At 71.7% G+C, this 112209-nt stretch carries 99 protein-coding genes, 1 pseudogene and 1 riboswitch (1 of these 101 only partly in view); of the genes and pseudogenes, 32 read left to right on the forward strand and 68 right to left on the reverse strand.

The genetic code is table 11. From position 1 onward, the window contains the following. From ACIPJI_RS25170 to ACIPJI_RS25190, 5 genes are all read right to left on the reverse strand, one after another. Positions 1 to 606: the 5' portion of a LacI family DNA-binding transcriptional regulator gene (locus ACIPJI_RS25170; protein ID WP_356622665.1), read on the reverse strand. Its footprint begins 453 nt before the window's first position; 606 of the gene's 1059 nt are visible here — the first part of the coding sequence; its start codon is at positions 604 to 606; the stop codon falls past the left edge of the window. Further along, positions 594 to 2243 (reverse strand): alpha-amylase family glycosyl hydrolase, encoded by a 1650-nt coding sequence (locus ACIPJI_RS25175; protein WP_307708827.1) that lies wholly within the window; start codon positions 2241 to 2243, stop codon positions 594 to 596. Before ACIPJI_RS25175 ends, ACIPJI_RS25170 begins: the two co-directional genes overlap by 13 nt. Before the next feature lie 82 nt (positions 2244 to 2325). Beyond that, a complete protein-coding gene (locus ACIPJI_RS25180) occupies positions 2326 to 3177 on the reverse strand; it encodes a sugar ABC transporter permease (protein WP_234020357.1) in 852 nt (283 codons plus the stop codon). Next, positions 3174 to 4184, reverse strand: coding sequence for a carbohydrate ABC transporter permease (locus ACIPJI_RS25185; protein WP_307708826.1), 1011 nt, complete (start codon positions 4182 to 4184; stop codon positions 3174 to 3176). The genes ACIPJI_RS25180 and ACIPJI_RS25185 overlap by 4 nt, the downstream gene beginning before the upstream one ends. Positions 4185 to 4203: 19 nt before the next feature. After that, positions 4204 to 5478, reverse strand: a complete 1275-nt coding sequence (locus ACIPJI_RS25190; protein WP_307708825.1) for an extracellular solute-binding protein — start codon at positions 5476 to 5478, stop codon at positions 4204 to 4206. A 394-nt stretch (positions 5479 to 5872) separates the two neighbouring features. On the opposite strand from ACIPJI_RS25190, the gene ACIPJI_RS25195 reads away from it, so the two are divergent. Both ACIPJI_RS25195 and ACIPJI_RS25200 read left to right on the forward strand, forming a co-directional pair. Further along, positions 5873 to 6919, forward strand: coding sequence for a LacI family DNA-binding transcriptional regulator (locus ACIPJI_RS25195; RefSeq protein WP_356622663.1), 1047 nt, complete (start codon positions 5873 to 5875; stop codon positions 6917 to 6919). Next, complete coding sequence (locus ACIPJI_RS25200) at positions 6916 to 7836, forward strand: carbohydrate kinase family protein (protein WP_356622662.1); 921 nt, start codon at positions 6916 to 6918, stop codon at positions 7834 to 7836. Before ACIPJI_RS25195 ends, ACIPJI_RS25200 begins: the two co-directional genes overlap by 4 nt. Positions 7837 to 7930: 94 nt before the next feature. Here the strand turns inward: ACIPJI_RS25200 and ACIPJI_RS25205 are convergent, their stop codons facing one another. The 3 genes from ACIPJI_RS25205 to ACIPJI_RS25215 form a co-directional block, all read right to left on the reverse strand. Next, a complete protein-coding gene (locus ACIPJI_RS25205; RefSeq protein ID WP_356622661.1) occupies positions 7931 to 8842 on the reverse strand; it encodes a carbohydrate ABC transporter permease in 912 nt (303 codons plus the stop codon). Beyond that, on the reverse strand, positions 8839 to 9849 hold the full coding sequence (locus ACIPJI_RS25210) for a carbohydrate ABC transporter permease (protein ID WP_402248970.1): 1011 nt from the start codon (positions 9847 to 9849) through the stop codon (positions 8839 to 8841). The genes ACIPJI_RS25205 and ACIPJI_RS25210 overlap by 4 nt, the downstream gene beginning before the upstream one ends. A 106-nt stretch (positions 9850 to 9955) precedes the next feature. Next, positions 9956 to 11305 (reverse strand): ABC transporter substrate-binding protein, encoded by a 1350-nt coding sequence (locus ACIPJI_RS25215; RefSeq protein WP_402248971.1) that lies wholly within the window; start codon positions 11303 to 11305, stop codon positions 9956 to 9958. 455 nt (positions 11306 to 11760) lie between these two features. On the opposite strand from ACIPJI_RS25215, the gene ACIPJI_RS25220 reads away from it, so the two are divergent. Then, the gene (locus ACIPJI_RS25220; RefSeq protein WP_307708820.1) at positions 11761 to 12786 is read left to right on the forward strand and encodes a LacI family DNA-binding transcriptional regulator; all 1026 of its coding nucleotides are present in this window, start codon (positions 11761 to 11763) and stop codon (positions 12784 to 12786) included. Between the two features lie 98 nt (positions 12787 to 12884). On the opposite strand, the gene ACIPJI_RS25225 is transcribed toward ACIPJI_RS25220, so the two are convergent. Beyond that, positions 12885 to 15137, reverse strand: coding sequence for a glycoside hydrolase family 9 protein (locus tag ACIPJI_RS25225; RefSeq protein WP_402248973.1), 2253 nt, complete (start codon positions 15135 to 15137; stop codon positions 12885 to 12887). A 489-nt stretch (positions 15138 to 15626) separates the two neighbouring features. On the opposite strand from ACIPJI_RS25225, the gene ACIPJI_RS25230 reads away from it, so the two are divergent. After that, positions 15627 to 17039 carry a GH1 family beta-glucosidase gene (locus tag ACIPJI_RS25230; RefSeq protein WP_402248975.1) on the forward strand — a complete coding sequence of 471 codons (1413 nt, stop codon included), beginning with the start codon at positions 15627 to 15629 and terminating at the stop codon, positions 17037 to 17039. Positions 17040 to 17199: 160 nt separating this feature from the next. On the opposite strand, the gene ACIPJI_RS25235 is transcribed toward ACIPJI_RS25230, so the two are convergent. Both ACIPJI_RS25235 and ACIPJI_RS25240 read right to left on the reverse strand, forming a co-directional pair. Then, entirely contained in the window at positions 17200 to 18033 is an 834-nt protein-coding gene (locus ACIPJI_RS25235; RefSeq protein WP_402248977.1) for an SDR family oxidoreductase, read from the reverse strand. Next, positions 18024 to 18770, reverse strand: coding sequence for an SDR family oxidoreductase (locus ACIPJI_RS25240; RefSeq protein ID WP_307708816.1), 747 nt, complete (start codon positions 18768 to 18770; stop codon positions 18024 to 18026). The genes ACIPJI_RS25235 and ACIPJI_RS25240 overlap by 10 nt, the downstream gene beginning before the upstream one ends. Before the next feature lie 557 nt (positions 18771 to 19327). Between ACIPJI_RS25240 and ACIPJI_RS25245 the strand changes: the two genes are divergently transcribed. Beyond that, the gene (locus ACIPJI_RS25245) at positions 19328 to 20593 is read left to right on the forward strand and encodes an MFS transporter (protein ID WP_307710518.1); all 1266 of its coding nucleotides are present in this window, start codon (positions 19328 to 19330) and stop codon (positions 20591 to 20593) included. Here ACIPJI_RS25245 and ACIPJI_RS25250 read toward each other — a convergent pair. The 10 genes from ACIPJI_RS25250 to ACIPJI_RS25295 form a co-directional block, all read right to left on the reverse strand. After that, positions 20566 to 21606, reverse strand: a complete 1041-nt coding sequence (locus ACIPJI_RS25250) for a glycosyltransferase family 9 protein (RefSeq protein ID WP_402248979.1) — start codon at positions 21604 to 21606, stop codon at positions 20566 to 20568. The two genes, ACIPJI_RS25245 and ACIPJI_RS25250, sit on opposite strands and share 28 nt — an antisense overlap. 71 nt (positions 21607 to 21677) lie before the next feature. Continuing rightward, on the reverse strand, positions 21678 to 23087 hold the full coding sequence (gene rfaE2, locus ACIPJI_RS25255) for a D-glycero-beta-D-manno-heptose 1-phosphate adenylyltransferase (RefSeq protein WP_402248981.1): 1410 nt from the start codon (positions 23085 to 23087) through the stop codon (positions 21678 to 21680). After that, positions 23084 to 23749 (reverse strand): SIS domain-containing protein, encoded by a 666-nt coding sequence (locus ACIPJI_RS25260; protein WP_402248983.1) that lies wholly within the window; start codon positions 23747 to 23749, stop codon positions 23084 to 23086. The genes rfaE2 and ACIPJI_RS25260 overlap by 4 nt, the downstream gene beginning before the upstream one ends. 158 nt (positions 23750 to 23907) lie before the next feature. Then, positions 23908 to 25167: a glycosyltransferase gene (locus tag ACIPJI_RS25265; RefSeq protein WP_402248985.1), complete on the reverse strand. Its 1260-nt coding sequence runs from the start codon at positions 25165 to 25167 to the stop codon at positions 23908 to 23910. After that, positions 25164 to 26129, reverse strand: a complete 966-nt coding sequence (locus ACIPJI_RS25270; RefSeq protein WP_356622652.1) for a glycosyltransferase — start codon at positions 26127 to 26129, stop codon at positions 25164 to 25166. Before ACIPJI_RS25270 ends, ACIPJI_RS25265 begins: the two co-directional genes overlap by 4 nt. Next, positions 26126 to 27160 (reverse strand): glycosyltransferase family 9 protein, encoded by a 1035-nt coding sequence (locus tag ACIPJI_RS25275; protein WP_356622651.1) that lies wholly within the window; start codon positions 27158 to 27160, stop codon positions 26126 to 26128. The genes ACIPJI_RS25270 and ACIPJI_RS25275 overlap by 4 nt, the downstream gene beginning before the upstream one ends. After that, positions 27157 to 28098: a D-glycero-alpha-D-manno-heptose-1,7-bisphosphate 7-phosphatase gene (locus ACIPJI_RS25280; RefSeq protein WP_402248987.1), complete on the reverse strand. Its 942-nt coding sequence runs from the start codon at positions 28096 to 28098 to the stop codon at positions 27157 to 27159. Before ACIPJI_RS25280 ends, ACIPJI_RS25275 begins: the two co-directional genes overlap by 4 nt. Further along, positions 28095 to 29162, reverse strand: a complete 1068-nt coding sequence (locus tag ACIPJI_RS25285; protein WP_402248989.1) for a glycosyltransferase family 2 protein — start codon at positions 29160 to 29162, stop codon at positions 28095 to 28097. The genes ACIPJI_RS25280 and ACIPJI_RS25285 overlap by 4 nt, the downstream gene beginning before the upstream one ends. Further along, on the reverse strand, positions 29159 to 30841 hold the full coding sequence (locus tag ACIPJI_RS25290; protein WP_356622648.1) for a carbamoyltransferase C-terminal domain-containing protein: 1683 nt from the start codon (positions 30839 to 30841) through the stop codon (positions 29159 to 29161). Before ACIPJI_RS25290 ends, ACIPJI_RS25285 begins: the two co-directional genes overlap by 4 nt. A gap of 58 nt (positions 30842 to 30899) precedes the next feature. Next, on the reverse strand, positions 30900 to 31859 hold the full coding sequence (locus ACIPJI_RS25295; protein ID WP_402248991.1) for an NAD-dependent epimerase/dehydratase family protein: 960 nt from the start codon (positions 31857 to 31859) through the stop codon (positions 30900 to 30902). 178 nt (positions 31860 to 32037) lie between these two features. Between ACIPJI_RS25295 and ACIPJI_RS25300 the strand changes: the two genes are divergently transcribed. Both ACIPJI_RS25300 and ACIPJI_RS25305 read left to right on the forward strand, forming a co-directional pair. Next, the gene (locus tag ACIPJI_RS25300) at positions 32038 to 32202 is read left to right on the forward strand and encodes a hypothetical protein (protein ID WP_356622646.1); all 165 of its coding nucleotides are present in this window, start codon (positions 32038 to 32040) and stop codon (positions 32200 to 32202) included. Next, positions 32199 to 33383, forward strand: coding sequence for a zinc-dependent alcohol dehydrogenase (locus ACIPJI_RS25305; protein ID WP_402248993.1), 1185 nt, complete (start codon positions 32199 to 32201; stop codon positions 33381 to 33383). Before ACIPJI_RS25300 ends, ACIPJI_RS25305 begins: the two co-directional genes overlap by 4 nt. A gap of 24 nt (positions 33384 to 33407) precedes the next feature. Here ACIPJI_RS25305 and gdhA read toward each other — a convergent pair whose 3' ends face one another. The 3 genes from gdhA to ACIPJI_RS25320 form a co-directional block, all read right to left on the reverse strand. Continuing rightward, complete coding sequence (gene gdhA / locus ACIPJI_RS25310) at positions 33408 to 34763, reverse strand: NADP-specific glutamate dehydrogenase (RefSeq protein WP_402248995.1); 1356 nt, start codon at positions 34761 to 34763, stop codon at positions 33408 to 33410. Positions 34764 to 34966: 203 nt separating this feature from the next. Further along, positions 34967 to 35596 (reverse strand): hypothetical protein, encoded by a 630-nt coding sequence (locus tag ACIPJI_RS25315; protein WP_402248998.1) that lies wholly within the window; start codon positions 35594 to 35596, stop codon positions 34967 to 34969. A gap of 91 nt (positions 35597 to 35687) precedes the next feature. After that, positions 35688 to 37685 (reverse strand): RICIN domain-containing protein, encoded by a 1998-nt coding sequence (locus tag ACIPJI_RS25320; RefSeq protein WP_356622642.1) that lies wholly within the window; start codon positions 37683 to 37685, stop codon positions 35688 to 35690. A gap of 452 nt (positions 37686 to 38137) precedes the next feature. On the opposite strand from ACIPJI_RS25320, the gene ACIPJI_RS25325 reads away from it, so the two are divergent. Then, complete coding sequence (locus tag ACIPJI_RS25325; RefSeq protein WP_402249000.1) at positions 38138 to 38818, forward strand: adenosylcobinamide amidohydrolase; 681 nt, start codon at positions 38138 to 38140, stop codon at positions 38816 to 38818. A gap of 444 nt (positions 38819 to 39262) precedes the next feature. Here the strand turns inward: ACIPJI_RS25325 and ACIPJI_RS25330 are convergent, their stop codons facing one another. Then, positions 39263 to 40915: an FAD-dependent oxidoreductase gene (locus ACIPJI_RS25330; RefSeq protein WP_402249002.1), complete on the reverse strand. Its 1653-nt coding sequence runs from the start codon at positions 40913 to 40915 to the stop codon at positions 39263 to 39265. 266 nt (positions 40916 to 41181) lie between these two features. Here ACIPJI_RS25330 and ACIPJI_RS25335 point away from each other — a divergent pair, with 266 nt between their 5' ends. The 7 genes from ACIPJI_RS25335 (at position 41182) to ACIPJI_RS25365 (ending at position 46474) form a co-directional block, all read left to right on the forward strand. Next, the gene (locus ACIPJI_RS25335; RefSeq protein ID WP_307708802.1) at positions 41182 to 42306 is read left to right on the forward strand and encodes a SchA/CurD-like domain-containing protein; all 1125 of its coding nucleotides are present in this window, start codon (positions 41182 to 41184) and stop codon (positions 42304 to 42306) included. A gap of 76 nt (positions 42307 to 42382) precedes the next feature. Further along, the gene (locus tag ACIPJI_RS25340) at positions 42383 to 42823 is read left to right on the forward strand and encodes a cupin domain-containing protein (protein WP_307708801.1); all 441 of its coding nucleotides are present in this window, start codon (positions 42383 to 42385) and stop codon (positions 42821 to 42823) included. After that, positions 42820 to 44085: a beta-ketoacyl-[acyl-carrier-protein] synthase family protein gene (locus ACIPJI_RS25345; protein WP_356622640.1), complete on the forward strand. Its 1266-nt coding sequence runs from the start codon at positions 42820 to 42822 to the stop codon at positions 44083 to 44085. The genes ACIPJI_RS25340 and ACIPJI_RS25345 overlap by 4 nt, the downstream gene beginning before the upstream one ends. Beyond that, positions 44085 to 45338 carry a ketosynthase chain-length factor gene (locus tag ACIPJI_RS25350; protein WP_402249004.1) on the forward strand — a complete coding sequence of 418 codons (1254 nt, stop codon included), beginning with the start codon at positions 44085 to 44087 and terminating at the stop codon, positions 45336 to 45338. The genes ACIPJI_RS25345 and ACIPJI_RS25350 overlap by 1 nt, the downstream gene beginning before the upstream one ends. A 15-nt stretch (positions 45339 to 45353) precedes the next feature. Beyond that, complete coding sequence (locus ACIPJI_RS25355; RefSeq protein ID WP_307708798.1) at positions 45354 to 45611, forward strand: acyl carrier protein; 258 nt, start codon at positions 45354 to 45356, stop codon at positions 45609 to 45611. Position 45612: 1 nt separating this feature from the next. Continuing rightward, the gene (locus ACIPJI_RS25360) at positions 45613 to 46107 is read left to right on the forward strand and encodes an SRPBCC family protein (protein ID WP_356622638.1); all 495 of its coding nucleotides are present in this window, start codon (positions 45613 to 45615) and stop codon (positions 46105 to 46107) included. A 43-nt stretch (positions 46108 to 46150) separates the two neighbouring features. Beyond that, on the forward strand, positions 46151 to 46474 hold the full coding sequence (locus ACIPJI_RS25365; protein ID WP_307708796.1) for a TcmI family type II polyketide cyclase: 324 nt from the start codon (positions 46151 to 46153) through the stop codon (positions 46472 to 46474). 82 nt (positions 46475 to 46556) lie between these two features. Here the strand turns inward: ACIPJI_RS25365 and ACIPJI_RS25370 are convergent, their stop codons facing one another. The 3 genes from ACIPJI_RS25370 to ACIPJI_RS25380 form a co-directional block, all read right to left on the reverse strand. Further along, complete coding sequence (locus ACIPJI_RS25370) at positions 46557 to 47585, reverse strand: methyltransferase (protein ID WP_356622637.1); 1029 nt, start codon at positions 47583 to 47585, stop codon at positions 46557 to 46559. Between the two features lie 52 nt (positions 47586 to 47637). Next, on the reverse strand, positions 47638 to 48702 hold the full coding sequence (locus tag ACIPJI_RS25375; RefSeq protein WP_402249007.1) for a nitrous oxide reductase family maturation protein NosD: 1065 nt from the start codon (positions 48700 to 48702) through the stop codon (positions 47638 to 47640). 91 nt (positions 48703 to 48793) lie between these two features. Next, a complete protein-coding gene (locus ACIPJI_RS25380) occupies positions 48794 to 49318 on the reverse strand; it encodes a hypothetical protein (RefSeq protein WP_307708793.1) in 525 nt (174 codons plus the stop codon). A gap of 167 nt (positions 49319 to 49485) precedes the next feature. Between ACIPJI_RS25380 and ACIPJI_RS25385 the strand changes: the two genes are divergently transcribed. Next, on the forward strand, positions 49486 to 50562 hold the full coding sequence (locus ACIPJI_RS25385; protein WP_402249009.1) for a winged helix DNA-binding domain-containing protein: 1077 nt from the start codon (positions 49486 to 49488) through the stop codon (positions 50560 to 50562). Between the two features lie 4 nt (positions 50563 to 50566). Here ACIPJI_RS25385 and ACIPJI_RS25390 read toward each other — a convergent pair whose 3' ends face one another. Together ACIPJI_RS25390 and ACIPJI_RS25395 are read right to left on the reverse strand one after the other, a co-directional pair. After that, complete coding sequence (locus ACIPJI_RS25390; RefSeq protein WP_402249011.1) at positions 50567 to 50893, reverse strand: hypothetical protein; 327 nt, start codon at positions 50891 to 50893, stop codon at positions 50567 to 50569. A 79-nt stretch (positions 50894 to 50972) separates the two neighbouring features. Next, positions 50973 to 52160, reverse strand: a complete 1188-nt coding sequence (locus ACIPJI_RS25395; RefSeq protein WP_402249013.1) for an FAD-dependent monooxygenase — start codon at positions 52158 to 52160, stop codon at positions 50973 to 50975. A gap of 297 nt (positions 52161 to 52457) precedes the next feature. On the opposite strand from ACIPJI_RS25395, the gene ACIPJI_RS25400 reads away from it, so the two are divergent. From ACIPJI_RS25400 to ACIPJI_RS25410, 3 genes are all read left to right on the forward strand, one after another. After that, on the forward strand, positions 52458 to 53444 hold the full coding sequence (locus ACIPJI_RS25400; protein ID WP_159685659.1) for an ABC transporter ATP-binding protein: 987 nt from the start codon (positions 52458 to 52460) through the stop codon (positions 53442 to 53444). Beyond that, complete coding sequence (locus ACIPJI_RS25405) at positions 53441 to 54259, forward strand: ABC transporter permease (RefSeq protein ID WP_307708788.1); 819 nt, start codon at positions 53441 to 53443, stop codon at positions 54257 to 54259. The genes ACIPJI_RS25400 and ACIPJI_RS25405 overlap by 4 nt, the downstream gene beginning before the upstream one ends. Positions 54260 to 54415: 156 nt before the next feature. Beyond that, on the forward strand, positions 54416 to 54964 hold the full coding sequence (locus ACIPJI_RS25410; RefSeq protein WP_402249017.1) for a YceI family protein: 549 nt from the start codon (positions 54416 to 54418) through the stop codon (positions 54962 to 54964). Positions 54965 to 55029: 65 nt separating this feature from the next. On the opposite strand, the gene ACIPJI_RS25415 is transcribed toward ACIPJI_RS25410, so the two are convergent. Further along, positions 55030 to 55638 (reverse strand): CGNR zinc finger domain-containing protein, encoded by a 609-nt coding sequence (locus ACIPJI_RS25415; protein WP_402249019.1) that lies wholly within the window; start codon positions 55636 to 55638, stop codon positions 55030 to 55032. Between the two features lie 88 nt (positions 55639 to 55726). Here ACIPJI_RS25415 and ACIPJI_RS25420 point away from each other — a divergent pair, with 88 nt between their 5' ends. Next, complete coding sequence (locus ACIPJI_RS25420; protein ID WP_402249021.1) at positions 55727 to 56509, forward strand: MBL fold metallo-hydrolase; 783 nt, start codon at positions 55727 to 55729, stop codon at positions 56507 to 56509. A 184-nt stretch (positions 56510 to 56693) separates the two neighbouring features. Here ACIPJI_RS25420 and ACIPJI_RS25425 read toward each other — a convergent pair whose 3' ends face one another. Genes ACIPJI_RS25425 through ACIPJI_RS25450 form a run of 6 tightly spaced genes read right to left on the reverse strand, consistent with a single transcriptional unit; the run spans position 56694 to position 66716 of the window. Beyond that, on the reverse strand, positions 56694 to 57677 hold the full coding sequence (locus tag ACIPJI_RS25425; RefSeq protein ID WP_402249023.1) for a thiopeptide-type bacteriocin biosynthesis protein: 984 nt from the start codon (positions 57675 to 57677) through the stop codon (positions 56694 to 56696). A gap of 11 nt (positions 57678 to 57688) precedes the next feature. Further along, complete coding sequence (locus tag ACIPJI_RS25430; protein ID WP_402249024.1) at positions 57689 to 59260, reverse strand: nitroreductase family protein; 1572 nt, start codon at positions 59258 to 59260, stop codon at positions 57689 to 57691. Further along, positions 59257 to 61206: a TOMM precursor leader peptide-binding protein gene (locus ACIPJI_RS25435; protein ID WP_402249025.1), complete on the reverse strand. Its 1950-nt coding sequence runs from the start codon at positions 61204 to 61206 to the stop codon at positions 59257 to 59259. The genes ACIPJI_RS25430 and ACIPJI_RS25435 overlap by 4 nt, the downstream gene beginning before the upstream one ends. Next, positions 61196 to 62872 carry a hypothetical protein gene (locus tag ACIPJI_RS25440; RefSeq protein ID WP_402249026.1) on the reverse strand — a complete coding sequence of 559 codons (1677 nt, stop codon included), beginning with the start codon at positions 62870 to 62872 and terminating at the stop codon, positions 61196 to 61198. Before ACIPJI_RS25440 ends, ACIPJI_RS25435 begins: the two co-directional genes overlap by 11 nt. Continuing rightward, the gene (locus ACIPJI_RS25445) at positions 62869 to 65574 is read right to left on the reverse strand and encodes a hypothetical protein (protein ID WP_402249028.1); all 2706 of its coding nucleotides are present in this window, start codon (positions 65572 to 65574) and stop codon (positions 62869 to 62871) included. Before ACIPJI_RS25445 ends, ACIPJI_RS25440 begins: the two co-directional genes overlap by 4 nt. Continuing rightward, positions 65571 to 66716, reverse strand: coding sequence for a hypothetical protein (locus tag ACIPJI_RS25450; protein WP_402249029.1), 1146 nt, complete (start codon positions 66714 to 66716; stop codon positions 65571 to 65573). The genes ACIPJI_RS25445 and ACIPJI_RS25450 overlap by 4 nt, the downstream gene beginning before the upstream one ends. Positions 66717 to 66974: 258 nt before the next feature. Here ACIPJI_RS25450 and ACIPJI_RS25455 point away from each other — a divergent pair, with 258 nt between their 5' ends. Then, on the forward strand, positions 66975 to 67529 hold the full coding sequence (locus ACIPJI_RS25455) for a hypothetical protein (RefSeq protein WP_402249031.1): 555 nt from the start codon (positions 66975 to 66977) through the stop codon (positions 67527 to 67529). 126 nt (positions 67530 to 67655) lie between these two features. Here ACIPJI_RS25455 and ACIPJI_RS25460 read toward each other — a convergent pair whose 3' ends face one another. The 3 genes from ACIPJI_RS25460 to ACIPJI_RS25470 all read right to left on the reverse strand — a co-directional run bounded on the left by ACIPJI_RS25460 (position 67656) and on the right by ACIPJI_RS25470 (position 69800). Further along, a complete protein-coding gene (locus ACIPJI_RS25460) occupies positions 67656 to 67835 on the reverse strand; it encodes a thiazolylpeptide-type bacteriocin (RefSeq protein ID WP_005310732.1) in 180 nt (59 codons plus the stop codon). Positions 67836 to 67870: 35 nt separating this feature from the next. Next, positions 67871 to 68044, reverse strand: coding sequence for a thiazolylpeptide-type bacteriocin (locus ACIPJI_RS25465; protein WP_078535228.1), 174 nt, complete (start codon positions 68042 to 68044; stop codon positions 67871 to 67873). 223 nt (positions 68045 to 68267) lie between these two features. Beyond that, positions 68268 to 69800 carry a SagB family peptide dehydrogenase gene (locus ACIPJI_RS25470; RefSeq protein ID WP_402249033.1) on the reverse strand — a complete coding sequence of 511 codons (1533 nt, stop codon included), beginning with the start codon at positions 69798 to 69800 and terminating at the stop codon, positions 68268 to 68270. Positions 69801 to 70132: 332 nt separating this feature from the next. On the opposite strand from ACIPJI_RS25470, the gene ACIPJI_RS25475 reads away from it, so the two are divergent. The 4 genes from ACIPJI_RS25475 to ACIPJI_RS25490 all read left to right on the forward strand — a co-directional run bounded on the left by ACIPJI_RS25475 (position 70133) and on the right by ACIPJI_RS25490 (position 75436). Beyond that, the gene (locus ACIPJI_RS25475) at positions 70133 to 71605 is read left to right on the forward strand and encodes a multicopper oxidase family protein (RefSeq protein ID WP_402249035.1); all 1473 of its coding nucleotides are present in this window, start codon (positions 70133 to 70135) and stop codon (positions 71603 to 71605) included. 63 nt (positions 71606 to 71668) lie between these two features. Next, positions 71669 to 73405 (forward strand): class I adenylate-forming enzyme family protein, encoded by a 1737-nt coding sequence (locus ACIPJI_RS25480; RefSeq protein WP_402249037.1) that lies wholly within the window; start codon positions 71669 to 71671, stop codon positions 73403 to 73405. After that, positions 73402 to 74355, forward strand: coding sequence for a 2-amino-3,7-dideoxy-D-threo-hept-6-ulosonate synthase (locus ACIPJI_RS25485; RefSeq protein WP_356622620.1), 954 nt, complete (start codon positions 73402 to 73404; stop codon positions 74353 to 74355). The genes ACIPJI_RS25480 and ACIPJI_RS25485 overlap by 4 nt, the downstream gene beginning before the upstream one ends. After that, positions 74327 to 75436 carry a 3-dehydroquinate synthase II gene (locus tag ACIPJI_RS25490; RefSeq protein WP_356622619.1) on the forward strand — a complete coding sequence of 370 codons (1110 nt, stop codon included), beginning with the start codon at positions 74327 to 74329 and terminating at the stop codon, positions 75434 to 75436. Before ACIPJI_RS25485 ends, ACIPJI_RS25490 begins: the two co-directional genes overlap by 29 nt. Before the next feature lie 113 nt (positions 75437 to 75549). Here ACIPJI_RS25490 and ACIPJI_RS25495 read toward each other — a convergent pair whose 3' ends face one another. Together ACIPJI_RS25495 and ACIPJI_RS25500 are read right to left on the reverse strand one after the other, a co-directional pair. Next, a complete protein-coding gene (locus ACIPJI_RS25495; RefSeq protein ID WP_005310744.1) occupies positions 75550 to 76155 on the reverse strand; it encodes a response regulator transcription factor in 606 nt (201 codons plus the stop codon). A 30-nt stretch (positions 76156 to 76185) separates the two neighbouring features. After that, a complete protein-coding gene (locus ACIPJI_RS25500) occupies positions 76186 to 76725 on the reverse strand; it encodes an SDR family NAD(P)-dependent oxidoreductase (RefSeq protein WP_402249040.1) in 540 nt (179 codons plus the stop codon). Between the two features lie 235 nt (positions 76726 to 76960). Between ACIPJI_RS25500 and ACIPJI_RS25505 the strand changes: the two genes are divergently transcribed. After that, positions 76961 to 77923: a helix-turn-helix transcriptional regulator gene (locus ACIPJI_RS25505; RefSeq protein WP_356622617.1), complete on the forward strand. Its 963-nt coding sequence runs from the start codon at positions 76961 to 76963 to the stop codon at positions 77921 to 77923. Between the two features lie 106 nt (positions 77924 to 78029). On the opposite strand, the gene ACIPJI_RS25510 is transcribed toward ACIPJI_RS25505, so the two are convergent. From ACIPJI_RS25510 to ACIPJI_RS25535, 6 genes are all read right to left on the reverse strand, one after another. Continuing rightward, positions 78030 to 78272, reverse strand: a complete 243-nt coding sequence (locus ACIPJI_RS25510) for a hypothetical protein (RefSeq protein ID WP_307708770.1) — start codon at positions 78270 to 78272, stop codon at positions 78030 to 78032. Between the two features lie 631 nt (positions 78273 to 78903). Continuing rightward, on the reverse strand, positions 78904 to 79788 hold the full coding sequence (locus ACIPJI_RS25515) for a transglycosylase SLT domain-containing protein (protein ID WP_402249043.1): 885 nt from the start codon (positions 79786 to 79788) through the stop codon (positions 78904 to 78906). Positions 79789 to 79792: 4 nt separating this feature from the next. Continuing rightward, positions 79793 to 79951, reverse strand: a riboswitch (cyclic di-AMP (ydaO/yuaA leader). Positions 79952 to 80380: 429 nt separating this feature from the next. After that, positions 80381 to 83080 carry a cellulose binding domain-containing protein gene (locus ACIPJI_RS25520; RefSeq protein WP_402249045.1) on the reverse strand — a complete coding sequence of 900 codons (2700 nt, stop codon included), beginning with the start codon at positions 83078 to 83080 and terminating at the stop codon, positions 80381 to 80383. A 170-nt stretch (positions 83081 to 83250) separates the two neighbouring features. Continuing rightward, on the reverse strand, positions 83251 to 84729 hold the full coding sequence (locus ACIPJI_RS25525; protein ID WP_307708768.1) for a glutamate--cysteine ligase: 1479 nt from the start codon (positions 84727 to 84729) through the stop codon (positions 83251 to 83253). Between the two features lie 217 nt (positions 84730 to 84946). Beyond that, entirely contained in the window at positions 84947 to 85948 is a 1002-nt protein-coding gene (locus ACIPJI_RS25530; protein ID WP_402249047.1) for an ArsR/SmtB family transcription factor, read from the reverse strand. A 163-nt stretch (positions 85949 to 86111) separates the two neighbouring features. Further along, complete coding sequence (locus ACIPJI_RS25535) at positions 86112 to 86915, reverse strand: peptidoglycan DD-metalloendopeptidase family protein (protein ID WP_402249048.1); 804 nt, start codon at positions 86913 to 86915, stop codon at positions 86112 to 86114. A 302-nt stretch (positions 86916 to 87217) separates the two neighbouring features. Here ACIPJI_RS25535 and ACIPJI_RS25540 point away from each other — a divergent pair, with 302 nt between their 5' ends. Beyond that, positions 87218 to 88579 (forward strand): hypothetical protein, encoded by a 1362-nt coding sequence (locus tag ACIPJI_RS25540; RefSeq protein ID WP_402249050.1) that lies wholly within the window; start codon positions 87218 to 87220, stop codon positions 88577 to 88579. 91 nt (positions 88580 to 88670) lie between these two features. Here the strand turns inward: ACIPJI_RS25540 and ACIPJI_RS25545 are convergent, their stop codons facing one another. The 3 genes and pseudogenes from ACIPJI_RS25545 to ACIPJI_RS25555 all read right to left on the reverse strand — a co-directional run. Continuing rightward, a complete protein-coding gene (locus ACIPJI_RS25545) occupies positions 88671 to 89054 on the reverse strand; it encodes a VOC family protein (RefSeq protein WP_402249052.1) in 384 nt (127 codons plus the stop codon). 188 nt (positions 89055 to 89242) lie between these two features. Next, on the reverse strand, positions 89243 to 89680 hold the full coding sequence (locus ACIPJI_RS25550; RefSeq protein WP_402249054.1) for an isochorismatase family protein: 438 nt from the start codon (positions 89678 to 89680) through the stop codon (positions 89243 to 89245). A 35-nt stretch (positions 89681 to 89715) separates the two neighbouring features. Next, a pseudogene (locus ACIPJI_RS25555) lies at positions 89716 to 89850 on the reverse strand (transcriptional regulator); the annotation flags it as partial. Positions 89851 to 89941: 91 nt separating this feature from the next. Between ACIPJI_RS25555 and ACIPJI_RS25560 the strand changes: the two are divergent. Further along, on the forward strand, positions 89942 to 90601 hold the full coding sequence (locus ACIPJI_RS25560) for a flavin reductase family protein (protein WP_402249055.1): 660 nt from the start codon (positions 89942 to 89944) through the stop codon (positions 90599 to 90601). A 7-nt stretch (positions 90602 to 90608) separates the two neighbouring features. Here the strand turns inward: ACIPJI_RS25560 and ACIPJI_RS25565 are convergent, their stop codons facing one another. The 8 genes from ACIPJI_RS25565 to ACIPJI_RS25600 form a co-directional block, all read right to left on the reverse strand. Beyond that, positions 90609 to 91016 carry an Imm50 family immunity protein gene (locus ACIPJI_RS25565; RefSeq protein ID WP_402249057.1) on the reverse strand — a complete coding sequence of 136 codons (408 nt, stop codon included), beginning with the start codon at positions 91014 to 91016 and terminating at the stop codon, positions 90609 to 90611. After that, entirely contained in the window at positions 91003 to 91506 is a 504-nt protein-coding gene (locus ACIPJI_RS25570; RefSeq protein ID WP_356622604.1) for an Imm50 family immunity protein, read from the reverse strand. The genes ACIPJI_RS25565 and ACIPJI_RS25570 overlap by 14 nt, the downstream gene beginning before the upstream one ends. Positions 91507 to 92065: 559 nt before the next feature. Further along, positions 92066 to 92446 carry a hypothetical protein gene (locus ACIPJI_RS25575; RefSeq protein ID WP_402249058.1) on the reverse strand — a complete coding sequence of 127 codons (381 nt, stop codon included), beginning with the start codon at positions 92444 to 92446 and terminating at the stop codon, positions 92066 to 92068. Next, entirely contained in the window at positions 92446 to 97053 is a 4608-nt protein-coding gene (locus tag ACIPJI_RS25580) for a putative T7SS-secreted protein (protein WP_402249060.1), read from the reverse strand. Before ACIPJI_RS25580 ends, ACIPJI_RS25575 begins: the two co-directional genes overlap by 1 nt. Next, the gene (locus ACIPJI_RS25585) at positions 97053 to 97700 is read right to left on the reverse strand and encodes a hypothetical protein (RefSeq protein ID WP_402249062.1); all 648 of its coding nucleotides are present in this window, start codon (positions 97698 to 97700) and stop codon (positions 97053 to 97055) included. The genes ACIPJI_RS25580 and ACIPJI_RS25585 overlap by 1 nt, the downstream gene beginning before the upstream one ends. After that, positions 97697 to 98212, reverse strand: a complete 516-nt coding sequence (locus ACIPJI_RS25590; RefSeq protein WP_402249064.1) for an SseB family protein — start codon at positions 98210 to 98212, stop codon at positions 97697 to 97699. Before ACIPJI_RS25590 ends, ACIPJI_RS25585 begins: the two co-directional genes overlap by 4 nt. Before the next feature lie 182 nt (positions 98213 to 98394). Next, complete coding sequence (fusA, locus tag ACIPJI_RS25595; protein ID WP_402249066.1) at positions 98395 to 100488, reverse strand: elongation factor G; 2094 nt, start codon at positions 100486 to 100488, stop codon at positions 98395 to 98397. 740 nt (positions 100489 to 101228) lie between these two features. Continuing rightward, positions 101229 to 101864 carry a GNAT family N-acetyltransferase gene (locus ACIPJI_RS25600; RefSeq protein ID WP_356621940.1) on the reverse strand — a complete coding sequence of 212 codons (636 nt, stop codon included), beginning with the start codon at positions 101862 to 101864 and terminating at the stop codon, positions 101229 to 101231. A 287-nt stretch (positions 101865 to 102151) separates the two neighbouring features. On the opposite strand from ACIPJI_RS25600, the gene ACIPJI_RS25605 reads away from it, so the two are divergent. Next, positions 102152 to 102973 carry a helix-turn-helix domain-containing protein gene (locus ACIPJI_RS25605; RefSeq protein ID WP_402249168.1) on the forward strand — a complete coding sequence of 274 codons (822 nt, stop codon included), beginning with the start codon at positions 102152 to 102154 and terminating at the stop codon, positions 102971 to 102973. Continuing rightward, complete coding sequence (locus ACIPJI_RS25610) at positions 102970 to 103155, forward strand: DUF397 domain-containing protein (RefSeq protein WP_307708754.1); 186 nt, start codon at positions 102970 to 102972, stop codon at positions 103153 to 103155. Before ACIPJI_RS25605 ends, ACIPJI_RS25610 begins: the two co-directional genes overlap by 4 nt. Before the next feature lie 60 nt (positions 103156 to 103215). Here ACIPJI_RS25610 and ACIPJI_RS25615 read toward each other — a convergent pair whose 3' ends face one another. The 3 genes from ACIPJI_RS25615 to ACIPJI_RS25625 are packed head-to-tail and all read right to left on the reverse strand — an operon-like array spanning position 103216 to position 105505. Then, positions 103216 to 104091 carry a biotin-dependent carboxyltransferase family protein gene (locus tag ACIPJI_RS25615; RefSeq protein ID WP_307708753.1) on the reverse strand — a complete coding sequence of 292 codons (876 nt, stop codon included), beginning with the start codon at positions 104089 to 104091 and terminating at the stop codon, positions 103216 to 103218. Further along, positions 104088 to 104744 (reverse strand): allophanate hydrolase subunit 1, encoded by a 657-nt coding sequence (locus tag ACIPJI_RS25620; protein WP_356621939.1) that lies wholly within the window; start codon positions 104742 to 104744, stop codon positions 104088 to 104090. The genes ACIPJI_RS25615 and ACIPJI_RS25620 overlap by 4 nt, the downstream gene beginning before the upstream one ends. Further along, positions 104741 to 105505 carry a 5-oxoprolinase subunit PxpA gene (locus ACIPJI_RS25625; protein ID WP_356621938.1) on the reverse strand — a complete coding sequence of 255 codons (765 nt, stop codon included), beginning with the start codon at positions 105503 to 105505 and terminating at the stop codon, positions 104741 to 104743. Before ACIPJI_RS25625 ends, ACIPJI_RS25620 begins: the two co-directional genes overlap by 4 nt. A gap of 238 nt (positions 105506 to 105743) precedes the next feature. On the opposite strand from ACIPJI_RS25625, the gene ACIPJI_RS25630 reads away from it, so the two are divergent. Then, positions 105744 to 106439 carry a GntR family transcriptional regulator gene (locus tag ACIPJI_RS25630; RefSeq protein ID WP_307708750.1) on the forward strand — a complete coding sequence of 232 codons (696 nt, stop codon included), beginning with the start codon at positions 105744 to 105746 and terminating at the stop codon, positions 106437 to 106439. A 40-nt stretch (positions 106440 to 106479) separates the two neighbouring features. Here ACIPJI_RS25630 and ACIPJI_RS25635 read toward each other — a convergent pair whose 3' ends face one another. Together ACIPJI_RS25635 and ACIPJI_RS25640 are read right to left on the reverse strand one after the other, a co-directional pair. After that, positions 106480 to 107130 (reverse strand): GNAT family protein, encoded by a 651-nt coding sequence (locus tag ACIPJI_RS25635; RefSeq protein WP_356621937.1) that lies wholly within the window; start codon positions 107128 to 107130, stop codon positions 106480 to 106482. A gap of 275 nt (positions 107131 to 107405) precedes the next feature. After that, the gene (locus ACIPJI_RS25640) at positions 107406 to 107756 is read right to left on the reverse strand and encodes a MerR family transcriptional regulator (RefSeq protein WP_402249070.1); all 351 of its coding nucleotides are present in this window, start codon (positions 107754 to 107756) and stop codon (positions 107406 to 107408) included. Positions 107757 to 108454: 698 nt separating this feature from the next. On the opposite strand from ACIPJI_RS25640, the gene ACIPJI_RS25645 reads away from it, so the two are divergent. After that, complete coding sequence (locus tag ACIPJI_RS25645; RefSeq protein ID WP_307708747.1) at positions 108455 to 108814, forward strand: hypothetical protein; 360 nt, start codon at positions 108455 to 108457, stop codon at positions 108812 to 108814. A gap of 117 nt (positions 108815 to 108931) precedes the next feature. On the opposite strand, the gene ACIPJI_RS25650 is transcribed toward ACIPJI_RS25645, so the two are convergent. The 4 genes from ACIPJI_RS25650 to ACIPJI_RS25665 form a co-directional block, all read right to left on the reverse strand. Then, positions 108932 to 109240 (reverse strand): SCO5918 family protein, encoded by a 309-nt coding sequence (locus tag ACIPJI_RS25650; RefSeq protein WP_159685774.1) that lies wholly within the window; start codon positions 109238 to 109240, stop codon positions 108932 to 108934. Positions 109241 to 109298: 58 nt separating this feature from the next. Next, positions 109299 to 109604, reverse strand: coding sequence for a CBS domain-containing protein (locus ACIPJI_RS25655; protein WP_356621936.1), 306 nt, complete (start codon positions 109602 to 109604; stop codon positions 109299 to 109301). A gap of 82 nt (positions 109605 to 109686) precedes the next feature. After that, positions 109687 to 111198, reverse strand: a complete 1512-nt coding sequence (locus tag ACIPJI_RS25660) for a DEAD/DEAH box helicase (protein ID WP_356621935.1) — start codon at positions 111196 to 111198, stop codon at positions 109687 to 109689. A gap of 351 nt (positions 111199 to 111549) precedes the next feature. Continuing rightward, the gene (locus ACIPJI_RS25665) at positions 111550 to 111753 is read right to left on the reverse strand and encodes a cold-shock protein (RefSeq protein WP_005310809.1); all 204 of its coding nucleotides are present in this window, start codon (positions 111751 to 111753) and stop codon (positions 111550 to 111552) included. Between the last annotated feature and the right edge of the window lie 456 nt (positions 111754 to 112209).

A 112209-nucleotide genomic window follows, 5' to 3' on the forward strand; every position in this document is an offset into this window, starting at 1 on the left:
GGGACCGATGGCCAGACCGATGCGCTCATGGCCGAGTTCGACGAGGTGCCGCACGGCCATCCGCGCCGCGGACCGGTCGTCCGGCGAGACGAACGGCGCCTCCACGGCCTCGTTGTAGCCGTTGATCAGGACGAACGGGATGCCACGGCCCGCCAGTTTGAGATAGCGGGTGGGGTCGGCCGTCGTGTCGGCGTGCAGCCCGGAGAGGAACACGATGCCCGTGACGCCGCGTTCCTCGAGCTGCTCGACCAGTTCGTCCTCCGTCGAACCGCCGGGCATCTGCGTGCACAGCACGGGCGTGTAGCCGTGGCCGGCCAGCACCTGTTCGATGACCTGCGCGAACGCCGGGAAGATCGGGTTCGTCAGCTCGGGGATGATCAGGCCGACGAGCCCGGCGCTGCGTTGCCGCAGGCGCACGGGCCGCTCGTAACCGAGCACGTCGAGGGCGGCCAGCACCTTGTGCCGGGTGGCGGCGGCGACGCCGGCCTTGCCGTTCAGCACCCGGCTGACCGTGGCTTCGCTGACCTGCGCCTGGAGAGCGAGATCGGCGAGCCTCGGGGCGCCGTTTCCGTCGCCCCGAGGCAGCGGGATCGTCACACCGCCCACCAGACGGTGGTGTCGGCGGGCAGCTCCGCCATGTCGTCCACGATCATCACCGTCTCGTTGGCGAGCAGGGCGCGGCCGGGCAGCGGGACGCGCACCGTCGCGCCGGTGGTGTTGGCGGTGCAGATGAAGCCGTCGCGGCGGAAGGCGAGCACGCCCTCGGGGGCCTCCAGCCACTCCACGGCCGTCCCGGCGCCGAGGCCCGGGTGCTCACGGCGCACCGCGAGCGCGCTGCGGTAGAGCTCGAGCGTGGAGCCGGGATCGCCGGTCTGCGCCTCGACGCTCAGGCCGCCCCACGAGGCCGGCTGCGGCAACCAGCTGCCGCCGCTGCCGAAGCCGTACGAGGAGCCTTCCACGGTCCACGGGATCGGCACCCGGCAGCCGTCGCGGTATCCGTCCTGGCCGGCCGCGCGGAAGAACGACGGGTCCTGGCGCACCTCGTCCGGGAGGTCGGTGACGTCGGGCAGGCCGAGTTCCTCGCCCTGGTAGATGTACGCGGAGCCCGGCAGGGCCAGCATCAGCAGCGTCGCGGCGCGGGCCCGGCGCAGACCGAGCTCGCGGTCCCCGGCCGTGCGGAGCTGGGTGCCGAGGCCCGCCGGGTTGGCGAAGCGGGTGGCGTGCCGGGTGACGTCGTGGTTGGACAGCACCCAGGTGGCGGGGGCGTCGACCGGGCGCATCGCGGCGAGCGAGCTGTCGATGACGGCGCGCAGCTCGGCGGCGTCCCAGGGGGTGCCCAGGTACTGGAAGTTGAACGCCTGGTGGAGCTCGTCGGGGCGCACGTAGTTCGCGGTGCGCTCCACGGTCGGCGTCCATGCCTCCGCGACGGCGATCCGGTCGTCCGGGTACTCGTCGAGGATGGTGCGCCAGCTGCGGTAGATCTCGTGCACACCGTCCTGGTCGAAGAACGGCATGACATCGTTTCCGAGCAGCTTGACCTGGTCGGTGCCGCCGAGGTCCGGCAGGCCCTCGGCCTTGACCAGGCCGTGGGCGACGTCGACGCGGAAGCCGTCCACGCCCATGTCGAGCCAGAAGCGCAGGATCGAGCGGAACTCGTCGGCGACGGCCGGGTTGTCCCAGTTGAAGTCGGGCTGCTCCGGGGCGAAGAGGTGCAGGTACCACTCGCCGTCCTCGGTACGCGTCCAGGCCGGGCCGCCGAAGATGGACTCCCAGTCGTTGGGCGGGAGCTCACCGTTCGCCCCCTTGCCGGGGCGGAAGTGGTAGCGGGCCCGCAGCGGGGACCCGGGTCCCTCGCGCAGCGCGCGCTTGAACCACTCGTGCTGGTCGGAGGAGTGGTTGGGGACGAGGTCCACGATGATGCGCAGACCCAGTTCGTGTGCGTCGCGGATCAGTGCGTCGGCGTCGAGGAGCGTGCCGAACATCGGGTCGATGGCACGGTAGTCGGCGACGTCGTAACCGGCGTCGGCCTGCGGGGACGCGTAGAAGGGGCTGAGCCAGACGGCGTCGACACCGAGGTCCTTCAGGTACGGCAGTCTGCTGCGCACGCCTTCGAGATCGCCCATGCCGTCGCCGTTCCCGTCGGCGAAGCTGCGCGGATAGACCTGGTAGATCACCGCGTCGCGCCACCAGCCCGTGTCCGTGCCGGACGTGGGGGCGGCGGGGGCAGCAAGGTGCTGGGTCATGTCATCCCTGGAGGTGATGGGGTGGGGTGCGACGCCGGCCCGGGGATCAGGCACGGACCGGCGTCGCCGCTTCATACGGGGGTCAGCCCTTGACGGCACCGGCGGACATACCGGTCACCAGATGCCGCTGGGCGAAGAGGAACACGAGCGCGGCCGGGATGGCGATGAGCACGGAGGCCGCCGCCATCGGGCCCCACTGGGCGCCGTACTGGTTGACGAACTTCTGCAGACCGCCCGCGAGCGTCAGGTTCTCGTCGCCGACCATGAAGGCGGAGGCGTAGGCCACCTCGCCCCAGGCGGTGATGAACGAGTAGAACGCGGTGACCGCGATGCCGGGCTTGGCGAGCGGCAGGATCAGCCGCCAGAACGTGCCGAACGGGGTGAGCCCGTCGACCTGGCCCGACTCGTCGATCTCCATCGGGATGGTGTCGAAGAAGCCCTTCATCATCCACGCGCAGAACGGGACGGCGATGGTCAGGTACGTGACGACCAGGCCCACCGGCTGGTTGAGCAGCCCCATCGTGGCCATGATGTTGTAGATCGGCACGATCAGGACCGCGACCGGGAACATCTGGGTGATGAGCAGGGTCCACATCAGTCCGCGCTTGCCGGGGAACCGGAAGCGGCTGACCGCGTAGCCGGTGGTCGCGGAGACGAAGACGCCGAGGACGGTGGTGAGGCCCGCGATCAGCAGCGAGTTGCCGAACCAGGTGAGGAATTCGGTGTTCTCGAGCAGGTCGGTGTAGTTCGCGAGGGTCGTTTCCTTCACGAAGTCCGTGGTGATCGCGTACTTCGCCGGCTTGAGGGAGGTCAGGAAGACCCACAGCACCGGGAAGACGGCGATCACGGAGGCCACGATCAGGGTGGCGTGCAGACCGACGGAGGCCAGCGGCGAACGGCGGCCGCGTCGGGACGTGTTCACGGCGGTGGTCACCAGACTTCTCCCTGCTTGCGGAGGACTCGCCGGTAGACCGCGGCGAAGAGCATCAACAGGACGAGGATCAGCACGCCCCACGTGGACGACTGGGCGAAGTCGCGCGGGCTGATCTCGAAGGCGAACTTGTACGCCTGGGTGACCAGGATCTGCGTCGCCTCGCCGGGCCCGCCCCGGGTGAGCAGGAAGATCACCGGGAACATGTTGAACGTCCAGATGGTGCTCAGCAGGATCACGGTGGTGCTCACGGAACGCAGTCCGGGCAGCGTGATGTTGCGGAACCGCTGCCAGGCGCTCGCGCCGTCCATCTCGGCGGCCTCGTAGAGCTCGCCCGGGATGGACTGGAGGCCGCCGAGGAGGGCGACCATCATGAACGGCACACCGAGCCAGACGTTGACGGCGATCACCGAGAACTTGGCCCAGGTCGGGTCGTTCAGCCACGGCACGGCGTCGATGCCGCCGCCCGCGAGGATCTTGTTGAGGAGCCCGTTGTCCTGGTTGTAGAGGAAGCGCCAGGCGAAGACGGAGACGAAGCCGGGCACCGCCCAGGGCAGGATCAGCAGCATCCGGTAGAAGGAGCGGCCGGCGATCCTGCGGTTGAGCATGTTGGCGAGGCCGAGGCCGAGGACGAAGGTGACCGAGACACAGGCCACCGTCCACACCAGCGTCCAGCCGAGCGTGCCGAGGAACTGGTCGCCGGTCAGGGCCTCCGTGTAGTTGTCCAGGCCCACGAACTCGTAGGTCGCGGGGATCTCGTTGACGCCGATGCTCCGGGCGACGTTCCGCTCGTTCGCGTCCGTCAGCGACAGGTAGATGCCGCGGAACAGCGGGTAGCCGATGATCACGGCGATCACGACGGTCACCGGGGCGACCATCGCCCAGGCGTACCAGTATGTGGAGAGGGAACGCTTGAGCTTCCGCTCGGGCTTGCCAGTACCGCGGCTCCGGCCGCGGGCGACATCGCCCGCGGCCTTCGCCACCGACTGGCTGCTGGTGTCCACAGCCATCAGCCGGCCAACCTTCCTGTTACTTCCAGTCCTTCAGGAGCTTGCGGTAGGCGTCGCCCGCCGCCTTCGCGCCCTTCTCCGGGGTGGTCTGGCCGGTGAGGACCTTGGTGTACTCGGTCACGAGCGGGGCGAAGAGGCTGCCGGTCTCGGGGATCCAGGGGCGCTCGACGGCCTTGTCGACGACCGGGCGGAAGAAGCCGACGATCTCGTTGCTGGCGACACCGGGCTGCGAGTAGACCGAGGTGCGGGTCGGGAGCAGGTTGAGCTCCTTGGCGACCTGGGCCTGGGTCTCGGCGGAGGTCATGTACTCGGTGAAGGCGTACGAGGCGTCCAGGTTCTTGGAGCCCGCGTAGACAGCGAGGTTGTGGCCGCCCTGCGGGGCGCCCTGGCCGGCCGAGCCGGCGGGCACGGGGGCGACGCCGAGGTTGGCCTTGTCGGTGAACTCCGGGCCCGCGTAGGTGTCGGCGACGGCCCACGGGCCGTTGATCATCATGGCGACCTTGCCTTCCTTGAAGGCGGTCTGCATGTTGTTCCAGCCGTCGGTGGCGTCGGTCTTGGCGGCACCGGAGGTGACCAGGTCCTTGACGACCTTCATCGCCTTGACGCCGGCCTCGTTGTCGACCGTGATGCTCTTGTTCTTGGCGTCGACCAGGTCGCCGCCCTCGCCGTAGAGGAAGGAGAGGAACCAGTAGGCGTCGTCGCCGCGAAGGTAGAGGCCGGTCTTACCGGTCTTGTCCTTGATGGCGGCGGAGACGGTCTTCAGCTCGTCGATGGTCTTGGGGACCTCGACACCGGCCTCCTTGAAGATCTTCTTGTTGTAGAAGATGCCCATGGAGTCGATGACCTGCGGCGCGGCGTAGGTCTTGCCGTTGTACTTGGTGGAGGCCGCGGCCTGCTTGAGGAAGTCGTCCTGGTCCTTCAGCGCGGCGGTGCCGTCGAGCGGCGCGAGGTAGCCGAGGTCGGCGAACTCGGGGGTCCAGGCGACCTCGGAGCGGATGACGTCGGGGGCGCCGGAGCCGGACTGGGCGGCGTTCTTGAACTTGTTCTGCGCCTCACCGAACGGCACGTTGACGTACTTGACGGTGACCTTCGGGTGCTTCTTGGTGAAGTCCTCGGCGATCTTCTTGAAGACCTTGTCCTCGCTGCCGACCGTCGAGGTGTCCCACCAGGTGACCGTGCCGCTGAGCTCGCCCGAGCTCTTCTTACCGCTGTCGCCGCTGTCGTCCCCGCCGCACGCCGTCGCCGACACGGCCAGTGCCGAGACCAGAGCGATGGCCGCTATGCCACGCCGCATGTGAACTCCTTCAACTGATCCCGGAAGGGCGGAGGCGAAGACCTGCCTCCCGCCGTCCGCTCCCTCGCGGTGCCGGGTTGCCAGGAACGTAACAGGGCTGAAAACCATCGGAAAGACCTTGCGGCAATTTTCTGCAAGGACGGGTGATCGTTACATCCGCGTGTCCGGAGAGTTGCCGAAGGATCGCTTGACACCCTCCCCGGAACCGGACCTCGCCCAGGGTGCGCCCGTGGGCGGGCCTCTCGCAAGCACTCCGCAAGGCTTTGCAGCGATGTGACAGGTTTCATGCCTCCGGACGCCCCGTCGACGGCGCCGGCCGCGACATGAGGCGATGAACCTGCCGATTCCGGCACCTGGTGGGCAATCCGACGTACGCCCGGTACAGTCCACTCCCATGACCGCGCGGCTCGCCGACATCGCAGCCCAGGCGGGGGTCAGTGAAGCCACAGTCAGCCGCGTGCTCAACGGCAAGCCCGGCGTGGCCGCGGCCACCCGCGAATCCGTCCTTGCCGCCCTCGACGTGCTCGGCTACGAACGTCCGGTGCGGCTGCGGCAGCGCAGCGCGGGACTGGTCGGACTGATAACCCCCGAGCTGGACAACCCGATCTTCCCCGCCCTCGCCCAGGTCATCGGCCAGGCCCTGACCCGCCAGGGATACACCCCGGTGCTCGCGACCCAGACCCCCGGCGGGTCCACGGAGGACGAGCTCACCGAGATGCTCGTGGACCGCGGCGTCTCCGGCATCATCTTCGTCTCCGGACTGCACGCCGACACCACCGCCGACATGCAGCGCTACGACCAGCTGCGCGCCAAGGGCGTCCCGTACGTCCTGGTCAACGGCTTCTCGCCGAAGGTGCAGGCCCCCTTCGTCTCCCCCGACGACCGGGCCGCGATGCAGCTCGCCGTGACCCACCTGGCCTCCCTCGGGCACACCCGGATCGGCCTCGCGCTCGGCCCCAGGCGGTTCGTGCCGGTGCTGCGCAAGATCGAGGGCTTCCAGCTCGCCATGGAGGAGCGGCTGGGGCTGTCGCCCGAGGAGTCGCAGGAGCTGATCCAGCACTCCCTCTACACCCTCGAGGGCGGCCAGGCCGCCGCGGCGGCGCTGATCGCCAAGGGGTGCACCGCGATCGCCTGCGCCAGCGACATGATGGCGCTCGGCGCCATCAGGGCGGCCCGGCAGCAGGGACTCCATGTGCCGAGGGACATCTCGGTGGTCGGCTTCGACGACTCGCCGCTCATAGCGTTCACCGATCCGCCGCTGACCACCATCCGCCAGCCCGTGCAGGCGATGGGGCAGGCGTCGGTGCGCGCGCTGCTGGAGGAGATAGGGGGCACACCCGCCCCGCACAGTGAGTTCGTGTTCATGCCGGAGCTGGTGGTCCGCGGTTCGACCGCCTCCGCGGCCAAGCGGACCCCGGACCGGGACGGAGCCGGCGGGTGAGCGGTCCCCACTACGACGTACTGGTCGTCGGCGGCACCGGCGTGGACACGATCGTCCGCGTCGACGCGCTGGAAGTGCCGCCGGGCGACTCGCTGTTCGTCCCCCCGGTGCGCGACTACGTGGGCCACACCGGCAACGGGGTGGCGCTGGGCTGGCGGGCACTGGGCCTCGCCACCAAGTTCATCGACTTCCTGGGCGACGACGTCCAGGGCCGGACCGTGCTCGCCGCGTACGAGGAGCACGGCCTCGACTTCAGCCATGTCGTCTCCCCGCACGGCACACCCCGCGGCATCAACCTGGTCGACCCGCAGGGCCGCCGCTTCTCCTTCTACGACGGCCGTCACCCCGCCGATCTGCGGCTCCCGCGCGCCTTCTACCTGCCGTACCTGGAGCGCGCCCGGCACGTCCATCTGTCCATCGTCGGCCACAACCGCGACATGTACGAGGACATCCACCGGCTCGGGATCACCAGCTCCACCGACCTGCACGACTGGGACGGCCGCAATCCGCACCACCGCGACTACGCCCTCGCCTCCGACTACGTCTTCCTGAGCGCCGCCGCGCTGCACGGCCGGCTCGGGGCGGTGATGAGGAGCATCGTCGACGAGGGCCGCGCACGGATCGTCGTGGCGACGGACGGCGCCGAGGGCTGCCATCTGCTGGTGCGCGGTGAGGACGAGGTCCGCCACTTCCCCGCCGTACGCCCCGAGCGGCCCGTCGTCGACAGCAACGGGGCCGGGGACGCGTTCGTCACCGCGTTCCTGCACACGCTGTTCGAGGGCGGCGACGTGGAGCGGTGCGTGCTCGCCGGTTCCGTGTCGGGCGCCTTCGCCTGCGGCTCGGCCGGCACGCACACCGAGTTCATCGGACTGCCGGAACTGCGCGCCGCGTGCGCGAGGGCGGCCTTCGCGAACTGAACGGGCCGGCCCTGAACGGCCGCGCCGCCCGGCGACATGCGCCGGGGCCCGCAGAGCGCCCCACGCGCCCCGCAGGCCCCGGCTCCCCTGCGTGTCAGCTCTTGACCGCCCCCGAGGTGATGCCGCCGACGATGTGCTTGCCGAGAAGGGCGAACACCAGCAGCAGCGGCACGGTGGCGATGAACGCGCCGGTCAGCACGATCGCGTGGTTGACGGTGTGGTTGCCGGAGCCGAGCCCGGCGAGGGCCACCTGGAGCGTGGGGGCGCCGTCCGGTGTGAGGGCGATGAACGGCCAGAAGAAGTCGTTCCACGCCTGCACGAAGATCAGCATGCCGAGGACCGCCATCGCCGGCCGGGCGATGGGGAAGACGACGTGCCAGATGATGCGCAGGCTGTGCGCGCCGTCCATCCGGGCCGCCTCGATGAGCTCCACCGGCAGCGCCTCGAGCAGGTACTGCCGCATGAAGAACACACCGAAGGCGGCGACCAGGCTGGGCAGGATCACCGACTGCAGCTGGTTGACCCAGCCGAACTCGGTGATCAGCTGGTAGAGCGGGATGACGCTGAGCTGCGGCGGCACCGTCATCGTCGCCACCACGATCGCCAGGAGCACGTTGCGCCCCTTGAACCGCAGCTTGGCGAAGGCGAACCCGGCGAGCGTCGCGAACAGCACCGTGCTCGTCGCGACCGCGCCGGCGACGATCGTCGTGTTGATCAGCGCCTCCCCCATGTCCACCTGGTTCCAGGCGATGGAGAGGTTGTTGAACAGCTCCCGGCCCGGCAGCAGCGGGCTCGGGGCCTGCACGACGCGCTCGCCGGTGTGGGAGGCGGCGACCAGGTTCCAGTACAGCGGGAAGAGGGAGACGACCGCGGCGAAGACCAGCAGCGCGTACGTCAGCGGACCACCGTGGTGCTGACGGCCGGCCTTCTGGCCGAGCCGCCGCCTGCGGCCCCCGGTCGTGGTGGACGCGGCGGGCGCCGCTGTCCTGTTCAGCACATGGCTCATGAGCGTGCCGCTCCGTTCTTCTTCTGCGCGTTCGACCTGCTGAGCAGGCGCTGCACGAGTCCGATGGCCAGCAGCAGGAGCAGCATCACCCAGGCGATGGCGGAGGCCTGGCCGAGCGCGCCGGTGACCCAGCCCTTCTCGTACATCAGCAGACTCAGCGTCTGGTACTGGTTGCCGCTGCCGCCGCCGATGCCGAGGCTGCCGCCGAAGATCAGCGGCTCACCGAACAGCTGGGTGGCGCCGATGGTGGAGACGACGATGGTGAACAGGATGGTCGGCTTGATCGAGGGGATCGTGATGCTGATGAACTGCCGGAAGCGGGACGCCCCGTCGAGTGCCGCCGCCTCGTAGAGGTCGTTCGGCACGGCCTGCATCGCGGCCAGGTAGATGAGGGCGTTGTAGCCGGTCCAGCGCCAGGTGACGATCGTGGAGATGGCGATCTGGGCCGGCCACTTCTCCGTCTCCCAGTTGACGGGGTCGATGCCCACGTAACCGAGCAGCTGGTTGATCATCCCGTAGTCGGTGTTGAACAGTTGGGCGAAGACGAGCGCGGCGGCCGCGATCGAGGTGGCGTACGGGGCGAGGATCGCCACGCGGTAGAAACCACGGCCGCGGATGCGGTAGTTGAGCAGATGCGCGAGGCCGAGTGCCATCAGCAGCTGCGGCACGGTGGAGATCACACCGATGGTGAAGGTGTTCGCCAGGGCGTTCCAGAAGAAGTCGCTCTCCGCGAGCCTGGTGTAGTTGTCCAGGCCCCGCCATTCGGCCTCGCCGCCCAGCTCGACCTTCTGGAGCGACAGCCAGCCGGTGTAGAGGAGCGGGAAGAGACCGAAGGCGGCGAAGACGAGGAAGAACGGCGCGACGTAGACGTACGGGGTCGCCTTGAGGTCGATGCGGTACAGGCGGCTGCGCCAGCCGGACGGGTCCCGGTGCCCCGGGTCCCTGGGCTCGCCGGAGGGGGCGTCGATCACAGCGGCGCCCTTGTCGGGCTGGAGGGAGGTGGCCATCAGGCGCCCTTTCCCTGGTGAGTGGTGACGGAACGGCGGATGGCTTCGACGGCACCCGCGAAGGGTCCGCCGGCTGCCTCGCGGGGCAGCCGGCGGGAGGCGGCGACTACTGGTCGATCTTGTCGTCGACCAGCTTCTTCACGTTGTTCCAGGCCTTCTCGGGCGAGGTGCCACGCGTCTCGATGTCGAGGATTCCGTTGTCCGTCAGGAAGGTCTTCACCTGTCCGTCCCAGCGGCCGATCGGAGCGGGCTTGATCTGCTGGGCAGCCTCGGAGTAGATCTTGCCTACCGGGACGCCGGGGAAGTACTCCGGCTGGGCGTTCTGCACGGTCTCGGACTTGAGGCCGTCCGTGGTCGAGGGGATGTTGCCGTTCACGGCGAAGACCTTGGCCTGCTGCTCGGGCGCGGTCAGCCAGGCGGCGAGCTTCGCGGCCTCGGCGGTGTGCTTGCCCGCCTTGGGCACGGCGAGGAAGGAGCCGCCCCAGTTCGCCGGGACGGGTGCCTGGGCGATGTCCCACTTGCCCTTGTTGGCGGGGCCGGCCTGGTCCTTGATGATGCCGGTCATCCAGGAGGGACAGGCGACGGTGGCGAACTTGGAGTTCTTGAAGGCCGCGTTCCAGGTGCCCTTCTCGTCGAACTGCCGCAGTTTGGCGGTGAGTCCGCCCTGTGCGGCCTTGACGGCGGTGTCCCAGGCCTTCATCACGCCGAGGCTGCTCTCCCAGCGCAACCGGCCGTCCTCACCGGAGTACTGGTCCGGCTGGCTGGAGACCACGGCGTTGAACAGACCGCTCGCCGAGTCGTGGAACGCGGTGCCCGCCGGCGCCTTGGCCTTGTACTTCTCGCCCTGCTCGAGGAACTTGGCCCAGTCGCCCGCCCACAGCTTGCCGACCTCTTCCCGGTCGGTGGGCAGCCCCGCCTTCTCGAAGAGGTCCTTGCGGTAGCAGATGCCCATCGGGCCGATGTCCGTGCCCAGCGCGATGGTCGAGCCGTTCGGGGCGGTGGCCTGCTTGACCTTCCAGTCGAGGAACTTCGAGGTGTCGACGCCCTCGGCCTTGCCCAGGTCGACGAACTTCCCGGACATCGCCTCGCCGGTGGCCTCCGCGATGTAACCGACCTCGACGGCCTGGATGTCGGCGAGTCCGCTGCCCTGCGAGAGCCGCAGCTTCAGCGCGTCCCAGTACTTCTGACCGTCGGCGACGTTCGTCTCTTCGATCTTGATGCCGGGGTTCAGCTTCTCGTACTCCGCGTAGAGCTTGGCGCCGGTCTTGTCGTCGAACCCGAACGATCCGAAGGTGCCTACACGGAGGGTGATCGTCCCGCCGCCCGAGCCGTCGTCGCCCTCGTCGCCGCCGGAGCCGCCGCATCCGGTCACGAGGAGGCCGAGGGACAGCAGACCCGCGGTGGTGAGGGTGACTGCGCGGCGTCTGCGCGGGACGTCACCGGAAGTTATGCGCATTCGAGGCTCCTACGACTGTTTTCGGCTGGTGGCGGGCCCAGAGCGACAGAGTGGGGCTGGCGGCGAACAGGACCGGTCACAAGAGGGGAAGTGGAGGAAGCGGTGCAGGGGCAGACCCGAGCGGGTCGGCGGGCAAGTGGGAGCGCTCCCACTACTGCTTGGTTCGAAAGCTTCGCGGCGACGACACCCTCTGTCAAGGTCGAGCAGCAGAGCTTTATTGCTCCGAGATGTCCCCGGCGTGAGAATCTCCCCCTTTCAGCGCGACCAAAGACCCCCAATCGCTCCAGAAGGGCCGCCCCGCACGACCACCACCCGCGGGCCGGCTGCCCATGCCCGGCCCTCCTCGACAAGCCGGATCGGAAGGATCAATAATGGGAGCGCTCCCGAACTCTCTGTCACCATGGTCTCCAGGGAGAATCGACGGATACCGCACCATCCCCCTCCGGAGGTCACGCATGGCAGCACGGGGCCGTTTCGGCCAGCCCACACTCGAGCAGGTCGCCGCCCTGGCCGGCGTCGGGCGGGGCACCGTCTCCCGAGTGATCAACAAGTCGCCCGGTGTCCGCGACTCGACCCGGCACGCCGTGGAGCAGGCCATCGCCGAGCTGGGGTACATCCCGAACCACGCCGCCCGGGCGCTCGCCGGCAGCCGCACCGACGCGGTGGCCCTGGTCATCCCGGAGACCGAGAAGCGGTTCTTCACCGAGCCCTACTTCTCCGAGATCATCCACGGCGTCGGGATGGGCCTCGCGGACACGGAGCTCCAGCTGCTGCTGACCCTGGTGCGCACGGAGCGTGAACGCGGCCGGTTCCTCCAGTACGCGAAGGCCCGCCGGATCGACGGCGTACTGCTCGTCTCCGTGCACCGTGACGACCCCCTGCCGGACCTGCTTTCCGAGATGGACATGCCGACCGTCCTGGGCGGCCGCCGCAGCAGCGACGAGACGGTCTCCTACGTCGACTCCGACAACGCCGGAGGGGCCCGGATCGCCGTGCGCCATCTGGCCTCGACCGGCCGCCGGAAGATCGTCACCATCACGGGCCGTGCGGACATGTACGTGGCCCAGTGCCGGCTGCGCGGCTACGAGGAGGCCGTCCGCGGAGCCTGCGAGGACTTCGACCCCACCTGGGTGGCCGCGGGCGACTTCACCGAGGAGAGCGGCCGCCACGCCATGGCGGAGCTGCTGCGGCTCCACCCGGACCTCGACGCCGTGTTCGCCGCCTCCGACGTGATGGCCGCCGGCGCCCTGCACACGCTGCGCGCCGCGGGCCGCAGGGTGCCCGACGACGTGGCCGTCATCGGCTTCGACGACTCCCCGCTCGCCCAGCACACCGACCCGCAGCTGACCACCGTCCGGCAGCCGGTCGAGGAGATGGGCCGCACCATGGTCGGCGTCCTCCTCGACCAGATGGCCGCCCCCGGCGCGGCCTGGCGGAACGTGGTCGTGCGCACCGAGCTGGTGCGCCGGGACACCGCCTGACCGGCAGGTCCGCCGGCCGCCCCGCATCCGCTGCGCGGCGGCCGGCGGACCTGCCGGCCGGAGCGTGTCGACGCCCCTTGGGGCAAGGCCCGTGCCGGTCAGCGGCCGTGGACCTGGAACTCGTGGAGCGAGATGCCGTACGGGGTGGCCCGGACCCTGCCCAGCAGCCTGACGTAGCGCCCCTGGCCCGCGACGGCGAGCTGCTGTGTGCCGCCCGTCGACGAGGTCGTCGCGTACAGCTCCCTGGAGGTGCCGAAGCCGGGGTCGTCGGAGATCTGGACCGTGAACGATCTGGCGTACGCCGCCTCCCACTTGAGCGTCAGGCGCGAGACGGTCCGGGACGACCCGAGGTCGACCGTGATCCACTGGTGGTCCCGGAAGGCGCTGCTCCAGCGGGTGTCGTCACGGCCGTCGACCGCCCGCCCCGGCGTGAGCCCGCCGTTCTCCGAGGACGACGCCCACGCGGGGCGGCCCTGGGAGAGCAGGGACTCCTCCGGCTGCGGGCCCGGGCCGCCGCCGGAGAGCCGGTCCGCCGTGCGGTCGAGGTACGTCGCCGTCCACGCCAGCGGCGCGTTCCAGTTGATGGTGTTCTCCTTGGAGCCCCACGCCTCCGGCGCGGTGTCCGGAGCGGCGTAGGACTTCGCGGCCGGCCTCCCGGTGGGCGTCGCCGGGTCGTTGATGTTCTCGTTGTTGGGTCCGCCGGACAGCCAGCCCTTCGGATAGGGAGTGCCGGGATACGCGCCCCAGGCGAGCCGGTCGTGCAGATCGGTCTCCGCGTACTCCCCGTAGCCCGTGACGTAGGACAGGCGCATCGCGTTGTTGCCCATCAGGTAGTCCATGGCGCGGTGCATGGCCTTCAGGTACCGGAGGTCGTCGGTCAGGCCGTGGGCGGTGCCGAGGAGCAGCATCCGGTTGGCGATGAAGGAGTTGGAGCCCCAGGGGTATTTCGCGGAGCCGGGGATGAGGGCCGGGTAGCCCTCGCCGTTCAGCGTGGTGACGACGGAGTCGGCGAAGGCCGTGAGGTTTCCGCGCATCCTGGCGATGTCGGCGGCGGGCAGGTCGGCGGCGACGGTCAGCAGGGACAGCGTCCCCGCGGTGGCCACCTCCGCCCAGTCGAACTGGGTGACCTGGCCGTAGTGGGGTGATCCGGTGACGGCGGAGCGATAGCCGGCGGCCGAGCCGTCGGCGCGCTGGTGGGCGGTCAGATAGAGCTCGGCCGCCGCGGCGTACCGGTCGTCGCTGTTCTTGGTGTCGGGGTAGTCGCCGCCGCCCTCCGCGTCCGAGTCGACCGCGTAGTCGACGTCGGGCATGGCCTCCGCGCGCTGCCAGGCGGTCCTGGCACTCGCCCAGAGGGCGTCCGCGCGGGCGGGGTCGTACCGCCGCAGTACGCGGGCGAGTTGGGCGTTCGTGCGGGCCACCGCATAGGTGGCGTTGGTGGAGGGCGGCATGGCGGAGCGGGCCAGGGCGTTCTCCGCGCCGACGTCGGTGACGGGGAAGGCGCTCCAGGTGTGGTTGTGCACCTTGTGGGACGCGAGGCCGGTGGAGGGCAGCATCCCCGACATGAAGCGCGAGCCGTACTCGACCTCGTCGAGGATGTCGGGGCGGCCGTTGCCCCGCTCGGGGACGGGCAGGCTGCCGTCACCGTAGGCCGCGGGATCGCGCTCGTAGAGGTTGAGCAGGGTCCAGGCGGAGATGGCGTGGTTGACGGGGTAGATGCCGAAGTCGCCGGCGTCGGCCCAGGATCCGGCGGCGTTCAGCCGCTCGCCGCCGCACCAGTCGTTGTAGCAGGGCACGGAGCTGTCGCCCGGGTGGAGCGCGGCGTGGGCGTGGGCGCTGTGCTGGAGGTACTGGCCCTCGACCGGGGTGCCCATGCGGTGGAAGTAGAAGTACTGCATGGCCTCGCGGCCCAACCGGGGGTAGAGGGTCTTGTCCTGGATGGTGAAGGCGACGCTGGATCCGGCGCCGTCGACGCTGAGGCGGTAGTCGCCGGGGCGGGTGACCGAGGAGAAGTCCGCCTGGTGCACATGGTCGCCGGAGGCCGGGTCGCTGCCGTGCACACGGGTGGTGCCGGAGGCGACGACCGCGTTGTCCCCGGCGCCTCGCAGCTGCCAGGAAAGCGGCGAGGTCGAGGCCGCCACGACGGTGGCGACCTTGTCGGCCGCGGTGAGGTAGCCGACCTGGTTGACGCGGACGGGACTCGGGTCGCTGCCGGCCGCCGCCGCGGGGGCCGCCGCCTCTGCCGCGACTCCTGAGGCCGGAGTGAAAAGGGTGGCGGTGAGCGCGGCCGCGAGGGCGGCTGCCGCGCCGGAACGGGTGAGGCGTCGTGGTCGCGGGTGCGGGGCACGGGGCATCGTACGGGCCTCCTGGGTGGGGGACGGAAGCGAACGCGTGCGTGTGGTTCACGGCGGCTCTTCGCGGCGCAGGAGCGGGAGCGCTCCCAACAAAAGCGCCTCACCGGCCGAGTCAGGGCGGCCGGAGACACATGGACGGGAGCGCTCCCATAAGAGCGCCGCAACCCTCACCGGAGCCCGGACCTTCTCGGCCGGACACGAAAAGAGGGCCGACACCACTTACGCGGCGCCGCGGACCAATGAAGCGGCTCCCGCGGCCCGTGTCAATGACCGCGGCAGAACCCCGCACTCTTGACAACCCGCGCCCGCTGACCGAATCTCATGGGAGCGCTCCCATTCCGGCTGACATCAGCTCTGGTCTTTCGCCTGCCCCGCCGCAGAGCTGCCGGTCGCCGGAGCGGGAGCGCTCTTCAGCAGCTCCACCCAGTTCGTGCCCGGTGGCCGTGGGCGCCCCGCGGCCACCGGCGATCGACCGATCAGAGGATGACGATGACCGCAGAGAACGATCCGGTTCCCGCAGGGCTCACGCGCCCGCCGGCCGCATCGGCCTTTCCACCGGGATTCCTGTGGGGAGTGGCCACGTCCGCGTACCAGATCGAAGGCGCGGTGGGCCAGGACGGCCGTGGAGCGTCGATCTGGGACACGTTCTCCCGCACGCCGGGCAAGGTGGCGAACGGCCACAACGGCGACGTGGCCGCCGACCATTACGCCCGCTACGAGCAGGACGTCGCGCTGATGTCCGAACTGGGAATGGGCGGTTACCGGTTCTCCGTGGCCTGGCCGCGCATCCAGCCGGACGGGCGCGGCCCGGCCGACGCCCGGGGCCTGGACTTCTACAGCAGGCTGGTCGACTCCCTGCTGGAGAAGAACATCCGGCCGGCCCTCACGCTCTACCACTGGGACCTTCCCCAGACCCTGGAGGACGAGGGCGGCTGGCGGAACCGCGACACGGCCTTCCGGTTCGCCGAGTACGCACAGCTGGTGAGCGAGGCGCTCGGCGACCGCGTGAAGCTCTGGGGCACGCTCAACGAGCCGTGGTGCGCGGCCTTCCTCGGCTACGGCAACGGCATCCACGCGCCCGGCGCTGTCGACCCGGCCGGGTCGCTGATCGCCGCCCACCACCTGCTGCTCGGTCACGGCCTCGCGGTCCCCGCGGTGCGCGCCGCGGCACCCGACGCCGAGGTCGGGATCACGCTCAACTTCTATCCCGTGGACGCCGATACCCAGAGCAGCGCCGACCTGGACGCCGCCCACCGTATCGACCTGCTCCAGAACCGCCTCTTCCTCGACCCGGTGGTGGAGGGCGCCTACCCGGTGGACGTGCGGGAGCACTTCGAGCGGGTGTGCGGCACCGGTCACATCGAGCCGGAGGACGAGAAGATCATCGGGGCGCCGGTCGACTTCCTCGGCGTCAACTACTACACGTCCTACCGGGTCGCCGGCGGCGGCGAGCCGTCCGGCCCGTCCCCCTGGCCCGGCGCGGAGGACGTGCGCTTCCTCGACCGCGGTCTGCCGAGGACCGGTATCGGCTGGGAGATCGACTCGGACGGCCTGCGCCGTCAGCTGGTCCGGATCAGTCAGGACCATCCCGGCCTGACCATGTACATCACCGAGAACGGCGCGGCGTTCGACGACACCGTCGACGCCGACGGCCGGATCGACGACCCGGACCGGATCTCCTACATCGACGGCCATCTGCGTGCGGTGCACCAGGCCATCGAGGAAGGGGCGGACGTCCGGGGCTACTTCCTGTGGTCGCTGCTCGACAACTTCGAGTGGGCCGAGGGCTACGGGATGCGGTTCGGCATCGTGCGCGTGGACTTCGAGACGCAGCAGCGCACTCCGAAGCAGAGCGCCCTCTGGTACGGGAACGTCGCCGTCGCAGGCGGCCTCCCCCACTGACAGCCGTTCCCGTGCCGCGGCACGGGAACGGCCCGTAACACCACGGCCCGCGACACCGCCGCTGCACCACGGCACGGCACCCACCGACGAGGCCGCTCCCGCATGAGGGGGCGGGAGCGGTCCTCATGGTCGCCGCGGCCGGTACGGCGCGGTCCCTGCCTCAGGGCCGGCGCCAGGAGTCGTCCTGGAGGTGCGATCCGGCCATGGGGCCCATCCGCAGCATCCCGCCGTCGACCGACCACGACGCCCCGGTGACGTAGCCCGCGTCCTGCCCCGCGAGGAAGGCGATGACCGCCGCGACCTCCCGGGCGTCGCCGGGGCGGCGCAGCGGGATGCCCGGCCGCTGCGCGGCGTGGACGTCCGCGTCCTCCTGGCCGGTCATGGGAGTGGCGATCTCTCCGGGCGCGACGGAGTTGACCGTGATGCCGTGTTCGGCGAGTTCGAGCGCCATCACCTGGGTGAGCAGCCCGAGACCGCCCTTGGCCGCGCAGTAGGGAGCGGCGCCGACCCTCGGCTGGTGCTCGTGGACCGAGGTGACGTTGACGATCCTGCCCCCGTCCCCCTGGTCGATCATGCGGCGGGCGGCCCGCTGACCGCACAGGAACGGGCCGACGAGGTCCACGTCGACGACCTGGCGGACCGTGTCCAGGTCCAGGTCGAGGAACGGTGTGGCGGTGCCGGTGCCGGCGTTGTTGACGAGCACGTCCACCCGGCCCAGTTCACCGGCGAGCCGGTCGATGACGTCGGCGGCGGCGGGCAGGTCCGTGAGGTCCATCCGGGCGACGGCGGCACGCCGGCCGTGGCCGCGTACCTCCTCGGCCGTCCCCTCCGCCCCTTCCTGGTCGGTGTGGAAGGTGATCCCGACGTCCATGCCCGCCGCGGCCAGCCGCACCGCGGTGGCCCGCCCGATTCCGGAGTCGGCGCCGGTGACGATGGCGACCGGCCGGCCGGCGCCCGGCGAAGAGGAGGCGGCTGCTCCCGCGGTCACGGCCATGAGGGCTCCTTGCGCGGCACGACGACCAGCTCGGAGACCGCGCTGGTGTCCGGTACGGACAGGGCGTAAAGGACGGTGTCGGCCACGATGTCGGGGCTCTGGAGCAAGGTCAGGTCCGCGTCCGGGAAGCGGTCCAGGATGAACGGGGTCGCCATGCCGCCGGCGATGATGCCGGTGACACCGATCCCGGGGCAGTCGCGCTGCGCCTCCTGGAACAGGGTGTGGGTGAAGGCGCGCAGTCCGGACTTGCCCGCCGCGTACGGTCCCGCCTCCGTCCAGGTGCGGTTGGCCGCGGTGGAGAGGATGTTGACGATGTGACCTCCGCCACGCGCGACCATGCGGCGGTAGGTCTCCAGGCAGAGGTACATCGGGCCGAGCAGGTTGGTGCTGATCACCCGGCTCACCTCCTCGGCCGTCAGATGCTCGATCGGCTTGCACACGTCGACGGCCGCGTTGTTGACGAGGAGGTCGACCCGGCCGCCGTCCTCGTCCAGCTCGCGGAAGACGTCGGCGACCGCGGCGGAGTCGCGCACGTCCAGCACCACGAACTCCGCCTTGCCGCCCTGCCGGGCCAGGTCCTCGCACAGTTCCTCCGCCAGGTCCCTGCGTACGTCCGCGACCAGGACGCTCGCCCCCGCGCCGGCCAGCCGGCGGCTGATCGCCGCGCCGAGGCCTCTCGCGCCGCCCGTCACCAGGGCCTGCCTGCCTTGAAGGTCGACCTGCACTCCGCTGCTCAATGCTCTGCCTTCCGTCCGCGCCCGTTCGGATGCCGCTCGGCGTGCGGCTGACACGGCATCGGCTCCGGTGGGTACCCCGCCGCACCGCGTCCACTCCACTGTGACCCGCGCAACTGCGACCGGCACTCGCACAAGGCCCCCGCGGGCCGCTCGAAAGGGCCTGTGAGCAAGCACACCAGAAGTGCCCGATCCCAATGCCCGCAAGGGTTCCGGTCCGTCGCGGGCACCGTCGGCCCAGTCGCTCGAACCGCTTCTCGGGAGCCGTCTGCCACGATGGTCTGCGCCCTGCCGGGGAGCGCCTTCGCCGTCAACGGACGTGCGGGGGGACAGTCTTCCGCGGTGGGGCGCCGTCAAGATCCGGTGGAGCGACCGCGCAGTGCAGCCGGTGTTCCGAGCTTCCGCCGCATTCCGCCACATGGGTCCCTCGGGGGCTCGTCACCCGAGTGTTCACCGTGCCTTCTTCTTCCTCCCGTTCCTCCGCCCCGGCTCCCTCGGGCCGCCTCGCGCAGCGCCTGCTGGGCGACCGTTCGCCGTGGCGCTGCCTCAAGTACCGCAGCATGCGCTGGTGGTCCGTCGCGAACTTCGTGTCGAACGCCGGTACGTGGATGCAGCTCACCGTGCAGAACCTGCTGGTGCTCCAGATCACGGGGTCGGCCGCCGCGACCGGACTCTCGATGTCCGTGCAGGCCGCGCCCGGGCTGCTGATGAGCCTCGCCGGCGGCGCCGCCGTGGACCGCTGGCCCCGCAAGCTGACCGCGGCGGTGAGCCAGGCGCTGCTCGGCGCCGTGGCGTTCACGACGGCGTTCCTCGTGGCGATGGACCAGCTGAACCTCGGTGTCCTGATGGCGCTCGCCGCTGTCACGGGTGTCATCGCCACCGTCGACGGCCCGGCGTGCGCCCTGCTCGGCAACGACCTCGTCAGGACGGAGGACGTCCCCTCCGCGATCGGCGTCGGCTCGCTGGTGCACAACGCGGGCCGGCTCGCGGGCGCGGCGCTCGCCGGTGTGACCGTCGGCTTCCTCGGCACGGCCGCCGCCTACGCGGCCAACGGGCTCTCCTTCCTGTTCGTGACCGCCGTCATACCCTTCCTGCGCCCCGTGGCGGGAGCGGTCCGCGCCCGGTCGGAGCGCCCGGCCGAGAAGGCCGCCGCCACGGAGGTTCCGGGCGAGGACATGAGCATGCGCGAGGGCCTGAGGTACTTCATGCGCAGGCCGCGGCTGGTCGCGCTCGCCGGGATCACCGGGCTGAGCGCCGTCTTCGGGCGGAACTACCAGCTCACGCTCGCCGTGCTCGTGGTCGGGCCGCTGGCCGGCGGTGCCGGGGCCTTCGGCACCGTGTCGACCGTGCTCGCCGTCGGCGGCATCCTGGGCGCCGTGCTCGGAGCTCGGCTGCGCAAGCCGTCCGTGCGGCTGGTGGGCGCCCTCGCGGCGGCCGGCGGTGTCCTGCAGATCGTCGCGGGTCTCTCGCCGTCGCTCGCGGTGCTGCTGGTCATCGTGCTGCCGATGGCCCTCGTGGAGTCGGTCTCCGACACCGCGGGCACCACCGTGCTCCAGACCGATCCGCCGCCGCACATGCGGGGCCGGGTGCTGGGCGTGTGGGGCAGTGTCCGTACGCTCTGGGGCCTCGCGGGTCCCCCGGCGCTCGGGCTGCTGATGGAGCTGGCCGGTGCGCGCGGCGCGCTGGTGACCGGCGGACTGCTGATCGCGGGCGCGATCGGCGCGTGCTACATGCTCCGGGAACGCCGGGTCACCGCGAAGCCGGTGGTCGTACGGACCGGGGAGCCGGCGCTGACCGGTCAGCCCGGCCTGAGCACGGCCGCCTGACCCGCCCGTGGTCCTGCCCCGGGCAGCGGCAGGGCGCGTACGGCGTCGAGTACCTCCTCGACGGTGATGCGCAGCAGCCGCTCGTCGGGCCGGTCGCCGTGGGCGTCACCGGGGCGCGGCGGGTCGTCGGCGTCCGGGTGCCAGAGCACCCGGTGGCGCGGTTCGGCGGGCGGGCCCCACAGCCGGGGTGCCACCGGGCCGAACAGGGTGACGGACGGTGTGCCGAGGGCCGTGGCCAGATGGGCGAGCCCGGTGTCCCCCACCACCACGCAGCGGGCCTCCGCGACCAGTGCCATGAGCACGTCGAACGGGATGTCGCCGCCGGCCCCGCCGAGTACCGCCCCGTCGGGCAGCCCGGCCAGGCCGGCCACCGAAGCCGCCAGCCGGGCCTCCGCGGCCCCGGCCGTCACCACGACACGGTGCCCTGTGCCGTGCAGTTGCCGCGCCACGGCGGCGAAGCGCTCCATGGGCCAGCAGCGGGCCGCGGCGTCGGCGCCCGGATGCACGACGACGGCTCCCGGCGCGGGTGAGCGGGTGGCGGGCGGCGGCACGGACAGGTCCTCGGGGTCGGCCGGCAGACCGTGCCCTTCGAGCAGCCGGCACCAGCGCTCCCGCTCGTGCTCGTCGTCCCGCCACACCGGGCCGTGCGGCCGCCCGTACGCGTAGAGGTCGCGAGGGCCCAGCCCGGTGAGCAGCCCGCGGCTGGCGGGGCCGTTCCCGTGCAGGTCCACGGCGATGTCCGGCGGGGGGCCGTCCCAGTCCAGCTCCGCCGGTACGGCCCTGCCGGGCGCGGACGCGGGCAGCAGCCGGTCGACGAGCCCCGTCGCCGCGGCGGCCGTGGCCAGCCGGGCGGGTGCGGCCAGCACGATGTCGTGTCCGGGCAGCCCGTGCCGCAGGGCCCGCAGGGCGGGTACGGAGGCCAGCAGATCGCCGAGGCCGAGTGCGCGCAGCACCAGGACGCGGGGGCGCGGGCTCGTCGAAGTGCTCGGGCTCTCGCCGGTGCGGGTGCTCATCTGGTCTCCTTCGGCGCCGGGCCGCGCGGCCGAGGACACGCATGTGTCCGCTCGGTGCCGTTCGTGGTCGATCAGCGCGGCGGGGTGCGGACCGGCTTCGCCGAGGCGGCCGCGCGGTGGGCGAGCAGCGTGGTGGAGCGGCCGTCGAGGTAGGGCAGGACGACCGCCTGCCCGCCCCAGGCCCGTACCACGTCGGCCTCCGGCAGGTCCTCCACGGAGTAGTCGCCGCCCTTGACCCACACATCGGGCCGCAGCCTGCTGAGCAGCGCGATCGGGGTGTCCTCCTCGAAGACGGCGACGGCGTCGACGCTGCCCAGTCCGGCGAGCACCCGCACCCGGTCATCCACCGGATTGAGCGGACGCCCCGGCCCCTTGCGACGCGTGATCGACGCGTCGGAGTTGACGCACACGATCAGGCAGTCGCCGATGCGCCGGGCGCTCTCCAGCAGCCCCACGTGCCCGGCGTGCAGCAGGTCGAAGCAGCCGCCCGTGGCGACCACGGTGCCGCCGCGCGCCCGGACGCTCTCCGCGAGCGCGAACGGGTCCGTCGCCGCCCCCGGCCGGTCCCGGCCGGCGAACGCCGTCCGCCACAGCTTCGGATTGCCGGCGCCGCCCGCCGCCACGAACGCCGCCGCGCGGGCCACGCCGCGCTGCACCGCCTCCTCGGGGAGCGCGCCGTCCGCCAGGGCGGTGGCGGTGGCCGCGGCGAAGCAGTCACCCGCCCCGCAGGGGTCGCCCTCGGCCCGGTAGGGCGCGGGGACGAGCATGGGGGTGCCGCCGCCGGGCCGGGTCAGCAGGACGCCGCGTTCGCCCAGGGTGACGGCGACGGTCGCCGCCAGCCAGCGCTCCGCCAGTCGTGAGCCGCGTTCGGCGAAGTCGCGCAGCGAAGGCTCCTCGTCGGCGGGAGAGCCGGTGAGCGAGCGGACCTCGGCGGCGTTCGGGGTGACGATCCGGGCGCCGGGGACCGGGGCGGCGCCGCGCGGGTGCGGGTCCCAGACCAGCTGGGTGCGGTGGGCGGCCTCGGCCAGCTGCTCGCGGACGGCGTCGGCGGTGTGCCTGCCGTAGTCGGCGACGAGGACGGCCTGTGCCTGTGCCAGCGCCTCGCCCACGCAGCTGCCAGGGCTGCCGGGTGTGCCGCCGCCGCGGTCGATGCGTACGAGGGGCCGTCCGCTCGCCAGCACGCGGGTCTTGACCGGCAGGGTCCCCCGCAGCGGCAGCTCGGCCAGCCGGACGCGGCCCTTCAGCGCCCGGCGTACCGCCTCGCTCGCCGGGTCGTCTCCGAGGGCGGTGACGAGGACCACCTCGCGGCCGTCCTGGGCGGCCAGCACCGCGGCGAGGCCGGCGCCGCCGGGCCTTCGGTGCTTTGCGCGCACGTCGACGACGGGGGCGGGCGCGTCCGGGGCCAGGCGCTCGGCGACGCCTTCGATGTCCTCGTCGAGGAGCACGTCCCCGACGACGACCAGCGGCCCCGGGCCGGTCATGACATCCTCCGGCGGGCGGCGGCGGCCTGGGTCGCGGCCGCTCCCGGCGCGTGCCGCAGGGTCTTCGCGGGCGGCACCGGAACGGCCGTCGCCTCGTCGAAGGTCTCGCACAGCAGGTGTACGGCGACGAGGTGGGCCTCCTGGACGGTGGCGGCGGTGTCGGCGTCGATGCACAGGGCGTCGTCGGCGATGTCCGCCAGCGGGTTGGGGCCAGGGCCGGTCATGGCCCACACCAGCAGCCCGGCGGCCCGTCCGGTCTCCGCCGCGCCGGTCAGGTTGGCGCTGCGGCCCGAGGTGGACAGCAGCAGCAGGACGTCGCCGGGGCGGCCGTGCGCGGCGACCTGGCGGGCGTAGACGTGCTCGAAGCCGTAGTCGTTGCCGATCGCCGTGATGCTGGAGGTCTCCGAGTGCAGCGCGATGGCGGAGTGGGCGGGGCGTTCGTCGCGGTAGCGGCCGACCAGTTCGGCGGTCAGGTGCTGGGCCTGGGCGGCGCTGCCGCCGTTGCCGGCGGCCAGCAGGCGGCCCCCGACGGGCAGGACGGCGGCGAGGTGGTGGCCCCACCGGGCGACCTGGTCGAGGCCGTCCCGGCGGAACCGGCCGAGGGCGTCCTGGAGCGACTGGCAGTGCCGGTGCGCGGCCTCCGTGGCAAGTGGTTCGCTCATGCTGGTCGGGCGGTGCGCGCGTCCCTGGGGACGGCGGCCGGACCCGCACCTCCTTCGGGCGTCGGTCTCTTCGGACGTCGGTGGCGGCGATCGCCGAGGGCGCCGGGTCCGGGCGGCACCCGCGGTGCGGGCGGGCCGGGGCGCGGCCGGCGGTGCTGTCAGACCACCCTTGTCCCGGTCACCCGGGCGAGGGCCGGCCGGGCGGCCAGAACCCCCAGGTAGGCGGCTTCGGTGCCGGCGGCGACCCGTGCCCAGCCGAACCGGCTCAGCACCCGCCGGCGTCCGGCCTCGCCGCAGGTCTCCCGCAGCCGGGGGTCCGCGAGCAGTTCGGCCACCGCACGGGCGAGCGCCTCGGGGTCGCGGGGCGGCACGAGCCGCCCGGTGGCCGGGTCGGCGACGGTGTCGAGCTGGCCGCCGACGGCCGTGGCGACGACCGGCCTTCCGCAGGCCATCGCTTCCAGCGGGACGATGCCGAAGGGCTCGTAGTCGCCGGGGCAGAGCACCACGTCGGCGGAGCGGATCAGCGGCGCCACCTCCTCGCTCGGGACGCCTCCGGTGAAGTGGACCCGGTCGGCGACACCGAGGCCGTGGGCCAGGTCGCGCAGCCGGCGCACCTCGTGGTCCTCGTCGAGCCGGCCGGGCGGGGGGCCGCCGACGACCAGCAGTTCCACGCCGGGCAGTTTGGTCAGCGCGGTGATGGACACCGCCGCGCCCTTGCGGGGGACGAGCCGGCCGAGCTGGATCAGCCGGTGGGCGTGGGCACCGCGGGCGGCGGCCGGTCCGTGCGGGGTGAACTGGTCGGTGTCGACGCCGCACGGCACGACGCCGACGCGCTCCGGCGGGATGCCCATGGCCGCCAGTTCGGCGACCTCGTCGCGGCAGGTGGCCAGGATCCGGTCGCAGCCGGCGCCGACCTCCTTCTCGCAGGCGATCCGGGCCGGCGGGCTGGTGTCCGCGTGCCGCTGGTGCCTGCGCTTGACCGTGCCGAGGGCGTGGAACGTGTGCACCAGCGGCAGCCTCAGCTCGCGGGTGGCGTACAGGGCGGCCATCCCCGACATCCAGAAGTGCGAGTGCACCAGATCGGGCGGATCGCTCTGCCAGTCGCGCACCAGGTGGCGCCCGAACCCCAGCATGTGCGGCAGGAGTTCGTCCTTGGGTATCTCCTCCGGCGGGCCCGCGGGCACATGGCGCACCTCGACGCCGGCGCGCAGCCGCACCCGGTCCGGCAGTTCCCGCGAGTCGCGCCGGGTGTAGACGGTGACCCGGTGGCCGCGGTCGGCGAGCGCGCCCGCCAGCCGGGCGACGTGGACGTTCTGCCCGCCGGCGTCCACTCCGCCGAGTACGGCGAGCGGGCTGGCGTGCTCCGAGACGAGCGCGATCGACAGCGCTTCGGTTCCGATGGCATCGCTGTAGGTCATGCGCGCACCTCCGTCATCAGTCGCTCCCAGTCGTCCAGGAAGCGTTTGAGTCCGTAACGCTGCAGCGCCGCCTGCCGGGCGCGGGCGCCGTCGGCCGCCGCCGCTTCCGGTTCCTCGAGGTACCGGCGTACGGCGCGGGCGAGGACGTCGGGCCGGGTGGACAGCGTCCCGGTGCCGGGCGGCACCGCCTCGACGGCCTCCGTGGTGGCGAGGGCGACGACCGGCATCCCCAGATGCATCGCCTCCAGCAGCGAGAGACCGAGGGAGGTCCACCGCACCGGGTGCAGATACAGACGGCGTTCGGCCATCGCACCGTGCAGTTCCCGCTGCGGCAGATCGGCGGTGCGGCAGCGGTCCGGCGGCAGGCCGAGATGTTCCGCCAGGCCGTCGGTGCGCATGCCGAACACATCGAGCGGGGCGGCTTCCGCGAGCCCGGCGAGCAGGTCCGTACCCGTCCACCGGCCACGTCGTACCGGCTCGTTGACCACGACGGCCGCACGAGCCAGCCGCCCGGTGTAGAGGTGTCCGGGGTCGACGATGCCGTGTTCGACGACTGCGGTCCTGGTCGAACCGTTGTCCCAGAACAGCCGGTTGAAGTGGGTGACATGAACCAGCGTCAGGTCGTCGCGGTCGGCGAACGGGTGCCGGGTGGCGGGTACGTCGCCGTCCGGCGCGTTGTGCTCGAGATAGACGGCCGGTATGTCACGGCCGGGCCGGCGTCCGCCGAGCCATCGTTCGGCGAGCTCCATCTCGTGCGGCCGTTGCAGCACCACGAGATCGACCTGCGCGTCGCGCATCTGCTCCGGCGTCGTCTCCCGCACCGTGTCCGGCCAGTCGAAGGTACGGGCCCGCCCGAGCCCGTCCGGGTCGCGGCCTGGTGTGACCGGAACGAGGTACGTGTGTGGGCCCTGCACGAACGCCGTCGTCCAGGAACCGTGCACATGCCACAGCAGAATGTTCATCGTCGTGCTCCTCGCTCCTTGTCCGTGGCGCCGAGGGTCGCCACCGCGGCGAGCACCTCCGCGTTGCCGACCCCGTCGAGGCAGGGGTGCCCGGCCACGGGACACTTCCGGGCGCGGCTGCCCGCGCACGGCGCCCGCTGGTCACCCAGCAGCACGTGCGGGACGTTGTAGGGGCGCCAGCGGTCGGCCGGCACCACGGGCGCGAACAGGCAGGCCACCGGCGTGCCGACCGCGGCCGCGAGGTGCCCGGGACCGGTGTTGCCGACCACTGCCACCCGCGCTCCGGCGAGCACGCCCGCCAGTTGGGGGAGGGACGTCATCCCGCCCAGGTCCAGCGCGTGGTCCGCCGCGACCTGGGCGGTCAGGTCCTTCTCCGCCCGGCCTCCCGTCACCACGACGCGGTGGCCTGCGGCGGAGAGCGCGGCGGCGGCCTGTGCCGCCCGCTCCGCGCTCCAGGCCCGGGCGGGGACGGCGGCGCCCGGATGCAGCACCACGTACGGCTCCGGCCCGGTCAGGTGCGCGGTCCCGGGCGGCGCGCTGACGCGCAGGGATCCGTCGTCGCCGGGCGGCAGGGCGAAGCCCGAGTCCAGGGCGAGGTCCAGCGCGGCGCGTGCCTCGTGGCGGCGCGGCCTGCGGTGGTGCCTCAGGTCCAGCAGCGCACCGGGGTAGTCCTCGCAGTCGGCCGCGGTCCAGCCGACGCCCGCGAGCTTCAGGAGCAGCGCGATCGGCAGGGGGCTCTGATGGTGGGAGACGAGGATCAGGGCCCGGTCGTAGCGGCCGGCCCGCAGCCTCTCCAGCAGTTCCTGCGTCGCCTCGTACGACACGGGCGCCGGCTCCAGTCCCACCCAGGGGGCGTCGTGGACCAGTACCTCGTCCACCCCGGGCAGCAGTTGCGCGGCGTGGACACCGAGCGGTCCGCAGAGCAGCGCGGTGTGCGAGGAACCGGCGGCGACGGCGCGCACGGCGGGTCCGGCCAGCAGCACGTCACCGGCGCTGTCGAGCCGCACGACCAGCGTTCTGGGCCTGCTCATGGCCACTCCTCGCGTACGAAGGCCGGCAGGCACGTCGAGATCGCCAGGCCTCCGCTCCCGCGATCCCGCCCGCCGCCGGCGGCCCGGTCCGGCGCACGCACCGGGGCCGTCGCCGTACCGAGGGCCGCCGCCACGGCGGGCACCGGTGTCCCACCGGCAGGGAGGAGGCGCGTCAGTCGGTCGGGACGCGGCTCAGGGCCGGCGGTCCGGTGCGCCGTCGAGGGCCGCGCGGCGGCCCGCGACGTCACGGCACGCTCCCGGCGGTCCTCCCCGGCCGGCGGCGCCACCGGCTTGCCGCACCGTGCGGCCGGGTCCAGGACGAGCCGTACCGCGCGCAGCAGGTCGGGCGCGGTCTCGGGCGCCGCCGCGATCTCCTCGGGCCGGGTGGCCGCGGTGGGCACCAGGACCCCCCGCGCGCCCGCGGCGAGCGCGGCCGTCACGTCGGAGCCGATGTCGCCGATGACGACGGTGCGCGACGGGCACACGCCGAGGCGTTCGCACGCGGCGAGCACGAGTCCGGGCGCGGGCTTGCGGCACCGGCAGCCGTCGTCCGGTCCGTGCGGGCAGACGGCCCACACGGCGAACGGCCCGAGCAGGGCGTCGATCCGCCGCTGCACCGCCGACACCTGACGCAAGGTCAACTTCCCTCGGGCCACGCCCGACTGGTTGCTGACGACGCCCACCGGCATGCCCAGCGCGCGCAGGGCGGCGAGCGCCTCCCAGGCGGACGGCATCGGCACGACACGCGTCGGATCGCCGTTGTAGGGGACGTCGACGACGAGTGTGCCGTCGCGGTCGAAGAGGACCGCGTCGGGCAGGTCGGCGGCGTCCGGCGGCAACGGGGTGCCGCGCGACGCCTGTGGGCCGTGGAAGAGCCACGGGCCGGTGCCGTGTCGCTCCGGTCCCCTGGGGGGCCGGGCCTCGGAGGAGTCGTTCATGGCAGCACCCGCTCCCGCACCGCCCGACCTGACGCCTCCGGGACCACGGCCGCTACGGGCCGCGGCAGAGGGCGCGTCCGGCGGTGGCGCAGGTGTGCGCCGAGCCAGTGCCAGGTGGCGACGGGCGGGACGACCGCGCTGGTCAGCGCCATCGAGATGATCTCGTCGCGGGTCCGCGGGCCCGGCGCGATCCGGGCCCATGCGAACTCGGCGGCGCCGGCGAGCCAGAGCGCGGCGCAGGCGGTGGCCGCGACGGGCCTGGCCAGTGCCGCGCACGTCAGCGCGGCCGCCGCCGAGGCCGTCACGGCGAGGTGGCGGGGCAGGCGCCCCCGTGGCGCGTCCGCCCGCCGCCACCAGTCGCGGCCGTGCAGCCGGTTCATCAGCACGTCGTCGGCGTTGCCCGCCTGGACGCGTACGGAGACCCAGCGCCCGGCCGGCCGGACCGGATGCGTGGTGGTGCGGGTGCCGGCGGCCAGTTCCCACCCGGCCGCCCGGACGCGCAGCGCGAGGTCGGCGTCCTCCCGGAAGGCGCGCGGGAAGCGTTCGTCGAAGCCGCCGACGGCCTCCAGCACCTCCCGCCGGTAGGCCATGTCGGCGGTGATCCAGCGGGCGGTGGCCAGGCCGGCGGTGTTGCGCTCCCAGTCGGTGGGCGGGCGGTCCGTGGGCAGCGGGACCTCGATCCGGGCGGTGACGCCGCCGGTGCGGGGCCCGGCCGCCGCGAGGTCGCGGGCCAGGTCGTCGCACCAGGTGGGTCCGGGCACCACGTCGTCGTCGAGGAAGACGATCCAGGGGACGGGGCCGGCCACCCGCAGACCGGTGTTGCGGGCCGCGGCCGGTCCCCGGGCGCGGCCCGGCACCACAGAGGTGACCGGCCGCAGCGTCGCGGGGATCTCCACCGGGAGGGGGGTGCGGGGGAGGCCGCGGCGGTCGTCGACGAGGACCACCCGCACCGGCTTGGGGCCGGCGGCGGCGGCCAGCGCCCGCAGGCAGCCGGTCAGACTGGGCCTGCCGACGGTCGGTATCACCACGGTGTACCGCAGCGGAACGTCTCCATGGGCGGTCATCGCAGGGCTCCCGTTCCAAGGTCGTCGGTGTCGTCGCCGTGCCGGAAGAAGTCACCGCGCCGGATGGCGTACGGTCCGATGGCCAGCAGGTCGACGGGCGAGGAGCCGAAGCATTCGAGGGCGTCGCGCGGGTCGTCGACCATGGGGCGCCCGGCGGTGTTCAGGCTGGTGTTCACGACGACCGGCAGTCCGGTGAGCCGCTCGAACTCACCGAGCATCCGGGCCACCAGGGGTTCGCGCGAGCGGTCGACGGTCTGGATGCGGGCCGTTCCGTCGACATGGACGACGGCGGGGATGCGTTCGCGCCACGCCGGGGCCACGTCGTGCACGAAGAGCATGTACGGGCTGGGTATCGGCCCTTCGAAGATCTCCGCGGCCCGTTCGGCGAGCACCATAGGGGCGACCGGCCGGAACTGCTCACGGCCCTTGACGTCGTTGAGGCGTTCGAGGTTGCCCGCGTGGCCGGGGTGGGCGAGCAGCGAGCGGTGGCCGAGGGCCCTGGGTCCGTATTCGGAACGCCCCTGGAACCAGGCCACGATCGCGTTGTCGGCGAGTGCCTCCGCCACGGTCGCGGCGATGTCGGCGGGACGGTCGAAGGGCACGGCGGCCGTCTTCAGCCAGGCGCCGAGTTCCGCGTCGGACCAGTCGCGGCCGAGGTCCGCGCCGTGCATCGGCTCCGGGTCGTCCCCCGCGTCGGCCGACAGCAGCAGGGCGCCGCCCAGGGCGGTGCCCGCGTCACCCGCGGCGGGCTGCACCCAGACCCGGGAGAAGGGGCCTTCGCGGGCGATACGGGAGTTGGCCACGCAGTTGAGGGCGACGCCGCCGGCGAGGGTGAGCAGGCTGTCGTGGGTCTGCCCGTGCAGGTGGCGCACCAGGTCGAGCATGGTCTCCTCGAGGACGGCCTGGGCGCTCGCGGCAACATCGGCGTGCTCCTGGGTCCACGGCTCCTCCGGACCACGCGGCGCGCAGAACTGATGCCAGGGCACGCCGGTCGCCCGGAAGCCCCCGTCGCCGGTGGGATGCACGTACTTGCGCAGCTCGCCGAGCATGCGGGGCGTGCCGTGGGAGGCCAGGGCCATCACTTTGAACTCGTCACTGGAGCGCAGGAATCCGAGGTGCTCGGTCAGCTCCTCGTAGACGAGTCCGAGCGAGTGGGGCAGTTCCTGTGCGTGCAGGGGCTGAAGCCGGCCGTGTATCCGGCGTGCGGCGAGGTGCGAGGCCCGTTCGCCTCGGCCGTCGAGGACGAGCACCGACGAGTTGTCGGCGTCGGGTGCGGCGAAGGCGCCGGAGGCGGCGTGCGCCATGTGGTGCGGCACGAAGCGGACGATGTCGGGGTCGAGGCCGGGCAGCGCGTTCTGGAGGAAGCCCGGGGCCTCTCGTGCATAGGCGAGGCGCAGGTGGTCCCAGGGGTCGTCGAGGCCCATGGCCTCGGTCGGTCTGGCGAGCGACGGGTCGAAGGAGTACGCCACCGCGTCGAGGTCCTGGGGCCGCAGCCCGGCGCGCTTCAGACACCAGGCGGCTGCCTGTTCCGGCAGTTCCCACGCGGAGAAGGGCAGCGGCCGCTTTCCGTGCTTGCGCCGGGAGAAGCGTTCCTCCTCGGCCGCCGCGACGGTCCTGCCGTCGATGACGAGTGCGGCGGCGGGGTCGTGGAACAGGGCGTTGATTCCGAGAATGCGCATGTCAGTCACAGGCCTTTCGACGAGGCGCGTCCAGGGTCCGGGCGGTCGTGGCGCGCCGTCAGTCCATGTGGTCGCGGAACCAGGCGATCGTGCGCCGCAGTCCCTGCTCGGCGCTCACGGACGGCTCCCATTCGAGCTTGTCGCGGGCCAGCGTGATGTCGGGGCAGCGCACGGCCGGGTCGTCCGTGGGCCGCTCGATGAAGCGGATCTCGGAGCTGGATCCGGTGAGTTCGATGATCAGACGGGCGAGGTCGAGCATGGTGATCTCGGTCGGATTGCCGATGTTCACCGGGCCCCGCAGGCCGTGGGCGGCGGCTGCCAGGATGCCGCGCACGGTGTCGTCGACGTAGCAGAGGGACCGCGTCTGACGGCCGTCGCCGCTCACCGTCAGGGGCTCGCCGGCCAGGGCCTGGCGGACGAACGTCGGTACCGCCCGGCCGTCGTGGCCGCGCATCCGGGGTCCGTAGGTGTTGAACAGCCGCACGATGCCGGTGTCCGTGCCGGCGGCGTCCGCGTGGGCGGTGGTCAGTGCCTCACCGAAGCGCTTGGCCTCGTCGTACACGCTGCGCGGGCCGACCGGGTTGACGTTGCCCCAGTAGCGCTCGTTCTGCGGATGCTGCTGGGGGTCGCCGTAGACCTCCGAGGTGGACGCCAGCAGGAAGCGGGCGCCGAAACCGTGGGCGAGGGCCAGGGCGTTCCGGGTGCCGAGGCTGCCCGCGTCGAGGGTGTGCAGCGGCAGCCGGAGGTAGTCGGCCGGGGAGGCCGGGGAGGCGAAGTGCAGCACCAGGTCCGCGGGCGGCTCGACGGTGAACGGTTCACTGACGCTGGCCTGCACGAGCTGGAACCCGGGTCGGTCCCGTAGCGCGGATATGTTCTCCGGGCGGCCGGTGCTGAAGTCGTCGACGCAGGTCACCGCCGTGCCGGAGTCGAGCAGCGCCGTGCACAGGTGCGAACCGACGAAGCCTGCGCCACCGGTGACGACGGCGTGCTTCCAACTGCGCGTGAAGGCGGCGTTCATCGATTACCTCCGTACGTGCCGTGCGTCCTGCCGGGTCTGCCGGCCTGTGACCAGCGTCGGCCGCTCCCGGTGGCCGGGCCGCTTCACGTACTGCATTCGAGTGAGCTACGGAATGTGTTCGCCGGGTGGAAATCGCTCCGCCCGGTGAATGTCCGGGCGCCTGGGTACCCGTCGCCGCATGACCTGTTCGAACCCTCCGGCCGTCGTCACCGAGGCGGTCCCGAGGACCGCTCGACGCTCGGCCGAGGTTCTCCCGGACCGGCTCGAGGCCGCGGCGCACAGCGGCACGACCGGACCGGGTTCCGGCGACCGGCCGTGGAAGGCGGACGAGGAGGCACGATGAAAGCACTGACCTGGCACGGAAAGCGCGACGTACGCGTGGAGAGCGTCCCCGATCCCGAGATCCGCGATTCGACCGATGTGATCGTCAAGGTGACGACGTCCGGGCTCTGCGGTTCCGACCTGCATCTGTACGAGCTGTTCGGGCCGTTCATCGAGCCGGGCGACATCCTCGGGCACGAACCGATGGGCGTGGTGGAGGAAGTGGGCTCGGAGGTCACCGCGGTACGGCCGGGCGACCGTGTCGTGGTGCCCTTCAACGTCTCGTGCGGCACCTGCTTCATGTGCGCGCAGGGCCTGCAGTCCCAGTGCGAGACCACCCAGGTCAGGGAACACGGCATGGGAGCCTCGCTGTTCGGCTACACCAAGCTCTACGGGCAGGTGCCCGGCGGGCAGGCACAGTACCTGCGGGTCCCGTTCGGCAACACGCTGCCCATCAAGGTCCCCGACGGCCCGCCGGACGACAGGTTCGTCTATCTGTCCGACGTGCTGCCCACGTCGTGGCAGGCGGTCGAGTACGCGGCGGTGCCGCCCGGCGGATCCGTGGTGGTACTGGGCCTCGGGCCGATCGGCGACATGTGCACCCGCGTCGCAGCGCACCGCGGCGCCGGTCTGGTGATCGGTATCGACCTGGTGCCGGAACGGCTCGAGCGGGCCAGGGCGCACGGCGTGCGCACGTTCGACCTGGACGAGTACGGCGCCAAGGTCGCGGACGCGGTCCGTGATCTGACCGACGGCCGGGGGGCGGACGCGGTCATCGACGCGGTCGGCATGGAGGCACACGGCGCGCCGGTGGCGAAGGCGGGGCAGCAGCTGACGACCCTGCTGCCCGGTGCGGTCGCCGCCCGGATGATGAAGCGCGTCGGCGTCGACAGCCTCTCCGCCCTGCACCTGGCGATCGAGCTGGTACGCCGCGGCGGCACCGTGTCCCTCTCCGGCGTGTACGGCGGGATGGCGGACCCCATGCCGATGATGACCATGTTCGACAAGCAGGTGCAGCTGCGGATGGGGCAGGCCAACGTGTGGCGGTGGGTGGACGATCTGCTGCCGCTCGTCACGGACGGCGATCCGCTCGGCACCGAGCAGTTCGCCACCCACCGCGTGCCGCTGGAGAAGGCTCCGGAGGCCTACGAGATGTTCCAGAAGAAGCAGGAGGGAGCCGTCAAGGTGCTCTTCTCGCCCTGACCTGCGGCCGGTCGGGCGGGCCGGTCACACGAGGCCCTGGGCGAGCATCGCGTCGGCGACCCGCTCGAAGCCGGCGATGTTGGCGCCGGTCACGTAGTCGCCGGGGGCGCCGTAGCGTTCGGCGGTCTCGTGGCAGGTGCGGTGGATGTCCCGCATGATCGCCGCGAGTTCGTCCTCGACGCGGTCCGCCGACCAGGTTTCGCGGGCCGCGTTCTGGCGCATCTCCAGGGCGCTGACCGCGACTCCGCCCGCGTTGGCGGCCTTGCCCGGGCCGAAGGCCACGCCGGCCTCCTGAAGCACGCGGACCGCTTCTGGAGTGGTGGGCATGTTCGCGCCTTCCGCGACCGCCTTGACCCCGTTGCGCACCAGGGTGACGGCGTCCTGTTCCGCCAGCTCGTTCTGGGTGGCGGAAGGGAAGGCGAGGTCGGCGGGCACGTCCCAGACCCGGCCGCCGGGCACATAGCGGGCCGAGGCGCCGCGGCGCTCGGCGTACTCGCTGACGCGGGCCCGCTCGACCTCCTTGACCTGCCTGAGCAGTTCGAGGTCGATGCCCTTCTCGTCGACGACGTAGCCGGCCGAGTCGGAGCAGGTCAGCGGGTGGGCGCCGCTGCGCAGGAGCTTCTCGATGGTGTGGACGGCGACGTTGCCGGAGCCGGAGACGACGGCGGCCTGGCCCTCGAGGTCCTCGCCGCGCAGGTTCAGCATCTCGGCCGCGAACAGCACACTGCCGTAGCCGGTGGCCTCGGTGCGGACGGCCGAGCCGCCCCAGCTCTGTCCCTTGCCGGTGAGGACGCCGGCCTCCCAGCGGTTGGTGATGCGGCGGTACTGGCCGAAGAGGTAGCCGATCTCGCGGCTGCCGACGCCGATGTCGCCCGCGGGGACGTCGGTCTGCTCGCCGATGTGCCGGTGGAGTTCGGTCATGAACGACTGGCAGAACCGCATGACTTCGGCGTCCGACCGGCCGTGCGGGTCGAAGTCGCTGCCGCCCTTGCCGCCGCCGATGCCGAGGCCGGTCAGGGCGTTCTTGAAGACCTGCTCGAAGCCGAGGAACTTCACCACGCCGAGGTTCACCGACCGGTGGAAGCGCAGGCCGCCCTTGTACGGGCCGAGGGCGCTGTTGAACTCGACCCTGAACCCCCGGTTGATGTGGACGGCACCGCGGTCGTCCTGCCAGGGCACCCGGAAGATGATCTGCCGCTCCGGCTCGCAGAGCCGCTCCACGATCCGCGCCTGCGCGTACTCGGGACGCGCAGCGAGCACGGGTGCCAGAGTGTCCAGCACCTCCCGTGCCGCCTGGTGGAACTCCGGCTGCGCCGGGTTGCGTTCCTCGAGTTCGGCGCGGAGCGAAGCGAGTCGGTCCTTCTGGGGTGACAGTGTCACTGCATGTCCCTTCCTGCCCTGACGTGGGATGACGACCGGTACGCGGCGACGACGGTCCGGGCGCCGCTACTGCGACGAGTACGGCCGTACGCGCGCCCGGCGTTCATTCGGTCCGCATCTTCTCGTCGGTCCGGGTTCGACGACGCCGCCGAACTGTTCGCCCGTCAGTGTGTCCTACACGGGCCCCGCGGTGCGGCGGTCCCTCACCGGGCACGCCGCCGCCTGGCCCGCAGGACGATTCCGGCGCCGCAGGCCAGGGCGAGCAGCGCGGCGCCCGCGGCGGCCCGGACGGTCGTGGACGCGCCCGTCCGCCGCTCGGCCCCGCCGACGGGGCCGGACGGGGTGGCCGGACCGGCCGCGGACGGGCCGGCACCCGATGCTGCCGGGCCCGGGGGTGGGGAATGCGGTTCGTCGTTCGGTGTGGCGCCGGGTGTCGCCGGAACGGGTGAGGCGGGCGTTCCGGGCGAGACCGTGATCACTTTCTCGCCCCGCCCGAGCGCCGGATGCCCCGTCTCCACGGTGACCTTCCAGTGTCCGGGGGGCAGCGCCTCCCGGGTGGTCCAGCCGGCCCGGGTGTCGAGGTCGCGGACGAGCGCGAAAGGGCCGAGTGCCGTGCTTCCGTCGCCGCTGACGGCGTTGACCGTCGCGGCCACCCGCCCGTCGACGGGATCGCCGTCGTTCTCCCAGGTGATCGTGGTCTCCACACGGCCGAACTCGTGTCCGGTCACGACCACCTTCAGTGTGTCCCCGTGGGCGTGGACATCGGTGGCCGGCAGGAGGAGCGCCGGTACGGCGAAGGACAGGGCGGCCGCCCTGAGGAGAGTGGTGCGCATGGTCGGTGAGGCTCCGTGTCCAGAGGGTGGGAAGGGGCGGCCGGGCGGCGATGCACCGGCCCGGCCGCCCCCGTGCGGTCGTTTCAGCCGGTCAGGAGGCCCGTTCGACGGTCCACACCTGGTAACCGCTGCCCGCCGCGTGCTGCAGCTCGACGAGCCAGGACCCGTGGTAGGGGCGGTTGCTGACGCCGAGGACGTACCTGCCGTCCGGGGTGGCCACGCTCACCCCGTTCCCGCCGCGTGCGACCTTCCACTGCTGGGCCGTCACACCGCGGCACGGCTGCTGGGCGACCCACATTCCCGCGCTCGGTGCACCGCCGGCCTGAAGGCACTTGCCGGAGACGGCGGACCGGATGCGGCTGTAGCCGTTGCCCGCGTCGTCGACGTACCACTGCTGAGCGGCGTACCCGTTGTACTGGGCCCCCACCAGGACGGTGCCGTCGGCAGCGTGGCCGCCCCAGACGGCGGCGGCCGTCCCGCTGGCGCCGTTGCGGAGCACGTAGCGTGTACCGGGCGTGGTGGTCGTGCCGCCGTCGCTGCCGGCGGTACGGAAGGAAGCGGCCCTGCCCGGTCCGCTGTCCCGGCCGGAGGCATCCCGCACGGACACCGCGACCGAGTAGGTGGTTCCCGGCTTCAGGCTGTGGAGCCGGGCGCTGGTTCCCTGCACCCAGCCTCTGGCCCGGCCGTCGACGAGGACCTGGTACCACACCGCGCCCCGCACCACCGGCCAGGTCATCACCGCCGAGTCGGCGGTGATCTGGCCGACGGTCACCGCGGGTCCGGTGGTGGGCCCGCCGGTGGGCGTCGGCTGCTTGGTGGGGCCGGTGGTCGGGGTCGGGCTCGGATCCGGATCGGGACGGTTGCCGCCCTTGCCCCGCATCAGGAACTGGTTGTCCGCGATGTTCCAGTGCGTGGCGAGGTAACTGCCCGGCTTCGGGTCGGTGTGGAAGTAGTCGTCGTGGTTGCAGTCCAGCCGGTTCTCGTAGTCGCGGTTCTGGCACACGGTGCGCATCCGCGGGTAGTAGGGGCTGTCGGAGTAGCACATGACGTCCCACTCGTCCGTGCAGTGAGCTCCCCGGCTGGTGTTGGGCGCGCTGTTGTTGACCGCGCCCAGGTTGTGCCCCAGTTCGTGCGCCGCCGTGTGGCCGCCCCAGCATCCGGTGTCCGTACGGCCGTACGACGGGCCGAAGTTGCTGATGTTGTTCTGCCCGGGACGCTCGTCACCGGCGAAGGTGCCGATGCCGCAGTAGACCTGGGTGTCCGCGAAGATCATGTACTTGCGGTCGCGCCGGTCGAGTCCCTTGGCCGCCAACGCACGGTTGGTGGCGCTGAACTCGGACAGGGCGGACGCGGGCAGTTCGATGTTGAGGACGGTGGGCGTGCAGTCGGCCGCGGTGACGTAGCGGATGTGGCGGACCCCGCCGGTGTCCTCGGCGCTCTGGGAGTAGATCAGGTCGGCGTCGGCCGCCCACTTCCGGAAGGAGGGAAGGTACTGGGCGTACCGGTCCTTGCCGGGTGCGTGCACGTAGACGACCTGGACCCGGTTGCCGGTGGTGCCGTCACCGTCGCACTGCACGGTCTGGCCGGCGGGGCCCTGCCCCGCGGCCGCCTGCTCGGGGGTCCGCGCCGCCGCGGGCGGGGTGTCCGCCGCCGCGGCGGTCGCGTCCACGGCGGGCGCGTCCACGGCCGGCGCGGCGCTCGGCGCGGGGCCGGCCGCGTCCTTGTCGCCGCCCGGCCGGGTGGGGTCCGGGGCGGGCGCGGCCTTGACCGCCGGTGGGGTGTCCTTCTTGATGTCGACGCCCTTGGGCGGCGCATCCGGTCCGTGTGTGCACAGGCCGGCCTCGGTCCGGTAGACGCCCGCACACGGATCGGTCTTCTCGGCGACCTCCAGGCCGGCGTAGACCATCCCACGGCGGGGCTCGTCGGCCGGCTTCTCGTCGATCGGCTCCGGCTCCTCGTCACGGGCGGGCTCGGCGGCCGGCTCGGCGGCGACCGCGGGCTCGGCGGTCGCCCCGGCGACGGGCGCCGAGCCCTTGGCGTCCGGCCCGATCAGCCCGGCCTCGTAGGCCACGCCCCCCGATATCGACACCAGCGCGACGGCGGTGACGGCCCATATGAGCCGACGCGATCTACGGCGCTGAGACTTCCTCAGTCTTCTTCTGCCGGACAAGAGTTCCGCACCTCATTCCTTGGTCAGGGGATTGGTGCACGGAAGGCTGCCAGACGGCCGGGATCCGGAATTCCGGCAAATGGGACCATGGAACGTCGGCCGTCCGGTTACCGCGTCTCTCGTTCTGACGAACACTCAATTGCCTTGGCAGGTAAGAAAGTTACGCGCGTCAATAAAACGTGGTCCAGTCCACTCACCACGCTCCGTAATGTGATCGAGATGCGAAATGGAGGCTATTCAAATCTCCGTAAACGGAATCCATCACACCGCGAATTCCCATGCTCACGGCAGGTGTTGCCGACAGTGGTGTTTCCTTGGGAAACCCATAAGCAACGCTGATCGCCACCACCCGCGGCGGGTTAGGGTGCGGAATGCTCCTCGCCGCCTCGGACCTGACCCGCCTGCATGACCTGCCGCTCCTGTCCCCTCAGGAGCCCGACGGCAGCCGGCCGATGCTGCTGTGGGTGCCCGGGGAGATCCGGCGCATGGTCTCCAGCGCCCTCCTGGGCGGCGGCATCGGTGAACGGGAGTGGGTCCTCAACGCGCAGGTCCCGCCCGGCTACCGGCGGCTCGACCCGGAAGCGCACCTGACCGAACTGGCCGCGGCCGCGGGGGTGTCGGGGCGGGGGGTGGGCCTGATGACGGCCGCATGCGTACGCGACCGGTGCCACGCCGCCGACGGGGGCGTCGACGCCCTGGTGACGGCGGGCATCGGCGTCCGCGGCTGGGCGGCGGCCCCCGCCCCCGGCCTCCCCGGGCCGCCCGAGGCCGGAACCATCAACATCGTGGTCTCCCTGCCCGTCGCCCTGTCCGACGCGGCCCTGGTCAACGCGGTCGCCACCGCGACGGAGGCCAAGGTCCAGGCACTGCGCGACCTCGGCATCGACGCGTCCGGCACCCCGACGGACGCGGTGTGCGTCGCGGCGCTGCGGCCGGTGGGCGGGCGCGCTGTGGAGCCGTTCGCGGGGCCCCGGTCGGTGTGGGGGGCGCGGGTCGCCCGCGCGGTGCACGGCGCGGTGTACGCCGCCTGCGAGCGAGCGACCAGAACCTGAGCGGACGCTGTGCGCTTCCCCTTCCGCCCCTTCCCGGACCCCGGGGCACCGCGCCCGGCCCCCACACCTCGAGCGCCGGGCGGTGCCGTGACCGGCCCCGCCCGGTCGAGGCCGGTGCCAAGCCTCAGCGCCGCGGTAATCCCTGCCCGGCCGGCGGCCCTCCCCCAACGGCAAACGGCGTAGGAAGGGCCCCACGCACGGCCGTCGGCCGTAGGGAAGACAGGGACCACCGGTCGGAGCGCGGCACCGGAATCCGGACGGAGCCCCGAAACACCGCGCGCGCCGCAGCGGACCGGGCGGAGCCCACACGGCACCCGGTCGGGCGGAGCCACACCGCGAACAGCGGCAACGGTCCAGGCAGAGCCGACACGACACCAGGCCCCGGTCGGGCGGCGCCCGGTACCGCGCCCGGCACGGCACCGGGCCCTGGGGTCGTCCGACCCGTCACCCGATCCGCAGCAGCGACGTCAGCGCCGTGTACAGCGCCGCCTCCGCGTCGGGGACCGGGCCGGCCGTGCGCCAGGCGACGAAGCCGTCGGGGCGGACCAGCACCGCGCCTTCGGGGGCCGTGCCGTGGACCGCCGCCCAGTCGGCGCCGGCCTCCGGGGCCAGGTCGGCCTCGGGGCCGTCACCGATCCGGTAGGCGTCGAGGCCGACGGACAGCCTCCCGGCGACGCGTTCCGCCGCCGCACACCAGTCCTTGCCGCCGTCGCCGGTCAGCAGGACGAAGGAGCGCTCGTAGAGGTCGAGCGTCGACAGCCGGCCCTCGGCGCCCGGCCGGTGGAGCCACATGTGCGGTGCCCGGGTGCCGGGGGCCCCGGAGAAGTCGATCCGGTCGGGGACGGGAGGCAGTTCGGGGTCGGTGCCGAGGACCGCCCCGCGCGGGTAGCGGTAGCCCAGGACGACGGGGAGCAGCCCACCGCGCGGTCCGGCGGCCACCGCCGCCGGGGCCGGCTCGTACCCGGGGTGGCTGTGCTCGACCGACCGCGCGGAGGCGCGGGCGCTGGTGGCCAGCGCCACCGGCAGGCGTTCCTGCTCGTACGTGTCGAGCAGCTCCGGCCCCGCCGAGCCGTCGAGGACGGCCGCGATCTTCCAGGCGAGGTTGTGCGCGTCCTGGATGCCGGTGTTGGAGCCGAAGGCGCCGGTCGGCGACATCTCGTGTGCGGAGTCCCCCGCCAGGAACACCCTGCCCCGCCCGTAGTGCTCGGCGACCCGTTCCGCGGCGTGCCAGGGTGCCTTTCCGGTGATCTCGACATCGAGGTCCGGCACGCCGGTCGCCGCGCGGACGAGGTCGGCGCAGCGCTCGTCCGTGAAGTCCTCGAGCGGCTCGCCGCGGTCGTACTGCCAGGGCGCGTGGAAGACCCAGAGCTCCTTGTTGTCCACCGGGAGCAGGGCGCCCTCCGCCTCGGGGCCGGTCAGGTAGCAGACCACGAAGCGGCGGTCGCCGACCACGTCGGCGAGTGCGCGTGAGCGGAAGCTGACGCTCACGTTGTGGAACAGGTCCCCGGGGCCGGACTGCCCGATGCCGAGCCGCTCACGCACCGGGCTGCGCGGCCCGTCGGCGGCGATCAGATAGTCCGCGCGCACCGTGCTCTCGCGGCCGGTCCCCCGGTCGCGGACGACGGCGGTGACGCCGTCGTCGTCCTGTTCGAAGGAGACCAGCTCGGTGGAGAAGCGCACATCGCCACCCAGTTCGACGGCCGCCTCGAGGAGCACGGGCTCCAGGTCGTTCTGGCTGCACACGCACCATGCGGCGGGGCTGAGGCGGCCCGGCGCGCCGCCCTTCTCGTCGATCTGCCTGACCAGCCACTCGCCCGCGTCGGGGTCGCCCAGGTCCGGCGTCTGCAGGATGCCGTGGTTGTCCGCCAGCACGGACGCCGCGGCCTGGATCCGCTCCGCCACCCCGGCCGAACGGAACACCTCCATCGTGCGCAGGTTGTTCCCCCGGCCGCGGGGGTGGATCGAGGTGGCCGCGTGCTTCTCGACGAGCATGTGCCCGACGCCGAGCCGGCCGAGGAACAGGGATGCGGACAGGCCCACGAGGGAGCCGCCCACGATCAGGACCGGTACGTGGTGTTGTTCGGCTTTCTCTTCCATGAGTGCTCCAGCTCCAGCCGCCGGTAGGGATTTGGCGTTCTCCATGCCCGCGTTTCCTGCCCGCGCGGGAGGGGTTCGGCTCGGCCCTTCACCCACGTGGTGCACACATCTCGCGCCACCCGTGTTACCGACACAGGATCGAAGCCGGACCACCACATCGCGCCACAGGTGGCCAGCCGTCCGCATACGCCGGATGCGTCGCTCGGAATTCCCGAGGCCCGGCGTCGTGCCGCAGGCGGCCTCACCGACAAGGAGATGCGTGGAACATGACAATGCTGTCCGAACGTGTGTCCCAGTCCGCATTCGACGGCTCCCGGCTCCGGGTCGTGCTGCTGCTTGACCTCCAGGACGGCGCCCAGCAGCGCTTTCTGACGGCCTACGAGCACATGCGCAACCAGGTGGCCGCCGTGCCCGGTCATCTCAGCGACCAGCTCTGCCAGTCGATCGAGAACCCGTCGCAGTGGCTCATCACCAGCGAATGGGAGAGCGCACCGCCCTTCCTCGCCTGGGTCAACAGCGAGGAGCACGTCGAGACCGTACGACCGCTGCACGACTGCGTGCGCGACACACGGTCCCTGCGCTTCAGCGTCCTGCGGGAAACCGCGGGCGTGCACGCCCCCCAGGCCGCCGCTCAGCAAGCCGGCGGTCTCCAGCCGTCCCCCCGGGTCGGAGACGGCGTGGTCCGCCACGCCCTCACCTTCACCGTCAAGCCCGGCAGCGAGCAGACCGTGGCCAAGATCCTCGCCGGCTACACCTCGCCCCAGGCACAGGTCGACGACACCACCCGGCTCCGCCGCACCACGCTGTTCATGCACGGCAACCGCGTCGTGCGGACCGTCGAGGTGCAGGGCGACCTGCTCGCGGCGCTGCGGCACGTGGCCAGGCAGCCCGAGATCAGGGCGGTCGAAGAGGCCATCAACCCGTACCTGGAGCAGGACCGGAACCTCGACGACCCGCAGTCGGCACGGCTGTTCTTCACCCGCGCCGCCCTGCCCGCGGTCCACCACCTCGCGCCCCCGGGCGAGCAGCACACGGAGAGGGAGCGCCACGCGCTGCTCTACCCGGCCAAGCCGGGGTGCGGGATGGCCCTCGCCCGGCTGCTGGCCGGACAGGACGAGGCAGCGGCCGACAGCGCCGGCTGCCCCGTCGACAGCAGCACCGTCTTCCAGCGCGACGACATCGTCGTACGCCTCGTCGACGTGCGCGGACCGCTCGACGCCGACCCGTCGGCCGTCATGGGCGCGCACGGCCTGCGCAAGGCCGGTGTGCTGGAGCGGCTGCTGGACACCGAGGCGCTCGGCATCGACGAGTCGCTCTCGGACGAGAAGGCGATGACCCGTCTGCTCGAGAGCGCCCAGATGCGCCTGATCACCGACCGCCGTGCCCCTTGAACCACGCACCCGGCCGCCGGCGGCCGTGCGACACCACCGAGTCACCGCGCCGCAAGGCCTTGTGGAGGAACCAGTCATGACCACAACCCATCGCATCGTCGACCTGAGCGAGACCCAGCCCAACCGCAGGCGCGGCGGTGACCTGCGCGCCATGCTCACCCCCACCGCGGTGGGGGCCACGAGCGGCTTCATGGGTCTGGCGCTCGTCGAGCCGGGCGACCGCATCGGCGAGCACTACCACCCGTACTCCGAGGAGTTCGTGTACGTCGTCGCCGGCGAACTCGAGGTCGACCTGGACGGCGAGCCGTTCGCCATCCGACCCGACCAGGGCCTGCTCATCCCCCCCTATGTGCGGCACCGGTTCCGCAACGTGGGCAGCACGCAGGCCCGCATGGTCTTCCACCTCGGTCCGCTCGCTCCCCGGCCGGAGCTCGGCCACGTCGACACGGAGGAGACACCCGCGGCGGAGGGCACCGGCGCGCACCTGCCGCCTGAGCGGACGGGGTCGGTGTCGTGACCCGGCGTGTGGCGGTGACCGGCGTCGGCATCGTCGCACCCGGAGGTGTGGGCGCCCCGGCGTTCTGGGACCTGCTGTCGAGCGGCCGGACAGCGACCCGCGGGATCACCCTGTTCGACCCGACAGGGTTCCGCTCCCGTATAGCCGCCGAGGTCGACTTCGATCCCGCGGCCCACGGTCTCGGCGCCGCGGACGCCCAACGCGCCGACCGGTACGTGCAGTTCGCCCTTGTCGCCGCCCGTGAGGCGATGGCCGACGCCGGTCTCGACGCGGCGACGCTGGATCCCTGGCGGACCGCCGTGTCGATGGGCACCGCCGTGGGCGGCACCACCCGGCTCGAGCGGGACTACGTCAAGGTCAGCAGCACGGGCAGGCGCTGGGACGTGGACCACAGCGAGGCCGCGCCGCATCTCCACCGGGCGTTCTCCCCCAGCACGCTGGCCTCCGAAGTGGCCGAACAGAACGGCGTACAGGGCCCGGTGCAGACGGTCTCCACCGGCTGCACCTCCGGCCTCGACGCGATCGGCTACGCGTTCCACGCCATCGAGGAGGGCCGCGCCGACATCTGCGTCGCCGGCGCCTCCGACTCGCCGATCTCCCCGATCACGGTGGCCTGCTTCGACGCCATCAAGGCGACCTCCCCCAACAACGACGACCCGGCCCACGCGTCCCGCCCCTTCGACGCGAACCGCGACGGGTTCGTCATGGGAGAGGGCGGGGCCGTACTGATCCTCGAGGAACTCGAGCACGCCCGCGCCCGCGGTGCGCGCGTGTACTGCGAGATAGGGGGTTACGCCACCTTCGGCAACGCCCACCACATGACCGGGCTCACCCGTGAGGGCCTGGAGATGGCACGGGCGATCGACGACGCGATGAACCACGCCCGGCTCGACCGGACGGACATCGACTACGTCAACGCGCACGGATCCGGCACCCAGCAGAACGACCGTCACGAGACGGCGGCGGTCAAGCGGTCGCTCAAGGACCATGCGTACAAGGTGCCGATGAGCTCGATCAAGTCCATGGTGGGCCACTCCCTCGGTGCGATCGGCGCGATCGAACTCGTCGCCTGCGTGCTCGCACTGGCCAATCAGGTGGTGCCGCCCACCGCCAACTACGAGACCCCCGACCCCGAGTGCGACCTCGACTACGTGCCGCGCACCGCACGCCCCCTGAAACTGCGCAGCGTGCTGTCGGTGGGAAGCGGCTTCGGCGGCTTCCAGTCCGCCGTCGTACTCACCCGACCAGGCGGGAGTGCATGATGAGCCCCGGCAACCGGCACACCAGGTCCGCCGTCGTCACCGGCATCGGTGTCGTCGCCCCCAACGGCGTGGGTGCGGAGACCTTCTGGAAGTCCACCGTCGAGGGCATCAGCGCCCTGGACGGTGTCAGCAGGGAAGGCTGCGAGCACCTGCCGCTGCGGGTCGCGGGCGAGGTACGCGGCTTCGACGCCGAGTCGATGGTCGAGCAGCGTTTCCTCGTCCAGACCGACCGGTTCTCCCACTTCGCGATGGCGGCGGCCGACCTGGCGCTGGCCGACGCGGGGATCGGCGAGGACGCGCACGGCGGTACGCCCTACTCGGTCGGTGTGGTCACCGCCGCCGGGTCGGGCGGCGGCGAGTTCGGCCAGCGTGAACTGCAGCGCCTGTGGGGACAGGGACCGACCTACGTCGGCCCGTACCAGTCCATCGCCTGGTTCTACGCGGCGAGCACCGGGCAGATCTCCATCCGCGGCGGCTTCAAGGGCCCCTGCGGAGTCGTCGCCAGCGACGAGGCCGGCGGGCTCGACGCCATCGCGCACGCCGGCGGCGCCGTGCGCCGGGGCACCGACACGATCATCGTCGGCGCGGCGGAGGCACCGCTCGCCCCGTACTCGATCGTCTGCCAGCTGGGCTACCGGGAGCTGAGCACCTGCGAGGACCCGGACCGCGCCTACCGGCCCTTCACCCCGCAGGCGTGCGGCTTCGTGCCCGGCGAGGGCGGTGCCATGCTCGTCGTCGAGGACGCGGAGACGGCCCGCCGCCGGGGCACCGCGATCCGCGCGACCATCGCCGGCCACGCCGCGACGTTCACCGGGGCATCCCGGTGGGAGCAGTCACGGGAAGGTCTGGCGCGGGCGATCGGCGGGGCCCTGGAGGCCGCGGACTGCTCGCCCGAGGAGGTCGACGTCGTCTTCGCGGACGCGCTCGGCCTGCCGGAGGCCGACCGGGCCGAAGCCCTGGCGATCACGGACGCGCTGGGCGCTCACGGTTCCCGCGTGCCGGTGACCGCCCCCAAGACCGGCTTCGGGCGGGCGTACTGCGGGGCGCCGCTGCTCGACACCGCCGCCGCGGTGCTCGCCCTGGAGCACGGTCTCGTACCGCCCACTCCCCATGTCCTGGACGTGTGCCACGACCTGGCCCTGGTGACCGGGACAGCCCGGCCCGCGGAGCTGCGCACGGCCCTGGTGCTGAGCCGGGGACTGATGGGTTCCAACTCGGCGCTCGTGCTGCGGCGCGGCGCCGGCCCCTCGTGAGACGGAGAACTCGCCATGACCGATCACCTGACCGTCGACGAACTGGCCGCCCTGATGAAGAAGGGAGCCGGGATCACCGTCGACCCCAACGAGATGGAGCAGCGGCCCGAGACGCCGTTCGAGGTCTACGGCCTCGACTCGCTCGGCCTGCTCGGCATCGTGGGCGAGCTGGAGAACCGGTACGGCCGGCCCCTGCCGCCCGACGCCGACCGCTGCAAGACGCCCCGTGAATTCCTCGACCTCGTCAACACCTCCCTGATGGCAGGAGCCTGAGATGCCCGGACACACCGAGAACGAAGTCACCATCGACGCCCCCCTCGACCTCGTGTGGGACGTCACCAACGACCTCGACCACTGGCCGCAGCTGTTCAGCGAGTACGCGTCCGTGGAGGTCATCGAACGCGAGGGCAACCGGACCGTGTTCCGGCTGACCATGTACCCGGACGAGAACGGCCAGGTCTGGAGCTGGGTCTCCGAGCGCGTGGCCGACCGTTCCGCGCTCACGGTCACCGCCCGCCGTGTCGAGACGGGCCCCTTCCAGTACATGAACATCCGCTGGGAGTACGAGGAGACGCCGCGCGGTGTACGGATGCGCTGGACGCAGGACTTCGCGATGAAGCCGGACGCGCCCGTCGACGACGAGTGGATGACGGCCAACATCAACCGCAACTCGCCGATCCAGATGGACCTCATCCGCAACAAGATCGAGCAGCGCGCCCGGCTCGGCCGGGACTCCAAGGACGCCGCGGCGCCCGCCCCCGCGGTCTGACCGCACGCCCGACCTGCCGACGGCATCCGAAGGGACACCCCCGATGCACCACGCCCTGATCGTCGCCCGGATGGCTCCGGGTTCCGCCCCCGACATCGCCGAGGTGTTCAAGGCCTCCGACAAGGGTGAGCTGCCGCACCTCGTGGGAGTGAAGCGGCGCAGCCTGTTCCAGTTCGGCGACGTCTACCTGCACCTCATCGAGTCGGAGAAGCCGGCCGGCCCGGCGATCGCCAAGCTGACGGAGCACCCGGAGTTCCGGGACATCAGCGACCGGCTGTCCGCGTTCGTCAGCCCGTACGACCCGCAGACCTGGCGGAGTCCGAAGGACGCCATGGCGCAGCAGTTCTACTCGTGGCAGAGCGACTGACCGGTCACAAGCCGCACAGCCGTCGGCCCCGCGGATCTCCCGCGGGGCCGACGGCGTGCCGGTCGCCGGTCCGGGACGTTCCTCAGTCCGGGACCACGCTCTCGAACAGATGCAGATAGGCGTTGACCGGACGGACCTCGCCGACGAGCAGCCCGGCGTCCGACATCCGGCTGATCATGCTCTGCCTGGTGTGCTTGGCGCCGCCGACGTTGAGGAGCAGCATCAGGTCCATCGACGTCGTGAACTTCATCGACGGGGTGTCGTCGACCAGGTTCTCGATGACGAGCACCCGGGCGCCCGGGCGGGCCGCCGCGACGATGTTGCGCAGTGTCCGGCGGGTGCTGTCGTCGTCCCACTCCAGGATGTTCTTGATGATGTACAGGTCGGCGGCGACCGGCATGGCCTGCCGGCAGTCGCCGGGGACGATGTCGGTCCGGTCGGCGAGCGAGCCGCCTTCGAGCAGCCGGGGGTCGGCCGCCGCGACGACACGAGGCAGGTCCAGCAAGGTGCCGCGGACGCCGGGGTGCTTCTCCAGCAGCTCCGCCAGCACATGGCCCTGGCCGCCGCCGATGTCCGCGATCGTCTTCGCTCCGCCGAGGTCGAGCAGTTCGGCGACGTCCCGCGCCGACTGCTTGCTCGAGGTGGTCATGGCCCGGTTGAAGACATGGGCCGATTCGGGCGCGTCCTCGTGCAGGTGGTCGAAGAACTCCTTCCCGTAGATGTCGCTGAAGACGCCGCCGCCCTTCCTGACCGCCTCGTCGAGCAGCGGCCAGGCGTCCCAGGTCCACGGCTCCGTGCACCAGAGCGCGATGTACCGCAGGCTGTGCGGGTCGTCCTCGCGCAGCAGTCGCGACATCTGCGTGTGGACGAACCTGCCGTCGGCGTCCTCTTCGAAGATGCCGTAGCAGGCCAGGGCACGCAGCATCCTGCGCAGCGCGCCGGGCTGTGCCTTGACTTCCGCCGCGAGCTCCTCAGCGGTCGCCGGTCCGTCCCCGAGCGCGTCGGCGACGCCGAGCCGGGCCGCCGCGCGCACGGCGGCGGCGCAGGCCGCGCCGAAGACGAGCTCTCTCAACCGCATGGCCGGCAGAGTGGTTTCGCTTGCAGTGGTCATGCCGCATCGGTCTTTCGTGAGTGGCCGGGGCCGGTCGGCACCGTCCGGACGGTCAGCACAGGCCCGCGGGCTCGGAGAGCCCACACATGTTCCGGCTGAAGACGTTGCCGGTGCCGTTCGTGTCGCGGTTGGCCAGGTCGGCGGCGCCGTTGCCGAGGACGACGTTGTTCCGGACGACGTTGTCGGTACCGGCGGCACCCACGATGCTCTTGAAGAGGACGATCCCGCCCGACATCGGGGCGGCGCCCACGTTGTTGCGGATCACGTTCCGCTCCACCAGGGTGTCCTCGGTGCCGGTGAGGACGATGCCGGTGCCCTGGATCTCGGGCAGCCGCGCGGTCTTGTCGCAGTGCTTGTTGTTCTCGTGCACGTGGTTGTGACGGACGGTCAGGGCACCGGCCCGCGGGGTCGTCTCGTCACCGACGAGGAACGCGCCGGCGCAGTTGCCGGTCATCTCGTTGGCCTGGACGGTCAGGTTGCGCACGCGGCGGATCGTCGTGCCGATGCGGTTGTCGACCATCAGGTTGTTCGAGACGACCGTGCCCCTGGTGTCGGTGGCGCCGGACTCGGCGCTCACGGTGTTGGCCACGAAGATGCCGGCGTCGCCGTTGCCCCGGACGACGTTGCCCCGCAGCACCGACCGGGTGGACCGCTCCTGGGCGATGCCCCAGGTCCCGTTGTTCTCCGAAGTGACCCCTCGCACCGTCAGCCGGTCGGTCCAGGCGGCCCAGAGGCCGTTCTTGGCGAATCCGCCGAGGGTCAGGGAGCGGACCTGTACGCCCTCGACGGGCTGCTTCTCGGTGCCGATGACGCAGATGCCGTTGCCCGCTCCGGCGCAGGTGTCGGCGGCGGCCGCGGTCTTCGACGGCTTGAGCACCGTGTCGCTGCCCTCGCCCCGCAGGGTCAGGCCGGACTTGGTGATCCGGACGCTCTCCGTGTAGGTGCCGGCCGCGATGTCGATGGTGTCGCCCGGCTGTGCGGCGTCCACCGCGGCCTGGATCGACTCGCCGGGCAGGACCTGGTGGGTGACGGCGGCACTGGCGGGAGCCGCCGCGCCGAGGCCGGACGCGACGAGCAGAGCCGCGCATCCGAGCATGGTCGTTTGTCGCTTAGTCATAATCCGAAGTTATGCGCATTGGCGACGAAATCGGCACAAACCACGCCTGGGCGGGCTTGTGTCGCCCCACCCAGACGCGGCCGGAGAGTGATCAGGCCTCTTCGAAATAGGCGTCGAGGACCGCGTCGAGCTCCTCGGTCCACTCCTTCAGGCGCCCCCTGGCCGGGGCCTCGACGTCCGCGTTGAACCAGCGGTTGGCCGCCACATGGACGGTGACCGTGAACCGGCGCCCGAACCGTGCCGGCCGCACCTCGACCGCGCCGATCTCGTCCCAGCGGAAGTCCGCCTCCTGGTCGTCCAGGGTGAAGCGGATGCCGGCGGGACCCGCTGTGATCGACCCACGGCGGTCACTGACCTCGAAGACGGGCCCGTCCGCCACGGGTGCGTCGGCCTCCTCCGCGGCCTCGTCGTCGCCGTCGGTCGCGGCGGCCGCCTCGGCGTCGCCGGCCTCGTCCGTCCCGCTGTCCGGACCGGTCCCGGCATCGGACTCGGTGGCTGTGCTCTCCTCCTCCCTCTCCTTGACGGCGGGCGCCGGTCCCGAGAGGACAGGGACGAATGCCGGATCCGTCCCCACGGCGATATCGAGCTTCGTCTTCGGATCTATCTGCTGCTCCACGGCGGGCAGTATGGACGACGAAGCTGTACGAGACCAATGCGGTCGACCGTCGCGACGCGCTCCGCGACGGCGGCGGACAGCCCTGCACCCGACGGACAAGTGGCCGACGCGGACCCTGAGTCGTACGGTCCCGTCGTCCCCGGGTCCGGCAACGGACCATGGGGGGTATGGGAATCGAGGAAGTGACCAGGGAACAGGTGCTGGCGTACCGGGTGGCGGCCCAGGGGCTCGACCGCTCCTCGGACGCGCCGGGCGTGCTCACCTTGGGGGTGCAGGACACGCCGAGCGGCGCCGCCCGGCAGGCGCTTGCCGCACGGGGTGCGTCGGGCGACGGGCTGGAGCTGGTGTGGTCGATGCGCGGGGCGCCGCATCTGCACCGGCGAGGGGACCTGCCGGCGCTCGCCACGGGGCTGTGGCCGCTCGACGACGCCGACGCGACGGCGCGGATCAGCACGGCCGTCATCAAGGACGGGGCGCGGCTCGGGCTCGAGGCCTTCCGTGTCACCGCGACGGCGTTCCGCGAGGTGGTGACGGGGCCGATGGCCAAGGGCGAGGTGAGCACCGCCGTGAGCGCGGCCGTGCCGAAGTCGCTGACGTACTGGTGCGAGACGTGCGGGGCGCAGCACATCTCGGGGCTGCTGTTCCAGCAGGCCGGTCTGTTCGGTGCGGTGCGGGTCGCCTCGCAGGGCGGCAGGTCCGTGCTGTCGCCGCTGGCCGAGCGGTTCCCCGTGCCGGACGCCGCGTCGGGGACCGCCGCACTGGTGCGGAACTACCTGCGCCACCTCGGGCCCGCAACCCCTGCCGACGTGGCCAAGTACCTCGGCACGAAGCCGACCGTGGTCAAGAAGGTGTGGCCCGAGGACCTGGCCGAGGTGTCGGTGGAGGGACGCGAGACGTGGCTGCCGGCCGGTGAACTGGGCGCGCTGCGCTCGGCGAGGAGCGGACGCCTCGTCCGGCTGCTCCCTCCGGGCGATCCGTTCCTCCAGGCGCGCGACCGTGAGCTGGTCGTGCCCGACAAGGACCGCCGGAAGGAGATCTGGCGTGCTATCGGCGGCCCGGGTGCGCTGCTCGTCGGCTCGGAGATCGCCGGGACCTGGCGTGCCAAGGCCGCCGGACGGAAGGTCGACGTGACCGTCACCCCGTTCGAGCGGCTTCCGGCCTTTGCGCATGGGGAGTTGGAGGCGGAGGCCGGCACCGTGGCCGTGGCCCGTGGCGCGGAAGAGGCCAGGCTGCACGTCGGGTGAGACGTCAGGAGGGCGCTGCGGTACGCCGCTTCCCGCGCCTCGACAGCGCGGCCGTCCCCGGCCGCGGCCGGGGACGGGCCTCGCGGACCGCCGCCCCCGCGGCCCTGCACCGGCGCACCGCGCTCGTGCCGCAGCCGCGCCACTGGTCCCGTGTGACGCGGGCACGGTGACCGCCGCTGGTGATCAGCGCGTTCACCGGGGTCATCGGGTCCGCGGCCATCGCCTTGGCCAGCAGGACGCCCGCCACGAGCGGGAGCAGCGTCACGGCGAGGGCCGTCCCGGCGGTGGTGGCGTTGCGGACGCGGGGGTGACGGAGTGCTTGAGGGACCATGACCCTGATTCGACCAGTGCCGGAGCGCCGGCGGATCCGGTGGCGTACTCAGGTCGGCCGCGCGCCGTACTCAGACGCGTCACACCGCCGCGGAGACCACGCTGCGGCCCGTCTCGTGCGCGTAGAGCGTCGCGCGGTCGCGGAGCGAGGCGTGGACCGCCATCTGAGCGTCGCGGCGGCGTTGGGCCGGGCCGTCCGGGAGGTGGAGGACGCCGGCGTTGCCGCGGGAGCCACGCTGGATCTCGGCGGTGCGCGGGATGCGCAGCGCCTCGTAGCGGGCGAGGCTGTCCGCGATCTGTTCCTCGGGCGCGTCGGCGAGGCAGGCCGCCAGGTCCATCGCGTCCTCGATCGCCTGGCCCGCCCCCTGCGCCATGAACGGCAGCATCGGATGGGCCGCGTCGCCGAGGAGGGTGATGTGGCGGCTCGACCACGTGCGCAGCGGCGGCCGGTCGTGGAGCGCCCACTGGTGTGTCACCTCGGTCGCCTCGACGATGTCGCAGACCAGTCCGGTCCAGGAGCCGAACGCGCGGCGCAGGTCCTCCGGATCGCCGGGCGCCGACCACGACTCGGGGGGTGCCTCGTCCATCGGGACCGTCGCCGCGAAGCTGAGGTACTCACCGGCGGCGACCGGGTAGCACACGAAGTGGCCGCCGGGGCCGAGCCAGAGGCGCACCAGGCGCTCCCTGGCCGCGTCCGGCAGGCGGTCGGTGGGGACCAGGCCGCGATAGATCCCGAGGCCCGCGAAGACGGGCTCGTCGCGCACGAACGCCTCGCGGACCGTCGAGTGGATGCCGTCCGCGCCGACCACCACCCCGGCGTCGCGGACGGTGCCGTCCTCGAAGGTCAGCCGCACGCCGCCGCTGTCCGTCTCCCGTGCGCCGCGCAGGCGTTCGCCGAGCCGGAGCCGGTCACGGTCGACGAGGGAGAGCAGCGCCTCGTGCAGGTGGGCGCGGTGGATCGAGTAGTACGGCGCGCCGAACATCCGCTCGCACTCCTCGCCGAGCGGCGTACGGGCGACGGGCCGGCCGGTCCAGCCGCGTACCTCCATCGCGTCGATGCGTACGGCGTGCTCGCGCAGTGCGTCGCCGAGACCGAGCCGCAGCAGCGGCCGGACGGCGTTCGGTGAGAGCTGGACCCCCGCCCCGACCTCGGCGAGCCGCCGGGTCTGCTCGTGGATGACGTAATCCGTTCCGTTCGCGGCGAGCGCGCCGGCGAGGGTCAGTCCGCCGATGCCCGCACCGACCACCGTGATCCGCGGCCGTCTCATTTCGCCCACTTCCCCGAACCCCACGTCATGACCGCCTTCCGCGTCAGCTGCTCCGTCGGCAATGCCCTGAAGGATGTGCGGCCCGCGCCGCGCGCCGCAACGCCCGTCACGTCCGTGCTGACACCTGTCGCCGCTTGCGTGACGTCCGTCATCGGATGCCTCCCGTTCCTGCGGACACCGCCCTGACCGGGCCTAACGTCGCGACAACGACCCGGAGTTCGGTCTTCGGGCGAACGGCAACACCGGACCCGACAACAGCACCGGGAGGCACACAGTGACCGAAGCGGAGGGACCGCGGTGACCGCGGTGGCCGTGGACGGCCTGCGAAAGCGTTACGGGGACCACGAGGCGGTGCGCGGCGTCGACTTCACCGTCCGCGACGGGGAGATCTTCGCCCTGCTCGGCCCGAACGGGGCGGGCAAGACGACCACGCTCGAGATTCTGGAGGGCTTCCGCGACCGTGACGGCGGAAGCGTGGAGGTGCTCGGGCGCGACCCGGGCAAGAAGGCGGACGGGAGGTGGCTGCGCGGGCAGATCGGGCTCGTGCTCCAGGACATCGCCGTCGAGCCGTATCTGTCGGTGCGCGAGACGATCGCGCGCAACGCCGGCTACTACCCCGAGCCCCGCGGCGTCGACGAGGTGATCGACCTCGTCGGCCTCGAGGAGAAGCGCGGCGCCAAGGTGAAGGACCTGTCCGGCGGGCAGAAGCGGCGGCTCGACCTGGCGCTCGGCGTCGTCGGCAACCCGCAGCTGCTGTTCCTGGACGAGCCCACCACCGGCTTCGACCCGAACGCGCGGCGCGGTGCGTGGGAGGTCGTGCGGAACCTGCGTGACGCGGGCACCACCATCGTGCTCACCACGCACTACATGGACGAGGCGCAGGCGCTCGCCGACTCCGTCGCCGTCATCGCCGGCGGCCGGATCGTCGCCGCGGGCACCCCCGACACACTCGGCGGCCGGGACAGCGCGCTGGCCAGGATCCGCTTCGCGCTGCCGCAGGGCGCCGCGATCGCCGACGTCCCCCTGCCGGTCACCGACGCGGAGGACGGTCTGGTGACGGCGGAGGCCGAGGAGCCGACCGCCGCGCTGCACCGCCTCACCGAGTGGGCGCTGCGCCGCGGTACGCCGCTGGAGCGGCTGACCGTCGAGCAGCCGACCCTCGAGGACGTCTATCTGAGCCTCACCGGCAAGTACGCGGAGAAGGAAGCATCCTCGCCGTCCTCGGAGCGTGGGCGCAGGCCGTCCCCGGGCCGGGGACGCCGACCGGGACGGAGCCGCTCATGACCACCCTGACCCCCACCACGGCCACCGGCGCGGGGCGTTCGGCGGCCCGCGCGGACGCCCGCGGCGACCTGGCTCTGCTGGCCCATCAGATCCGTTACGAGCAGCTGTCGTTCTGGCGCAATCCGCAGTCGATGGTCTTCACCTTCGTGCTGCCGATCGTGATCATCACGATCTTCGGCGCGGTGTTCAGCGGCGGCGCCGACGAGAAGTTCTTCTTCGGCCTGACCGGCATGCAGTACTACACGCCGACGATCGCCGCGGTCTCGGTGCTCGGCGCGTGCTACGGCCAGCTGGCGATCATCCTGGCGATGCGCCGGCAGACGGGCGTGCTCAAGCGGCTGCACGCCACCCCGCTGCCGGCCTGGGTGTACTTCGCCGGGCTGCTGGTGCACTGCATCGTCGTCAGCGTCATCGACGTGGCGCTGGTCATCGGCATCGGTTCGCTGTACGGCGTGCCGCTGCCCACGCACTGGGCGGCGGTCACGGTGACGCTGGTGCTGGGGGCGGCGAGCTTCTGCGCGCTGGGCGTCGGCGTGGCCTCGCTGATCAAGAACTCGGAGGCGGCCCCGGCCGTCGTGCAGTTCATCCAGTTCCCGCTGGTGTTCATCTCTGGCAGCTACTTCCCGATCCACTCCGAGGTGCTGAACAACATCGCCGGGCTGCTCCCGGTGAAGCCGTTCAACGACGCGATGCTGGCGCCGTTCGCGCACAACGCAGGTTTCCAGTGGAAGGAACTCGCGGTCCTCGCCGTCTGGGGCGTCATCGGCGCGCTGATCGCGGTCCGCAGCTTCCGCTGGGACCCGCGGCCCGAGTGATCCGCGCGTACCACCGCGACGCACAGGGACGCACGCACACAGAGACGCAGCAGCACCGCGCACCAAGGCAGTGGCGCACACACCAGACGACAGGGGGCCTCCATTGCGGGGCCCCCTCGCCGCCTCCTCCCCCACGACCCGAAGGGAAACCCCACCATGTCCCTCACCGACCACTCAGAGGCCACCACCGGGCTGACCGCCGCCGCGGTCGACGGCTCCTGGACACTCGACACCGGCGCCTCCTCCGTCGAGTTCACCGCTCGGCACTTCTTCTTCCTGCCGGTCACCGGCTCGCTCCCCGTGCGCTCCGGGAGCGCCGTGCTCCGAGGCGGGCTGCGGCAATTGGAGGCGGAGGTCGACGCCGCCGGCTTCAGCACCGGCAACCCGAAGCGCGACAAGGCCGTCCGCGGGCCCGCCTTCCTCGACGCGGACCGCTTCCCGTCGATCCGGTTCACCGGTGAGCGCCTCACCACCGGCGGACCGTGGCGGGTGACCGGCCTGATCGAGGTGAAGGGCCGGTCCGTGCCGCTCACCTTCACCGTCGACACCGAGGCGTGCGCCGTCTCGCCGGACGGCGGGCGGGCCGTCGTGCAGGCGACGGCGGAGCTCGACCGGCACGCGTGCGGCGTGAGCGCGATGCGCCCGCTCGTCGGACCGCGGTTGCGACTGCGGGTCACAGCGGCGTTCGTCCGCACGGCGGACTGAGCGGCCCGCACGTACCCGGCTGCCACGGTGATGCGAGAGGAGGACGGGACGACCGGCGTGCCGCGTCACTCCGAGGCGTCGTTGCGCCGCGCGTAGGCGCGGGCCGCGCGGGCGCGGTCGCCGCAGCGGGTGGAGCACCAATGGCGTCGGCCGTGGGTGCGCACGAGGAACCGGTCACAGGGCGCGGAGCCGCAGGCGGCGAGGAGGGAGGCGTCCGGGCCGGTGATCAGGTCGGCGGCATCGGCGGCAAGGGTCGCCAGTGCGTGGTTCACAGCCTGGTCGGTGGGGTGCGCCTGGACCCTGTGCGGTCCCTGGGCCCCCTCCCAGGCGAGCAGGGGCGCCGTGGGTACCGCCGTGAGCGCCTGGTTCACCGCTCGCAAGGATTCTTCGGGTGGGGCGACGCCCTCGACGCGGGCGGCGAACAGGGCCCGCACATGGCCGCGCAGTGTACGCATCCGCTGCGTGCACACCTCGTAGAGCTGCACGTCCGGGGTGGTCAGGCCGTGGGTGGCGAGCCAGCGCATGGCGGAGCCGGGGGCGGCGAGCAGGTCGTAGCTCTGGCCGGCGGGCAGGGTCGCGGCGGTGTCGGCGAAGTCCAGGGAACGGTGCTGGTCGGCACCGGGAGCCGGGGGCAGAGCGGCGTGTGCGAGGTCGGCGGCCGCGGTCTCCTTCATGCCCTCATGGTAACGCTTGCCTTTTTCCGTGATGCCTGCCTAGCCTGCATCACGGAAAATGCGATCCTTTCCCGTGAGGACGACAAAGATGCCCCAGCACAGCACCGACCAGATACAGGTCCGCACCTTCGGCGGCCCGACCGCCCTGTTCGAGTACGGCGGCCTGCGCTTCCTGACCGACCCGACCTTCGACGGCCCCGGCGACTACCCCTCGCAGGGACTGACCAAGACCGCCCCCTCCACCGCGGCCCCGGCCGACCTCGGACCCATCGACGTGGTCCTGCTCTCGCACGACGAGCACGCCGACAACCTCGACCACTCCGGCCGGGCCCTGCTCGCCGATGTGCCGCTCACCCTCACCACCCCCGGCGGTGGACAGCGCCTGGGGGCGAAGGCGAAGGGCCTGACCGACTGGGAGTCCGTCGAGCTGGACCGGCCTGACGGCGGCACGATCACCGTGACCGGCGTCCCCGCCGTCCACGGCCCTGGCCCGCGCGAGAAGGTCGAGCCGTTCACCGGCCAGGTTGTCGGCTTCGTCCTGACCGGGGACGGCCTGCCCACCGTCTACGTCAGCGGTGACAACGCCTCACTCGACGCGGTCAAGGAGACAGCGGAGCGCTTCGCCCCGGTGGACACCGCCATCCTTTTCGCCGGAGCCCCCCGCTTCCCCATGCTCTTCGGCGGCGAACCGCTCGTCCTGGACAGCGCCCAGGCCGTCGAAGCCACCCGGATCCTCGGCGCCCGCCGCGTCGTTCCCGTCCACCACGACAGCTGGGCCCACTTCACCGAAGGCCGCGACGCCCTCGAAGCCGCCTTCACCGCCGCCGGCCTGGCGGACCGCCTGGACCGGGACTGGGTCGGGCGCGCCTGAGCCGGCCCGCCACAGGGCGCGCCGGCCCTGAGGGGCGGCGTTGTGAGCGCATGCCGCCGACCGGGGACAGGAGCCCCCTCGTACGGACTTGACGGAAGAGGACCCGCGCGCTTCGCGAAGGCCCGGCCGGAGCGTTCCGGCCGGGCCTTCGCGCGGGCCCCGTGGGGGCGGCGGGGCGGGGGGATCACCCCGCCGGGGCCGGCACCCGTCCGGCGTCGGCAGGCCGGACAGGCCCGGGAGCGGACGGCTCGGCGCCGTCCGTCCCAGGGGCAGGCGGCATCGCACCGTCCGTGTCGGCGACGGGGAAGACGTGTGCGAGCCACGCGTACGTGCGGAGTTCCTCGAGCAGGCTCAGCCCGAGGCGGTTGTGGAGCATGTGCGCGTGCGAGAAGAGGACCATGCCGGGGTGCGTGGCCGACTTCTCGCGGAGGTCGGCGGTCAGCGCGGCGAGCCCGTCGTGCCAGCGGGCGAACGGGCCGTGGTCCAGCGGGTCGACGGGCGCGGCCCCGGTGGGCCGGGTGACGGTGGTGACGGAGTCGAGCAGGCCGCCCGGGTAGCCCGCGTCACCGGCCCAGGCGCGCCAGGCGCCGAGGCCGTGGGCGTAGAAGTACGTGCGCTCCGTCTCGTCGCCGAGTGCCGCCGCGGCGGCCATCGTGCCGCGCAGGGCGAGCAGAGCACGGTGACGCTCGGTCACGACCTTGGGGACGAGGCCGAGGACCATTTCGCTGGAGAGGTGGAAGAGGGTCTCGGTGGCGGGCATCAGCGCGGCGCCGCCGTAGCGGTCGAACTCGGGCTCGTACTCCGCGCGGTGTACGCCGGGGGCGAGCATCTCGCGGACGTTCCTGTCCTCCCCCTGCTCCCCCGCGGACGCCAGCTGTCCGGCGCTCCGCCGGTACGCCTCGGGCGCCAGGGGTTCCTCACCGGCGGTGAGCCGGCCGGCGGCCGCGAGCCGTTCCCGCAGGGCGTCCTCGACCTGTCCGCGCGTCGTGTGGTCGAGGTCGGCGATGCGCAGCCGCAGATGGGGGCCGGCCTGCCAGTAGCGGATGAAGAACCAGGGCCGGTCCGCCGCCAGTTCGCGCACGGTCGGGCCGACGACCCGCGTCAGTACCCGGTCGTGGGCGGACCTGGCGGTGGTGGCGAGGTGCAGGTGCCACGAATTCCATGTCATGGGGCGCTCCTTCACAGTCTCAGGTCGAGCAGCGCGCCACCGGTGTCCTGGGGGACTCCCACCACCGCGGACAGGACGATCGTCTCGTCCTCGTCCAGACCGAGGACGCGCTGTACGGGTATCTCCTTGAACGCCCTGACGGGGCGTGCGAACAGCCCGGACGCCGCGGCGGACAGACACAGCCCGTGCACGGCCCAGCCGCAGGCGTGCTGTGCCGCGCTCCAGCCGGCCGGGCCGAGCCGGGCGAAAAGCTCCCTGGGCCGTACGGACAGGAACACGGTCATGGGTGCGTTCCTGATGCCGCAGCCGTTGACGGGCGAGACGCCGTATCCGTAGTGGTCCTCCAGCAGGGCGGGGGCCTCGGCGTCGCGGCGGAACAGGCGGGCGGTGGCGGCCTCCGCACGGTGCACGCCGTCCTCGTGGCCGTCGACCCCCTGGGTGACGACCGTGATCCGGACCGCGTCGAAGGCGGCCGCGAGTTCGGGGCCCGGCGGGGGGACGGCGAGCCAGCGCAAGGCGGTGTCCAGGGCCTCGGCCGGCACCCGCCGGCGTCGTCCCGTCATCCCGTGCAGGGCGCGCGGCATCCGTCCTGAGTGGCGCTGCCAGAGCAGTTCGGCCCAGTCGGGGGTCCGCTGCGACGCCGGCAGACCGGCCGGGACGGCGGTGGTCAGCGGTACGGCGTCGCCGGTGTACGTCTGGGACCGGTTGGCCCGGACGAGGTCGGCGAGTGCCGGGTCGCGCCGGGTGACGTCCGGAGGGACGGGGTCGGGCGCGGTACCGGCGGCCGCGGCGGGCAGCGGCTCGCCCACGTCGAGCACGAAGGGCAACGACCACTCCCAGGTGCGGTCCAGACCGATGCCGTCGAGCAGGGCGTGGGCGCCCGTGTCCGGCAGCCTGAGCCGGGCCGGCCGCCCGAACAGCTCGAGGCCGATGCTCAACGCCCGGAGCACGATGCCCAGTTCGATGGCGACGAGCGAGCCGCGGAACCACTTGTAGGCGGAGGGGACGGCCGTGTAACGCCCGGTGAGCGCGATCCGTCGGCCGGGGCCCGGACCGGGCGCGCCGGTCAGCGCGTGCCGGTCCGGTTCGAGCAGTCGCCAGGGCTCCTCGCCGCCGCCGTCCACGAAGGCGTGGACAGGGAAGAGGCAGCGCGGGGAGGCGTACGACCTGTGGTCGTTGTACGGGTTTTCCGGCTCGCGGCGCTGCGGCCCGAACGCGGTGACGAGCGCCCGGCCGAGCGGGTCGGTCACCTGGGAGGCACCGGGCGCCCGGCCGACCGCGCCGGTCACCTGCGGGCCGCCGGGGAGCCGCGGGAACGGCATCCGAGCCAGCAGGTCCACCGTTCCCAGGGGCAGCGTCGTGCTCGCGCCCCGGCCGCGCGGCGGCGGGGGCGGGACATGCGCGTCCGGCGGCGGCTCGGGCGTCCACGTCCAGTCCGGTGCCGTCGGTTCGTCCTCGCCTGCGCCGTACGCGTACCAGAGCGGTTCACGGGCGATGCTGTTGTCACCCTCGGGCCCCGGCAGGTCGACCGGGCAGCCGCGGCCGGTCGCCGACCCGCTCCGGGGTGCGGTCGGCGCGGTCACGGGAACGGGTGCGGGTCGTAGGGAACGGCCCGGTGCTCCTGGCCGGTGCCGCGCAACGCGGCCTCCAGCCTCGGCAGCCCCGCGAGACGTTGCTGCGCGTGCCCGAAGCACATGGGCAGGATGCCCGGCACGACCGCGCGGGCGACCGAGATCCCGGCGTCGGCGTGCTCGCGGCTGGTCTGGTCGACGAGGACGACCTGGTCGAGGCCGGCGTCCGCGAACAGGCTCCGTACGAAGTCGAGCGCGCCACGGACGTCGCCGCCGGACTCCCGTGCCAGGCGCTCCGGCCAGCCGGGGAACGCCTCCTCCAGGGTGACGCGGGGGCCGCCGATGGCGACGGTGGCCCGCTCGCGCGTCTCGGGCAGTGAGGAGAAGCGCACATGGTCCTCCAGCTCCTGCACCAGCCAGGGGTCCTCGACCATCGGCTCCACCTGCTCGCGCGTCCAGTCGACGGGGTTGGTGACGAGTTGTGCCACCTCCCGCAGGGCGCCGCGGATCGCGGACTGCGGATCGGCGCCGGAGCCGGCGGAGGAGAAGGTCGCCGGGAACGGGTTCTCGCGGTTCACCGCGAGGACCCACACCACCGGAAGGGCGATGTCCCGGGTCGCGACCAGGAGATGCACGTCGAACCCCCTGGCCCGGACCAGCTCGATCATCGCCCGGCTGGTCGGGTCGGTGATCGACGACTCGGGGATGTACGGCAGCGGCCGCGCCCGGTACCAGCAGGTGAGGAAGGCGTCGCGCTCGGCCAGCTCGAACAGCGAGTGGAGCGCGGCCTCCTCGAGGTTGGCGCCGACGGCGCAGCCGCTGGAGGACTCGTAGAAGTAGTGCTTGCGCTCGTGCGGGCCGACCGCGCGGGCGGCGCGGCGGTCCCTGCGGAAGGCGTACTCGTACTGGTAGAAGGCGTGGTCGGCGGGGACGAGCAGGGCCCGCCCGTCGGTGAGGTCGTGGCCCCACACCCAGTCCATCTCGGTGTGCTCGTCCGACGGCGTCACCCGTGAGGTGGGGTGGTCGAGCTGCTCCTGCGTGTATCTGCCGAGCGTGCCCGGGTCCACCGCGTGCTCGGCGACGTCCTTGTACGCACGGCCCGTGAGGACCGGAATGTCGTACGGGAAACCGCCGAGGCGCTCGTACGCCTCCAGTACGGCGACCGGTTCCGTCTCCGCGAACGTCTGCGCGCGGCCGTGGCCCATGGCGGGGGCGTCAGCCACGACGGCCATGCTCATCGCGAACGGGGCATGGGACTCGCGCAGGATCGCCCGGACCGGTCCGAAGCGGGCGTCGACGAGGCGGTCGCGCAGCAGACCGCGTTCGACGAGGCGGCTGTCCGCGGACCGGGTCGGGTCCTCCGCGGAGGCGGGCCGGCCGGTGAGGGCCAGCGGCAACGGCCGCGCCGTGCCGTCGAGTCGCTCCGCGTCCGGCCCGCACAGCGGGCAGTGGAAGCTGCGCGCGACGCGGTGCCGTCTCAGCCCCTTCGTGGAGACGGCGTAGGCCTCTCCGGGCCCGAGCGGCCGCTGCGCCAGGTACTCCAGGGTCGCCCGGAGCAGTTCGGGGAGCAGCGGCGCGCTCGGGGACGGGGCCGCGGTGGCCTGGGTGAGGTCGCCGACGAGGGGGTGTTCGCGGATCGTGCGGTCACGTACCTCGGCGCAGCCGGCGCAGCCCGCGGCGGTGCCTGGCCGCCACAGGGGGCCGATCATCACCTCGTCGTCGTGGAGCCGCACCGAGAGGTGACTGCGGCCCAAGGCGGCGGCAGCGGCGAGCTGCCGGCGCTCCCAGTCGAGGTCCCAGCCCCGGTCGGCGGCCACCGTGCCGTCGCTCGCCTCGGCCAGCAGCGCGATGACGGTGCGCCAGGTCCCGTCGGTGTACGGGGAGGTGGGGTGCGAGGTGAGCCCGGGTCCGGTCGCGACGCCCGGTGTCCGGGTGTCGGGGGCCGTGTCAGTTGCCATCGTGGGTCTCCCGGGGGCGTGCCTCGGCCGCTACGGGCCCGTACCAGAGGGGGATCTCGCCGAGTACCGAGTCGCCGCGGGCCGGGCGGCCGGCGTAGCCGCGGCCGGTCTCCGCCCCCTGCTCGGTGAGCTGCTTGCGCAGCGTGCCGAGGACCGTGCTGTCGGCGAACAGCAGGGCTTCGGTGGAGACTTCGTCGACGGGGCAGGTGCGGTCGGACGCGGGGCCCGCGGCAGTCGTGAGGGTGCGGGCCAGCGCGGTGCACAGGGCGTTGCGTACGGCCTCTTCCTCGGTGGCTCCCCACGCTCGCCCGAGCACCTCGGCGCCGTCGGTGACCCGGGCCAGGCGCCAGTCGAGGCCCGGGACGTGCAGCAGGTCGACGGCAGGACCGGTGGCGAGCAGCGGGCGCAGATGCTCACGGATGCGGTGGGCCTCGGCGCCGACGGCGTCGCCCGTCACCTCCCCCAGCGGCCGGGCGTGAGGCGTCAGCAGGCGCAGAGCGCCGTCCAGGAGCCAGTGTTCCTCCGTGAGCCCGGCGGCCGCGGTGCCGTCGCCCTTCGGGCTCCTGGCCCGCAGCGCGGCCAGCGCTGCCGCCACCGTGGCGGTCTCCTGGTGCGCCGCCCAGGCGACGACGGTGCCCGACCGGTCGCCGCGCAGCTCGGCCGCGCGCAGCGCGAGCGGCATCTGGGGCAGGTCCTCACCGGTGGCCGACGCGATCGGCCCCGTCCAGCGGCGGGCTACCGCGCCCGCCGCTTCGAGCGCCGTCTCCGGTTCCGGCATCGGCTGCGCCACGGCGTCCTGGAGGGAGCTCGGTCGGCCGGTCGCGGCCGCCACGTGAGCTCCCTCGACGGTCACCCGGTCGGAGACCAGGTCCGCCCCGTGCACGACATGGGCCTCGCCCATGGCAGCCGTACCCGTGAGGATGTCGAAGATCAGTTGTCCGGCGAGGGCACCGGCGAGGGCGTCCGCGACCGGCCGTGGTGCGGGCGTGACGTCCTCGGCGTCCGCCCAGGCGAGCGCCCGGTCCCGGAACGCCGCCCAGGTACCGGCCCGGCCGGGCCCGGTGAGGGCGGGGCCGACGAGGGTGACCCGTCCGCCGAGCAGCAGCGGCACGTAGTGCACGTGCTCGGGCAGTTCGGGCACCTCGGCCCCGGTGGCGTCGAGGACGGCGTCCATGCCGTCGTACGTGCCGCCGTCGTCCAGCGAGCCGGTGACCGTCACGTCCTGCACGCCGGCCCTGCGCAGTCCGCGGGCGGCCGGGCCGGTCGCCTCCAAAGGGCCTGCGACGGTCACCCGTGCGGCGCGCAGCCGCTGGAAGGCCGCGTACGGGTCGTCGTGGAGGGACTCCAGGCGGGCCAGCGGTTCGGGGTGCCGCTCGCGCACCGCCGCGGGCGGTTCGGGTGCGGTGAGGGCGGCGGTGTCGAGGAGCATGCCGCTCTCGCTAAGCTTCGCGACCAGGTGGCGGACGGCGGGGCGGGCCCGTTCGGTGCCGATGGCGGCGACGAGTTCGTCCTCGGTGGCGCCCTGCTCCAGCAGGGGTACGCATCCTTGGGCGACCGCGTGGAGGACGTCGGATCCTCGGAGCACGAAACTGCCGCGGACACCGCTGAAGTAGACCCCGCCGGGGACCGGCGCGAAATGGAGGTCGGGTCGTGCCTTGAGCTTCATGACTGCTTCCCCTCGTCGGCGCGGTGGTAGGTGAACCGCCCGCCCGCCTCACGGCCGACCTCGACGACCCACTCGGTGGCGTGAGTGCCGTCGACGACGGACGGCAGGGCCTCCTCCAGGTAGCTGCCGCCGGTGTCCGCGCCTCGGCGGTCCAGCATCCGGGGCAGTACGCGGGTGCTGAGGGCGCTCGTCAGGTCGACGTACTGCGGCTTCTGCTGGAGCCGCTTGGACTGCACGTCGGGCGCGCCCACGGACAGCGGGCCCTCGTCCTCAGGGGCGGTCTTGATCACGACCTCCTCCGCCACACCGTGGCGGGCGCGCCAGGCGTTGATGGCGAGGAGCCGGTCGTGCTCCTCGGGGCCGGCGGCGACCGCGGCGGCGAGCTCCTCGCCGCCGTACCAGCGCCGCCTGCCGATCAGCACGTCGCCGACGGCCATGCGGGGCGCGGTCCTTGTGGTGCGCCCGTCCCACGGGGTGGCGGCGTGCCAACTGTTCGGCAGGCTGTTGAACAGCCGGCCGCTGATGACGAGACCGGAGGCCACCGACAGCGGCGGCGGGAACAGGCCGGGGTGGCCGGTGCCGAGCGGCAGGACCCGCAGCGGGGCGCCGTCGGCGTCCTCGACGTGCAGGGTGTCGGTCGCCACGTCGTGCACCAGACGCAGGGTGAACCAGTCGTCCGGCGTGAGACCGCCGGGGAGGATCGGCGTGTGCGCGTTGACGTTCAGCCGGTGCAGGCCGAGGTCCTCCGTGACGCGGGCGCCGTCGAAGCCGTACGCGCGCCGCAGGTGTTCCCCGAGGAGCGGCAGCGCCCGGCCGCCCTGGCGGCGGTCGGCCTCCAGGAAGCGGGCGTAGAGCATCCCGTGGCCGGGCAGGCCGTCGTTGAGGATCAGGTGCTGCCCGGCCTGCTGGAGGAGCACGCCGTAGATCAGCGGGTCCTGGCGGAAGCGGTCGGGCAGCGCGGCGGTGAGGCCCTCGACGTCGCCGGGCGTCAGGACGAGGGTGTCCTCCCCCGCCTCCGCGGCCTTCGACAGACGGGCGTGGACGGCCTCCGTCAGCTCACGGCGCAGCAGGTACATCCGCTCCAGCGAGCCGTCGGCGGGGCCGATGCCGGCGAGCGCGGACGGGTCGCCGGTGCCCTTCGGTCCGTACACGGCGTCCATGGCGGCGGCGCGGCGTGAGACCTCGCCGACGACGAAGGCGGCGTTGGCGGCGAGGGGCACGTCGGCTCCGGCGCCGAACCGCTCGACGAACGCGGCGGTCATCAGGACCCGTACGTCGTGCAGCCAGTCGAAGACGGTGAGGAGTTCGACGGCGGGCCCCAGGTCGGCGAGGGGCTGCCGCCACTTGTCCGTGGCCACCTTGAGCGGTGGCATGACGTAGTCCTCCTCGACCGTGATCTGGGCGGGCCGGCGGGCGAGGTGGCTGAGCCTGCCGAGATCTCCGCGCAAGGCGGCGAGGACGGCGCCGCGTTCGGCGGCGGGAGCGGCCGCCAGCTCCGGCAGGCCGGCCTTGATGCTGTCGGTGAGCCCGGTGGCGCGTGGGTCGCGGGGGCTGAGGAGGTCGTCGTAGTCGGCGGCACCGTCCTCCGCCTCGTGGAACGAGCACAGCAGGCCCTGCCCGAGGGCGTGCCGCACCCGGCGCTCCGCGTCCTCCTCGGCACAGCCCGCGCGTTCCGCGACGTGCCTGACGACCGAGGGGTACGGGCGCGGTCCCATGGAGACCGCGTCGAGCAGGTCGCCGGCAGGGCCGTCGAGGGGCACGGCGAGCCGGCGCATACCGGCGTCGGTGAGCTTCAGGAAGAAGAGCTTGCCGGCCTCCGGGTCGGGCGCGGAGGTGGGCGGCAGGCCCACCCAGAGGCCCGCGAGCACCTCGTCGTCGGGTGCGGGCAGCCCGCCGAGGACGTAGCCCAGCATGACCCGGTCGAGGCCGGGGAACGCGGTCGCGCCGGTGAACGGCACGTCGTTCGGATCCGCCCCGTCCGGGTCGGGCTCCGCGATGCCGACGGCGGTGAACCGGGAGAGCGGACTGGTGCGGACCATGGCCCGGGTGACGTACTGGATCAGTCCGCGCTCCGACTTGCGGGTACGGGCGGAGACCTTGCCGGGGCCGAGGACGGCGGCGCGGTAGCGCTCCGCCTCCTGGTGCACCTCGGGGGCGACGAGCGCCAGCGAGCGCAGCAGGTCGTCATCACCCAACAGGGCGGCGAGGCGCTCTCGTTCGCGGTCGGCCGCCGCCGCGTAGCCGCGGGTGATCTCGTCGCGCAGCCGCTCCCTGCGCTCACGTGCCTCGAGCCACCGGTCGACGGCGGGGGTGGGCACGGGCGGCTTCTTGGGGGCGCGGTCGTTGTGGACGGTGCGCCGCAGGGCGATGAGTTCGCGGCGCTCCGCGTCGTCGGCCGCGTCGCCGATGCGGTGGTAGAGCTCGTCGGAGCACGCGTCGGCGGCCGTGCGCAACGCGCTTTCCGCGTCGGCGAGTTCGGCGAGCAGTCCGCGCTGCCCGGGATCGCCCAGCCGGGTCCGGCGCAGCGGGTTGACCCGCAGGAACCAGAGCGGCTCGGGCGTCGCGGAAGCGGACGCGGGCGCGGGCGCGGGCGCGGGGACCGGAGCGGGGACGGTGGCGGGGGCGGTGGCGGACCCGGCCGGGGGGCCGGCGGTGGCCCACGTGGCGTGGGCGGCAGATTCGGTCGTGGGCGCGGTCATCATGGGGCTCCCGTGAGGTCGGCTGTGGTGGCGGCGCCCGCACCGGGCCGCCGGGCGTCCAGTCGCTCCTGCCAGGACGTGCCGAGGACGTCGTCGACCGTCTCCGCCATGGCGAAGCACATGTAGTAGCGCTGCATGGGCGAGACGGTCAGCAGCGGCAGCTGCTCGTAGAAGAGGTTCGTCAGCAGACGGAACGCGGCGAACCACGGCGAGGGGTCGGCGACCGCTCCCGACGCGTCGACGGCCCGGTGGAAGTCGCTGTCCGGCTGCTTCCCCTGCGGCACGACGCGGGTCGCTCCGGGCGGGCCCATCTCCGTGCGGTCGACGCCCTCGGTGACGCCGTCGAGCAGTCCGAGCGTGAGGGTGCCCGCGGCCACGGCGCTCTCCAGCGCGCCGGAGCTGTACGCGAAGGCGGTGCGCCACTCCGCCGCGGCGGGCGACACCTCGCCGCTCAGGCGCTGCTCGACGACGGCCCGCAGCCGCGGCGCGTCCTTGGCGAGGCGTTGCACGAACAGCGGCCTGACGTCCTTGGTCGGTGCGGCCCAGGCGAGGAAGGCCTCGACGTGGGAGCGCGGCGAGAACACCCCGTAGGCGGGGCCGAGGTAGTGGGTGTCGGCCAGCGCGGCGAACGCCTCGGCGAGGCGGACGGTGGCGGTGCCGGGATCGTCCGCGATGCCGTCGATCATCCGCAGCAGCGGCTTGGTCAGCGCGCCGAGGACGACGGTACGGAAACGGTCGAGCCGGGGTTCGCGGGAGGCCGTGTCGCCCGGGGCGACGGCTTCGACGGCGCCGTGCTCGCGCAGCGGGAGGTACGGCGGCTGCACCGCCTCGAGCCGGCCGAACTCCCGCGCCTGCTCGAGATACGCCTCCTCGGTCAGGGCCCGCGGCGGATCCAGTGGTCCGGCGTCCAGCCGGCGTGCGACGTCGGCCCAGTCGGGGCCGCCACCCGGCACGCCCGGCGCCGACAGGGCGAGGATGTCGACGTGGGGTCCGTGCAGCCAGCCGCGGCGCAGCTGGACACCGGCCGCTCCCTGCTCGCCCAGTGCGCGGGCGACCGGCACGACGTGCCGGGACAGCCACGCCGGTGTGACCGGCATCCGTGTGTGGAGCCGCACCCCCGTCAGGCCGGCGGAATCCGGCCTCACGGCAATGCGCTCCGGCGCATCAACCCCCATTTTTTCGCACCTTCCGGGAAATCGAGAAATGACTCGAGAACATCGAATCCGAATGTCGGCCCTGAATGCCTTGCGATAAGCATGTGGCACGGAAAAGCGGCGAGGAAGGCGATGCGGGCGGGCGCTTACATACGTCACCGCTTTCGTGACACACGCGCCGTCGGCGTGACGGTCCAGCGGTGGCCGAAACCCGTCAGGCGGGCGCGGAGATCGCTGTACCCTCCGGCCATGACTACGGACACGGAGTGCCTGACACTCACGCAGAATCTGCGCCGCCGCGGGGCCATAGTTCTCGCGGTCTTTGCCCTGGTGTGGGCTTTTGCGGCCGGTTCCGGCATCGCCGCGATGCCTGTTTCCGTCACTGTCGGGGCGATGGGCGCCGTACTGACCGCCGTGGCCGTGTTCCTGGCGTTCCGCGGGGCGGCGGGGCCGGCCCGCCGCACGGTGCGACTGCCCGAGAAGTGGAACCGCGGGGTGGGCCTGGTCAACGCCCTCGAGGTGGTGGCCATTTTCGCGGTGATCGCCGCGTCGAACGCGACCGGCCACGCCGAGCTGATCCCGCCGGGGATCTGCCTCGTGGTGGGCCTGCACTTCTTTCCGCTCGCGCGTCTCTTCGACCAGTGGCAGTACAGGTGGACGGCGGCCTCGCTGACGGTCGTCGCGGCCGTCGGCGTCGTGGTCGCCGTGGCCGGCTCGACCGACGAGACGGTGCGCGTCGTGGTCGGGGCGGGGGCCGCGGTGGTGCTGTGGCTGTCCTCGTTCCATGTGGCGGTGCGCGGCTGAGATCCGGCCTCGGCGCCCGTCCTCGACGCACGATCGGCGCCCGTCCTCGACGCACAAAAGGATGTACCCATCCAGCTCCCGGCTGGATGGGCGCATCCTTTGGAACGTCCGATCAGGTACCTCGGATCAGCAGGCGGAGCAGGTCGAGGACGAGGACGACGAGGTGCCGATCGAGCCGCTGGACGCGCCCATCTCGGGGAGGGCCACACCCTGCGCGACCTCGAGGGTCTCCAGCTCGTCGACGTCGAAGCTCTCGAAGGCCTTCGCCGCGTCGTCGCCGTTGTTCTTGATGTCGTCGATGCTCATTGTCTGGATCCTTTCGGGATTCGGTTGAGGGGTACTCAGCAGGCGGAGCAGGTGGAGGACGAGGAGGACGAGGTGCCGATCGAGCCGCTGGACGCGCCCATCTCGGGGAGGGCCACACCCTGCGCGACCTCGAGGGTCTCGAGCTCGTCGACGTCGAAGCTCTCGAAGGCCTTGTCCGCGTCGTCGTTCTTGATGTCGTTGATGCTCATTTTGAATTCCTTTCCGAATTCTTCTGCGCAACCCGTCCGGCTGCACAACCAATAATGCTCAGCCGGCCACACGGAAGCCAGAGTTTCCGTGCCCGCGCTGACATTTATCACCGCGCGAATAACTGCGGTCATGGCGGAACCGGAGCCACCGGAATGCAAAAGTGCCGCTTCTCCTTGCCCGGAAGGGGCGGGAAAAGCGGCGCTTTCGCAGGTCACGGCCGGCTCATGTGTCCGTCTGCAGCGACCATTCGGGATCGTTGAGCATGTGCCAGCCTTCCTCCGGCTCGCCGGCCACGGTGTCGTCCGGGCTGCGGCTGCCGAGCAGGAAGTCGCCCACGGACGACTCACGCAGGTAGTCGAGGCCGAGCACCCGGGCGGACATGTCGGCGTCGCCGTTGCCCAGCCCGCACGGGGCGAGGCCCATCGCCGTCGCCACCAGGTACATGGTCTGGTAGAGCACACCGGTGTGCCGGAGGATCGTCGCGTAGGCGATGGCCCGGTACTTCCACGACATGCGCTGGAAGCGCGCCGTCATGGTGATCAGTACGTCCGGCCGGGCCTCCATGCCGGTGGCCCTGGACGCGACATGGAACAACGACTCGCGGTCCGCGGCCCCGTCGTTGACGAGGACGAGGCGGTGCGCGACCGGGTCGTAGTAGTAGATGCCCGCATCGAGGCCCGCACAGCGCCGCACGGTGACGTACAGCTCCAGCTCGTAGCCCTGGCCGCCGCTCGGGTAGGGACGCGAGACCACCTCGTCGCGGCCGCTGCCCTGCTCCGGCGTGTAGTGGGCGCGTACCCGTGCCACGCGGTAGAGGAACTCTCCGAGCTGCCTGGCGGTCAGCGGGCGTTCGCCGTAGGAGCGGATGGAGCGGCGGGTCTCGATGGCGGCCGTCAGTGACGGGTCACGGTCCGCGATGTCCTCGCGTGCCGGCCGGTGGAGCTCCACGGTGGGGCCGCCCGGTGCCGGCTTCACCGCGGGCTGCGGGTCGATCTCGTCCCGGTAGGGGTAGACGGCGCCGAACACGTCGTCATAGCGGCCGGAGCGGACGCGGGAGTGGAACAGCAGGTCGTGGAAGTCCCACTGCCGCAGCGTCGGTTCCGTGTCGGAGGCGAAGGTGCCGTCCGCGTCCGCCTGTTCGGCGAAGCCGGCGCCCACCAGGTGGCGGAGCACGTCCGTCGTCTCGTCCTCGCAGAGGCCGCCCGTCTTCGCCAGGCTCCCGGCGGTGACCGGCTCCCCGAGCGCGGCCGCGATCTCCCGGGCGGCCGGGTCGGCCAGGACGGCCCGGAACTTCACCAGGGGTGACTCGAGCACCAAGGCGCCCTCCCGTGAGCGCAGGAACGCGAACCGGGAGAGCCGTACCGGCAGTCCGGCGTCCACCTCCCCCACCCGGTACTCGGCGTCCCGGGCGGTCGGTTCGAGTCTGATCAGTTCCCGGCGCCCGCCGGGGCCGCCGTGGGTGAGGACGCTGCGGGCGACGAGGTGGCCGACGCGGTCGAGGAACCGCTCCACCTGAACACGTTCCGCGGGCCGCAGTCCTTCGAGCAGTTCGTGCACGGGTGTCGGCCCCTGGCTCAGACGCCGCAGCGCACGGCGGATGCCGCCGCGCACCGGCCGCAGGGTGAAGGCGGTGACCGGGCTCGTCAGGGTCGCCGACTCGCCGTCGAAGGCGACGTGGACGTCGTGACGGAACACGGGCGCGGCCCGGGGCGGCGACGGCGCCTCCCCGGTCTCCTGATGTGAATTCGTCTGCATGGTGGTCTCCGCTTCGCGTGATGAGGACAGACGTCGGTCATCACTCTCGGTCCCAGGCCGTGCGGATCCGGCGGCCGCGCGCAATTCCCGTGACATGGACCGGTGTCCGTCGTGACACCCGTCATCGCCTCCACTGTGAAAGCCGCGCGATACCGCACCGAATTCGCGCCGCACCGGCGGAATTTCCGCGTTCCGTTCCGGTGACCGAGGTCATGGAACGGGTGACACATGCCAGCGGGCGAAGGCGTTCGCTCGGAGTTCGCCACTTCCACGCGCATGCTCGGAACACGAATTCACCGCACATCACGGCCACTTCAGTAAGGGATCACCTCGTGCTCACTCGTCGTCATGCAATACGGCTCGGGCTCACCGCGGGCGCCTTCGGCGCCGTCGGCGCGGCGGGCGGGCTCTTCCAGACCCTGGCCGCGGGGGGACCGGCGAACGCCGCCCCGGCGGGCACCGGCGCGTCGGCCGGGCCGGCGGTCACGCCGTTCACGGTGCCGCTGCCCGTGCCGAAGGTGCTGCGCCCCTATCGCAGGACGAGGTCCGCCGACCACTACGCGGTGGCCATGAGCCGGACCTCGCTCGAGATCCTTCCCGGGCAGCGCACCGAGGTCCTCACCTACAACGGCTCCTTCCCCGGGCCCACCATCCGGGCGCGCTCCGGGCGCACCGCGGTCGTCAGACAGATCAACCTGCTCGACATGCCCACCTCGGTGCACCTGCACGGCGCGAACAACCCCGTGGAGAGCGACGGCGGCATGATGGACACGATCGCGCCGGGCCGTTCCAAGACGTACGTGTACGCCAACAGGCAGCCGGGCGCGACGCTGTGGACCCATGACCACGCCCACCACATGGAGTCGGAGCACGTCTACCGCGGCCTGTCGGGCCTGTACCTGCTCGGCGACGAGGAGGAGGACGCGCTCGGCCTTCCGTCGGGGCGCTACGAGGTGCCGCTGGTCCTGCGGGACGCGCACTTCGACGCGTCGGGCCGGATGGTGTACACGATGGACGACGCGGAGAACCGGACCACGATCCTCGTCAACGGCCGGCCGTGGCCGTACATGAAGGTCGAGGGACGCAAGTACCGCTTCCGGATGCTCAACTCGTCCAACCTGCGCATCTTCATCCTGGCGCTGTCCGACGGCAGCCAGGTGACGCAGATCGGCGCCGACGGCGGACTGCTCCCGGCGCCCGCGCCCACTCCCGTCCTGGTCCTGTCCCCCGGTGAGCGGGCCGACTTCGTCATCGACTTCTCCAAGTACGCGCCGGGCACGCAGCTGGAGCTCGCCAACATGCTGGGGCCCGGGCCCGCCGACCTCGTCGGCCGGATCATGCGCTTCGACGTGGGCGAGAAGACCCCCGACGACAGCCGGGTCCCGGACGTGCTGACGACCCTGCCGGCACTGCGGAAGCCCACGGTGGAGAGGACCTTCGAGCTGCAGATGGACGAGCCGGGCAGCGGCGGCCACCAGGCGTACATCAACGGGAAGACCTTCGACGCGAACCGCATCGATACCGAGATCAAGTGGGGCACCACGGAGGTCTGGACCGTCACCAACGCCAGCGTCACCGTGCCGCACAACTTCCATACGCATCTGGTCCAGTTCCGCATTCTCGAAAGGGACGGACAGCCGGTCTATCCGGCGGAGGCGGGACTGAAGGACACGGTGCTCCTTTTTCCGGGGCAGACCGTCAAATTGCAGATGACCTTCGACACCCACCGGGGTGTCTATCCGTACCACTGCCACATGATCGACCACAGCGCCATGGGAATGATGGCGCAGATGAAGATCGTGTGACTTCTCCCGCAAGCCGATCCGCTTGATTCTTCAGGCAATTCCGACGGGAAAGGAAGGAGGAACATGACCACCACCCGATCCGTGCCCTACGTCCGTCGTATTCTCGACGCACTCGGCAAGGATCCCGCCCGGGCGGTCGTCCACCGGCGCGACGGGACCGTCGCGGCGGGCGAACTGACCGACTCGATCCTCGGCACGACGACCCTGCTGTACGACCACGGTGTCGGAACGGGCGACACCGTCGCCGTCCTGACCGGACCGAACCATCCGCTGATGCTCAGCGCCCGGTACGCCGTCCATCTCCTGGGCGCGACCTCCGTCTACGTACGGTCCATGAACCCGAGAACGGACACCGAGACGTTCTCGATCAGCACACAGACCGAGCTGCTGCGCGACCTCGGCGTACCGCTCCTGCTGGTGGACGAGGAGAGCGCCGAGCGGGGGCGCTGGCTGTCCAACCGCCTGCCGGGGCTGACCGTACTGCCGATCCCGCGGGGCGCCCCCGCGCACGCCGTGCCGCTCGACCGGCTGCGGGAGGGCCGGCCGGACGCCCTGGCGGTCATCGACTTCACCAGCGGCAGCTCCGGCCGCCCCAAGATGGTGGCGCAGCGCTTCGGCACCCGGGACGAGCTCGTCAGCCGCCTCGCACATGGCCTCGATCCCCGGGGACCCGCGACGCTGCTGTCGGTCACGCCCATCAGCCATACGACGGCGCCGATGGCCGACGCCGTCCTGATCGGCGGCGGGACGGTGGTGCTGCACGACGGGTTCGACGCCGACGCCGTGCTGCGCGCCTTCGCCGAGCAGCGGGTGACGGACGTCTATCTGGCCGTCCCGCACCTGTACCGGCTGCTCGACCATCCGGACGTCGCGACGACCGACCTGTCGTCGCTGCGCCGCATCACCTACAGCGGCACACCGGCGGCGCCGGCCCGTGTGGCGCGGGCGGTGGAGCTCTTCGGCGACGCACTGATCCAGGTGTACGGCACCACGGAGGCCGGCGGCATCAGCAGCCTCAACCCGCTGGACCACCGTGAACCGGAGCTGCTCGGTTCCGTCGGCCGTCCCTTCCCCTGGGTGCGCGTGGAGATACGCGCACCGGGCGGCGGCCCGGTGGTGGAGCGCGGTGTCACGGGCGAGATCTGGGTGAACTCGCCCACGGTCACGGCCGGTTACCTCGACGACGAGGAGCTCACCGGCACGGCGCTCAAGGACGGCTGGCTGCTGACCGGCGACCTCGGGCACTGGGACCGGTACGGCTACCTCCGTCTCGACGGCCGTGTCGGGGACGTCATCAAGCACGGCGGTCTCAAGCTGGATCCGGCCGCCATCGAACGAGCGCTGCTGAAGCATCCGCAGGTACGCCAGGCCACGGTCTTCGGCGTACGCGACCGGGACTACGTGGAGCAGGTGCACGCCGCCGTCGAACTGCACTCCGGCGCCGCACGGACCTCGAGCGACCTGCGGGCGTACGTCGCCGCGACGCTCACGCCGGAGCACGCGCCGGTCCGGGTGTCCGTGTGGCCCCGGCTCCCGCTCACGCCCTCGGGAAAGCCCGACCGCACCTATCTGCGGTCGGTCACGGCACCACCGGACGAGACCCGTCCGCCCGCCGCCCCGGGGCCGGCGCCCCGCCCGGCGCACGACATCCGGACGCCCGTGCACGCCCACCGGCGCGGCGCGGTGCCCGGCACGAGCCCCCCGCGCGAAGCCACCGCGCGGGCCGATCCCGTCCGCTCAGGCGGCGCGGGGTCCTTGCCCGATCACGCAATCCCGCGAAGCAGAAAGGGCGTCACATGACCTCATACGGCCACTTCGCCCGGTCGCTGCGGCTGCGGCGGCTCTACCGCCACAGCACGGCCGGCCTGATGATCACCCCTCTCGACCATTCGATCAGTGACGGTCCCGTGGTGCCCAAGGGCACGACGCTCGACCATCTCGCCGGCCGGCTGGCGGCCGGCGGTTCGGACGCCGTCGTCGTGCACAAGGGCAGTGTGCGGCACATCTCTCCGGAGCGGTTCGCCGCCATGTCGCTGATCATCCATCTGAACGCGAGCACCAGCCGGGCGCTCGACCCGAACGCCAAGTACGTGGTGGCCGGGGTCGAGGAGGCGCTCCGCCTCGGCGCGGACGCGGTGAGCGTCCACGTCAACCTCGGATCCGACGACGAGCGGGAGCAGATCGGCGATCTGGGCCGGATCGCCGACGCCTGCGACAGGTGGAACCTGCCGCTGCTCGCCATGGTGTACCCGCGCGGGCCGCGGATCACCGATCCCCGGGACCCGGAGATGGTCGCGCATGCCGTGACGATCGCCGCCGACCTGGGGGCCGACCTGGTCAAGACCGTGTTCCTGGGGTCGACCGCGGAGATGCTCGACCTCACCGCGGCCTGTCCCGTCCCGGTCCTCGTCGCCGGGGGCCCCGCCCTCGACAAGGAGGAGGACGTGCTCGCGTACGTACGCGACGCGCTGGCCGGCGGCGCGGGCGGAGTCGCGATGGGCCGCAACATCTTCCAGGCCGCCGACCCGCGGCGGCTGGCGGCGAAGGTCGCCCGGCTGGTCCACCACTTCCCGGAACAGCACTTCGGTACGGGCCCGTTCGCCGACGGCGACGCACGGCTCGACGGCGAACGCCTCACCCCGCACCACCTGGACGACACGCACCTCGACAATCCACGCCTCGACGACTCACGTCTCGACGTTTCGACAGGAGGTCCGCATCATGACGGACGCCAAACTGTGCTGGCTTGACATCCGCGACGCCGGCTCCGCCACCGCCGCCATCCTGGAGGAGGCGGTCCACCAGCGCATCGACGGCATCGTCGCCGCCGATCCCGCCGCCTTCACCGGTCTGCCGCCGACCGTCCGCAAGATCCTGCTGTACCCGGACGGGAACGTGCCGGACGACATCGGCGGCGCCGACCTGGTGATCGTGCCCGGCGGCAAGGACCTGCGTGCCCCGCTCGCCGAGGCGCACCCGGACGTGGAGTTCGGCCGCTACGTCGAGATCGTCGACGCCGACACCCTCGAGGACGCCTGCCTGGCCGCCCGCCTGGAGGCATGGAGCGTCCTCGACTTCCGCGACCCCACGAAGATCCCGCTGGAGATCGTGATCGCGGCCGCCACCGGCTCGCCGGGGTCGATCGTCACGACCGCGGCCAACCGGGAGGAGGCCGAGATCGTCTACGGCGTCCTCGAACTGGGCTCGGACGGTGTGCTGATGCCGGGCCGCACGGTCGGCGACGCGACCGCGCTGCGTACGGCCGCGACCTCCCGCACCGGTGAGATCCCGCTGGTCGAGCTGACCGTGACCGCGGCGACCCACATCGGCATGGGCGAGCGCGCCTGCGTCGACACGACCACCCACTTCCGCAAGGACGAGGGCATTCTGGTGGGCTCGCACTCCAAGGGCATGGTGCTGTGCGTGAGCGAGACCCATCCGCTGCCGTACATGCCCACGCGGCCCTTCCGGGTCAACGCGGGCGCCCTGCACTCCTACACCGTGGCGCAGAACGGCCGCACCCACTATCTGAGCGAGCTGCACGCCGGCAGCTCGGTCCTGGCCGTGGACGTCAAGGGCCGCACCCGGCCGGTCAGCGTCGGCCGGGTCAAGATCGAGACCCGTCCGCTGATCTCCATCGACGCGGTCGCCCCCAACGGACAGAGCGTCAACCTGATCCTCCAGGACGACTGGCACGTACGCGTCCTGGGCCCCGGCGCCTCCGTCCTCAACAGCACGGAACTGAAGCCGGGGGACACGATCCTGGGCCACCTGCCGACGGCTGACCGTCATGTGGGCTACCCGATCAACGAGTTCTGCCTGGAGAAGTAGCAGCATCCGCACCACATCGACGCACTGTCCGAAGACGCCCCGCCCCGGCACCCTCTGTGCCGGGGCCGGCGCGCGTCCGGCCCCGTACCGCCCTGCCCCGTACCGTTCCGCCTTCACAGCCAGCCGTGTTCGCTCGCGATGCGCGCGGCATCGAACCGGTTGCGGCCGCCGAGCTTCTTGATGGCCGCGGAGGTCAGATTGCGTACGGTGCCGGCGGCGAGATACAGCTCCCCCGCTATCTCCTTCACGCTGGCGCCCCCGGCGGTCAGCCGCAGGACGTCCATCTCCCGGACGCTGAGCGCGGTTTCCCCGGCGACGGCGGGGCGCAGCAGCGCGGGGTCCACCGTCAGGCACCCGCCCGCGACCCCCATGAGCGTGGTCACCAGTTGGGGCAGCCGCGCGTTCTTCGGCACGACCCCCAGGGCGCCGGCCGCCACGGCCCGGTCCACCACCGCGGGTGTGGCCGCGCCGACCATCAGGGCGACCCCGCACCACGGGTGCGCGGAGCGCACATCGGTGGCGGCCCGCAGAGCCTTGCCGCCCATGGTGCTCTCCCCCAGGAGCAGCACGGTGGGCCGGTGCCGTTCGACGGCGGGCATGACGGCCTCATAACTGGTGGCGAGTCCGACGACGTCCAGCCCGTCGGTGCCGTTGAGCGTTTCCGCGAACGCTTCCAGGACGAGCTGGTGATCGCCGGCGACGACGACGCGAATGGACATGTCCTACCCCCGTGACGATGTGATGGATGATCAGGCGGACCGTCGGCGGTCCGGGGTGCGGGTCAGGGCCGCGACGAGCCGTTCGACCGCAGAACGGGCCGGCTCGTCGTCACGCCGGGCGGCGGACGTGGCGGCTCGAGGGCCCGGGTCGACCTCGATGTGCGCTGCGCCCTCGGGCAGGGCCCGGGCGACGGCCGCCGACACGGCGTGGAAGGTCGCGACGAGCCGGTCGGACGCGCCGCACCGCGGGACGACGACGATCGAGGCGCTGACGGGCCCGATGTCCGCGGAGATCTGGCCGGGCAGGTCGGCAACCGCGTCGGTGTCCTCGGCGTCCACCTGGTAGGGCAGTGCCACGTGTCCGATGCCGGCGAGCTCCTTGCAGAGGAAGGCGGCGTTGGTGGCCGCGTCGTCACCGCGCCCCGGATGCCCGGCCCCGACCACGGCGACCGCCGCACCCGCGGCGCAGAGCCGTGCGGTGATGGCCCTGCCGATGCCCGTGGTGGCGTCGACGACCAGGACGACGCAGCCGTCGAGCGGCACGGGCGCGTAGGACGCTGCGATGGACACGGCCGGCTCCTTCGGGAGTTCGCGACAGACTTGGGACGGTCCTGATTCCTGCCGCCCTGTCAAGAAGATCGATCAGCGGGTAACGTGCGGAAAGCGTGGAGAGGGTGAAAGGAACTCACTGTCGGCGGGTGTGTGCGGGCCGGCCGAAGGGCGTTCCGAGGGGCCCTGAACACGTGGATGAATAAACGTTCAACCGTGGTCAAGGGGGAAACACCACGTGGATGAGGTTTCGTCATTGGATCAAGAGACCCTCGCGGTCTACCGCGCGATCCTGTTCCACAAGGAATACGACCCGAAACGGCTCGCAAACCTGGTGGACAGCACATCCGAGGAAGTCGAGGCGGCACTCGACCGGTTGTCCCAGCTCTCTCTCCTCGCGCCGTCCCAGGTCGCTCCCGGCCAACTGCGGGCGGTGAATCCGTCGCTCGGCCTGAAGGTCCTGCTCCAGCGGGAAGAACGTGAACTGGCCTGGCGCCAGCAGCGGATCGAGCAGAACCGTGCCGCCCTCGCCGCGCTCGCCGCCGAATACACCGCCTCCGGCTGGGCCGGGAACCTCGACGGCACGGAGTATCTCGACAACGTCGACGACATCCGGATCCGCTTGGAGGCCCTCGCCGAGTCCTGCACGCGGGAGTCTCTCGCGTTCCACCCCGACAACACCCTCACCGAGGGATCGGTCGAGGCGGGCCGGCCCCTCAACGAGCGGGCGCTCGCACGAGGTGTGCGCTTCCGTTCCATCTATCTGGACAGTGTCGCCAACGACCGTGTCACCAAGGCGCACGCCCAGTGGATGGCGGAGCGGCAGAGCGAGATACGGACCTCGCCGACCCTGCCGATGCGGCTGCTCATCGTCGACACCTCGGCCGCGATCGTCGCCGGCCTCCCGGGCCAGGCACAGCCCTCGGCACTGCTGTTCAGCAGTCCCCCGGTGGTCCTCGCCATGCGGGCACTGTTCGAGGCGTACTGGGAGCACGCGAGCCCCATGGACGCCCCGGTCTGCCGGGCCGGCGGACTGACCCCGCAGGAGCGCAAGTTGCTCCAGCTGCTCGCCACCGGACTCACCGACGAGGCCGTGGCGAGGGCGCTGGGCATCGGTGTGCGCACCGAGCGGCGCATCGTGGCCGAACTGATGGACCGGCTCGGGGCGTCCAGCCGGTTCGAGGCCGGCGTGCAGGCCACCCGGCGGGAGTGGATCTGACGCCGGTCCCCGCGGGCCGCCGGCACGGTGCCCGCGACGGTCCTCGCGGAACCGGGGTTCCTCGTCGTTGTCGTCATCGCTGTCGTCATCGTCGGCTCCGGTGCGGTTACGGCCAGACGAAGTCGTCGGGCGCGCCCGGCCGCCCGGGGAGGCCGGGAAGCGAAGGCAGGGAGGGCCACACCACGTCGTCCGGCAGGTCCGGCGGCGTCGGCCAGACGAAGTCGTCCGCGGAGGCCGGCGCCGTCCGCGGCGCCTCGGCCGCCTGCGCCGGGGAGGCCAGCAGGATGCCGCCCAGGAACGCGGCGGCGACGGCGGATGCGGCGGCGGTACAACGGGTGGCACGGGACATGGAGTGTCTCCATTCGTGAGTACGGGTGCGGCGTACGTTCCGTTCCGGTGTCCTGTGGCGGCCGGTCCGTTGCTTCCGTCCGGCGCCTGACAAGAGGTAATCACCGGGAGGGGCCGGCTGTCCGTATTCAGCCAGGCCAGGAAGCTGCACGGCAGGGAGTTGCCTGGCGCCGCCGGGCGCGCGTGCCGGGTCGCCCGGCGCGTCCCGCGCGCTTCCCGAACGCCTGTGACCTGCGCCTTTCGGCCGCACGGCCGTTGCACTCGGCCCGTCGGCGGTGTGTTCGCACCGCATCCCGTCGGCATCGGCGCGGCACATCAACGCGCCATCGTCCGCCGGAGCCGTCGCCTCCACGATGGCACACGGCACCTCGGGAGCCGCTCGAGAGCCGCTGGAGCCGCCTCCTAGCGGCCGTGACCGCGGTTCCAGGGTGCCGGGCGGGCCACGGACGGAGCTCGTGCGCCCTCGGGCAGAGCACCCGCTGCGGGCCTCGCGCGGCCACATGCGGGCCTCGCGCGAGCATGCACGGGCGAAGTCCGGACACGGCCACGGGCCGGTGCCCGGAACGCCGTGGGGCGTTCCGGGCACCGGCCCGTCAGGTGGAGGCGGCTCATCGGTCGCCGCGCGGGTCCCGTCAGTAGGGGCCGTTCACGTTGTCGATCGAGCCGTACCGGTCGGCGGCGTAGTTGCACGCGGCGGTGATGTTGGCGACCGGGTCGAACAGGTCGAAGGACGTGCCCTCGACGTGGTAGGCGTCGAAGGTGGGCTGGATGACCTGGAGCAGGCCCTTGGAGGGCGTGCCGTTGATGGCGTTGATGTCCCAGTTGTTGATGGCCAGCGGGTTGCCGGAGGACTCACGCATGATGTTGCGGTGGATGCCTTCGTAGCTTCCCGGGATGCCGTGCCGGCCCATGATGTCCAGCGACTCGCGGATCCAGCCGTCGAGGTTGTTCGCGTAGGCCGGCTTCGCGGGGGCCGCGGCGGCCTGGGCCGCCGGAGCGGCCTTGCGCTCGGAGCGGTCCGCGCGGGCGGTGTCGGCGGCGCGCTCGGCCTTCTCGGACGCCTCGGCCTCTTCCGCGGCCTTCGGGGCGGCCTTCGCCTTGGCCTGCGGCTTCGCCTTGGGCTCGGCCTCGGCCTTGGCCTTGGCGCCGATCGTCAGCTCGAGACCGGGGTGAATCAGCGCCGGGTCCGCTCCGACGGCCTTCCGGTTGTCCTTGTAGAGCTGCTTCCAGCCGCCGTTCAGGGAATGGTCTTCGGCGATCTTGTAAAGCGAGTCACCGGCGACCACGGAATACGTGACGGTGCCGGCCTTCTGCGCGACGGCCTGCGCGGCCGCGGCGACGGTCGTGGCGGTGGCCACGGTCCGCTCCGCCGCGACGGGGGCCGCGGCGGGTGCCGCCTGAGCAGCGGTGCCGCCCAGGAGCGGCAGGGCGAGCGCGGCGCCGCCCGTGCCGGCTGCGACGAATCCGCGGGTCAGTGAACGGGACTTGGGACGACGGTGCTTACCCTTTGCGGGCATGGCCAATTCCTCTCCGTCGCCTGCGAGGTGAGCTGTCGGGTTCGGGCTGGAGATGCCCGGCCGCAGGTGAATGCGACTTAACCCCGAGCCGTTCCGGATTCCGGTTCGGCGACTTACCTGGTTCCCCCGCTCCTGCCGTACGTGAAGTGAGTGCGGTTGCGGATTCCGGACGGCGGCAGGATTCGGCGGTCCACCCGGATTGACGGTGACCGTAAACGAGAGCGTCCTCGCGAAACAAGTGCCGAATTCCACATCACAATCCGAATGAGGCTTCCGTGCACGGCTTTTCAATTGTCGGTTCCGCGTCAAGAAACTCAAAGCCCTTCCCGGGAAAGGGAAGTACCCCTTCCGGCCCTCTCTCCCCGGCTGCCGGGCAGGTGACCGACATCACGGACTCCCTGTACAACCACCGGGACCGCCAAAGCGTCCCAAGGGCGCCAACTCGCAATATTAAGACCCAATTAGACTTAACAAACAAGACGGTAAAACAAGCCATACCGGACATCACGCGCCGAACGCGCCCTCCAGAGGGGGCCGATCGGCCACGGGTCCTGGGCGGCACGCCCGCCGGCCAGGACCCGGGCCTCACCCCTCAGCCCCGTGTGGTGCAGGTCTCACCGCCCGAGGCGAAGGCGGCCGGTGCGGTGTTGCGGCCCGACCAGCTGCCGGTGAATCCGAAGGACACCGACGCGCCGACGGCCACCTTTCCGTTCCAGGAGACGTTCTCGGCCGTCACCTCTGCACCGCTCTGCCGGTGGGCGGCGTTCCACATCTGGCCGACCTTCTGCCCGTCGGGGAAGCTCCAGCGCAGCTGCCAGCCGTCCAGGGCGGCGCTGCCCGTATTGGTCAGCGTCACATCGGCCTGGAAGCCACCGGACCACTGGTTGGTGATCTTGTAAGCGACCGAGCACCCCGCGTCCCCCGGCGGGTCCGGGTCGGGACCCGGACCGGGATCGGTGCCGCCACCGTCCGACGACTCGCCGTACTGGATGCCGCGCCCGTTGGTCGACACGTACACCCGCCCGTAGACCCGCGGGTCGCCGGTGATCGAGGCGCCGGTCCAGCCCCACTGGTGCGCGTCGTCGTTGATCCGCGTCCAGTCGGCGCCGCCGTTCGTGGACCGGAAGATGCCGCGCACCCCGCCGATCTTCGCGCTGACGAAGATCGTCTGGTACGAGGCGCCGGGAGCCGCCTTGCCGAAGCCCACGGCGTCCGCCTGCTCGACCCCCTCGATCCTCCGGAAGGTCGCACCCGAGTCGGTCGAGTGCCACAGTCCGTACGTCCCTGAGGCCGTGCCGCCCGCGAGCCACACGTCACCCTCCGCGCCGGGCACGGCCTTGAAACGGACGTTGCCCTCGTGCGGCAGACCGCTCGACGCCCTGGCGGTGAACGTGGCTCCGCCGTCCTGCGACACGTAGAAGGTGCCGGCCTTGTACCCGTAGAACTTCTTCGGGTTCTCGCGGTCCGACTCCACCGTCGCGCCGGCGGGGATCCCCGTGGACGCCTTCCACGAGCTGCCGTACCCGGTGGTGTGGTGCACGCCGGTGCCGTCCGGGCTCCAGACGAAACCGCTGCCGTCCGCGGCGGCGGCGACCGTGCCTCCGCCCGTCACGCCCGAAGGCTGCGAGGCCTGGAACCAGGTGGCCCCGTTGTCCGTGGAGAAGCCGATGTGCGGGGCGGCGTCGGCGTTGCCGACCCGTACGACCGTCGCGGGCGCCGCCTCCGCGAAGTCCAGACTCGTGGTCGACGAGAGGTTCGGCGAGGTGAACATCAGAGGCGGCACGGCGTCGAGGTCGGTGTGCCGGAAGCCGCCGATGTCACCGAGGGCGCTCAGCAGCGGCGCGCCCGACGGCGGGCTCACCAGGTCGTTGACGGCCGTCTCCTCGAGCCCCTTCACCATGGGCGTGATGGTGATCCGGCCGCCGGAGTCCCAGGTCCGCAGATTCTCGGTGCCGTAGATGGTGGCTCCCGTGCCGTACATCATCCGGTCCGAGTCGAACGGGTCGATCTCCAGCGCCTCCGTCATCCAGCCCAGCTTGGGCGTGACCTCGGGCGGGGACGGGTTGGCGCCCCAGGAGAGCCAGGGCACGGACGAGACGTCCTGCGTGTAGCGGAAGGAGCGGTTCGGGTAACTGGTGTAGTCCCAGGCCCTGGTCCAGGTCTCGCCGCTGTCCGTGGAGCGGAAGATCTGCGTGTCCGGCCACCAGGAGCTGTAGGCCGTGGCCATCAGGGTGCCGGGCCGCTGCCGGTCCACGCTCAGCCCGCTGAAGCCGGAGTAGGTGTCGGCCTCGGCGGTCGGGCTGGTGTCCTTCCACTCGCCGGTCGCCGTGTCGTAGCGCGCGATACGGCCCTTGGCCCCGTCGTACGGGCCGCCGGTGTCGCTCAGGGTCAGATGGAGATGACCGGTCGCGGAGTCGAGGACGCCCTTGTGGGCCAGATAGCCCGTCGGCTGTCCGGCGAGCCGCGACCAGGTGGCACCGCCGTCCGTCGAGCGGTAGACGGTGTTCTCCTTGTCGGCGACTCCGACGTAGATGTCCTGTGTGGCGCTGCCCGCGCTGCCGGAGCGCTCGTCGAACGTCACCCACACGACGCCCTGGTTGTCGTTCGCGTAGCCGCTGGTGTCGGTCGGGTCCTGGGCGTAGTTGCCGGGGTTGGGGAAGGCGGTCACCTTCGACCAGGTCACCCCCGAGTCGGTGGACCGCCAGAGCCCGTGGCCGCTGGGGGCGCCGAGGTAGAGCACCGAGTTCTTGTTGGGGTCCACCGCGAGCCGCTCGCCCATGCCGCGGCCGGGCATGTTGCCGCCGAGCTTGAAGGGCAGGGTGGTGGCCTGCCAGCTGGCGCCCCGGTCGAAGGAGCGCAGGACGGCGCCGTTGGTGGGGTCCCAGCTGTTGGTGTACGTGCCTACGGCGGCGTACACCTTGTCCGGGTCCACCGTGTCGGAGGCGAGGCTCACGACCCCGGTCCAGCCCCATCGGTCCCAGTCGATCCAGTCGAGCAGCGGGGTCCACTCCTTGCCCGCCTCGTTCCAGCGGTAGGCGCCGCCGATGTCGGTGCGGGCGTACGCGAGGTCCTTCTCCGAGCGGTTGAAGACGATGCCCGGCACGAAGCCGCCGCCGTCGATGCGCACGTTCTTCCAGGTGTAGGTGTCCGCGGCCGTCGACACATCGGATGGTTCGGCGGCGGGGGCGGCTTCGCCCGAGCGTGCCGCGGCCGGGCTGCCTGCGGTGAACAGCCCGGCCGTCAGGGCGAACGCCGCCAGTAAGGCAGCTAGTGGTCTGGCGCTTCTGCGCACGGAAACGTCCTCTCCGAGCAGGACCGCCGAGGGCGGCGGTACGAGTGGTATACGGAGGTGGGAGCGCTCCCAATGCGGACGATGGTAGCGGGGTGAGCCCGGCGGGAGAAGAGTGGTGCGGCGGACTCATCCGATGACTGCCGTTTCACAACAGCCGTTTCAACCGTCTCTCATTCCACGGGCCAGGTGTGGACCGGCGCGTTCAGATGCATGTAGTCGATGTACTGCCGCGTCATCAGCCGCAACGCCTCATGGTGGTCGACCCGGGACGTGGAATCGATGTGGTGGTACATCTCCGCCTGCCACACGGCGCCGTTACGGCCGGTGACACAGCGCTGTTCGATGATGCCGAGCAGCGGCTCCCGCCACGCCGCGTCCATGCCGGACAGCTCCAGCCCCCGGTGCGCCATGGGGAGCAGCCGCCTCAGCACCAGCTCGGCCGCGGGGACCTCGCCCATCCCCGGCCAGTACAGGCGGGCGTCGATGCCGTGCCGGGCCGCCGCGTGCAGATTGTCCTCCGCCGCCTGGAACGACATGCGCGACCACACGGGCCGCTCCTCGTCGACCAGCGCGCGGGTCAGCCCGTAGTAGAACGCTCCGTTGGCGAGGATGTCGGCGACGGTGGGACCGGCCGGCAGGACCCGGTTCTCGACGCGCAGATGAGGCTTGCCGTGGGCCACGGCGTAGATCGGACGGTTCCAGCGGTAGATGGTGCCGTTGTGCAGGGTGAGCTCGGGCAGTTCGGGGACGTCGCCGCCGTCGAGCGTCGCGCGCGGGTCCTCCTCGTCGCACAGAGGCAGCAGCGCGGGGAAGTAGCGCACGTTCTCCTCGAAGAGGTCGAAGACGCTGTTGATCCACCGCTCGCCGAACCACACCCGCGGCCGGACACCCTGCACCTTGATCTCCTCCGGGCGGGTGTCGGTGGCCTGCTCGAACAGCGGGATACGGGTCTCCCGCCACAGCTCCTTGCCGAACAGGAACGGCGAGTTCGCCGCCAGCGCGACCTGCACCCCGGCGACGGCCTGCGCGGCGTTCCAGTAGGCGGCGAACTCTCCCGGCGAGACCTGAAGGTGGAACTGCGTACTCGTGCAGGCGGCCTCCGGTGTGATGGTGTCCGCGTAGGTGCGCAGCCTGTCGACGCCGTCGACCGCGATCCGCAGGTCCTCGCCCCGTGCCGCGAAGACCTGCTCGTTCAGCAGCCGGTAGCGCGGGTTCTCCGACAGCGCCGCCTCCCCCACGTCCCGCTGCCGCAGCGTCGGCAGGATGCCGATCATGGCCAGGTGGGCGCCGACCTCCGCGGCCCGCTCCTCGGCGTGGTTGAGCGCGTCGCGGATCTCCCGCTCCCAGGAGTCGGGGCCGCCTGCCGTGAGGGTCCGCGGGGGGATGTTGATCTCCAGGTTGAACCGGCCCAGCTCGCTCGACCAGGCCGGGTCGGCGATCGCCTCGAGGACGTCGGTGTTGCGCATCGCCGGCTCGCCGGCCTCGTCCACCAGGTTGAGCTCGATCTCGAGACCCACCTGAGGACGCTCGGACTCGAAGCGCGCCTCGCGCAGCATCAACGCGAACGTGTCGAGGCAGCTCTGCATCTTTTCCCGGTACCGGCGGCGGTCGTCACGGGTGAAGACGAGCGCCGGGACATCACGCCCCATGGGCCCTCCCCGGGTCTCGTCGGGCGGGCACGGCTTCCCCTTCAATGTCCCACTCCCCGGCTGCGCCGACCAGCGGTGCGGGCCGTCACCCGGTCGGCGGCCGGGCCGGCTGCCGGGTGACGGCCGGGCCGGCCCGCACCCGCCGCACCCGCTGCCCCGCCGCCCGCCGTGTGCCGTGTGCCTGCCCCGGTCCGCCGCCCCCACCCGCCCGGGCGCCTCAGCGCGGTGCGCCCGCCAGCAGGGCGTCGCCCAGCCGGGTCCTGCGGTGCAGTACGCGGACCCCTTGGCGACGGGACGAGAGCAGGCCCGCGTCGCGGAGGACCGAGACATGGCGGCTCGCGGTCGAGGCGGCGAGCCCCAACGCTGCGGCGATGCCCGTGGTGGTCATCGGACGGTCCAGTTGGCGCAGCAGCCGGGCACGGGACGCGCCGATAAGCTGCGCGACCGACGACACGGGGTCGGTACGGCGCGATCGGGCGAGCCACTGCGGCTCGGGCGAGAGGGGATGCACCAGCACCGGCGGCAGTTCCTCGTCGACCAGGGCCAGCGGGGCGCGGACGCAGAAGAACGACGGCACGAGCGTCAACGACCGGCCCTGGAGGCCCAGTTCCCGGTCCACGGGGTAGGGGGCACGGAGCTTCCCGCCCTCGCACCGCCATCCCGGTAGCTCGTCGTACCCGGCGAGCAGCCCCTCGGCGCCGCGGACCAGCGCGGCGTCGGCCCGCGCGGCGCGGTCGGCGGCGGCCTGTGTGCGCATGACGGACAGATACGGCTCGACGGCCGCGGTGTAGTAGCCGCGCAGTGCCCGGGCGAGCCGCCGCAGCGCTTCGGGCCTCCCCTCGGCGAGCGGCCGCATGCCGGGCGGGACGGCGCGGCCGGTGTCGGCGTACAGCCGCAGGAGCTCGGCCGCCAGTCGTCGCCTGGGCGTGGCGAGCACCTGGTCGAGGGCGGTGTCGAGGTCCGTGTCGCCGCACCCGGGTGTCAGGAAGTCGGGGAAGTATCCGGTGGGCGGGCACAGCCTCATCAGCGCCCGGGTCGCCGGGACGAGTCCGGCACGGGCCAGCGCGGCACGGGCCTCGCGCCGCCAGGGGTCGAAGGCGAGCGCGGCCTGCCGGTTCTGGAGCAGATGCAGGCTGAGGGCGGTCTCCCACAGCGGGTCGACGCCCGGCGCGACGCGCAGCCGGGACAGCTCCCCACTGCTGAAGTCGACTCGCAGCACTGGCCCACCCCCGGTGGTCGCCGGCGTCCCGTGCGCCGCCGAGCGGGAGTCTATGCGCGTCGCGTGATCGGCGCAGCCATGCCGGAACGACGGAAGGGCTCCGTGACCGGAGCCCTTCCTCGGCGGGTTCCCGCGCGCCGCACGGAAGGGGGGTGACGGAGGGTCAGCAGAGCGGCACGCCGGGAAGCCTGGCGTCCGGGTGGTCGATGTAGATGTTGCTGATGAAACCGTTCTGGTCGCGGAGCTTGCTCCACCAGTTGTTCGTATACCCCTCGGCGTTGACGGTGTCGCCCTGCTTCTGGCACAGGACGCGCACGGCGGTCGGCCCGCCCAGCGTGGTGACGACGGGGGCGCTCAGGCGGGCGTCGGCGCGGACGTTGACGCCGCTGCCCCAGGTGTTGAACGGCGTGCCGGTGCCGCCGCAGCCGTTGTCGCTGGTCAGATACGCCTGGTGGTAGCTGCCGGGGTAGGAGAGTCCGGAGCCGTTGATGACGATGTTCTGGCCGACGCCGTTGTAGAGCTGCTCGTAATGGATGTGCGCGCCGGAGGAGTTGCCGGTGCTTCCGGTGGTGCCGATCTGCCGGCCCTGGCCCACGTATTCGCCGCTCGCGACGGAGTAGGCGGCGAGGTGGAAGTAGTACGTCCTCCAGCCGCCGCCGTGGTCGATGACGATGTAGTTGCCCGCGCCGCCGGCCTGGTAGTGGCGGGTGGCGGTCCCGGCGGCCGAGGCGAGGACGGGGGTGCCGGCGGTCGTTCCGCCGTCGGCGCGCACGAAGTCGAGGGCACGGCGGACCTCGGCGGAGTGGTGGCTGTAGGTCCATCGCTGGCCGCAGGGATAGGGGGCCTTGAAGTTGGGCCCGGCCGCCGCCGCGGCGGACTCGCCGGCGTGCGCCGGGACGGCGGACAGCCCGGTGAGCGCGAGGACGGCGGCGGCGACCACGGCGGGAAGGCGTCTGAGGAACCTCACGATTGCTCCTTGGTGGGGGAGGCGGCTCTGCGGGGTCACGTCGAGCCGCGGACGTTGCGAGACCCCGGAACGTAACGGGATGCCCTGTCCATGACAATGACGCCCGGCCACCGTTCGCTCAGGATCGAATGTCTTGCACCTGACAATCACGCCCGTCACCCTGACGGCCTCACCCTGACGGCCGAAGACGCGGGCCGCCGGCTCGCCCACGCCCCGAACGTGCCGAAGACACAGATGTGACAAGTCGACGCGACTCCCGACGGAGCGCGACCGGACACGAATCGACGAAGGGGAACGAGACCATGCGCTGGAGACGAACGAGCGGCATGAACGGCGGCGGTGCGGCACGGCGCCGGCCGGTGGTCTGCATGCTGCCACTGCTGGCACTGACCGCGGCGGCACTGGGCACGGGCGCCGCCGCCGCCGATCCGCCGGGCGCCTCGGCCGAGTCCCCCGCCGCCCACCGGTCCGCCCCGGCCGCCCCGCCGACGACCGAGGGCACGACCCCGGCCCCGGACATCAGAGTCTCCTGGAGCGTGGACCTGGCCGCCGGCTCCGAAGCCGGCAGCGACGACGCCAACGTCCGCCACGCGAACGGCGCGCTGCGCATCCGCGACACCACGCTCCCGTCCGCCTCGGCCGGCACGGGGCGCGGCCAGGGCTCCGCCGTACTGCCGGTGCACCGCCTCGCGACCGGCGCCAACCGCGTCGCCGCCGACGTCCGGGCCGAGCTTCCGCCGGGGGCAGCGGTGGAGGTCGACATCCGCGGCCGCGACCGCAACGGTCCCTGGACCGAGTGGCGCGAGGCCCTCGCCGGCGTACCGGCCCAACTCCCCCGCACGGTCACGGAGGTCCAGGCACGGCTGGTCCTCCAGGGCGGCGCGAACCGGTCCGGCCCCGCGGTGAGCTCTCTGCGGCTCACCGCCGACAGCGTGACCGTAGCCGCTCCCCGCCCGGCCTCGGCCGAACCGTTCACCGCCCGCGTCTACGCCACCCGCGAGGGCCTGGTCGGCGGCACCACCGCCAACGGACATGTGATCAAGCCGAACGACCACTTCGTCGCCCTGCCCTCGCGGCGCGGCCTGTCCCCCAAGGGCAGCGGCGAGTACTCGGTACGGGTCTGCGGGCCCGCCCGCTGCGAGACGGCACCGGTGTGGGACGTCGGCCCGTGGAACACCCGCGACGACCACTGGAACCCGCCCGCGGTACGGGAGACGTTCAAGGACCTGCCCCAGGGGATGCCCGAGGCCCAGGCGGCCTACGAGGACGGCTACAACGACGGCCTCGACGGCTTCGGCCGCCGGGTCCTCAACCCCGCCGGCATCGACCTTGCGGACGGCACCTTCTACAACGTCGGCCTGAACGACAACGGCTGGGTGACCGTCACCTACCTGTGGACCGGCGACGGCACCACCACCAAGTCCTTCCCGACCTGGGGGACGGACGTCGGCATCCGCCAGTCGGCCACCACCGCGTCCACCCGCGTCACGGCGCTCACCGGCCCGACGACGGTACGGGTCCGCTGCCAGGTGCGCGGCCAGCTGGTGCAGACCGACGGCTACAGCAACGACGCCTGGTCCTACCTGCCCGACTACGGCGGCTACGTCTCCAACATCTACATCGACGTCGCGGACTCCTGGCTCCCGGGCGTCCCCACCTGCTGACCGGTCCCCCGCCGGCCGACCCGGCGGCGTCTGCCGGCGCGCTGCTCGCACAGCCGCGTGCCGGCGCCGGGGGCCGGCCGGTCGCGGCCGGTCATCCCTCGTCGAGGCACAGGCAGAAGGGGTGACCGGCCGGGTCGAAGAGCGTCCGGACCTTCCCCCTCGGCTGGAACTCCGCCACGGTGGCCCCCAGGGCGACCGCCTCCGCGACCGCCGAGTCCAGATCGCCGACCTGGAAGTCGAAGTGCACCATCGGCCGTTGTTCCCCCTCGGCCGGCGGCCACACGGGCGCCCGGTAGCCGTCGGCCTGCTGGAAGACGAAGAACGGTCCTTGCGGGGAAGCGGCGACGATGGCCGTTCCCGGCTCCTCGTGCCCGATGTGCCGCCCGAGGAGTTCGGCGTAGAACTTCGCCAAGCCGCTCGGGTCCGGCGCTTCGATCGTTGTTCCCCACCAGATGCCGGCAGTTCGAGATCCCATGCGGGCAGCTTCCCTCGTGATCACGGGCTTCTTCATGGGACGGATCGCGACGGACTCGCTCACCTCGACCCGGACCCGGGCCGGTCACGTCCGCGGGGCGACGCCCGGCACATCGGCAGCGGACCCGCCCTTCGCCGGGGGCTGCCGGCGGCGCCCGGCTCGTCGAGCGCCGCCGAGGCCGCCGCCGGTCAGTGGCGGCCGGGGCCGAGGGCCGCCGCCAGTTGTCCGACGAGGGTGGCGAACGGCATGTCGAGCGCGCCGTAGACCTCGCCGGCGATCGGGTCCGCGTTGTCGGCGAGGATCTCGACCATCAGTGCCGAGTAGTCGCTGAGGACCACGCCCGCCTGTTGCAGCCGGAGCATTCCGGTCTCGCGCTTGGTGGCCCAGAAGGTGCCGCAGGCGTCGACGGCGACGTAGCTGTCGTAGCCGGCGGCGGTCGCGGCGAGCGCGGGGAAGGTGGCGCAGACCTCCAGGGAGATGCCCGCGATGACGAGCTTGGACCGGCCGGTCGCCTCGATCGCCTCGCGGACACGGCCGTCGTCCCAGGCGTTCACGCTGCTGCGGTCGACGACCTTGTGCCCGGCCGGCAGAGCGGCCGTCAGTTCCGGGACCAGCGGGCCCCACATGCTCGACGCCGCGGTCGTCGTGGTGACGATGGGGCGGCGTGCCGGGCCAGTTCTGTCGCGGTCCAGGCACGTCCGTCCAGCATGGCCAGGCACATCGCAGCGCGCGTGCGGTCGGCGAACAGCCCGGCCAGGGAGGCGAGGTCGGGACTGGTGACGCCGCCTGCTGGCATGGGCGGGGACAAGGGCCGGCTCATGACGGTCATTCTCGCCGGTCGACGCTTCGGCGATCACCGAAGTCTCGCCGTCCTAGCGTGCTACGACATGAACAGCACCGCGTTTCCGACGGTTGCCGGCGCCACCGGCACCGACCACCTTTCCATATCCCCGAGCATTCTGTATTTCGGAACCCCTGTCGCCCTGTTGACCACCGAGAACCCCGATGGCACACCCAATCTCGCCCCCAACTCGTCCGTCTGGGCACTCGGTCACACGATCGTGCTCGGCCTGGGTGCGGAGGGACGCACGGTCGCGAACCTGGCGGACCGCCCCGAGCTGGTGGTCAACGCCCCCTCGCCGGATCTGTGGGCGGCGGTGGAGCGACTCGCCCCACTGACCGGGGCGAACCCGGTGCCCGCGGCCAAACGCGGGGTGTACCGCTACGAGCCGGACAAGTTCGCCGCCTGCGGGCTGCACCCTCAGCCCTCGGAGGTGGTGGCGCCGCCGCGCGTCGCCGAGTGCCCGCTGCAGTTCGAGGCCACGGTGCGCTCCATCACTCCGGCGGGCCCCGACGGCGGGTTCCGGATCGTGGAGTGCGACGTCGTCCGGATCCACGCCTCCGCCTCCGTGGTCGTGCCCGGTACCCAGCACATCGCCCCCGCGGCCTGGAGCCCGCTGATCTACAACTTCCGCCACTACTTCGGCCTCGGCCGCCCGGAACTGGGCCACGGATTCCGTTCCGAGACGGCCACCTCGCGGCCGTAGGCCGCTGCTATTCGGCGTCCGAGGCGCGGTAGGCCCTGGCGCGGGACAGCAGTGCGGCCCGGGCATGGAAGGAGATCCGCCCCGCGGAAGCGTCGACGGTCACCTCGATGCCGCCGCTCTCCGAGCGGGACATCCTCACCGATCCACCGGCAGTGCCTCCCCAGCCCCTGACACGAAGGCCGGTGACCGATGTGAAGGTGACGAAGAACTCCAGAGCGTTCGTCTGCGATTCGGCGGACCCCGGACCGGAGCCGTCCGGGATCCGCCGGGCATCGAAACCGAGAGTGACGCTCGTGGCCCGCTCATCGATGTGGCACGAGTCGAGAGTGCAATCGTCGAGTTCCGGCGGAGCGCTGAATGTTTCTTGCGCGCTCCAGGGCTCGTCGAGCAGTTCGGCCCAGTCAGATGTGCTCATAGAATGTCTTTTCGCCGAGATCCGGAAGGCTGTTGAACTTGCGGGAGTCGAGTTTCCCGACGAACCGATGAGGCCCTTCGTCAGCCCCGCTCTCGCCCGCCGCGTAGGCGCTCATGTGGCCGATGACCACGGCGTCGGCGGCTTCGAAGGTGAGACGGACGTCCGGTGAGTCCGCTGTCACGCGGATGCGGTGCACTCCGCATCCGCCGAACCGCAGATCGGCGGTGACGGGCGGTCTCCAGCCCGCGATCTCCACGTGGTCCACGGCTATGAACTGCAACTGGCACTGGAACCGGTCGAACCCGGCTCTCCGCCATTCCGCCGGGGGATCCTGTGGGAACTCCGGCAGATCGATGCGCAGGGTCAGAGCGGGCCCATGGCGATTCAGGTGCACGGACCGGAGAGTGACGGCTCGAAGCGGCGGAGGATCGGGGTAGAGACAGCTGAACTCCTCAGGATTGTGGATCAGCTCAACCCAGTTCGGGGTCATGGTAATAATGCTCCTCGCAGCGGGGGATCCTCTTCTGGTTGAGTACAGCCCGCTGATCTCCAACTTCCACCACTACTTCGGCCTCGGCCGCCCGGAACTGGGCCACGGTTTCCGTTTCTGAGACGCCCACCTCACGGCCGTAGGCCGTGCAGGACGGCCAAGCCATGCCAGTGACTTCACCACGTACCGGGAGCCGCCGACGCCGCAGGGACTCGGCCGGGCAGGCCCTGCTCACCGTCCGCCGCTTGGCGGCAGCCGATCGGCGCCACTTGTTGCCCGTCGCAGTCTGAACGCCATCTCCGACAAGTCCTTCGTGTGCGTGGCCCGTCGGTGAGGTCACCCGCAGCCCGGTCACCGGATGACGCCTTGGCGATCCAGCTCGACGTCTACCGTCTGACCTTCGCCATCAGCCGCCGCAGGGGCGGCCCCCGCATGTCGGTGTGGCAGCGGGGCGGTAGCCGTCCCACGGGATGCGTCCGCCACCGCAGGCATCCCTATGCCTGCGGTGACGCGGTCGTCCACGTAGCCGCGAAGGTTCGCTGGCAGCCAGAATCAAAATTCAGACAAAGTAAGGGTAGATGTCAATCTGTTCGGCGGTGAACTCCACGACCATTCCAACTCTGACGCGTTCAGCGTTCTGCGGAACGTCAATTAGGAGCACATCCGTTCCAACCCTAAGTCCAGCGACGCCATCCTCATCCACCGATTCGATCACCCCCCGCACCAGCACGATTCCATCTCGATAGTCGCCGACGATCGCAGCAGCCCCTTTGACCTCCGACCAGGACTCAATCACTCCGGGTACATCGAATTCGACCGTATGGTTTCCTACACTCGGCACACCCTTCCCGCACCACCGCCCCCAGGCCTGCCCTAGCGAGGATGTGAAGGTAACGAAATCTGCAGCCTCGCCAACCAGCCCCTCGACTCTAATTTCCATTACTTCAATCCAAGCGGTACTCGAACCATTGTATTGTCGACAATCCAGGTGTTTGATGGGGATATGAAGGTCCACGTCTCCTTGTGGAAGTGGAACCTTGTAGGCTTGCTGTTCATTTCATGGTCTCCTAGTCGGATACTGCGAGCACCATCTGCTGACACAAGACGATCCGGGTCCGGCAAACCCGTGCGCGGGTGAATATTTGTATAAGGCCCCTCACCGAGAAATTCCTCCCATTCAGCCATGACCTGGTGCGGCTTCCGAGGGTTCGGGTCTTTCACCTCCGGCGTTTTGATAGTCTTTTCTTCGGGTGGACACGAGAATAGACCGAGAGGATCGACTTCCCTATTCGGATTATCGACATAGGTTGCATTGTTGGGTGACGGAGTCAGCCCAAGCGGGTCAAGAGTCAGGTAGCGGGCGATCTCGGAATCGTAGTGACGAAAGAAGTTGTAGTGAAGATGTGTTTCAGGATCAAAGTATTGCCCGGGGTAACGAAGCGGTGTATATGTTGCGCTCCTTGCTGTCCAGGTTGTTGTTCCCCAAAGCGTGCTACGCGCACTCCATGCTATATCCCCCGTTTCGGCGACGAGCTCACTAGGAGCGCCTACTAGGTCCGTGACAATTGCGAAGAATCGTTCATCGATCACCTTCTTCGACTCATCGGGCGAAAGGATTCGCTCCACTTGAGTCAGCGGGCGGAGGCCCTGGTGGTCCCAGGTGAGAGCCACGTGCGTGTTACGGAGCCCAGTCTCTGAGACTTCCTCGCACAATATCGCCGCGTCCCAGGTGAAGATGACCCGTTCAAGAACCGTAAGGCCGTCTTCCGCCAGTCGCTGCTTGGCCGTGCGCCGCCCCAGCCCGTCGTATTCGTAACGCCACATCACGCCGTCCGGGGTGGTGACCGACCGCATGCGGTCTTCGGCGTCCCACTCATAGCGCCATGTCTCCGGCTTGCGTGACAGGCGGGTCTTCTGGCGGAGGGTGATGCGGCCCAATGCGTCGTGTTGGTAGCGGATATTTCCCGCGCGAGTGATGGCCGTACCTGTGTACTCGCGGGTGCCGGTGGCTTCTTGGCCGGGGTGGCTGGTGGGCCAAGTGGCTTCGGTCTGGTTGCCTGCGGCGTCGTAGGCGTAACGCTCGGTCCAGCCCGCAGCGCTGACGGCGGTGATGCGACCGACGGGATCGAGCTCGAAGGTGCGCGTGCCGGACAGTTGATCGCTGATGGCAATGAGGTTGCCGTCGGCGCGGTAGGCGTAGTCGCGGCGTTGGATGCTGCTGCCCGCAGAGCCGGTGATGTGCTGACGCGCGAGGCGACCAAGAGGATCGAACTGGTTGGCAATCGAGATGGTGTCGCCGATGTGGCGGGCGATCTCGTGGCCGGCGGCGTCGTGTTCGAAGGTGAGGATGCGGCCGGAGGTCGTCAGAGAGGTACTGCGTCCTGCAGCGTCGTACGTCCAGATGCTGGTTGCGCCGGTGGGGGTAGTGCGAGCGATGCGGCGACCCAGGGCGTCGTATGTGAACGACATGGTGCGGCCATCTACCGTCTCTGAGACAAGACGGCCATAACGGTCGTGCAGGAGAGCGACCATCGCGTCGGCGCTGACGACTTCGGCCAGTTGGTCGGAGTAGTCGTAGGAGAAGGTCGTGATGGATCCGGCGGCGTCCTTGCGGGTGACGCGGTTGAGTTCGTCGCGTTCGTAGCGGGTCGTCTGGCCGAGGGTGTCGGTGCGAGCGATGAGGCGTCCTGCCCGATCGCGGTCGTAGGTGAGGGTGCGGTTGTCGAAGTCGGTCTCGGCTACGAGGTTGCCGACGGGGTCGTAGCCGTAGGACCAGGTGAGACCTTGCGGGTTGACGACCCGGGTCAGCTGGAGATTGGTGTCGTGGGTGAACTCGTAGCGGGCTCCGTCCGGGCCGGTCTTGGCCATCAGGAGGTCGAAGTCCGTGTGCTCGAAGGCCGTGACGCCTCCCATCGCGTCGGTATGCCTGGTGCAGTTCCCCTCGCCGTCGTAGATCCATGACTGTTCGCTGTCGTCGGCGTCGATGCGTCGCGCGAGTTTGCCCTCAACCGTCCACTCCAGGCGCGTGACAGCTCCGAGTGGATCGGTAATGGCGACCGGGCGGCCGAAGGCATCTCGCCGGTAGCGCGTTACTCCGCCCAAAGGGTCGGTGATGTCCATCGGCAGACCGACCTTGTCGCAGCGCACGGCAGTGGTGTGGCCCAAGGCGTTCGTCACAGCGACCAGATGACCAGCCTCATCGTGTGAAAACTGCGTCGTCACCCCTGTCGGGTCGGTGACCGAGGTGCGGTTGCCCCGGTCGTCGAAGGTCTGGCGGATGGTGTTCCCGTCGTAGCCAGTGACCCGTACGGGCAGGCCGAGGTCGCTGTACTCGGCGCGTGACTGGCGGCCGTCGGGGCGTTCGACCTCGGTGAGACGGCCGTGTTCGTCGTAGGTGAAGCGACTGGTGTGGCCGAGTGGGTCGGTGCGGGAGAGCAGTCGGTTGTAGCGGTCGTGTTCGTAGCGGGTGACGGCGCCGAGGGCGTCGATCTCTGCGACGACCTGGGCACGGTCGTTGATGACGTGGCGTTTGGTGTGGCCGAGGCCGTCGGTGATGGAGGTCATGCGCAGGCCGGTTTCGGGGTCGGTGTCGTCCCAGGTAAAGCGGGATTCAAGGTGCCCGTTGGAGCCGGTCTGGTAGGTGCAGCGGTCCTGGTCGTCGTAGACGTAGTCGTAGTGGCTGCCGTTGGTGTCGGTCCACGAGGTGATGCGGCCGTGTTCGTCGCAGCCGAAGCGCAGGGGGCGGCCGCAGGAGTTGGTGACCTCGGTGAGGTGGCCGTCGGTGTAGCCGTAGCGGAGGATCTCCTGGTCGGAGCCGTCCGGGGCGGCGCCGGCGAGGTGGAGGGCGGTGACGCGGCCTTCGCTGGTGGTGAGTTTGAGGTGGTAGCCGCCGTGGTGGACGATCGACGTCGGTGCGCCGGTCTCGTCGTGCTCGAAGGTGATCCAGCGGCCGTTGCGGTCGTCGATCTGGGTCAGAAGGGCGAGTTCGGCGGTGTGGTCGGTGAAGTGCCAGACCTGGCCGGAGTCGGGGTCCGTGATCGTGTAGCCGTCATCGACCCGGTCCAGCGGCCAGCGCCGCCCGTGGGTGGGCATGACGGGGACACCCGGCGCGGGGTGCGGGTAGGCCAGCAGGCTGCCCTCGGCGCAGCTGAACACGATGCCTTCGGAGTCGATGTCCAGGCGTTGGTCGACCGTGCTGGACCAGGTCGGGCCGAACCAGCGGCCGGAGCGGTGCGAGGAGTCATGCGTGCGCTGGAAGACCAGTGGCAGTGAGCCGGGCAGGACAATGTCGGTCTGCGGCAGGAGCATCCGGCCGGTCGCGACGTCGACCGGGTCTCCGTCGCACTTGGTGTCGCTGCACTTCTTCCCGCCGCTGTCGGGATCACGGTCGTGATCTCCTCGGGCGCCGCCGGGCTTGTTGGCATCGGGGAGGTGCTTGCCGGCGGTGACCAGGCCTTTGACGGCGCCGGCGCCTTTGGTGCCGAGGATTTCGGGGATGAGGCGGCCGATGAATTCGGAAGGGTCGCCCTTGGCGGCTTCCCAGGCGTTCTTCAGCGCCCGGTCGGGGTTGGCGGCGGTGGAGGCGATGCCTGCCAGTGTGGTGTTGACGCCTTTCCAGTACTCGGCCGGGTGGGTCAGGTTGTACATGTCGAGCGGGTTGACCGAGCGGACGAAGTTGACGATGCCCGCTGTTCCCTTGACCACGCCGCCGGCCAGGTGCATGGATTCCACGCCCATGCCGAGGGCGTAGTCGGTGAACTCGGCCTTGAGTTTGTCCCGGCCGGTCGGTTCCTTCGGGGCGTGCGCCATCGCCGCCGTCACCGCGGACTTGGCAGCCTCGGCGGCCTCGTTGCGGGCCTTGCGGGCGTCGGCGAGGATCTCCTGTGCGCGGGCCCGCTTCGCCTTGCCCGGATCCGAGTATTCGCCGGGGTGCGGCAGCGGATCGTCCCCGTTGCGGGCCGCGTTGTAGGCGTCGACCTTCTTGTTGTACGCCTCGACCGCCTTCTTGGAGTCGCTCTCACCCTCCTTGTAGAGGGCGATCGCCTCCTTCGCCTTGCCCTGCGCGCTGGTGATCGCCTTGGAGTAGGTCTCCAAAGCCTTGGCCGCGTCCTCGCACGCGTCCGCCGCGCGCAGCCAGTCCGTGGGCAGCGGCTCGAACTTCTCCCGGAAGGTATTGGCCGCCTCACCCTTCCAGTGGGCGGAGTCCATCTTCTTCAACCCGCCGCCGACCAGGTCGAACGCCTTGTGGAAGTCCCGCAGGTTCTTCACCGACTCGGCGATCTTCTCCGGCCGGCCATGGATCAGCTCGTTCGCCTCCTCGGTTTGACCGAGCTGCTGCTCACCCACCTGCGCACCGAGAGACGAGGCGGTCTCGTCCCCCCAGTCCTCGACCGCCTCGGCCACACCGTCGTAGCCGTAGTGCCGCAGGCCTTCGCCGGCCTTGTCGGTCACGTAGTCGACGCCCTCGCCGACCAGTTCCTTGCCCTTGTCGATCCCGTCGTCGACGATGTCGACGCCCTTGTCGACCAGCCCGCCCCAGTCCACCATCAGCGACTCTCCCCCCACCGCGGCTGCTCAGCCTGATCGACCGTCGCCTGATCAGGGTCCAGATCCTCACGCAACTGCGCGTCCAACCGCTCCCGCACCGCCGGGTCGAGGATCCCCGCCCGCTCCATCGCGTCGTTCTGTGCGTCCATCACGTCATAGGTGGTGTTGGCCCACGTCTGCTTCACCTCGGCATGCGCCTGCGAGAACGACTCCCGGCTCCAGTCGGCGTTGTCCCACGCATGCTGGTCACGAATCGTGTCCCAGCGCATCTGCTTGACCTCGTCCTCCGACAGATGCGGATTACCGTTCAGCGAGTTCACACCGATCTTGATGCTGTCCTTGACGTACTGCTCCTGCTCCGCGAACGACCCCGCCGACAGACCCAACGCCTGAGCAACCACATTGCCCTTCATGGTCAGCGCCCGAACGCCCCACTCCCACCGGTTGCAGAACGTCTCGAACTCCGACGTCAAACCCCCATGCCCCAACTCCAGCCCCGACAAAGCCAGATCAGAAAACCCCCGGCCCGTCGTCGCCTCCCCGATCATGCCGAGCTCCTTCAGCTCCGCATGCGCCAAATTGATACCGTTCGCGATCTCCACCAAAGCCGACGGCGGCGCCGCAAGATCCGGCTGCTCCCCACTCACCGCGTCCCCCCGAGATCCACCACCGCCGCCTCGGGCACCACACCCTCGACCGGCGGAAACAACATGCCGTCCTCGCTACCCGCATCCAGCGCAACACCCGCCGGAGAGGGCAGCATCGGCACCATCACATCCAGCAACCGCGCACCCAGCACCGTCCGGAACACCCACTCCCGCCCCACGTCCCGCTGAGCGTGCGCGAACCGTGACAGCGCCTCCTCGTCGGAGAACGCACAGATCCACCGCACCCCGTTGAAGTCCGCCGTCCACAAACTCCCCTGCGCGTCGAACGGCACCAGCACCGCCGCACGCCGGAACTCACCCAGCAAACGCGCAAACCGACGCCGCCCCGCCGCCACCTCATCCACCACCGGCGGTTCGGCCGACTTCACCGGCCGTGGTGTATCACTTGTCGCGACCGGCTGCTCCGGAGCGGGCCAATCGGCCAACTCGGCAAGTCTGGAAAGGCGGTCAGGCCTCGATATGTCATCCCCGTTGTCACTCACGGATCGCATGCTGTCATGGTCGTTTTCCCAGGAGCAACGCGGAAATGGGCCCATTCGGTGCACTGTGACGGACACCTCCCGAGGCTCTGCCCCTCGGACGCGCGGCGGGGCCGCGGCCGGGCGGGTGACGCGGAAGGCCGCCCACCCCGACGCGGGGCCGTCCCTCCCAGGACGGCCCCGCACCGGCGGCGCTACGACGACGTCACCCCGCCCGGCACCGTCGCCGGTGCCGGCGCGTAGCCGGCGGGCCGGGTGGTGAAGGTGCCCCGGCCCTGGGTGCGGCTGCGCAGCCGGTTCGCGTAGCCGAACAGTTCGGCCAGCGGCACGGTCGCGGTGACGACCGCCGTACCGGACCTCGTCGCCTGGCCCGAGACGCGTCCGCGCCTGGCGGCGAGGTCGCCGAGGACCGTGCCGACCGCGTCGTCGGGCACGGTGACCGTGACCTCGACGACCGGTTCGAGCAGGGCCATCACGCCGGTTCGCAGCGCCTCACGCAGCCCGAAGCGGCCCGCCGCCCTGAACGCCATCTCCGACGAGTCCTTGGAGTGCGTGGCCCCGTCGGTCAGCGTCACCCGCAGCCCGGTCACCGGATGGCCCCCGAGAGGGCCCTCCGCCAGAGCGTCCCGGCAACCGGCCTCCACCGCGCGGACGAACTCCTGCGGCACCCGTCCACCGGTGACGGTCGACGAGAACTCGAAGCCCTCCGCACGGTCGTCGTCCGTTTCCAGCGGTGCGACGTCGAGGACGACATGCGCGAACTGCCCTGCGCCGCCGTCCTGTTTGACGTGCCGGTACACCAGACCGGTCACGCCGCGGACGACGGTCTCTCGGTACGCCACCTGGGGACGGCCGACGCCGACCTCCAGCCCGTGGGCGCGGCGGATCTTCTCCACCGCGACCTCCAGGTGCAGTTCGCCCATGCCCGACAGCACCGTCTGACCCGTCTCCGGATCGGTCCGGACGGTCAGGGAGGGGTCCTCCTCGACCAGGCGGGCCAGCGCCGTCGCCAGCCGGTCGGTGTCGAGGCGGCTGCGTGCCTCGACCGCCACGGTGACGACCGGGGCGGCCGCGGTGGGCGGTTCGAGGAGCAGCGGCGCGGCCGGCGTGGACAGGGTCGCACCGGAACGGGCGGCCTTCGGCCCGACCACGGCCACGATGTCCCCGGCCTCGGCCCGGTCCACCTCGGCGTGCCGGTCGGCCTGTACGCGCAGGATCCTGCCGATCCGCTCCGAACGGCCGGCGCCCACGTCCAGCACCGTGTCCCCCTTCCTGATCGTGCCCGAATAGACGCGCACATACGTCAGCCTGCCCGTGGAGGTGGAGTTCACCTTGAACACCAGCCCCGCGAACGCCGCCTCCGGGTCCGCCGGCCGCTCCTGCTCCGCGCCGTCCCGCGTGCCCCGCACCGGCGGTACGTCCGTCGGCGAGGGCAGATACGCGACGACGGCCTCGAGCAGTGGCTCGATCCCGCAGTCGCGGTACGCGGCACCGCACAGCACGACGACGCCCTCACCGCTGAGGGTCAGGTCGCGCAGCGCACCGGCCAGGGTCGGCTCCGAGAGGGCGGATCGTTCGCAGAACTCCTCCAGCGCGACGGGGTGGAGTTCGGCCACGGCCTCCTCCAGCAGGCGCCGGCGTCGTGCCGCCTCCGCCAGCAGGGCGTCGGGCACCGGGCCTTCCTCGTACGTGTCCCGGCCGGCGGTCCAGATCAGCGAACGCATGCGCAGCAGATCCACCACGCCGGTGAAGCCGTCCTCCTGCCCGACGGGCAGTTGGACCACCAGCGGGACCGTACGCAGCCGTTCCCTGATCGACCTGACGGCCTGGTCCAGGTCCGCGCCCGCACGGTCCAGCTTGTTGACGAACGCGATCCGGGGCACGCCGTGCCGGTCGGCCTGCCGCCACACGGCCTCGCTCTGCGGCTCGACCCCGGCGACGGCGTCGAACACGGCGACAGCGCCGTCGAGCACCCGCAGCGAACGCTCGACCTCGTCGGCGAAGTCGACATGGCCGGGTGTGTCGATCAGGTTGATCCGGTGGCCGTCCCAGTCGCAGCTGACGGCCGCGGCGAAGATGGTGATGCCGCGGTCGCGCTCCTGCGGGTCGAAGTCGGTGACGGTCGTGCCGTCATGGACCTCTCCCCGTTTGTGGGTGGCGCCGGTGAGATACAGGATCCGTTCGGTGACGGTGGTCTTGCCGGCGTCGACGTGGGCGAGGATGCCCAGGTTCCTGACGCGGGTCAGCGGACCGGTGGAAACGGATCGGTGTCGCGGGTCGGTGCGCACGGCCCATGGCCTTTCAGATGTGTCGGGAGACAGGCAGCGCAATTCCCGTACGAGGGGCCTCGGTTGCGGATCCCACGCCGTCCCCGGCAAAGGGGCTCGGGCACATGTCCCTGCCCCGACCGGGGCACGGGCGCATGACGGCGTGCCGGGCGGGCGACCTTACGGTCGAGCACCGGGCAGGCCGGGATCAGGCGTTCGTCACGGGCTTCCGGTGGCGGCCGCGCAGCCGGCACCGGGTGGGCGTGGACATCAGGATCACGTCGTAGCGTGACCGGGGAACGACGACGGCAGTGCGGCAACGCATGGTCGTGCTCCCCTCGATCCGACGCCGGACGGCGCTGCGATGCCGTGTGCACCGCGCGTCCCGAGTCTAGGGAGACGGGCCGCTCCCACGACACCGGTTTATCCGCCGCCGGGTCCTGGCCGATCGAGCGTCCGCCACGACGCCGGCTCCCGCTCCCGACGCCGGATCCCGCCACCGGACGTCCGCCCCGGGCCGCTCCGCCCTCCGACGCCGAGCCCGCCCGACCGGACGTCCGCCCTGGCCGTTCCCGCTCTCCGCCGCGTCCTCCGGCGCCGCCTCCTTTGAGCGCGCACACGGCCGTGCTCGTCACCGGTGTGCTCTGCGTCCTCGGCGCCGTCGTGGCCGCGGTCGGCATCGGCGCTCCCCGGAGGCCGCCGGCCACTGAGGCGCGTGACGGAGGCGGTACCCGCCGTCCGTTCGGTGGGCACCGCCTTCGTCATGCCGCAGGCTCGGCGCGAGCCGTCGACCGGCCCAGGTAATGGACCGGGCCGGGGTCCGGCACATCGATCTCCCGGAAACCAAGACGTCCGTAGAAGGCCCGCGCGGCCGTGTTGGCCCGCACCATGCAGAGGTGCACGGCCGGCGCGCCCGCGACCTCCAGCGCGTCCAGCAAAGCCCACATCAGGGCGCGTCCGAAGCCGCGGCGCTGCCACCCCGGCAGCAGATCGATGTGCAGGTGCGCCGGGAAGGACGCCAGTTCCGGCAGCACCATCCGTTCCGGCCGGTGCAGGAGAACCAGCATCTCCTCGACGGGCGTTGCGGGCTCTCCCGCCGGCTCGGGGTACCGCTCCGCCACGAGCGGCAGCCACTCGGCGCGGAACCGCTCGGCGAAGCGCGGGGTGTCACAGGCGCCCAGGATGTATCCGACGGCCTGCCCGGTGCCGTCGTCCAGCACGAAGGCGAACTCGGGCTCCAACTCGACGTAGGGGAAGGCGAACAGCGTCGGCATCAGCCCGGGATCCGGATAGAGCGACGTGGAGTCCCCGCCCTCATGAGCCGTTCTGACGCAGATGTCCGCCAGCGCCGCCCTGTCCGACGGACGGTAGCGGCGCACAAAGGGAACAAGGTCCATGCGGCGCATGTCTAGCAGGCGCGGGAGCGCTCCCACAAGCGTTTCCGGCCACCAGAGTCTCCGGCCGGGGAACATGCGTGCGGCCTGCACGCCGACCCGGAACTCGTACGCAGAGTCAGCGTACGAGTACGCACGGTGGACGACATGGGTAACCGGGCGTGACCATGGGCCGGTTGCGACACGGTACGTGGAAGGTGGCCGGCATGGCGGCGTGCGAGACCAGCGGTGACGACGGGAACGGCGAGGCGGACGGCGCCGGTTGCGGACCGGGCGGTCCGCCCGGGGACATGAACGGCGCCACGAGCGCCGCCGAGCCGGAGAGTTCGGACAGCCTCAAGGCGTTCGGCGAGGTCGTCAAGGCGTTCCGGAAGCGTGCACGGCTGACACAGGAACAGTTCGCCCCACAGGTGCGGTACTCGGTGCCGACCGTCGCCTCCATCGAACAGGGCCGCCGGTTCCCTCCGGCCGCATTCGTCGACCGGGCGGAGGAGGTGCTCGACGCCTTCGGCGCGCTGCGGGGAGCCGCACGGCATCTGTCGCGGCGGCCGGGGCTGGCGAGCTGGTTCCGGCAGTGGGCGCAGTTGGAGGCGGAGTCGGTCAACCTCTACACGTACGAGTGCCGTTTGATCCCCGGCCTGCTGCAGACGGAGGCGTACGCGCGCACGCTGTTCTCGGAGCGCCTGCCGCCACTCGGCGACGACCAGATCGAGGCCATGCTGTCCGCGCGGACGGAGCGTCAGAGGTTGCTGCGGGAACGGCCGAACACGGCGTTCAGCTTCATCGTCGAGGAGCATGTGCTCCAGCGCGGGGTGGGAGCGAGCCCGGAGCTTCTCCACCACCTCCTCGAACTCGCGGCACTTCGGAACATCGAGGTCCAGGTCATGCCGCAGCAACGAGTGATCCATGCCGGGATAGACGGTCCGATCCGGCTGCTGGAGACACCGGACAACAAGTGGTACGGCTACTGCGAGGGGCAGGAGAGCGGGCGGTTCATCTCCGACCCCAAAGTGGTCAGCATGCTCCAGATGCGGTATGCCAGGATGCGGTCACAGGCTCTCTCCTTGGAGGAATCCTTGAGCCTGCTGCGCCGGATGCGAGGAGCGACATGAGCACCACAGAACTGGCCTGGTTCAAGAGCAGTTACAGCGGCAGCTCCGGCGACGACTGCGTCGAAGTGGCGGCCACCCCCGCGACCGTCCACGTCCGGGACTCCAAGGTCGAGCAGAGCCCTCAACTCGCCGTGTCACCCGCGTCGTGGACGAGCTTCGTCTCGTACGCCGCCCAGGCCTGACACCGGAGCGAGCGCCCCGCGCCGGGTCAGGTCCGGCTCCGGGGCAGGAGCTCACCGCGCCTACCGGCGACGGTGGCGTCGCGGTACGAAGCGGACCGTGAGACCCGGTACGGCCTGCGCGGCCGGGGACAGCAGGCTCTCGGGGACCACACCGATCACGGGATAGCCACCGGTGGTGGGGCAGTCGGCGAGGAAGACGACGGGTCGGCCGTCGGGCGGCACCTGCACCGCGCCGACCACCATTCCTTCGCTCGGCATCTCACGGTGCACGGTCCGCTCCAGCGGCGGGCCGTCCAGCCGCAGAGCGATGCGGTTGCTGTGCTGGGAGATCTCGTAGCGGCCCGTGGCGAGGGTGTCCACCGCGGCGGCTGTGAACCAGTCGTCGCGCGGCCCGAGCAGTACGGGCAGCACCAGTTCCTCCGGGGGCGCCGGCCACAGCAGCGTGTCGGCATGCAGCGGCGGGCCGGTCACCTCGCCGAGGGGCAAGGTCTCCCCGTCCTTGAGCGGGGCCGGACCGAGCCCGGAGAGCAGATCGGTGGAGCGGCTGCCCAGGACGGGCGCGACCGCGATGCCTCCGCCGACGGCGACGTAGCTGCGCAGGCCGCTGGTCGGCGCGCCCACGTCGAGCACGGCGCCGGCGGGCAGGCGCACGGCGGTTCCCCATGCCGCGGGCCGGCCGTTCACCCGCACCGGCGCCGGCGCCCCCGTCACGGCGGCCACCACGGAGCGGTCGGTGCGCACGGCGACCCCGGTCAGCGTGGTCTCCAGGGTCGCCGCGTCGGCGGAGTTGCCCACCAGCCGGTTCGCGAGCCGGTGCGCGGGCAGGTCGAGCGCCCCGGCACGCGGCACGCCGAGCCCGGCATGACCGGAACGGCCGAGATCCTGGACGGTGGTGAGGGCGCCGGCCCGTACGACGTCCAGCGTGCCGCCGCTCATGCCCTGCGCCCCCTCGCGCCCGCTGCGGCTCCCGGCGCGGCTTCCTCGGGGACGAAGCGCACGCGCGTGCCGGGTGTCAGCAGCGCCGCGGGCTCGCGGTCGATGTCCCACAGGCGCACCCGGGTCGTCCCGATCAGCTGCCAGCCGCCCGGGGAGGCCCGCGGATACACACCGGTGTAAGGACCGGCGAGCGCCACCGAGCCTGCGGGCACCGACGTGCGCGGCGCCGAACGGCGCGGCACGTGGTACCGCTCGCCGAGGCCGAGCATGTAGGCGAACCCCGGGGCGAATCCGCAGAACGCCACCCGGTGCTCCGTACCGCTGTGAATCCGCGCCACCTCGTCCTCGGTGACCCCCCACAGTTCGGCGACGGCGCCGAGATCGGCCCCGTCGTAGCGCACAGGGATCTCCACCAGAGGACCGCTGCCGGCCGCTGACAGGGGGACGGACCAACGGCGCAGCTCGGCCTCCATGGCGTGGACGTCGGCGACGCCGTAGAGGAGCACGGTCCGGTCCCCGGGCACGATGTCGCGCACCGGCGCCGGGGTCCCCCGGCCGCACCGGTCGATGATCCGGGCGTGCCAGGCCTGTGCCTCTTCCGGCGTGTCCAGGTCCACGAGCAGGGAGTCCTCCCCGACCGGTCTCAGCCTCATACGAACGCCTCCACCCTGACCCCGGCCGCGTCGAGCGCCGCGCGCACCTGCCCGGCCGCCGCGACCGCTCCGGGGGTGTCTCCGTGCAGGCACAAGGAGCGTGCCCGTACCGCCACGGGCTCGCCGGTCAGCGCGGTGACGCGGCCTTCCCGCGCGAGAGCGACGGCCCTGCGGGCGACCTCCGCCGGATCGGTGATCACCGCACCGGGCGTGCTTCGGGGGACCAGCGTCCCGGTCGCCGTGTAGGCGCGGTCGGCGAACGCCTCTTCGACGACGGGGAGGCCGACGCGCGCCGCCTGCGCGTGCATGGCGGAGTCGGGCAGGCACAGCACGACGAGCCCGGGGTCGGCCAGCCGGGCGCCGGCGGCCACCGCGGCCGCCTGCTCATGGTCGGCCACCACCCGGTTGTAGAGCGCTCCGTGCGGCTTGACGTAGCTCACCGCCGCTCCGGCGGCGCGGGCGAACGTCTGGAGGGCGCCGATCTGGTACGTGACCTCGTCGGCGAGCTCGTCCGCCGGCACGTCCATGGCCCGGCGGCCGAAGCCGGCGAGGTCCCGGTAGGAGACCTGGGCGCCGATCCGTACACCGCGCTCGGCGGCCGTGTCACAGACGCGGCGCATGGTGCCGGGATCGCCCGCGTGGAAGCCGCAGGCGACGTTCGCGCTGGTGACCAGGGACAGCAGGGCCTCGTCGTCGGTGAGGGTCCATCGTCCGAAGCCCTCCCCGAGGTCCGCGTTGAGGTCGATCACGAGGTCTGTCACCGCTGGGTCTCCTTGGAACGGTCCGTCGGTCAGGAGGTACAACCGCGCTGCTCCGGGTGCACCTGCGGCGGTCCGGTCAGGCTGCGTTCACGATCACACCACACAACATAGAAAATCGTTGAACGATCCGACAAGGTCTCTGTTGTTTCGTTCAATGATTTCCGGTTGACTGACCCGGACCGACCGGCGCAGTCCCTCAAACCGTCACGACCGCCGGCCGTGGGAGAAGGACGGACACATGACAGCCGAGGTCGACCCTGCCGTGCTCGTCGGCGACCGCGCCCTGCTGGGACGCTCCAGCACCGCCGACCGGGTCGCGGACATCCTGCGCACGCGCATCTCCGAGGGGTACCTGCCGCCAGGGAGCAAGCTGTCGGAGGACGCCATCGGCGGCGCGCTGGGCATCTCCCGCAACACCCTCCGCGAGGCGTTCCGCCTGCTCACGCACGAACGGCTGCTGGTCCACGAGCTCAACCGCGGCGTCTTCGTGCGCATGCTGACCGTGCAGGACGTCACCGACATCTACCAGGTGCGCAGGCTCATCGAGTGCGCCGCGGTCCGCGGACTCGAGGCCCCGCCCTACGACCTGAGCCACGCGGAGGCGGCCGTCGCCGAGGGCGAGAAGGCCGCGAAGGAAGGTGCCTGGCGCGACCTCGGCACCGCCAACATCCACTTCCACCACGCCGTCGTGGCCCTCGCCCGCAGCAGGCGCCTCGACGAGCTGATGCGCGGCATCCTCGCCGAACTGCGCCTGGTCTTCCACGCGATGGACAATCCGCGCGGCTTCCACGAGCCCTACCTGGAGCGCAACCGCGAGATCCTCTCCGCACTCAAGGCGGCGGACCGCACCAAGGCCGAACTGCTGCTCGCGGCGTATCTCGACGACGCGGAGCAGCAGTTGGTCGAGCGGTACTCCGAACTCCTCGGCCCGTAAGCCGCGCACAGGTCCGCGCGGCGCTCCCCGTCGCCCGCCCTCAGTCGGCCGAGACTGTCCTACGGGCGAGCCATTCGTCACGGGTAAGGGCGTAGATCACGGTGTCGCGCCAGCCGGTGTCGCCGTGGCGGTCCTGCCGGAACGTCGCTTCCCTGCGCATGCCGAGTCGTGCGCAGAGGGCCAGGGAGGGCTCGTTGGCCGCGTCCACCGTCGCGGCGATCCGGTGGGCCCCCAGACCGGTGGCGAGGTCGAGGAGGGCCGTGGCCGCCTCGTGGGCGTACCCCCGGCCCTGGAAGCCGGGGTGCAGGACCCACCCGACCGCGACCTGGGCGTGGGCGGCGCTGGCGAGGATGAAGGTGAGGTCGCCGATGACCCGTTCGTCCCCGCCGCCGAGGCCCGGCTCCCCGGGCAGCACGACGGCGAGGGCGACCGCTTCACCGTCGGCGGTCAACGTGCGCTGCTTCGCCCGCAGTTCGGTGTGCTCGCCGCTGGCTTCCCGGTCGCGCAGCGGCCAGGGCAGATGGGCCACGACCTCGGGCAGCCGCTGGTAGGCGTGGATGTCGTCGGCGTCCTGGGGGCGGATCGGCCGCAGGACCAGCCGCTCGGTCATGACGGGGGACGCGTCCAGGCCGGCGAGGTCGAAGGGCAGGCGCAGCCGCGGCGGGGTGCCGCCGCCGGTCGTCGTGGTCATGGATCCCCCTACAGGACGGACAAGGAACGGAAGGGCGCACGGTTCACCGCCCACCGCACGGTAGCCGCCACACCGGCGACGCACCCTACCCGTCCGGCCTGCCCCCGGAACATCGGCTCCGCTGCGGCCCCCTGCGCGCCATTGGCGTGACCGGTGAGGTGCTCCCGCAGGCGCCGTGGGACATGTAGCCGCGCTCGCCCGAGGCGGGCGACCGCCGCGGCCCACCGCCGGACGGCGCCGAGGACCGGGCCGCGACATGACATGGGCGGGTGGAGTCAGCCGGAGACCTCGCCGGAGCTCTCGATCGGCTGTCCGGCGGCACGGCGGATCTCGGCGTTGATACGCCGCGCTTCTTCGAGCTGGTCCTCGAGGATGACGATGCGGCAGGCGGCTTCGACTGGGGTGCCCTGGTCGACGAGTTCACGCGCGCGGGCGGCGATCCGCAGCTGGTACCGCGAGTAGCGCCGGTGACCGCCCTCGGAGCGCAGCGGGGTGATCAGCCGCGCTTCACCGATCGCCCGGAGGAAGCCGGGCGTGGTGCCCAGCATCTCGGCGGCCCGTCCCATCGTGTAGGCGGGGTAGTCATCGTCGTCGAGCCGTCCACCGAGCGCATTATCCGCTGTCATCTGCACCTCTTCTTCGTGAGAACGCGTCGAGGGGCCCTGGTGCCGTACGGCACCAGGGCCCCGAAGGAAATTGAACACCATCTGTCGGCCCTAGTCCTGCGCCGACCTTCTGTTTCCGCGGCATCGCCCCGAAAAGGGACGGGAGCGCGGGGATCGCGAATGCGTGACCGGGGACCACCTTCCGTTCCGGGGTCTTGCGGTACCCGGGGAGTCTTCCTCTCCCGGGCGATCCTGATGGCGTCTGCTTCCTCCGTTCCTTCCTCGGGCGACCACCGGTGGTCGCTACTTGCTACTTACCTGGTACTCGGTACTGCTCCCGGTGGCCCCTGAACACTGCGGGCCACCCAGTGCGGGGTCAGTCCCGTCGCCATCCTGCGAAACCGGCTCCGGAACTCCACCACCGCACCGAACTGCGGGTACTGCTACTGCTCGGCAGTTCGTCTCTGCCGGGCTCTCTCTGATCTCGGCTACAACAGGAACACTAACCACCTCGGAGGCGAATGTCTACTACGGCGAGCATAGATTTTTGGGCGCTCGGGACGGAAGAAACGTGAGATCGGCGGCTGACCCAGGCCAGGGCCTCTGCCCTGCTCAGGAGCGTGGTCCGGGCCGGAAGCGGCCCGGACGAGGGCCCGCCGGCGGCAGGTCACCGACACCGCCGCCGTGGAGAGGGCCCGGGTGAAATAAACTCGCCTGTCATGTCGAAACCTGACGCTCTGCTCGTCGACGTGGCCGCCCTGGTGGAGTCCGGGCAAAGCAATCTCATGTCTCTGACCGTGGTCACCGGTGGCGCTGTCATCACCGGCCGACTGGCCCCCGAAGCCGTATGGAGGCAGCGTGTGTCGGAGGTCCTGACGGATTCGGAGAGCCTCCGTGCGTTCTCCGGCGCCTTCAGCGCCTCGCCCGCCAGGCAGGGCCCGCCCACCCATCTGCACTTCCACGTGGCCCGGATCCTCCAGGGGACGGTCGGGATCCCCGAAACAGGCGGCATGTACCGCGTCTCCATCGAGGACGTCAGCGCCTGGACCGTCGGCGACTTCAGCTACTCCGACCAGTGAATCCACCACTACGAGGCAGTGACACCACATGAAGAGGGCCCGACCGGCGCGCGCCGGTCGGGCCCTCCTCGTTCTGTGCCGCCCCGGTGCCTTGTCAGGCCCGGAGGGTGCCGTAGGTCAGCCGGCCACCGTGCTGCCGAGCGAGGCGTGCGCCTGCTGGAGCGGGGTGAGCACGCTCACGGGCGCTGCCTGGACGTGTGAGCGGCAGGTGAAGCCGAGCCCCGTCATCGCCCGGACGACCTCGCCGGCGCTGAAGTCACGGCGGTCCTGTCGGGTGATGACGGCGCCCACCTGCTTGACGGGGTACTGACGGCGGCCGATGACCACGAAGTCACCGGTGATCGGCTCGGGCTTGACGCCCTTCATCGATTCCAGCACGCCGCTCTTGGTCAGATCGAAGGGGAAGCGAGCGATGACGCAGCGCATGAGACCTCACAGGGAGAAGTGGGGAAGCGGAAGGGGAGTCCGCAAGGGGTACGGCGGTTCAACGGGAGAGAGCGACGACATCGCTCAGCCGGACCGTGTCCGTGCTGACGGCGCTGTCGCGTACGGCGACGAGCTGCGCCAGGGTGACGGATCCCGTGCACTGGTCGTCCGCGTCGCAGATGAGCAGATGCCCGGCGCGGGCGCCGGCCATCACGGACAGCGCCACCTCCACGGTCATGTCGCCCCACACCTTCACGGTCGTGTCGCCACGGACCTGCGGTCCGGCGGCCGCCACGAGGCCGGCCGCCGCCCTGGTGCCGGAACTCGTGCCGATCGGACGGGGCTTCAGCTGAACCGGTGCCAAAAGATGCCTCCTGCGACGATGGGTAAGGGCCTTGATCGATGACGTCCTGGGTGCCCAGTGCCGTGACCGGCGATGTCTGACCCTAGGCCGCCGTGCCGACGGCAGGCTGCCGGCGCGGGGCGCGGCGCGGCGCCTGCGACGAGCCGCGGCCGCGCCGGGCACGGGAGCCGGCGCTGCGCGCGGGGCGCTCGGTCACCGGTGCCGTGATGACGACCGGCGTGCCGGACGGTGCCTGCGCGCCGGTGATGCGGTTCAACTCGGCCCCGCCGGACCTGACCTGGGTGGTCATCGGGCGGACCCCGGCGTGCGACAGGAGGCGGGCCATGTCGCGGCGCTGGTTCGGGGTCACCAGGGTGACGACGCTGCCGGACTCGCCGGCCCGGGCGGTACGGCCGCCGCGGTGCAGGTAGTCCTTGGGGTCGGTCGGCGGGTCGACGTTGACGACGAGGTCGAGGTTGTCGACGTGGATGCCGCGGGCGGCGACGTTCGTGGCGACGAGCACGGTGACATGCCCGGTCTTGAACTGCGCCAGCGTGCGGTTCCGCTGCGGCTGGGACTTGCCGCCGTGCAGTCCCGCGGCCCGTACGCCGCTGCTGAGCAGGTCCTTCGTCAGCCGGTCCACCGCGTGCTTGGTGTCCAGGAACATGATCACCCGGCCGTCGCGGGCGGCGATCTCCGTCGTGGTGGCGTGCTTGTCGGAGCTGTCGACGTGCAGCACGTGGTGCTCCATCGTCGTGACGGCGCCGGCCGACGGGTCAACGGAGTGCACGACCGGATCGTTCAGGTAACGGCGGACCAGCAGGTCGACGTTGCGGTCGAGGGTGGCGGAGAAGAGCATCCGCTGACCGTCCGGGCGGACCTGGTCGAGGAGTGCGGTGACCTGCGGCATGAAGCCCATGTCGGCCATCTGGTCGGCCTCGTCGAGGACGGTGACGGCGACCTGGTCGAGCCGGCAGTCACCGCGCTGGATCAGGTCCTTCAGCCGTCCGGGCGTCGCCACGACGACCTCGGCGCCGCTGCGCAGCGCACCGGCCTGCCTGCCGATCGACATCCCGCCGACGACCGTGGCCATCCGCAGCTTCAGCGACCGGGCGTACGGGGTGAGCGCGTCGGTGACCTGCTGGGCCAGCTCGCGGGTCGGGACGAGGACCAGCGCGAGCGGAAGTCGCGGCTCGGCGCGCTTCCCGGCGGTACTGGCCAGCATGGCCAGGCCGAAGGCGAGGGTCTTGCCCGAGCCGGTGCGGCCGCGGCCGAGCACGTCACGTCCGGCAAGAGTGTTGGGCAGCGTCGCGCCCTGGATGGGGAACGGCACGGTCACGCCCTGGGAGGCGAGCGCCGCGAGCAGCTGCTCGGGCATGTCGAGGTCGGCGAACCGCTCGACGGCGGGCAGTGCGGGGGTCACCGTGACGGGGAGGGCGAACTCACCCTGCGCCGCGGCGGGCCGGCGGCCGTAACCGCCGGAGCGGCCACCTCCACCGGAGCGGCCGGAGGAACCCGAGCGGGTGGGAGCCGGCGAGCCGAAACGGCTGCCGCGGCCCGAGCCACCGCCACTACGGGTGCGGGAATAACGGTCGTCGGTACGTGTGCGGTTCATACGGAACCTTCCTCGATGTGGCACGTATCAAGGAATTACCGCAGCAGAGGAGCAGCACGGAGAATCGCGAGAACGAGCCAGGCAGAAAGCGAAAACGAAAGCGAATCGAACCGCTCGTGAGAAACCCCGGCAGGTCACCGGGCGGGCAGATCGATTCGGACGTCAAGGCCGGAATGAGTCCCTGCCGAATGTTCGTCCGGAGGCGGGAGGGACATCCGCCACGCGAGAAGCGCGATCTCCGGAGAGGGGCCGCGGCACGATGGGCCGCGGTGTCGGGGCCGAGCCCCGTAACTGCAACGAGCCGGGGCCCGCACCCCAAGGTGCGGGCCCCGGCTCGATCACGCGCTAGCGTCAGGCCGGAACGATGTTCTCGGCGGTCGGGCCCTTCTGGCCCTGCGCGATGTCGAAGTTCACCTTCTGGCCTTCCAGCAGCTCACGGAAGCCCTGGGCGGCGATGTTCGAGTAGTGGGCGAACACGTCAGGGCCGCCACCGTCCTGCTCGATGAAGCCGAAGCCCTTTTCCGCGTTGAACCACTTCACGACGCCAGATGCCATGTCAAATCTCCTTCAGGGGCAGTACCCGGAGTCCACACCGTGCGGTCTCCGTGTCGCCGCAATGATTAACCCCGTCCGGAAATGACCGGATACACAAAAGCGCTCACAACGACCTGAGGGGCCGCCGGGGCACTTGGATTTTTCGGGAACCACAACTGCAACTGATAACGACAGTAGCACGGCGAGATCGGCCCCGCGCTGCAAGAAATTCTTTTCCGCCTGTTACGCGAGATACCCTCACCGCGCGTTGCGCTGATTTCTCACTCGGCGGTCACAGATATTCGCTCGCCCCGGACTGATCCCCGTGCCGGACGACGGCCGTCCGCCCCGCCGCGCCCGGGCGCCGCACCGGCGGGGGCCCGGATCCCGGCCCCGCCCCCGGCGGCGAGTGGGCGCACCGCCCGGCCCGACACCTGACCGACTCGGCCCCCGATCACCGTGGCGCAGATCACCGAC

The sequence above is a fragment of the Streptomyces sp. NPDC086835 genome, from assembly GCF_044745705.1.
Classification (GTDB): Bacteria; Actinomycetota; Actinomycetes; order Streptomycetales; family Streptomycetaceae; genus Streptomyces.

Bases quoted from the DNA above. Each gene is read 5' to 3' on its own strand.
- ACIPJI_RS25175 (WP_307708827.1), bottom strand. From the start codon at position 2,243: ATGACCCAGCACCTTGCTGCCCCCGCCGCCCCCACGTCCGGCACGGAC.
- ACIPJI_RS25185 (WP_307708826.1), bottom strand. From the start codon at position 4,184: ATGGCTGTGGACACCAGCAGCCAGTCGGTGGCGAAGGCCGCGGGCGAT.
- ACIPJI_RS25190 (WP_307708825.1), bottom strand. From the start codon at position 5,478: ATGCGGCGTGGCATAGCGGCCATCGCTCTGGTCTCGGCACTGGCCGTG.
- ACIPJI_RS25195 (WP_356622663.1), top strand. From the start codon at position 5,873: ATGACCGCGCGGCTCGCCGACATCGCAGCCCAGGCGGGGGTCAGTGAA.
- ACIPJI_RS25205 (WP_356622661.1), bottom strand. From the start codon at position 8,842: ATGAGCCATGTGCTGAACAGGACAGCGGCGCCCGCCGCGTCCACCACG.
- ACIPJI_RS25210 (WP_402248970.1), bottom strand. From the start codon at position 9,849: ATGGCCACCTCCCTCCAGCCCGACAAGGGCGCCGCTGTGATCGACGCC.
- ACIPJI_RS25215 (WP_402248971.1), bottom strand. From the start codon at position 11,305: ATGCGCATAACTTCCGGTGACGTCCCGCGCAGACGCCGCGCAGTCACC.
- ACIPJI_RS25220 (WP_307708820.1), top strand. From the start codon at position 11,761: ATGGCAGCACGGGGCCGTTTCGGCCAGCCCACACTCGAGCAGGTCGCC.
- ACIPJI_RS25225 (WP_402248973.1), bottom strand. From the start codon at position 15,137: ATGCCCCGTGCCCCGCACCCGCGACCACGACGCCTCACCCGTTCCGGC.
- ACIPJI_RS25230 (WP_402248975.1), top strand. From the start codon at position 15,627: ATGACCGCAGAGAACGATCCGGTTCCCGCAGGGCTCACGCGCCCGCCG.
- ACIPJI_RS25235 (WP_402248977.1), bottom strand. From the start codon at position 18,033: ATGGCCGTGACCGCGGGAGCAGCCGCCTCCTCTTCGCCGGGCGCCGGC.
- ACIPJI_RS25245 (WP_307710518.1), top strand. From the start codon at position 19,328: ATGCGCTGGTGGTCCGTCGCGAACTTCGTGTCGAACGCCGGTACGTGG.
- ACIPJI_RS25250 (WP_402248979.1), bottom strand. From the start codon at position 21,606: ATGAGCACCCGCACCGGCGAGAGCCCGAGCACTTCGACGAGCCCGCGC.
- rfaE2 (WP_402248981.1), bottom strand. From the start codon at position 23,087: ATGACCGGCCCGGGGCCGCTGGTCGTCGTCGGGGACGTGCTCCTCGAC.
- ACIPJI_RS25260 (WP_402248983.1), bottom strand. From the start codon at position 23,749: ATGAGCGAACCACTTGCCACGGAGGCCGCGCACCGGCACTGCCAGTCG.
- ACIPJI_RS25265 (WP_402248985.1), bottom strand. From the start codon at position 25,167: ATGACCTACAGCGATGCCATCGGAACCGAAGCGCTGTCGATCGCGCTC.
- ACIPJI_RS25270 (WP_356622652.1), bottom strand. From the start codon at position 26,129: ATGAACATTCTGCTGTGGCATGTGCACGGTTCCTGGACGACGGCGTTC.
- ACIPJI_RS25275 (WP_356622651.1), bottom strand. From the start codon at position 27,160: ATGAGCAGGCCCAGAACGCTGGTCGTGCGGCTCGACAGCGCCGGTGAC.
- ACIPJI_RS25280 (WP_402248987.1), bottom strand. From the start codon at position 28,098: ATGAACGACTCCTCCGAGGCCCGGCCCCCCAGGGGACCGGAGCGACAC.
- ACIPJI_RS25285 (WP_402248989.1), bottom strand. From the start codon at position 29,162: ATGACCGCCCATGGAGACGTTCCGCTGCGGTACACCGTGGTGATACCG.
- ACIPJI_RS25290 (WP_356622648.1), bottom strand. From the start codon at position 30,841: ATGCGCATTCTCGGAATCAACGCCCTGTTCCACGACCCCGCCGCCGCA.
- ACIPJI_RS25295 (WP_402248991.1), bottom strand. From the start codon at position 31,859: ATGAACGCCGCCTTCACGCGCAGTTGGAAGCACGCCGTCGTCACCGGT.
- ACIPJI_RS25300 (WP_356622646.1), top strand. From the start codon at position 32,038: ATGACCTGTTCGAACCCTCCGGCCGTCGTCACCGAGGCGGTCCCGAGG.
- ACIPJI_RS25305 (WP_402248993.1), top strand. From the start codon at position 32,199: ATGAAAGCACTGACCTGGCACGGAAAGCGCGACGTACGCGTGGAGAGC.
- ACIPJI_RS25315 (WP_402248998.1), bottom strand. From the start codon at position 35,596: ATGCGCACCACTCTCCTCAGGGCGGCCGCCCTGTCCTTCGCCGTACCG.
- ACIPJI_RS25325 (WP_402249000.1), top strand. From the start codon at position 38,138: ATGCTCCTCGCCGCCTCGGACCTGACCCGCCTGCATGACCTGCCGCTC.
- ACIPJI_RS25330 (WP_402249002.1), bottom strand. From the start codon at position 40,915: ATGGAAGAGAAAGCCGAACAACACCACGTACCGGTCCTGATCGTGGGC.
- ACIPJI_RS25335 (WP_307708802.1), top strand. From the start codon at position 41,182: ATGACAATGCTGTCCGAACGTGTGTCCCAGTCCGCATTCGACGGCTCC.
- ACIPJI_RS25340 (WP_307708801.1), top strand. From the start codon at position 42,383: ATGACCACAACCCATCGCATCGTCGACCTGAGCGAGACCCAGCCCAAC.
- ACIPJI_RS25350 (WP_402249004.1), top strand. From the start codon at position 44,085: ATGAGCCCCGGCAACCGGCACACCAGGTCCGCCGTCGTCACCGGCATC.
- ACIPJI_RS25355 (WP_307708798.1), top strand. From the start codon at position 45,354: ATGACCGATCACCTGACCGTCGACGAACTGGCCGCCCTGATGAAGAAG.
- ACIPJI_RS25360 (WP_356622638.1), top strand. From the start codon at position 45,613: ATGCCCGGACACACCGAGAACGAAGTCACCATCGACGCCCCCCTCGAC.
- ACIPJI_RS25365 (WP_307708796.1), top strand. From the start codon at position 46,151: ATGCACCACGCCCTGATCGTCGCCCGGATGGCTCCGGGTTCCGCCCCC.
- ACIPJI_RS25370 (WP_356622637.1), bottom strand. From the start codon at position 47,585: ATGACCACTGCAAGCGAAACCACTCTGCCGGCCATGCGGTTGAGAGAG.
- ACIPJI_RS25375 (WP_402249007.1), bottom strand. From the start codon at position 48,702: ATGACTAAGCGACAAACGACCATGCTCGGATGCGCGGCTCTGCTCGTC.
- ACIPJI_RS25385 (WP_402249009.1), top strand. From the start codon at position 49,486: ATGGGAATCGAGGAAGTGACCAGGGAACAGGTGCTGGCGTACCGGGTG.
- ACIPJI_RS25390 (WP_402249011.1), bottom strand. From the start codon at position 50,893: ATGGTCCCTCAAGCACTCCGTCACCCCCGCGTCCGCAACGCCACCACC.
- ACIPJI_RS25395 (WP_402249013.1), bottom strand. From the start codon at position 52,160: ATGAGACGGCCGCGGATCACGGTGGTCGGTGCGGGCATCGGCGGACTG.
- ACIPJI_RS25405 (WP_307708788.1), top strand. From the start codon at position 53,441: ATGACCACCCTGACCCCCACCACGGCCACCGGCGCGGGGCGTTCGGCG.
- ACIPJI_RS25410 (WP_402249017.1), top strand. From the start codon at position 54,416: ATGTCCCTCACCGACCACTCAGAGGCCACCACCGGGCTGACCGCCGCC.
- ACIPJI_RS25415 (WP_402249019.1), bottom strand. From the start codon at position 55,638: ATGAAGGAGACCGCGGCCGCCGACCTCGCACACGCCGCTCTGCCCCCG.
- ACIPJI_RS25420 (WP_402249021.1), top strand. From the start codon at position 55,727: ATGCCCCAGCACAGCACCGACCAGATACAGGTCCGCACCTTCGGCGGC.
- ACIPJI_RS25425 (WP_402249023.1), bottom strand. From the start codon at position 57,677: ATGACATGGAATTCGTGGCACCTGCACCTCGCCACCACCGCCAGGTCC.
- ACIPJI_RS25435 (WP_402249025.1), bottom strand. From the start codon at position 61,206: ATGGCAACTGACACGGCCCCCGACACCCGGACACCGGGCGTCGCGACC.
- ACIPJI_RS25440 (WP_402249026.1), bottom strand. From the start codon at position 62,872: ATGAAGCTCAAGGCACGACCCGACCTCCATTTCGCGCCGGTCCCCGGC.
- ACIPJI_RS25445 (WP_402249028.1), bottom strand. From the start codon at position 65,574: ATGATGACCGCGCCCACGACCGAATCTGCCGCCCACGCCACGTGGGCC.
- ACIPJI_RS25455 (WP_402249031.1), top strand. From the start codon at position 66,975: ATGACTACGGACACGGAGTGCCTGACACTCACGCAGAATCTGCGCCGC.
- ACIPJI_RS25460 (WP_005310732.1), bottom strand. From the start codon at position 67,835: ATGAGCATCGACGACATCAAGAACAACGGCGACGACGCGGCGAAGGCC.
- ACIPJI_RS25465 (WP_078535228.1), bottom strand. From the start codon at position 68,044: ATGAGCATCAACGACATCAAGAACGACGACGCGGACAAGGCCTTCGAG.
- ACIPJI_RS25470 (WP_402249033.1), bottom strand. From the start codon at position 69,800: ATGCAGACGAATTCACATCAGGAGACCGGGGAGGCGCCGTCGCCGCCC.
- ACIPJI_RS25480 (WP_402249037.1), top strand. From the start codon at position 71,669: ATGACCACCACCCGATCCGTGCCCTACGTCCGTCGTATTCTCGACGCA.
- ACIPJI_RS25485 (WP_356622620.1), top strand. From the start codon at position 73,402: ATGACCTCATACGGCCACTTCGCCCGGTCGCTGCGGCTGCGGCGGCTC.
- ACIPJI_RS25490 (WP_356622619.1), top strand. From the start codon at position 74,327: ATGACGGACGCCAAACTGTGCTGGCTTGACATCCGCGACGCCGGCTCC.
- ACIPJI_RS25495 (WP_005310744.1), bottom strand. From the start codon at position 76,155: ATGTCCATTCGCGTCGTCGTCGCCGGCGATCACCAGCTCGTCCTGGAA.
- ACIPJI_RS25510 (WP_307708770.1), bottom strand. From the start codon at position 78,272: ATGTCCCGTGCCACCCGTTGTACCGCCGCCGCATCCGCCGTCGCCGCC.
- ACIPJI_RS25515 (WP_402249043.1), bottom strand. From the start codon at position 79,788: ATGCCCGCAAAGGGTAAGCACCGTCGTCCCAAGTCCCGTTCACTGACC.
- ACIPJI_RS25525 (WP_307708768.1), bottom strand. From the start codon at position 84,729: ATGGGGCGTGATGTCCCGGCGCTCGTCTTCACCCGTGACGACCGCCGC.
- ACIPJI_RS25540 (WP_402249050.1), top strand. From the start codon at position 87,218: ATGCGCTGGAGACGAACGAGCGGCATGAACGGCGGCGGTGCGGCACGG.
- ACIPJI_RS25545 (WP_402249052.1), bottom strand. From the start codon at position 89,054: ATGGGATCTCGAACTGCCGGCATCTGGTGGGGAACAACGATCGAAGCG.
- ACIPJI_RS25550 (WP_402249054.1), bottom strand. From the start codon at position 89,680: ATGTGGGGCCCGCTGGTCCCGGAACTGACGGCCGCTCTGCCGGCCGGG.
- ACIPJI_RS25560 (WP_402249055.1), top strand. From the start codon at position 89,942: ATGAACAGCACCGCGTTTCCGACGGTTGCCGGCGCCACCGGCACCGAC.
- ACIPJI_RS25565 (WP_402249057.1), bottom strand. From the start codon at position 91,016: ATGAGCACATCTGACTGGGCCGAACTGCTCGACGAGCCCTGGAGCGCG.
- ACIPJI_RS25570 (WP_356622604.1), bottom strand. From the start codon at position 91,506: ATGACCCCGAACTGGGTTGAGCTGATCCACAATCCTGAGGAGTTCAGC.
- ACIPJI_RS25575 (WP_402249058.1), bottom strand. From the start codon at position 92,446: ATGGAAATTAGAGTCGAGGGGCTGGTTGGCGAGGCTGCAGATTTCGTT.
- ACIPJI_RS25580 (WP_402249060.1), bottom strand. From the start codon at position 97,053: ATGGTGGACTGGGGCGGGCTGGTCGACAAGGGCGTCGACATCGTCGAC.
- ACIPJI_RS25590 (WP_402249064.1), bottom strand. From the start codon at position 98,212: ATGCGATCCGTGAGTGACAACGGGGATGACATATCGAGGCCTGACCGC.
- ACIPJI_RS25600 (WP_356621940.1), bottom strand. From the start codon at position 101,864: ATGGACCTTGTTCCCTTTGTGCGCCGCTACCGTCCGTCGGACAGGGCG.
- ACIPJI_RS25605 (WP_402249168.1), top strand. From the start codon at position 102,152: ATGAACGGCGCCACGAGCGCCGCCGAGCCGGAGAGTTCGGACAGCCTC.
- ACIPJI_RS25610 (WP_307708754.1), top strand. From the start codon at position 102,970: ATGAGCACCACAGAACTGGCCTGGTTCAAGAGCAGTTACAGCGGCAGC.
- ACIPJI_RS25615 (WP_307708753.1), bottom strand. From the start codon at position 104,091: ATGAGCGGCGGCACGCTGGACGTCGTACGGGCCGGCGCCCTCACCACC.
- ACIPJI_RS25620 (WP_356621939.1), bottom strand. From the start codon at position 104,744: ATGAGGCTGAGACCGGTCGGGGAGGACTCCCTGCTCGTGGACCTGGAC.
- ACIPJI_RS25630 (WP_307708750.1), top strand. From the start codon at position 105,744: ATGACAGCCGAGGTCGACCCTGCCGTGCTCGTCGGCGACCGCGCCCTG.
- ACIPJI_RS25635 (WP_356621937.1), bottom strand. From the start codon at position 107,130: ATGACCACGACGACCGGCGGCGGCACCCCGCCGCGGCTGCGCCTGCCC.
- ACIPJI_RS25640 (WP_402249070.1), bottom strand. From the start codon at position 107,756: ATGACAGCGGATAATGCGCTCGGTGGACGGCTCGACGACGATGACTAC.
- ACIPJI_RS25645 (WP_307708747.1), top strand. From the start codon at position 108,455: ATGTCGAAACCTGACGCTCTGCTCGTCGACGTGGCCGCCCTGGTGGAG.
- ACIPJI_RS25650 (WP_159685774.1), bottom strand. From the start codon at position 109,240: ATGCGCTGCGTCATCGCTCGCTTCCCCTTCGATCTGACCAAGAGCGGC.
- ACIPJI_RS25660 (WP_356621935.1), bottom strand. From the start codon at position 111,198: ATGAACCGCACACGTACCGACGACCGTTATTCCCGCACCCGTAGTGGC.
- ACIPJI_RS25665 (WP_005310809.1), bottom strand. From the start codon at position 111,753: ATGGCATCTGGCGTCGTGAAGTGGTTCAACGCGGAAAAGGGCTTCGGC.